This is a genomic window from Antrihabitans cavernicola (assembly GCF_008297975.1).
Classification (GTDB): Bacteria; Actinomycetota; Actinomycetes; order Mycobacteriales; family Mycobacteriaceae; genus Antrihabitans; species Antrihabitans cavernicola.
Window position 1 is genome coordinate 111854 of sequence record NZ_VLNY01000002.1, and the last position, 113331, is coordinate 225184.

The 113331-nt window shown below is 63.0% G+C and carries 114 protein-coding genes and 2 tRNA genes (2 of these 116 only partly in view); 64 read left to right on the plus strand and 52 right to left on the minus strand.

Annotated elements, in window-relative coordinates; all coding sequences use genetic code 11:
- Positions 1-636: the end of an ABC-F family ATP-binding cassette domain-containing protein gene (locus FOY51_RS04255; protein ID WP_149428979.1), read on the plus strand. 1146 nt of this gene lie to the left of the window's left edge; only the last 636 of its 1782 coding nucleotides appear in the window; its start codon lies beyond the left edge, outside the window; its stop codon occupies positions 634-636.
- Between the two features lie 3 nt (positions 637-639).
- Here the strand turns inward: FOY51_RS04255 and FOY51_RS04260 are convergent, their stop codons facing one another.
- Positions 640-1029 carry a hypothetical protein gene (locus FOY51_RS04260; protein WP_149428980.1) on the minus strand — a complete coding sequence of 130 codons (390 nt, stop codon included), beginning with the start codon at positions 1027-1029 and terminating at the stop codon, positions 640-642.
- A 281-nt stretch (positions 1030-1310) separates the two neighbouring features.
- Here FOY51_RS04260 and FOY51_RS04265 point away from each other — a divergent pair, with 281 nt between their 5' ends.
- Positions 1311-2882, plus strand: a complete 1572-nt coding sequence (locus tag FOY51_RS04265) for an FMN-binding glutamate synthase family protein (RefSeq protein ID WP_149429479.1) — start codon at positions 1311-1313, stop codon at positions 2880-2882.
- 83 nt (positions 2883-2965) lie between these two features.
- Here FOY51_RS04265 and FOY51_RS04270 read toward each other — a convergent pair whose 3' ends face one another.
- Both FOY51_RS04270 and FOY51_RS04275 read right to left on the minus strand, forming a co-directional pair.
- Entirely contained in the window at positions 2966-3838 is an 873-nt protein-coding gene (locus FOY51_RS04270; protein WP_235916108.1) for an Abi-alpha family protein, read from the minus strand.
- A gap of 1 nt (position 3839) precedes the next feature.
- Positions 3840-5141 (minus strand): DUF445 domain-containing protein, encoded by a 1302-nt coding sequence (locus FOY51_RS04275; protein WP_149428981.1) that lies wholly within the window; start codon positions 5139-5141, stop codon positions 3840-3842.
- A 371-nt stretch (positions 5142-5512) separates the two neighbouring features.
- Here FOY51_RS04275 and FOY51_RS04280 point away from each other — a divergent pair, with 371 nt between their 5' ends.
- Together FOY51_RS04280 and FOY51_RS27100 are read left to right on the plus strand one after the other, a co-directional pair.
- Positions 5513-6190 (plus strand): DUF6230 family protein, encoded by a 678-nt coding sequence (locus FOY51_RS04280; protein WP_149428982.1) that lies wholly within the window; start codon positions 5513-5515, stop codon positions 6188-6190.
- Complete coding sequence (locus FOY51_RS27100; protein ID WP_187776174.1) at positions 6174-6710, plus strand: DUF6114 domain-containing protein; 537 nt, start codon at positions 6174-6176, stop codon at positions 6708-6710. Before FOY51_RS04280 ends, FOY51_RS27100 begins: the two co-directional genes overlap by 17 nt.
- On the opposite strand, the gene lepB is transcribed toward FOY51_RS27100, so the two are convergent.
- A complete protein-coding gene (gene lepB / locus FOY51_RS04290) occupies positions 6694-7305 on the minus strand; it encodes a signal peptidase I (protein WP_187776175.1) in 612 nt (203 codons plus the stop codon). The two genes, FOY51_RS27100 and lepB, sit on opposite strands and share 17 nt — an antisense overlap.
- Before the next feature lie 125 nt (positions 7306-7430).
- On the opposite strand from lepB, the gene FOY51_RS04295 reads away from it, so the two are divergent.
- From FOY51_RS04295 to FOY51_RS04310, 4 genes are read left to right on the plus strand one after another with little or no spacing between them, the layout of a single operon-like run.
- The gene (locus tag FOY51_RS04295; protein WP_149428984.1) at positions 7431-8174 is read left to right on the plus strand and encodes a DUF6230 family protein; all 744 of its coding nucleotides are present in this window, start codon (positions 7431-7433) and stop codon (positions 8172-8174) included.
- Positions 8168-8839: a DUF6114 domain-containing protein gene (locus FOY51_RS27105; protein WP_187776176.1), complete on the plus strand. Its 672-nt coding sequence runs from the start codon at positions 8168-8170 to the stop codon at positions 8837-8839. Before FOY51_RS04295 ends, FOY51_RS27105 begins: the two co-directional genes overlap by 7 nt.
- Positions 8836-9621, plus strand: a complete 786-nt coding sequence (locus tag FOY51_RS04305) for a hypothetical protein (RefSeq protein ID WP_149428985.1) — start codon at positions 8836-8838, stop codon at positions 9619-9621. Before FOY51_RS27105 ends, FOY51_RS04305 begins: the two co-directional genes overlap by 4 nt.
- Positions 9618-10295 carry a DUF6230 family protein gene (locus tag FOY51_RS04310; RefSeq protein WP_149428986.1) on the plus strand — a complete coding sequence of 226 codons (678 nt, stop codon included), beginning with the start codon at positions 9618-9620 and terminating at the stop codon, positions 10293-10295. The genes FOY51_RS04305 and FOY51_RS04310 overlap by 4 nt, the downstream gene beginning before the upstream one ends.
- A gap of 25 nt (positions 10296-10320) precedes the next feature.
- Here FOY51_RS04310 and FOY51_RS04315 read toward each other — a convergent pair whose 3' ends face one another.
- Together FOY51_RS04315 and FOY51_RS04320 are read right to left on the minus strand one after the other, a co-directional pair.
- Positions 10321-10569 carry a hypothetical protein gene (locus FOY51_RS04315; protein WP_149428987.1) on the minus strand — a complete coding sequence of 83 codons (249 nt, stop codon included), beginning with the start codon at positions 10567-10569 and terminating at the stop codon, positions 10321-10323.
- 199 nt (positions 10570-10768) lie between these two features.
- Positions 10769-11566 (minus strand): universal stress protein, encoded by a 798-nt coding sequence (locus tag FOY51_RS04320; RefSeq protein ID WP_187776177.1) that lies wholly within the window; start codon positions 11564-11566, stop codon positions 10769-10771.
- A 283-nt stretch (positions 11567-11849) separates the two neighbouring features.
- On the opposite strand from FOY51_RS04320, the gene FOY51_RS04325 reads away from it, so the two are divergent.
- The 6 genes from FOY51_RS04325 to FOY51_RS04350 are packed head-to-tail and all read left to right on the plus strand — an operon-like array spanning position 11850 to position 16342.
- Positions 11850-13106, plus strand: coding sequence for a DUF445 domain-containing protein (locus FOY51_RS04325; RefSeq protein WP_149429481.1), 1257 nt, complete (start codon positions 11850-11852; stop codon positions 13104-13106).
- Between the two features lie 21 nt (positions 13107-13127).
- On the plus strand, positions 13128-14012 hold the full coding sequence (locus FOY51_RS04330) for a DUF4393 domain-containing protein (protein ID WP_149428989.1): 885 nt from the start codon (positions 13128-13130) through the stop codon (positions 14010-14012).
- 60 nt (positions 14013-14072) lie between these two features.
- The gene (locus tag FOY51_RS04335; RefSeq protein ID WP_149428990.1) at positions 14073-14555 is read left to right on the plus strand and encodes a nuclear transport factor 2 family protein; all 483 of its coding nucleotides are present in this window, start codon (positions 14073-14075) and stop codon (positions 14553-14555) included.
- The gene (locus FOY51_RS04340; RefSeq protein WP_235916109.1) at positions 14522-15226 is read left to right on the plus strand and encodes a DUF4166 domain-containing protein; all 705 of its coding nucleotides are present in this window, start codon (positions 14522-14524) and stop codon (positions 15224-15226) included. Before FOY51_RS04335 ends, FOY51_RS04340 begins: the two co-directional genes overlap by 34 nt.
- A gap of 13 nt (positions 15227-15239) precedes the next feature.
- Positions 15240-15659: a VOC family protein gene (locus tag FOY51_RS04345; protein ID WP_149428991.1), complete on the plus strand. Its 420-nt coding sequence runs from the start codon at positions 15240-15242 to the stop codon at positions 15657-15659.
- The gene (locus FOY51_RS04350; RefSeq protein WP_149428992.1) at positions 15656-16342 is read left to right on the plus strand and encodes a pyridoxine/pyridoxamine 5'-phosphate oxidase; all 687 of its coding nucleotides are present in this window, start codon (positions 15656-15658) and stop codon (positions 16340-16342) included. Before FOY51_RS04345 ends, FOY51_RS04350 begins: the two co-directional genes overlap by 4 nt.
- A 1-nt stretch (position 16343) precedes the next feature.
- Here the strand turns inward: FOY51_RS04350 and FOY51_RS04355 are convergent, their stop codons facing one another.
- From FOY51_RS04355 to FOY51_RS04365, 3 genes are all read right to left on the minus strand, one after another.
- Positions 16344-17021, minus strand: a complete 678-nt coding sequence (locus FOY51_RS04355) for a nicotinamide mononucleotide transporter family protein (RefSeq protein WP_149429483.1) — start codon at positions 17019-17021, stop codon at positions 16344-16346.
- Positions 17022-17099: 78 nt separating this feature from the next.
- Positions 17100-18761, minus strand: coding sequence for a peptide chain release factor 3 (locus FOY51_RS04360; RefSeq protein WP_149428993.1), 1662 nt, complete (start codon positions 18759-18761; stop codon positions 17100-17102).
- 72 nt (positions 18762-18833) lie between these two features.
- Positions 18834-19409 carry a TetR/AcrR family transcriptional regulator gene (locus FOY51_RS04365; RefSeq protein ID WP_235916110.1) on the minus strand — a complete coding sequence of 192 codons (576 nt, stop codon included), beginning with the start codon at positions 19407-19409 and terminating at the stop codon, positions 18834-18836.
- Positions 19410-19461: 52 nt separating this feature from the next.
- Between FOY51_RS04365 and FOY51_RS04370 the strand changes: the two genes are divergently transcribed.
- From FOY51_RS04370 to FOY51_RS04380, 3 genes are all read left to right on the plus strand, one after another.
- Positions 19462-20148 (plus strand): lysophospholipid acyltransferase family protein, encoded by a 687-nt coding sequence (locus FOY51_RS04370; RefSeq protein ID WP_149428995.1) that lies wholly within the window; start codon positions 19462-19464, stop codon positions 20146-20148.
- 78 nt (positions 20149-20226) lie between these two features.
- Positions 20227-21861, plus strand: coding sequence for a fatty acyl-AMP ligase (locus FOY51_RS04375; protein WP_149428996.1), 1635 nt, complete (start codon positions 20227-20229; stop codon positions 21859-21861).
- Positions 21862-22005: 144 nt separating this feature from the next.
- Positions 22006-22845, plus strand: coding sequence for a polysaccharide lyase family 20 protein (locus tag FOY51_RS04380; RefSeq protein ID WP_149428997.1), 840 nt, complete (start codon positions 22006-22008; stop codon positions 22843-22845).
- Positions 22846-22888: 43 nt separating this feature from the next.
- On the opposite strand, the gene FOY51_RS04385 is transcribed toward FOY51_RS04380, so the two are convergent.
- The 4 genes from FOY51_RS04385 to FOY51_RS04400 all read right to left on the minus strand — a co-directional run bounded on the left by FOY51_RS04385 (position 22889) and on the right by FOY51_RS04400 (position 26461).
- A complete protein-coding gene (locus tag FOY51_RS04385; RefSeq protein WP_149428998.1) occupies positions 22889-23590 on the minus strand; it encodes a class I SAM-dependent methyltransferase in 702 nt (233 codons plus the stop codon).
- Positions 23591-23785: 195 nt separating this feature from the next.
- On the minus strand, positions 23786-24367 hold the full coding sequence (pth, locus tag FOY51_RS04390) for an aminoacyl-tRNA hydrolase (protein WP_149428999.1): 582 nt from the start codon (positions 24365-24367) through the stop codon (positions 23786-23788).
- 36 nt (positions 24368-24403) lie between these two features.
- Positions 24404-25075 carry a 50S ribosomal protein L25/general stress protein Ctc gene (locus tag FOY51_RS04395; RefSeq protein WP_149429000.1) on the minus strand — a complete coding sequence of 224 codons (672 nt, stop codon included), beginning with the start codon at positions 25073-25075 and terminating at the stop codon, positions 24404-24406.
- Positions 25076-25291: 216 nt separating this feature from the next.
- Entirely contained in the window at positions 25292-26461 is a 1170-nt protein-coding gene (locus FOY51_RS04400) for an aminotransferase class V-fold PLP-dependent enzyme (protein WP_149429001.1), read from the minus strand.
- 29 nt (positions 26462-26490) lie between these two features.
- On the opposite strand from FOY51_RS04400, the gene FOY51_RS04405 reads away from it, so the two are divergent.
- The 5 genes from FOY51_RS04405 (at position 26491) to egtD (ending at position 31400) form a co-directional block, all read left to right on the plus strand.
- Entirely contained in the window at positions 26491-27060 is a 570-nt protein-coding gene (locus FOY51_RS04405) for a DinB family protein (protein WP_235916111.1), read from the plus strand.
- A gap of 95 nt (positions 27061-27155) precedes the next feature.
- On the plus strand, positions 27156-28388 hold the full coding sequence (gene egtA / locus FOY51_RS04410; RefSeq protein ID WP_149429002.1) for an ergothioneine biosynthesis glutamate--cysteine ligase EgtA: 1233 nt from the start codon (positions 27156-27158) through the stop codon (positions 28386-28388).
- Positions 28385-29707 (plus strand): ergothioneine biosynthesis protein EgtB, encoded by a 1323-nt coding sequence (egtB, locus tag FOY51_RS04415; RefSeq protein WP_149429003.1) that lies wholly within the window; start codon positions 28385-28387, stop codon positions 29705-29707. The genes egtA and egtB overlap by 4 nt, the downstream gene beginning before the upstream one ends.
- Positions 29707-30417 (plus strand): ergothioneine biosynthesis protein EgtC, encoded by a 711-nt coding sequence (egtC, locus tag FOY51_RS04420; protein WP_149429004.1) that lies wholly within the window; start codon positions 29707-29709, stop codon positions 30415-30417. The genes egtB and egtC overlap by 1 nt, the downstream gene beginning before the upstream one ends.
- 14 nt (positions 30418-30431) lie before the next feature.
- Positions 30432-31400: an L-histidine N(alpha)-methyltransferase gene (gene egtD / locus FOY51_RS04425; protein ID WP_149429005.1), complete on the plus strand. Its 969-nt coding sequence runs from the start codon at positions 30432-30434 to the stop codon at positions 31398-31400.
- Positions 31401-31416: 16 nt separating this feature from the next.
- Here egtD and FOY51_RS04430 read toward each other — a convergent pair whose 3' ends face one another.
- The 4 genes from FOY51_RS04430 to FOY51_RS04445 form a co-directional block, all read right to left on the minus strand.
- On the minus strand, positions 31417-32043 hold the full coding sequence (locus FOY51_RS04430; protein WP_149429006.1) for a DUF2461 domain-containing protein: 627 nt from the start codon (positions 32041-32043) through the stop codon (positions 31417-31419).
- An 18-nt stretch (positions 32044-32061) separates the two neighbouring features.
- Positions 32062-33045 carry a ribose-phosphate diphosphokinase gene (locus FOY51_RS04435; protein WP_149429007.1) on the minus strand — a complete coding sequence of 328 codons (984 nt, stop codon included), beginning with the start codon at positions 33043-33045 and terminating at the stop codon, positions 32062-32064.
- Positions 33042-34520 (minus strand): bifunctional UDP-N-acetylglucosamine diphosphorylase/glucosamine-1-phosphate N-acetyltransferase GlmU, encoded by a 1479-nt coding sequence (glmU, locus tag FOY51_RS04440; RefSeq protein ID WP_149429008.1) that lies wholly within the window; start codon positions 34518-34520, stop codon positions 33042-33044. The genes FOY51_RS04435 and glmU overlap by 4 nt, the downstream gene beginning before the upstream one ends.
- Positions 34521-34581: 61 nt before the next feature.
- A tRNA-Gln gene (locus FOY51_RS04445) sits at positions 34582-34652 on the minus strand.
- 270 nt (positions 34653-34922) lie between these two features.
- Between FOY51_RS04445 and FOY51_RS04450 the strand changes: the two genes are divergently transcribed.
- From FOY51_RS04450 to FOY51_RS04465, 4 genes are all read left to right on the plus strand, one after another.
- Positions 34923-35516: a TetR/AcrR family transcriptional regulator gene (locus FOY51_RS04450; protein ID WP_149429485.1), complete on the plus strand. Its 594-nt coding sequence runs from the start codon at positions 34923-34925 to the stop codon at positions 35514-35516.
- A 157-nt stretch (positions 35517-35673) separates the two neighbouring features.
- Positions 35674-36321 carry a TetR family transcriptional regulator gene (locus tag FOY51_RS04455; protein WP_149429009.1) on the plus strand — a complete coding sequence of 216 codons (648 nt, stop codon included), beginning with the start codon at positions 35674-35676 and terminating at the stop codon, positions 36319-36321.
- Positions 36322-36442: 121 nt separating this feature from the next.
- Positions 36443-40051, plus strand: a complete 3609-nt coding sequence (gene mfd / locus FOY51_RS04460; protein WP_149429486.1) for a transcription-repair coupling factor — start codon at positions 36443-36445, stop codon at positions 40049-40051.
- Positions 40048-40932: a nucleoside triphosphate pyrophosphohydrolase gene (locus tag FOY51_RS04465; RefSeq protein WP_149429010.1), complete on the plus strand. Its 885-nt coding sequence runs from the start codon at positions 40048-40050 to the stop codon at positions 40930-40932. The genes mfd and FOY51_RS04465 overlap by 4 nt, the downstream gene beginning before the upstream one ends.
- A 39-nt stretch (positions 40933-40971) precedes the next feature.
- Here the strand turns inward: FOY51_RS04465 and FOY51_RS04470 are convergent, their stop codons facing one another.
- Entirely contained in the window at positions 40972-41631 is a 660-nt protein-coding gene (locus FOY51_RS04470) for a methyltransferase domain-containing protein (protein ID WP_149429011.1), read from the minus strand.
- 479 nt (positions 41632-42110) lie between these two features.
- Here FOY51_RS04470 and FOY51_RS04480 point away from each other — a divergent pair, with 479 nt between their 5' ends.
- The 6 genes from FOY51_RS04480 to FOY51_RS04505 all read left to right on the plus strand — a co-directional run bounded on the left by FOY51_RS04480 (position 42111) and on the right by FOY51_RS04505 (position 49555).
- Positions 42111-42677 (plus strand): hypothetical protein, encoded by a 567-nt coding sequence (locus tag FOY51_RS04480; RefSeq protein ID WP_149429012.1) that lies wholly within the window; start codon positions 42111-42113, stop codon positions 42675-42677.
- Between the two features lie 44 nt (positions 42678-42721).
- A complete protein-coding gene (locus FOY51_RS04485) occupies positions 42722-43600 on the plus strand; it encodes a cellulase family glycosylhydrolase (RefSeq protein WP_149429013.1) in 879 nt (292 codons plus the stop codon).
- Between the two features lie 188 nt (positions 43601-43788).
- Positions 43789-44727, plus strand: coding sequence for a glycosyltransferase family 4 protein (locus FOY51_RS04490; RefSeq protein WP_235916112.1), 939 nt, complete (start codon positions 43789-43791; stop codon positions 44725-44727).
- Between the two features lie 67 nt (positions 44728-44794).
- A complete protein-coding gene (locus FOY51_RS04495) occupies positions 44795-45988 on the plus strand; it encodes a glycosyltransferase family 4 protein (RefSeq protein ID WP_149429014.1) in 1194 nt (397 codons plus the stop codon).
- 43 nt (positions 45989-46031) lie between these two features.
- The gene (locus tag FOY51_RS04500) at positions 46032-48197 is read left to right on the plus strand and encodes an alginate lyase family protein (RefSeq protein WP_149429015.1); all 2166 of its coding nucleotides are present in this window, start codon (positions 46032-46034) and stop codon (positions 48195-48197) included.
- 5 nt (positions 48198-48202) lie between these two features.
- Complete coding sequence (locus FOY51_RS04505; RefSeq protein WP_149429016.1) at positions 48203-49555, plus strand: nucleotide sugar dehydrogenase; 1353 nt, start codon at positions 48203-48205, stop codon at positions 49553-49555.
- Positions 49556-49611: 56 nt separating this feature from the next.
- On the opposite strand, the gene FOY51_RS04510 is transcribed toward FOY51_RS04505, so the two are convergent.
- From FOY51_RS04510 to FOY51_RS04525, 4 genes are all read right to left on the minus strand, one after another.
- Positions 49612-50799 (minus strand): O-antigen ligase family protein, encoded by a 1188-nt coding sequence (locus FOY51_RS04510; RefSeq protein WP_214633059.1) that lies wholly within the window; start codon positions 50797-50799, stop codon positions 49612-49614.
- Between the two features lie 199 nt (positions 50800-50998).
- Positions 50999-51859 carry a hypothetical protein gene (locus FOY51_RS04515; RefSeq protein ID WP_149429018.1) on the minus strand — a complete coding sequence of 287 codons (861 nt, stop codon included), beginning with the start codon at positions 51857-51859 and terminating at the stop codon, positions 50999-51001.
- A 220-nt stretch (positions 51860-52079) separates the two neighbouring features.
- On the minus strand, positions 52080-53087 hold the full coding sequence (locus FOY51_RS04520) for a glycosyltransferase family 4 protein (RefSeq protein WP_149429019.1): 1008 nt from the start codon (positions 53085-53087) through the stop codon (positions 52080-52082).
- The gene (locus tag FOY51_RS04525; protein WP_149429020.1) at positions 53084-53896 is read right to left on the minus strand and encodes a heparin lyase I family protein; all 813 of its coding nucleotides are present in this window, start codon (positions 53894-53896) and stop codon (positions 53084-53086) included. The genes FOY51_RS04520 and FOY51_RS04525 overlap by 4 nt, the downstream gene beginning before the upstream one ends.
- A 127-nt stretch (positions 53897-54023) precedes the next feature.
- Between FOY51_RS04525 and FOY51_RS04530 the strand changes: the two genes are divergently transcribed.
- Positions 54024-54809, plus strand: a complete 786-nt coding sequence (locus FOY51_RS04530; protein WP_149429021.1) for a GNAT family N-acetyltransferase — start codon at positions 54024-54026, stop codon at positions 54807-54809.
- On the opposite strand, the gene FOY51_RS27470 is transcribed toward FOY51_RS04530, so the two are convergent.
- Positions 54754-55440, minus strand: a complete 687-nt coding sequence (locus FOY51_RS27470; protein WP_235916114.1) for a glycosyltransferase family 4 protein — start codon at positions 55438-55440, stop codon at positions 54754-54756. The two genes, FOY51_RS04530 and FOY51_RS27470, sit on opposite strands and share 56 nt — an antisense overlap.
- 580 nt (positions 55441-56020) lie before the next feature.
- Here FOY51_RS27470 and FOY51_RS04540 point away from each other — a divergent pair.
- From FOY51_RS04540 to FOY51_RS04550, 3 genes are all read left to right on the plus strand, one after another.
- Positions 56021-57472 carry an oligosaccharide flippase family protein gene (locus tag FOY51_RS04540; RefSeq protein ID WP_149429023.1) on the plus strand — a complete coding sequence of 484 codons (1452 nt, stop codon included), beginning with the start codon at positions 56021-56023 and terminating at the stop codon, positions 57470-57472.
- Entirely contained in the window at positions 57469-59421 is a 1953-nt protein-coding gene (locus tag FOY51_RS04545; RefSeq protein WP_235916116.1) for a glycosyltransferase, read from the plus strand. Before FOY51_RS04540 ends, FOY51_RS04545 begins: the two co-directional genes overlap by 4 nt.
- A gap of 262 nt (positions 59422-59683) precedes the next feature.
- Positions 59684-60148 carry a hypothetical protein gene (locus FOY51_RS04550; protein ID WP_149429024.1) on the plus strand — a complete coding sequence of 155 codons (465 nt, stop codon included), beginning with the start codon at positions 59684-59686 and terminating at the stop codon, positions 60146-60148.
- A gap of 6 nt (positions 60149-60154) precedes the next feature.
- On the opposite strand, the gene asnB is transcribed toward FOY51_RS04550, so the two are convergent.
- The 3 genes from asnB to FOY51_RS04565 are packed head-to-tail and all read right to left on the minus strand — an operon-like array spanning position 60155 to position 64642.
- On the minus strand, positions 60155-62095 hold the full coding sequence (asnB, locus tag FOY51_RS04555) for an asparagine synthase (glutamine-hydrolyzing) (RefSeq protein WP_353961354.1): 1941 nt from the start codon (positions 62093-62095) through the stop codon (positions 60155-60157).
- 32 nt (positions 62096-62127) lie between these two features.
- On the minus strand, positions 62128-63516 hold the full coding sequence (locus FOY51_RS04560) for a glutamate-1-semialdehyde 2,1-aminomutase (RefSeq protein WP_149429489.1): 1389 nt from the start codon (positions 63514-63516) through the stop codon (positions 62128-62130).
- A 43-nt stretch (positions 63517-63559) separates the two neighbouring features.
- Positions 63560-64642 (minus strand): class I SAM-dependent methyltransferase, encoded by a 1083-nt coding sequence (locus tag FOY51_RS04565; protein ID WP_149429026.1) that lies wholly within the window; start codon positions 64640-64642, stop codon positions 63560-63562.
- 14 nt (positions 64643-64656) lie between these two features.
- On the opposite strand from FOY51_RS04565, the gene rfbC reads away from it, so the two are divergent.
- On the plus strand, positions 64657-65208 hold the full coding sequence (rfbC, locus tag FOY51_RS04570) for a dTDP-4-dehydrorhamnose 3,5-epimerase (RefSeq protein WP_149429027.1): 552 nt from the start codon (positions 64657-64659) through the stop codon (positions 65206-65208).
- A gap of 1 nt (position 65209) precedes the next feature.
- Here the strand turns inward: rfbC and FOY51_RS04575 are convergent, their stop codons facing one another.
- The 7 genes from FOY51_RS04575 to efeU form a co-directional block, all read right to left on the minus strand.
- Positions 65210-66241, minus strand: a complete 1032-nt coding sequence (locus FOY51_RS04575; RefSeq protein WP_149429028.1) for an NAD-dependent epimerase/dehydratase family protein — start codon at positions 66239-66241, stop codon at positions 65210-65212.
- 2 nt (positions 66242-66243) lie between these two features.
- The gene (locus FOY51_RS04580) at positions 66244-66915 is read right to left on the minus strand and encodes a PIG-L deacetylase family protein (protein WP_149429029.1); all 672 of its coding nucleotides are present in this window, start codon (positions 66913-66915) and stop codon (positions 66244-66246) included.
- The gene (locus FOY51_RS04585; protein ID WP_149429030.1) at positions 66912-67715 is read right to left on the minus strand and encodes a glycosyltransferase family protein; all 804 of its coding nucleotides are present in this window, start codon (positions 67713-67715) and stop codon (positions 66912-66914) included. Before FOY51_RS04585 ends, FOY51_RS04580 begins: the two co-directional genes overlap by 4 nt.
- The gene (locus tag FOY51_RS04590) at positions 67715-68962 is read right to left on the minus strand and encodes a class I SAM-dependent methyltransferase (protein WP_149429031.1); all 1248 of its coding nucleotides are present in this window, start codon (positions 68960-68962) and stop codon (positions 67715-67717) included. The genes FOY51_RS04585 and FOY51_RS04590 overlap by 1 nt, the downstream gene beginning before the upstream one ends.
- A 181-nt stretch (positions 68963-69143) precedes the next feature.
- A complete protein-coding gene (gene efeB, locus FOY51_RS04595; RefSeq protein WP_149429032.1) occupies positions 69144-70436 on the minus strand; it encodes an iron uptake transporter deferrochelatase/peroxidase subunit in 1293 nt (430 codons plus the stop codon).
- Positions 70417-71547, minus strand: coding sequence for an iron uptake system protein EfeO (efeO, locus tag FOY51_RS04600; protein WP_149429490.1), 1131 nt, complete (start codon positions 71545-71547; stop codon positions 70417-70419). The genes efeB and efeO overlap by 20 nt, the downstream gene beginning before the upstream one ends.
- 38 nt (positions 71548-71585) lie before the next feature.
- Positions 71586-72485: an iron uptake transporter permease EfeU gene (gene efeU, locus FOY51_RS04605; protein WP_149429033.1), complete on the minus strand. Its 900-nt coding sequence runs from the start codon at positions 72483-72485 to the stop codon at positions 71586-71588.
- Positions 72486-72626: 141 nt separating this feature from the next.
- On the opposite strand from efeU, the gene FOY51_RS04610 reads away from it, so the two are divergent.
- The 5 genes from FOY51_RS04610 to FOY51_RS04630 all read left to right on the plus strand — a co-directional run bounded on the left by FOY51_RS04610 (position 72627) and on the right by FOY51_RS04630 (position 76955).
- A complete protein-coding gene (locus FOY51_RS04610; RefSeq protein ID WP_371830403.1) occupies positions 72627-73349 on the plus strand; it encodes a lytic transglycosylase domain-containing protein in 723 nt (240 codons plus the stop codon).
- A gap of 121 nt (positions 73350-73470) precedes the next feature.
- Positions 73471-74766: a phosphopyruvate hydratase gene (gene eno, locus FOY51_RS04615; protein WP_149429035.1), complete on the plus strand. Its 1296-nt coding sequence runs from the start codon at positions 73471-73473 to the stop codon at positions 74764-74766.
- Positions 74767-74836: 70 nt separating this feature from the next.
- Complete coding sequence (locus tag FOY51_RS04620; protein WP_149429036.1) at positions 74837-75478, plus strand: FtsB family cell division protein; 642 nt, start codon at positions 74837-74839, stop codon at positions 75476-75478.
- A complete protein-coding gene (locus FOY51_RS04625; RefSeq protein ID WP_235916117.1) occupies positions 75475-76014 on the plus strand; it encodes a DUF501 domain-containing protein in 540 nt (179 codons plus the stop codon). Before FOY51_RS04620 ends, FOY51_RS04625 begins: the two co-directional genes overlap by 4 nt.
- Positions 76011-76955, plus strand: coding sequence for a Ppx/GppA phosphatase family protein (locus FOY51_RS04630; protein WP_149429037.1), 945 nt, complete (start codon positions 76011-76013; stop codon positions 76953-76955). Before FOY51_RS04625 ends, FOY51_RS04630 begins: the two co-directional genes overlap by 4 nt.
- Positions 76956-76963: 8 nt before the next feature.
- On the opposite strand, the gene FOY51_RS04635 is transcribed toward FOY51_RS04630, so the two are convergent.
- Complete coding sequence (locus tag FOY51_RS04635) at positions 76964-77257, minus strand: transcriptional regulator (protein WP_149429038.1); 294 nt, start codon at positions 77255-77257, stop codon at positions 76964-76966.
- Positions 77254-77694: a hypothetical protein gene (locus tag FOY51_RS04640; RefSeq protein WP_149429039.1), complete on the minus strand. Its 441-nt coding sequence runs from the start codon at positions 77692-77694 to the stop codon at positions 77254-77256. The genes FOY51_RS04635 and FOY51_RS04640 overlap by 4 nt, the downstream gene beginning before the upstream one ends.
- Positions 77695-77816: 122 nt before the next feature.
- Here FOY51_RS04640 and FOY51_RS04645 point away from each other — a divergent pair.
- Together FOY51_RS04645 and FOY51_RS04650 are read left to right on the plus strand one after the other, a co-directional pair.
- A tRNA-Leu gene (locus tag FOY51_RS04645) sits at positions 77817-77890 on the plus strand.
- Between the two features lie 111 nt (positions 77891-78001).
- Positions 78002-79069 (plus strand): DUF4062 domain-containing protein, encoded by a 1068-nt coding sequence (locus tag FOY51_RS04650; RefSeq protein ID WP_187776178.1) that lies wholly within the window; start codon positions 78002-78004, stop codon positions 79067-79069.
- Between the two features lie 494 nt (positions 79070-79563).
- On the opposite strand, the gene FOY51_RS27910 is transcribed toward FOY51_RS04650, so the two are convergent.
- The 3 genes from FOY51_RS27910 to FOY51_RS04660 all read right to left on the minus strand — a co-directional run bounded on the left by FOY51_RS27910 (position 79564) and on the right by FOY51_RS04660 (position 81465).
- Positions 79564-80055, minus strand: a complete 492-nt coding sequence (locus FOY51_RS27910) for a site-specific integrase (protein WP_353961355.1) — start codon at positions 80053-80055, stop codon at positions 79564-79566.
- 107 nt (positions 80056-80162) lie between these two features.
- On the minus strand, positions 80163-81017 hold the full coding sequence (locus FOY51_RS27915; protein WP_353961356.1) for a tyrosine-type recombinase/integrase: 855 nt from the start codon (positions 81015-81017) through the stop codon (positions 80163-80165).
- A gap of 64 nt (positions 81018-81081) precedes the next feature.
- Positions 81082-81465 carry a hypothetical protein gene (locus FOY51_RS04660; protein WP_149429041.1) on the minus strand — a complete coding sequence of 128 codons (384 nt, stop codon included), beginning with the start codon at positions 81463-81465 and terminating at the stop codon, positions 81082-81084.
- Positions 81466-81737: 272 nt separating this feature from the next.
- Here FOY51_RS04660 and FOY51_RS04665 point away from each other — a divergent pair, with 272 nt between their 5' ends.
- Positions 81738-82880: a hypothetical protein gene (locus FOY51_RS04665; protein WP_149429042.1), complete on the plus strand. Its 1143-nt coding sequence runs from the start codon at positions 81738-81740 to the stop codon at positions 82878-82880.
- 27 nt (positions 82881-82907) lie between these two features.
- On the plus strand, positions 82908-83207 hold the full coding sequence (locus FOY51_RS04670) for a hypothetical protein (protein ID WP_149429043.1): 300 nt from the start codon (positions 82908-82910) through the stop codon (positions 83205-83207).
- Between the two features lie 42 nt (positions 83208-83249).
- On the opposite strand, the gene FOY51_RS04675 is transcribed toward FOY51_RS04670, so the two are convergent.
- Positions 83250-84113: a DUF1707 SHOCT-like domain-containing protein gene (locus FOY51_RS04675; RefSeq protein WP_149429044.1), complete on the minus strand. Its 864-nt coding sequence runs from the start codon at positions 84111-84113 to the stop codon at positions 83250-83252.
- 59 nt (positions 84114-84172) lie between these two features.
- Complete coding sequence (locus tag FOY51_RS04680; RefSeq protein WP_149429492.1) at positions 84173-85063, minus strand: LysR family transcriptional regulator; 891 nt, start codon at positions 85061-85063, stop codon at positions 84173-84175.
- A gap of 83 nt (positions 85064-85146) precedes the next feature.
- Here FOY51_RS04680 and FOY51_RS04685 point away from each other — a divergent pair, with 83 nt between their 5' ends.
- Together FOY51_RS04685 and FOY51_RS04690 are read left to right on the plus strand one after the other, a co-directional pair.
- Entirely contained in the window at positions 85147-86079 is a 933-nt protein-coding gene (locus FOY51_RS04685) for an EamA family transporter (protein ID WP_214633061.1), read from the plus strand.
- The gene (locus tag FOY51_RS04690; protein WP_149429045.1) at positions 86015-86269 is read left to right on the plus strand and encodes a DUF3253 domain-containing protein; all 255 of its coding nucleotides are present in this window, start codon (positions 86015-86017) and stop codon (positions 86267-86269) included. Before FOY51_RS04685 ends, FOY51_RS04690 begins: the two co-directional genes overlap by 65 nt.
- Positions 86270-86323: 54 nt before the next feature.
- On the opposite strand, the gene FOY51_RS04695 is transcribed toward FOY51_RS04690, so the two are convergent.
- The 3 genes from FOY51_RS04695 to FOY51_RS04705 form a co-directional block, all read right to left on the minus strand.
- The gene (locus FOY51_RS04695) at positions 86324-87691 is read right to left on the minus strand and encodes a T6SS phospholipase effector Tle1-like catalytic domain-containing protein (RefSeq protein ID WP_149429046.1); all 1368 of its coding nucleotides are present in this window, start codon (positions 87689-87691) and stop codon (positions 86324-86326) included.
- 88 nt (positions 87692-87779) lie between these two features.
- Entirely contained in the window at positions 87780-88643 is an 864-nt protein-coding gene (locus FOY51_RS04700) for a histone H1 (protein ID WP_149429047.1), read from the minus strand.
- Between the two features lie 150 nt (positions 88644-88793).
- Positions 88794-90320 (minus strand): AMP-binding protein, encoded by a 1527-nt coding sequence (locus tag FOY51_RS04705; RefSeq protein WP_149429048.1) that lies wholly within the window; start codon positions 90318-90320, stop codon positions 88794-88796.
- Between the two features lie 109 nt (positions 90321-90429).
- Between FOY51_RS04705 and FOY51_RS04710 the strand changes: the two genes are divergently transcribed.
- The 6 genes from FOY51_RS04710 (at position 90430) to FOY51_RS04735 (ending at position 95282) form a co-directional block, all read left to right on the plus strand.
- A complete protein-coding gene (locus FOY51_RS04710; protein ID WP_149429049.1) occupies positions 90430-90999 on the plus strand; it encodes an NADPH-dependent FMN reductase in 570 nt (189 codons plus the stop codon).
- A 5-nt stretch (positions 91000-91004) separates the two neighbouring features.
- A complete protein-coding gene (locus FOY51_RS04715) occupies positions 91005-92132 on the plus strand; it encodes a class I SAM-dependent methyltransferase (RefSeq protein WP_149429050.1) in 1128 nt (375 codons plus the stop codon).
- Positions 92133-92273: 141 nt separating this feature from the next.
- Positions 92274-93116 carry a Bax inhibitor-1/YccA family protein gene (locus tag FOY51_RS04720; RefSeq protein WP_187776179.1) on the plus strand — a complete coding sequence of 281 codons (843 nt, stop codon included), beginning with the start codon at positions 92274-92276 and terminating at the stop codon, positions 93114-93116.
- Between the two features lie 66 nt (positions 93117-93182).
- The gene (locus FOY51_RS04725) at positions 93183-93878 is read left to right on the plus strand and encodes a VOC family protein (protein WP_149429052.1); all 696 of its coding nucleotides are present in this window, start codon (positions 93183-93185) and stop codon (positions 93876-93878) included.
- Between the two features lie 63 nt (positions 93879-93941).
- Positions 93942-94265, plus strand: coding sequence for a DUF1330 domain-containing protein (locus FOY51_RS04730; RefSeq protein ID WP_149429053.1), 324 nt, complete (start codon positions 93942-93944; stop codon positions 94263-94265).
- A gap of 303 nt (positions 94266-94568) precedes the next feature.
- On the plus strand, positions 94569-95282 hold the full coding sequence (locus FOY51_RS04735) for a type IV toxin-antitoxin system AbiEi family antitoxin (protein ID WP_503487657.1): 714 nt from the start codon (positions 94569-94571) through the stop codon (positions 95280-95282).
- 19 nt (positions 95283-95301) lie between these two features.
- Here FOY51_RS04735 and FOY51_RS04740 read toward each other — a convergent pair whose 3' ends face one another.
- On the minus strand, positions 95302-96522 hold the full coding sequence (locus FOY51_RS04740) for an acetyl-CoA C-acetyltransferase (protein WP_149429054.1): 1221 nt from the start codon (positions 96520-96522) through the stop codon (positions 95302-95304).
- A 61-nt stretch (positions 96523-96583) separates the two neighbouring features.
- Entirely contained in the window at positions 96584-97537 is a 954-nt protein-coding gene (locus FOY51_RS04745; protein WP_149429055.1) for an SGNH/GDSL hydrolase family protein, read from the minus strand.
- Positions 97538-97654: 117 nt separating this feature from the next.
- Between FOY51_RS04745 and FOY51_RS04750 the strand changes: the two genes are divergently transcribed.
- Both FOY51_RS04750 and FOY51_RS04755 read left to right on the plus strand, forming a co-directional pair.
- Positions 97655-99058, plus strand: coding sequence for a cystathionine beta-synthase (locus tag FOY51_RS04750; protein ID WP_149429056.1), 1404 nt, complete (start codon positions 97655-97657; stop codon positions 99056-99058).
- 14 nt (positions 99059-99072) lie between these two features.
- On the plus strand, positions 99073-99504 hold the full coding sequence (locus FOY51_RS04755) for a protein-tyrosine phosphatase family protein (RefSeq protein ID WP_149429057.1): 432 nt from the start codon (positions 99073-99075) through the stop codon (positions 99502-99504).
- Here FOY51_RS04755 and FOY51_RS04760 read toward each other — a convergent pair.
- A complete protein-coding gene (locus FOY51_RS04760; RefSeq protein WP_149429058.1) occupies positions 99501-100679 on the minus strand; it encodes an acyl-CoA dehydrogenase family protein in 1179 nt (392 codons plus the stop codon). The genes FOY51_RS04755 and FOY51_RS04760 overlap by 4 nt on opposite strands.
- Positions 100680-100725: 46 nt before the next feature.
- Between FOY51_RS04760 and FOY51_RS04765 the strand changes: the two genes are divergently transcribed.
- The gene (locus tag FOY51_RS04765; RefSeq protein WP_149429059.1) at positions 100726-101898 is read left to right on the plus strand and encodes a cystathionine gamma-synthase; all 1173 of its coding nucleotides are present in this window, start codon (positions 100726-100728) and stop codon (positions 101896-101898) included.
- Here the strand turns inward: FOY51_RS04765 and FOY51_RS04770 are convergent.
- Complete coding sequence (locus FOY51_RS04770) at positions 101891-102529, minus strand: TetR/AcrR family transcriptional regulator C-terminal domain-containing protein (protein WP_149429060.1); 639 nt, start codon at positions 102527-102529, stop codon at positions 101891-101893. The two genes, FOY51_RS04765 and FOY51_RS04770, sit on opposite strands and share 8 nt — an antisense overlap.
- An 88-nt stretch (positions 102530-102617) precedes the next feature.
- Here FOY51_RS04770 and FOY51_RS04775 point away from each other — a divergent pair, with 88 nt between their 5' ends.
- Both FOY51_RS04775 and ilvA read left to right on the plus strand, forming a co-directional pair.
- Entirely contained in the window at positions 102618-103565 is a 948-nt protein-coding gene (locus tag FOY51_RS04775) for a quinone oxidoreductase family protein (RefSeq protein WP_149429061.1), read from the plus strand.
- 85 nt (positions 103566-103650) lie between these two features.
- Complete coding sequence (gene ilvA / locus FOY51_RS04780; protein WP_235916169.1) at positions 103651-104814, plus strand: threonine ammonia-lyase; 1164 nt, start codon at positions 103651-103653, stop codon at positions 104812-104814.
- A gap of 54 nt (positions 104815-104868) precedes the next feature.
- On the opposite strand, the gene greA is transcribed toward ilvA, so the two are convergent.
- Together greA and FOY51_RS04790 are read right to left on the minus strand one after the other, a co-directional pair.
- Positions 104869-105366 carry a transcription elongation factor GreA gene (greA, locus tag FOY51_RS04785; RefSeq protein WP_149429063.1) on the minus strand — a complete coding sequence of 166 codons (498 nt, stop codon included), beginning with the start codon at positions 105364-105366 and terminating at the stop codon, positions 104869-104871.
- A gap of 222 nt (positions 105367-105588) precedes the next feature.
- Positions 105589-106008 carry a DUF4307 domain-containing protein gene (locus FOY51_RS04790; protein ID WP_149429495.1) on the minus strand — a complete coding sequence of 140 codons (420 nt, stop codon included), beginning with the start codon at positions 106006-106008 and terminating at the stop codon, positions 105589-105591.
- 168 nt (positions 106009-106176) lie between these two features.
- Here FOY51_RS04790 and mca point away from each other — a divergent pair, with 168 nt between their 5' ends.
- From mca to FOY51_RS04805, 3 genes are read left to right on the plus strand one after another with little or no spacing between them, the layout of a single operon-like run.
- A complete protein-coding gene (gene mca, locus FOY51_RS04795; RefSeq protein WP_149429064.1) occupies positions 106177-107058 on the plus strand; it encodes a mycothiol conjugate amidase Mca in 882 nt (293 codons plus the stop codon).
- On the plus strand, positions 107055-107330 hold the full coding sequence (locus FOY51_RS04800; protein ID WP_149429065.1) for a hypothetical protein: 276 nt from the start codon (positions 107055-107057) through the stop codon (positions 107328-107330). Before mca ends, FOY51_RS04800 begins: the two co-directional genes overlap by 4 nt.
- Entirely contained in the window at positions 107323-109332 is a 2010-nt protein-coding gene (locus tag FOY51_RS04805; protein WP_149429066.1) for a thioredoxin domain-containing protein, read from the plus strand. Before FOY51_RS04800 ends, FOY51_RS04805 begins: the two co-directional genes overlap by 8 nt.
- On the opposite strand, the gene FOY51_RS04810 is transcribed toward FOY51_RS04805, so the two are convergent.
- Complete coding sequence (locus FOY51_RS04810) at positions 109257-110819, minus strand: adenylate/guanylate cyclase domain-containing protein (RefSeq protein WP_149429067.1); 1563 nt, start codon at positions 110817-110819, stop codon at positions 109257-109259. The genes FOY51_RS04805 and FOY51_RS04810 overlap by 76 nt on opposite strands.
- Before the next feature lie 147 nt (positions 110820-110966).
- Here FOY51_RS04810 and FOY51_RS04815 point away from each other — a divergent pair, with 147 nt between their 5' ends.
- The gene (locus FOY51_RS04815; RefSeq protein ID WP_149429068.1) at positions 110967-111272 is read left to right on the plus strand and encodes an SDR family NAD(P)-dependent oxidoreductase; all 306 of its coding nucleotides are present in this window, start codon (positions 110967-110969) and stop codon (positions 111270-111272) included.
- Here FOY51_RS04815 and trhA read toward each other — a convergent pair.
- Positions 111269-111937: a PAQR family membrane homeostasis protein TrhA gene (gene trhA, locus FOY51_RS04820; protein ID WP_149429069.1), complete on the minus strand. Its 669-nt coding sequence runs from the start codon at positions 111935-111937 to the stop codon at positions 111269-111271. The two genes, FOY51_RS04815 and trhA, sit on opposite strands and share 4 nt — an antisense overlap.
- A gap of 136 nt (positions 111938-112073) precedes the next feature.
- Between trhA and FOY51_RS04825 the strand changes: the two genes are divergently transcribed.
- Positions 112074-112841 (plus strand): isoprenyl transferase, encoded by a 768-nt coding sequence (locus FOY51_RS04825; RefSeq protein ID WP_149429070.1) that lies wholly within the window; start codon positions 112074-112076, stop codon positions 112839-112841.
- A 5-nt stretch (positions 112842-112846) separates the two neighbouring features.
- Here FOY51_RS04825 and coaA read toward each other — a convergent pair whose 3' ends face one another.
- Positions 112847-113331, minus strand: partial view of a type I pantothenate kinase gene (gene coaA / locus FOY51_RS04830; protein ID WP_149429071.1) — the 3' portion only. 448 nt of this gene lie beyond the right edge of the window; only the last 485 of its 933 coding nucleotides appear in the window; its start codon lies beyond the right edge, outside the window — the gene reads right to left on this strand; its stop codon occupies positions 112847-112849.

Consider the following 113331-nt stretch of genomic DNA (forward strand, 5'->3'; position numbering starts at 1 on the left):
AAGGAGATTTCGGCCGGGCAACTTGCCGAACGGCTCGGCTTCACACCGGCGCGGCAGCGCACCCCGGTCCGCGATCTGTCCGGTGGCGAGCGTCGCAGGTTGCAGCTCACTCGCATCCTGATGGCGGAACCGAACGTCCTGCTGCTCGACGAGCCGACCAACGACCTCGACATCGATACCCTCCAGCAATTGGAAGATCTGCTCGACGGGTGGGCCGGCACGATGGTGGTGATCAGTCACGATCGCTATCTGATCGAGCGCGTGTGTGATTCGACGTGGGCGCTGTTCGGCGACGGCAAGCTGACCAACCTGCCCGGCGGGATCGAGGAGTATCTCCGCCGCAGGCACGCGTTGGCGAGCGCTGAGGCGACCTCGGGCGCAAAGAACAGCGCGACCGCAGCTACGCCGGTGCAGCGTGATGCCGCCGCGGACAGGGCAGCTCGCAAAGAGTTGCAGCGGGTAGAGCGCACGGTGGCCAAGCTCGACGACCGGGAGCGTGCGCTTCATGCTGCGCTGGCCGACGCGTCCACCGAGCCGGACAAGTTGATCGCGCTCGGATCGGAGCTGAAGCAGGTGCTTGCCGACAAGGAAACCGCGGAGGAGCGGTGGCTCGAACTGGCAGCCGATCAGGAGTAGCTCTCAGCTGATGAGGCGGATGGGTATCGACTCGTAGCGGGGCGTGTGAGGCGTAACGGCCTCCTGCGGTGCGGTCTCCGCCGCAGCGGCAGCCGTCGGCTCCGCAGCCGTTGCTTCGACGTCGTCCGGCTTCTTCGGGTCGTCCGGCTTCTTCGGGTCGATGATGTCCTGAAGCTGGAAGACCAGCGCGGAGAACTTGCTGGCCAGCTGCAACATCAGCTCAGGCTTCTCGCCGCGCACCATCGCGAGCAGCAGGCACAGCGGACATCTGTCGCAGCTCTCGGTGGACGACGAGTTCTCGGTCACCAGTCGCAGGATCGGTTCGAACTTCTCGGCCATGGCTTCACCCAGTTGCCGCAGTTCGTCGACGGCGTCGGCGTGATCGTCGCTCATCGTGGTACCTCATGCTTCGACACCGATGTCGATTTGTGCCCGGAATCGCGTAGTTCGGTGTTGCTCGCGACCCTCCTGGATGGCGTTGTCGTTCGAGCATAGGGACGGCGTCCCCACTCCGTAGCAATTCGCCGGTAACCCCGGAAAATAGTTGCCTGTCCAGCACGTTGTCTGTAACTCGGACCAGTTCATTCGTCGTTACTCGACAATTCACGGCGGCCCACCCGCGCGCTCATCCGATCGGCCCTTACCAGCGTCGAAGGTGGTGTTAAATGTGGCCGATGAAGTGGAAGTACGCCCTCCCCGCTGTCCCCGCTGCCGGCATCGCCGGCCTGGCTGCCTACGACCTGACGCAGAAGCATCATGCGTTGTTGCGCAACTTTCCGGTTCTCGGCCACATGCGCTACATCTTGGAGACCATCGGGCCCGAACTTCGCCAATACATCATCACCGGCAACGACGAGGAGCGTCCGTTCAGCCGCAACCAACGGCGGTGGATCTACGCGTCGTCGAAGCTGCAGAACAACTACTTCGGATTCGGCACCGACAACAACACCGAATACACCGACGGCTATCCGATCATCAAGCATCGGACGTTCTCGGATGTCGCACCGGCGACGGCATCGCACGCCGGTGAGGGTGCAGCGATTCCGTCCGCGAAGGTGATCGGCGAGCATCGCAAGCGCACCAAGGCATTCCGGCCCACCTCGGTTGTCAACATCTCCGCCATGAGCTACGGATCACTCTCCGGTGCGGCGATCGAAGCTCTCAATCGTGGTGCGGCAGAGGCGGGTTGCATGCACAACACGGGTGAGGGCGGTCTGTCGCCGCATCACCGCAAGGGTGCAGACCTGATCCTGCAGATCGGGACGTCGTACTTCGGTTGTCGTGACAAGGCGGGCCGCTTCGACCTCGAGAAGCTCAAGGACGTCGTCGCGTCTGCTCCTGTGAAGGCCCTCGAGATCAAGCTGAGTCAGGGTGCGAAGCCGGGACTCGGTGGACTGCTTCCCGCGGCGAAGGTCACGCCGGAGATCGCGGCGATCAGAGGAATCGAGCCGGGAGTCGACTGCGCAAGTCCGTCGCGACACGCAGAGTTCCACGGGGTCGACAGCATGCTGGACTGGGTGGAGTTGCTTGCCGCGGAAACTGGCGTCCCCGTCGGAATCAAATCCGCGGTCGGCAATCTCGATTTCTGGGAACAGCTTGTCGCACAGATGTCTACGACACAGCGCGGCGTCGACTTCATCACCGTCGACGGCGGCGAAGGCGGGACGGGTGCGGCGCCGCTGATTTTCAGTGAGTCGGTCTCGCTGCCCTTCCGTGTCGGTTTCACTCGGGCGTACTCGATCTTCGCCAGGGCAGGTATCGCCGAGCAGGTCACCTTCATCGGATCGGGCAAACTGGGCCTTCCCGCCAATGCGGTCGTTGCGTTCGCGCTCGGCTGCGACCTGGTAAATGTCGCCCGTGAAGCGATGATGTCGATCGGCTGCATCCAAGCGCAGAAGTGCCATACCGACAAATGCCCGACGGGTATCGCCACTCAGGACGAGTGGCTCGCCCACGGGCTGGATCCGTCGATCAAGTCGGAGCGCGCGGCCAACTACGTCAGGACGTTGCGCCGCGATCTACTGAAAGTGTCGGAGGCGTGCGGAGTTTCGCATCCAGGACTGATCACAGCAGATGACCTGGATCTGCTGAACGGGCAGGAGTCTGCAGCTCTACTGCGCGACGTGTACAAGTACGAGCCGGGTTGGGGGCAGCCGTCGGCGGCCGATCGCGAAGAGATCACCCGTCTGATGTGCGGGGCGCCGAAGGGCGGGTCGGTTGCACCGTCGGTGACGGCGACAGTCTAGGGATTCGTCGAAAGCGCACTTATCGTCGCGAACGTCGAGCGAGAACACGCGACGATAAGTGCGCACTCGCGGGCTCGGTTCGACTACCTGCCGCTGTACTTCTCGCCGACAGGAAGGCAGGCGGCGACGAAGTCTTCGCCGAACGTCGTCAACTGAATGCTGCGCTGAATGGCCTTGGCTGCGAAGCCGGCTCGCTTGGTTACCTCGGCCATCCGCGGCTGGGCCTCGACAAGCTGGTAGCGCGTCGGGTTGCTGACGGTCTCTTTCGAGAACTCGACCATCCCCAACCGATTGAGGTTGGTGAGGTAGGGGTGAATGCGATCCGGATAGGTGAGGCCGGCGTGCTCGCCGATCATGTTCAGGCCGCCCTCCACCAGTTCGGAACCGATTCCCAACGGGCGTCCGGTGCGAATGTCGATCGACGGCTGCGGGCCGTCCAGGTAGAGGAAGCGGAGAATTCGAGCTTCGTCGGGGGCGATCTCGGACAAGATTCGCGAGTAGGCGGGATGGCCGTCCTCGGATACGTTGACGTCCGCGGATCGGCGAAGCAGGGCTGCTCCGCGAGCTTTGAGATCGTGTTCCGGGGTGTCGCGCACCGAATACGACTGTGCGGACACGACATGCCCCGATCCGCTGCTGCCGCCGCCGCCGCCCAGACCCAGAATGCTCCGAATCTCGGCGAAGACATCCTGCGAGATGTCGGCGACGATTGCTTGCGGCGCATCGCCGTCGAGCGTGCGCCGAACGACCACCGAACTGGTCTCGGTCGTCTTCCTGAATCCCCAGGTCGCAATGTTCGTGAAGGACGTGATGGCCACCCGTGCCAACCCGGGAGTGGCACGGACAACGTCCATGCCGCTGTTCTTGATGCGGGCCTGCGCGTCGCCGAAGCTCACCGGCGAAGACGAACCCGGAATCACGATCTCCGTCGAGTGTTCCTTTGCGGAATCTGTCATGTCATACCCCAAAGATGAAGATGTGTAGGAACCCGGCGAACAATCCCAGCACACCACCGTGAACGAACAGCAACCACTCGTCCTGCTTGATCGCCGACCGCAGCATCTGGACGAAATCATCCGGTCCCATCGCCGCCATCTGCTTGGCGATGAACTTGTAGACCTTCTCGCTCTGCTGGACGTTGAATTCTTCGTCGGCGAAGGCTATCGGCGCGAACGCCGTGGCTTCGGTAGCGAGCGACGCCTTGATGTGGTCGTATTCGCGGGTGCCCATGGCAACTCTGACCATGGTCTTCGCGGGCCCCAGTGCCCTGTCCGTCGCGGGGCGAATGGTCTCCTCCAGCATTTGATGAGTGCGGTCCGACCGCGGACCCGTCATCAATTCCTCGCCGACGTTGCTGATCGTGACCACCTTGGACGCAACCATTTTCGCGTACAACTCGGTGATCTCGGGCTGCCGCTTCAGCAACAATCCCTGCCGCCAGGGGCAGTACCACTTGGGGAACACGGGCTCGAAGATGAGCGAGATGCCGATGTAGTTGACTACCCAGCCGATGATGATGCCGCCTATCGGCAGCACCAACCACGCCGTCCAATGGGTGAAATGCAGAACTGCCACCAGCAGAAATCCGCAGGGGAAGCCGAAGTAGAAGCCGAAGTTCTGCATGAAACGCAATTCCTTGCGACCCATGATGAGGAACAGCTCGTTGAGCAATTCCGGGTTGGCGGAGAAGTACTTGATCACCATCAGCTTGATGTCGAGCAATTGATCGATGTTCTCACCGATCTGGTCCGTGATATCGGCGACGATGGCGGGTAGCTGCTGCCGCACACGTGCGTGCACCGCCTCCTTCACCGGCCCCGGCAGGTTGTGCCAGAGCTGCGGATTCTCGCGCTCGATGATTTCCTCGACGATGCCGCGGATCTGGCCCTGAGCGACCTTGGTCAATTGCTCGGCGATCGCCTCCGGTTGCAACTCGCGATAGAAGTCCCGAACACTGCCGAGCTTCGCCAATCCCTTGTCGACGGCGATGCTGGCCATTTTGTCCGCGCGCGACGGCACGATGCCTTGCCAACCGAGTCGGCCGTCGTAGCGGATGAGCGGCAGGACCTGAACTTTCTTGGGCAGGAAGGGAAACAGCGTTTTCAACCCGAGCAACCTGAAGCCATGAAATTGCAAGGGCTTGAACAGCATCAAGATGCCGGTCCAATTCGTGATGTACCCGATGATTCCGGTGAACAACGGAACCGTGATCAGTTCCAGAAGGAGAGTGTTCTCGACCCCGAACAGAACCTGGAGCACGTTATTTCCCTTCGCCTTGCGCCGACCGGAAGCGTTCGGGTCGCCTCCGCCGTCGTCGAAATTCTGCAGATGGTGCTCTACGCATGATGCTGACCCGCTCGCTCTCCAACCGAGCCGCGGCGTCTTCTGCCCCGCGGCGTGCTCAAATTAGCATCGTGGCGTGGGCACCAGCCTGCTATCGCCCAAAGTCGGACATTGTCAACGAGTGTCGCAGGGCGAGGCGACCCGATCGGTGTTCGATACTTGGTATCGAGCGAATTTCATTTGAAATCCGGGTGTTTCGCATCCTCGATTTCTGGCGTTCGGCCTCTTGGGTAGCCTGCTGGCCGGTAGGTTGACCGCAGTCGAATCGAATGAGGATGGGTACAGTCATGGCCGTTGCAACCCGGGGCGGAACCCGATGGCGGCGGACTGGGATGTTGTTCTTGCCTGCGCTCCTCGTGGTCGGTTTGCTCGCCGTGGGATCGCTTTTCGGCGTCCTGCCGCTGCGGCTCTCCGTTGTCGGTCAAGACTTCAAAATTAGTTCGAATGGTTCTGCTATAAAAACCCCTGCCGGTTTGGCGTTCTACCCCTCGCAGATTTCGATGAAGGACGGTACGGACAAGGCGATCCTGCTGGCCGGTTTGCCCGAAGCGCAGTTGCCGAAAGGTATGTGCATTTCGCTTGTGTTGACTTTCCCCGTCGTCGGTTCGAACACCATTCGTCTGAAAACCACCGGTAACACGGTTGCCAAGGAGATGACGTTGTCAGCGACGGCTCTCGAGGCGAATGACGCAACGCTGATACCGTCCACGAAAGACGGAAAGCCGCTGGCACCCGACGGCAGCAATATCGCGTATCCAGTCTCCATCGGCAAGAACGCGGCGGACTTGAACGGCCTACCGAAGGGACCGGAAGGAACTTTCGGCGTCGACGCTCCAGGTTCGGGTCAGATGAGCAACCTGCAGGCTTCGGCTCAAGGCGCAGTCATCTCGGGTACCGCAGCGCTCAACGGTCTCGGAGTCAAACTTGGGCATGGTCGGGGGGTGGATCATGGGGAGTGCTTCTGACGGGGAGTCGACCAGCAGCGGTATCGGCCAATTCGCGCAAGGCAAAGGTCTGCGTGCAAGATTCAGACGATTTCGCTGGTCGCGCCCCTTTTGGGGCGGCCTTTTCGTCATATTCGGGGGACTGGTTATCGGCTGGCTGCCACTCGGTCCGATCACGACGATCATTCACACCGGGGTCGGCGGGTGGGCTGGATTCGCCTGTGCGGCCCTGCTGATAGCCATGGGATTGTTCATTCTGCTTGCTCCGTCACAACGAGTGCTCGCGTCGATAGTCGCCGTTGTCGTCGCGCTTGCTTCGTTTCCCTTGTCGAATCTGGGGGGCTTCGTCGTCGGCATGATGGCGGGAGTCATCGGCGGAAGTCTGGCGTTCGGATGGACGCCCGACAAACCGATGTCGGCACGAACCAAGCGACGTCTGACCAAGGGCACGCCGCCGCCCGTCCCACAACGCCCCGCCGAAGTGCCGGAAGTCGACGAGGATCCGAACTTGGATCGCGGTTCGTTCACGGAGCGGGTCTGAGCATGACAGGACCGTCGATCTTGCCGATCGCACCGAGCGGATACACCCGCCAGGTCACTCGTCCGCGCACCAGCGACACCGGCGTCCAGCCTTCGGCCCGTGAGTCCTCCGATTGGCCGAGGTGGTCACCGAGTAGAAACAGCATTCCGGGGGGAACGGTCTGCTCGGTGGCGGTACTCGATTTCTTACCCTCGGCGGTACAGCAATTCTCGCCGAACCTGGCCCACTGGCCGGCCCATGCGGGGTTGTCGACGACCTGCCACGGCCCGGTGCCGTTCGGCTGCACCCGAACCACTCCCGGTGCGGTACCGACTTTTCGTATCGACACGCGGTCGCCGGGCAAGCCGATCACACGTTTGATCACCTCGGGCCCACCGGCGTCGAATCGCGTCACGACCAACTCGAATCGGGTCGCCACGCTGCCGCTGAACGGATCGACGACAACCCGCTCGCTTGGCTGCAAGGTCGGCTGCATGCTGGTTCCGTGTACCGGTACCGACAACACGGCGATGGCGGCGCCTGCGATACAGACGAGCACCAGCACCGCCGCTGCAACGGTCAGTGCGGGGCGACGCCACGCTGTGAGCGCGTGCACTCGAACTCCATTCCCGCCGATCCGTGAACGTGCTCGGCTTGCGCAAGTCATACTCGCACCGCGCTCCGCAAACACATCGGGCGAGTTCACCGAAACCTTGTCGAACGCACGAAGGGTCTTTCCGCATGAATAATCCGATTCGGCGCAGCGCGAGCCGGCTGGCACGGACGGCTGTAAACCTAGCGCAACGCGGTCGCGAGCAGGGCACGCACGCCGCGCAAGCGTGGAACGCCCAGATGCTCGTATCTGCGGAGACCCGACACGGAACGCGATGGGGGCGAGGGGTTGCGATCCTGGTGCCCACGGTGATCGCCACTGGATTCGTCGCGGCCGGGATCGGGCAAGGCGTACTCGCTACCAGCTTCAACGTGTCCAACCAGCCGTTCGAGATCCACGCGACGGAGCTCACCGGTAACGGGCTCGGCGCGGTGATCGGAGCGAGCAACGTCAAGAACGACGACGGATCGGTGGCGCCGACGGCCGTGGTGCACGCCGGCCTGAACTCGGCAGACATTTCGGGGCTGTGCCTGATCGCAAAGCAGAACTTCATGGGCGCGGGCTACTCCATCCTGGTCTCGTCGGCAGGTGACCAGAAAGCGGGCGGCCAGAACGTCATGTTCGATGTCACCGATCTGGATGCCATGCCCGCATTGCTGTCCAAGGCAGTCCTCGGACGCTCGGCCGACGAGATCAACGCGGCTGGACAGAACCTCGGTGGACAGGCGGGTGGCTTCGGCCTGGACGTCACGGACGGGGTCGTGACACTCAACAACATCAACGCGACCGCATACAACGCCCAGGTGGTCGGTCAGTTGGCGATTCCGCATCTGAAGATCAGCCTCAAGCCCGGGACGGCGACAGGATGCTGAAATTCAAGGAGCGAACCGCCCCGGGTGATCACGACGAAGCACCTGCAGAATCGACAGGGCCCACCGCGCGAGCGTTCTCTACGGCACACGATGTCGTAGCAAGGTCGCGAAGCCTGCTGATCACCGGCTGGCACAAGAGCGCGGGGGCGAGGTCCTGGTTCGGTGCCTTCCGGCGCACCAGACCCTTCTGGGGTGGACTGTGGATGATCGTCGGTGGCTGGCTGATCGTGCGGCTGTCGATGGTTCCCCTCCAGGTGGTCGTCTCTGCCGGAATGGCAGGCTTCGGTGGCTGGTTGACCGGCGGCGGTTTGATCGTGTGCGGGCTCATTGCCTGGTCCGCGCCGAGTCAGCGATACGTGGCGGGCATCATCGCCGTGATGCTGGCGATCGCGTCGCTGGTGCTGTCCAATCTCGGGGGTATGTTCGTCGGAATGCTGTTCGGGGTCGTCGGTGCTGCGATGGTCCTAAGTTGGGGACCCAAGAAGCCGCGTAAGTCGGCTCGCGCCGACATCGACGTGCCGCCGGGCGATGCTGAGAAGACCGGCGACGTAACAGCTTCCGCAGAGGAGCCTCCTACGCCTGAACCCAGTGGACACGACGCCGCGCCGCCATCCGAAAAGGATTCGGTGACAACCGGTTCCGAAGCCGGCGAGACGGAGACGTGAGCCGACGGTTCTGGCCGGTTCGTGTGCGAGTCGGCCGTGCCACGGTCGTCGCATGCGCGGCCTTGCTCATCGTCGGGACGGCGTACGGTCCAGCGAAGGTCGCGTCCGCGCTCGGCCTGCACCAAGCTCCCGCGCCCGCCCCGGAGTCGGTCGGCTACCTGCCGCCGCCCTTTCCGGTGGTCGTGAAGTCGCCGACCGTCAGGTTGACCAACCTGCAGAAGGTCGTCGTCAACCATCCGATTCCGTTGACAAACGGAGCAGCGTCACCGCCTGACACGATCTATCTGCGCTTCAACGAGGTCGATCTCGACAACCTCACCATCACCGAATTACAGCCACGCGCACCGCAGGAACCTCTCTATTCCTTCGAGATCGCGAACCGAGGGAGCGGCGCCGAGACCGCGGCCATCGGCAACAAGACTGCGACAACGGAGCTGTGGGGGAAGGTCAACAGCCTCAAGATCTGCATCACAGCGCAGACGTTGGCGACGGTGGTGAACACGTATGCGGGGGTGCTCGGCGGTCGACTCGACTCGCTGCTGCAGCTCATCGGCAGCATCTTCGCGCCGTTTGCCAACAGCCCGCTCGGCCCGGTCGGGCCGTGTGTGCAACTCACCGCGCTGCTACCGGTTCTCGAGGTGCTCATCGACTACGGGGTGCCGCTGCCCAACGTGCTACCGGTGACGGACCTCGATGTCAACGTGTACGCGTTGAGTGTCGCGACATCGCCAGATTCGCCGTCGATCAAACTGCCGAAGGCGGAAGTGAGGGGCCTTCCATGACGGTGGAGTCAGAAGATCGAAACGGCACCCGGTGGCCCCGGGTATTCGCTGTGCTGCTGCCCGTTTTGCTGGTTGTGGGCGGTATCGGCCTCAGTATCGGCAAGGGTGTGCTTGCCGCGTCGGTGGTTGCCCAATCGACAGACGCGACCCTCGTCACCGCCGGACTTCGTGGTGACGGCGTCGGCTTGATCATCGCAGCCAACCCGACGAAAAATCCGGACGGAACAGTCGGCAGCACCTTCGTTCGACGGGTAGGCGTAGGTAAGGCAATAGCGAACGGTCTGTGCCTCGCACAGCCGGTGAAGGTCATGGGTATGACGTACACCGTCCTGATCACCGCCGGTGACAAAGACCCATCCACCTACGAAATTGCTCTCGACGGCGTGGTGCTGAACGCGACCTATGTGAAGGGATACGTCGGAACTACCGGAAATGCTCAGGTGAACAAGAATGCTGCCGATGTGCAGGTGGCAGGAAGTTCCATCTCGTTGGACGGCGCTTCCGACAGCTTCGGCCTGCAAGCCCAGAAGATCGATCTACGCGATATTTCGGCAAACGTGCAGAACATCGATGTTCCCAACACGCTCGCGGCACCGGGTTTCACTGTGAAGGTCGCGCGCGGAACGCAGCAATGCCCGTCACCGCCGACGGGCGCTCAGCCCGGCGGACGCTGACGGGATTCCGCGGGCGGTTTGCCGGTCAGCGGCTGTGTGCCAGCTCGCGGGCGCGGGAGGCCTGCGGTGTGGCGTTGCGAACCGGCGAGGCTTCGCGAGCTGTCAGGCGCCCGGTCGTGGCAGCGGTGCCACGCAGTTTGGCCCACGTCTTGTTCGGCACGAACAGCAGCAGCCATGCTGCGACGATGACAGGAACGACAATCCAGGCATGCGCGGCCAGGTAGGTCACCGCACCGAAGAAATAAGCAACGATGAGAATCGGTAGCTGCGCCATGATGTCTCCCAAAAGAGTTGAATTTCTATCAATTCGATATTTGGTTCAACATCAGCTTCGGCGCTGCTCATCCGATAAGAAAGCGAATGGGATGACGTTCACAAGCACCCCCCGTAATGTGACGGCGATCACGAAACGGCATGAAGAAGGCCGCATTACTCCTTTTGTTGCGAAGTAATGCGGCCGAATGTGGTGTGGGTTACTCGCTGGAAGTATTCACCAGAAGTAAGTTGCCTTCGACGCCGTGCGTCACTTTGTTGGCGATCGATCCGAGCAGGCGCGACGGACCGCTCATGCTGCGATTACCGATAACCATGATGTCGTAGTTCGAGGCCGCATCGATCAGCGCCTTCGCGGGGAGTACGCCGATCAGGATGTCGCGCTCCGGGGTCACGTCAGGGACGTCGATGCCCAGTTCGCCCAGGCTGGCGCCCATCAAACGCTCGCCCTCGCCCTGGTCCTTGGCAACCGTCACGACATGTGGGGTCGCGCCGAGTGCGAGCGCCAGTTCGAGCCCGCGCCGGACGGCGAGCCGGGAGGTGACCGAGCCGTCGGTGGTGAGACCTACCCTGGCACCCGATTCGCGTAGCGGTCCCTGCGCGAACAGGACGTCGGCAGGGCTGTGGTGCGACAACCGGTTGGACACGCTCCCCGAAACTCGACTGGATGCCTTCGTGAGCCCGCGGCCACCGACGACCAGCAGGGTCTCGGGCTGCTCGGTTGCCACTCGGAGCAGTTCCTCTTCCGGCTTTCCGCTCAATTGCTCGCCCGTCACATCGCTCACGCCGCGTCCTGTGACGAGTTCTTCTGCGTTGTCGGTCACACTTTTCGCCCACTCGTAGTCACGCGATCCGGGTACGTTATCGTCGCCCGTCCACACCGTGAGAATGCTGACCGGAACGCCCAGTCGGGCGGCGATTGTGGATCCGACATCGACTGCAATCGCCGAATCGACAGATCCGTCGGTTCCGATCAAAACCCGTGGGTAACTACCCATCAGCCAATCCTCCGCGCGTTCGAAATCGATGATCGAGGTCGTACCTCGCTCGATTCTTCCCCAGTCGCCGGTCATTCGGACGGAGTTCACTGTTTGCGGCGTCGGGGCGCGGAAATGGCCCCGAAATCAGCGCTGGAAAACCCCCGGCCAGGCGAGTTCGGAGGTGCCTGGGCGACTTGTCGTCAAGGTACTCTTCGTTGCGCCTGCACGGGATGGACTCGTGGGAGGCTCGCGACGCCAGCACTGGTCAGGAGGTGTCTTGCTCGTGGATCACAAGCTGCTCATGGAGCTGATTACGATCCCGCTGTTCACCGGCGTGATCGGCTACATAACGAACTGGACAGGCGTCCTGATGTTGTTCGCGCCGCTACGGTTCTACGGATTTCATCTACCGGGCCTCAAATTCGCGTATCCCTATCTACCGCGCCGGGTGCAGGTGCTGCCGGTATTTCATTCGGACGGCCGCATCGGCTGGCAAGGGATGGTTCCGTCGCGCGCCGAAAAGATGGCGAGCATTGCCGTCGACAAGAGCCTGTCGAAATTGGGCAGCGTTTCCGATTTCTATCGCGAGTTGGATCCGGACAGCATTGCCGAACAATTCGTGAAGATTGCGCAGCCCGAAATTCGCGAGCTGGTTCACAACCTGATGCGGCGCGAAAATCCGCGCCTGTGGTACAACCTGCCCGGCTTTGCCAAGGAAGCAATCTATCGGCGGGTCGAAAGCGAACTCCCCGAGAACGCCAGCCGAATCACGGCGACCCTCGGCGATCACATCGAAGAACTGCTCGATCCCAAGTGGATGGCGATCCGGCATCTGACCGAGCATCCGAAACTGCTCAACAGCATCTTCCGCGAGATGGGCGCCAAAGAGCTGAAGTTCATGGTCAACTTCGGCTTCTACTTCGGCTACCCGATGGGTTTCGTCCTGGTCGGCGTGCTGCACCTGCTGCCGTTCTGGTGGGTGCTACCGCTCGGCGGTGTCGTGATCGGCTACATCGTCAACTATCTGGGTATCACGCTGATCTACGAGCCGATCCAGCCCACCCGCTGGTTGCCGTGGCGCCAGGGGCTGATGCTCAAGCGAAGGCCAGAAGTGATCGGCGGTTTTGCGGACCTGATCGCCGACGACGTCATCACGACCGAGAACATCGCCAAGGAACTGATGTTCGGGCCCCGATCCGATCGCACCCGCCAGATGCTGGAGACAGTCATGGGCGGCGCGATCGATCACGCCGTCGGGCGTGCGCGGATTGCGGTCAAGATGTCGGTCGGTAGCGAGGAGTACGACCGACTTCAGGTCGCCATCGCCCCCGCGGCGATGAAGTTCGCCACCGACGCGATGAGTGACAGAGAGTTTTCCGCACAGCAGGCGGGTCGTATTCGATTGTTCGTCGCGACCCAGATGAGCAAGCTCAGCCTCGAGGATTTCGTCGATCTACTGCGGTCGGCGACCAAACAGGACGAGTGGCTGCTGTTCGTTCACGGTGCGGTATTAGGGTCACTTGGTGGCTTCCTGCACCTGGCGATTTTCGGGGTGTGACCGACGCGATGGGACATCGACATGGCTAGCGAAATTGCACGAAGCGGCAACAATGAGGTCACACGCACCGGTGCCAATCTGCCCGCGCAGATCAGCCCCGAGGCGCGCATTCTGCGGGGCGTCTTCCGGGTTGCGGGTCTCGCCGCGGGTACCGCCATACGCGGCGGAACCTGGGCGGCCGGAACCACCATCGACGCAGGCAGGCAGGTGGTCGCCGCGGCGATGGAGGGCGACTCACCCGAAGACGTAGCCGAGCGCGCGTCGGCCCGTTTGCGGTCGCTTGCCCGGACCACTCTCGGTGTCACCGAAGAGTCGGTGCGCGAGATCGTCAGCTACGTGCCGACCGGAAATCTGCAGTCCGGCAACGACGCAACGCCGACACTGACGTCGCGCGAAAGCTCGGCCGAGGAGTTGCGACGTCGTGGCGACGAACTGCTTGCGACCTCCGCCAACGTGTACAGCGAAGACGCGATGCATCCCGCGTACGGGCGAATCCTGGGCGAGTTGGCGCCGGACGAGGCGCGGATGCTCCGTTTCCTGGCACTCAACGGCAACCAGCCGATCGTCGACGTGCGTACCAACCGGCCGTTGGGCATCGGGTCCGAATTGATCGAATCGGACCTGTCGTCGGTGTCGGAACAGGCCGGGTGCAGGCATCCGGAGCGGTCGCGCTCGTATCTGATCAATCTGAAGCGCTTGGGGCTCTTGGCGATCGCCGACGAACCGGTGGAGCTGAGTCGGTACATGGTGCTCGAGGTGCAGCCGAAGGTCGATGCCGCGGTCAAACGTGCCGGGCGTGCGCCGAAGATCGTCCGCAAGCGCGTCGCCCTCACCGATTTCGGCGTCGACTTCTGCCGAACCTGCTTCACGCTCGAATCGTCGAACGCCACCGGAATCGGTATTTGACGCAGATTCGTCACGGCAATTCGCGCATCGAAGTGTCGGCGCAGGTGAGATGGTATCTACATGGACCACGACGCTGTCGCAGCCATCAGTCGTCTCAAGTACCGCTACCTGCGTTGCCTCGACACCAAGTCGTGGGACGATTTCGCCGACACGATGGTCGCGGAGGCAACGTCCACCTACGGTGAGGCGCTCCAGTTCGAGTCACGCGACGAGTTCGTCGCCTTCATGCGCAACACGCTCGGAACGCACGTCATCACCGAGCATCGGTGCGACCACCCGGAGATCGACATCGACCCTGGCGGCGAAACCGCTACCGGGACTTGGTACCTGGCCGATACGGTGATGATTCCCGAGCACAACATGGTGCTGCGTGGCGCGGCGTTCTACTCCGACAACTATCGGCTGTGCGACGACGGAAAATGGCGCATCGTGCACACCGGCTATGAGCGCACCTACGAGGGAGTCTTCTCGCTCACCGACATTCCCAGCTTCCGCTTGACCTCCAACCGATGGGCGCTCTCGGAATCGTCGTCGTGGTCATGACCTCGGTGGTGGCCGGCTCGTTGGGTTCGGATTTTTCGCTGTTGCATCCGAAAGTGGCTTGGCGCTTCGGCTTTTCGTCGGCCGACGACGTCTGTCAGATCGGCACGGGCGTGATGGAGGAGATCAGCGCCACTAGATTGCTGCCCGCTCCGGTGCTCCGGATCGGTGCGCGCCGGGGGCTGTTTCCGCCCGGTGTCGGCGCAAACGTTCCGTTCACGATTGCCAACTATGCCTATCGAGACACCCTCGGACGTGAGGTGCTGGCCTTCGGCCGTAGATTCGCGTTCCCCGGCCGCACCGGCATTCTCAACTCCCTGATGGTCACCGGTACCGACAGTGCGCTGGACTATCTGGGCAACAAGCCGGACATGGTGGTGCACACCTCGTGCTCCGTCGGCGAAGACGGAGCGTTGTTGCTGCACAGCGATCCGCCCCGAGTTCTGACGTGGCCGTTCACGATTCGCGCGCCCGCGGTCATGTCCGCGATCACCGAGGCACGCGAGGGGTGGGACGAGACGAATCAGCGTCACACCATCGAAGTGTCGGTGCGCAGCCCGGCGATGGGGGAGTTGCTGAGCTATCGGGGCTGGTTCACTGCTGTTGCGAAACCTTGTACACGAGAAGAGATTCCGGCCGAGTTGATCCCCGCCCACATCGAATCGCGGGAGTGAGGAGCGAAACCAGATGAACGACACGCCTTTTCCCCGTCCCGGTGCGCTTCCGTACCTCACGGTGCGCGGTGCCAGCGCAGCCATCGACTGGTATCGCAAGGCTTTCGATGCCGAGGTGATCGGCGAGCCGATCGTGATGGACGACGGGCGCATCGGGCACGCCGAGCTACGGCTACATACCGGGATGATCTACCTGGCTGAGGAATTCCCCGAAATCGGTTTGACAGCACCGGAATCCGGAGCCACCTCGGTGTCGATGATGTTGCCAGTCGCCGACACCGACGACGTTCTCGCACGTGCACACGATGCGGGCGGAACGGTGGAGCGGTGGATCTCCGAGAGTTACGGACACCGAAACGCCACGCTGATCGACCCCTTCGGTCATCGCTGGATGCTGAGCGGCCCGTTGAAGGATCCGACGGACGTCGGATGAGCGAGGTCGGTCCGCGAGACAGTCTGCCGGACATCAGATCGTGGCTACGCACGTTCCCGATGGCGGCGTTGGACAGGCCAGATTCGTCGCCGCCCGATCCTGCGGTCGAACCGTACGTCGTGTTTCTGGATTGGCTGGAACACGCTGCCGTTTCGGGGATCCCGGAGGCCAACGTCGGTGTGCTCGCGACGGCGGGAGTTGGCGGTGGAGCTGACGCCCGTGTGCTGGTGCTGCGCGATGTGACGCCGAACGGCTGGTGGTTCTCCGGCCCGGTCTTCTCGCCGAAAGGTCTTCAGCTAGAGGCCGATCCGTTTGCGGCGCTGACGTTCTACTGGCGTGAACACGGGCGGCAGGTGCGCATCGTCGGAGCTGCTCGATCGGGCGATGCCGCTACGACAGCCCGGGACTTCCGGGATCGTTCGCCCACGGCACGCGCAGTCGCGTCGGCCAGCGAACAGAGCGAGGTGCTCGCTGACGAGGTCGAGTATCGACGAGCGGTCGACAAGGCCGCCGCGGTGATCGAAGGCAACTCGTCGTTTGTTCCGGACCATTGGCGCGCATGGTGTTTGGTGGCCACCAGCGTCGAGTTCTGGCAAGCAGATCCGGGCCGGCGGCACCTACGCTGGCGCTACAGCCGGGCCGACGAGACGCGGAGCTGGTCACAGCAGACACTGTGGCCGTGAACTATCGCAGCGGTACCGACTGGCGTTGCAGCGGCGGTTCCGAGCCGGTCGCTTTGAGCCACACGACGAAGCCCCAGACGACGAATCCCGCATAGACCAGATAGAGCGTCGCCGACGGGTAGTAGCCCGCCTTCAGCAGTAGCGGGACGCCGACAGCGTCTACGCCGATCCAAATCAGCCAGAACTCCGTCCAGCCGCGCGCCATGCCGTAGGTCGCGAGCACGGAGCCGGTGAAGATCCAGGCCTCGGACCATTTGCCGTACGAGCCGATCATGCCGAAGATCTGCGCGAACACGACGGTCCCGACGAGCATGGCCCCGATCAGGAACCAGCGATCGCGAGCGCTCGCCCAGTGTGGCCGAACCGCGTTGGCGGACGGTGAGCCGTCGCGCGTTGCCCGCCACTGCCACCAGCCGTAGCCGCTGACCAGAATGAACAGAATTTGGCGTCCGGCTTGGCCCGCAAGGTCGAGCGCTTGCGGGGTGTGGAAGACACCGCCGAGAAACACGGTGAACAGCAAGACGTTGCCTGCAACACCGACCGGCCACGCCCACACGCGGCGGCGCATGCCGCCCACAGCCGATGCGAGGCCGAAGAGGTTGCCGATGATCTCGCGCCAGAGAATCTCCGACCCGGCGATCTGCAACTTTGCGTCGAGCAGTGCGACCAATGGATTCACCACCGGTGCAACTCCGTTGCCTGTGAGTGAAATTCCGTGCCAGGGCACCGAAATTCACGCACTGGCGCGCAGCGCCGCTCAGTCGGCGGCCGCAACCAGCGGCTCCAAGGTGAGCTCGGGCATTTCCTTCTGGATGTACTGCAGGCGCCATTTGTCGCTGACCAGGGCGAGGAGCACCCCGTCCGACCTGGTGAACACCTCGACGCCGCGTTGCCTGCCGAGTTCCACCGCCGACTCGGCATCGGTGCGCCGAGCCAACCCGTAACCGAGCGGTTCCATCCTGGCTTCGACATTGAACTCCGCCTTCATACGTGCTGCGACGACCTCGAACTGCATCGGACCGACGGCAGCGAGCACGGGGGAGGCGTCGCCGCGAATATCGTTGCGCAGCACCTGAACAACCCCTTCGGAGTCGAGCTGATCGACGGCCTTGCGGAACTGTTTGTACTTGCTTGCGCTCTCGGCACGCAGGATCGAGAAGAACTCGGGCGCGAACGACGGGATCGGCGGAAACTCGACCTTCTTGTCCGTGTAGAGCGTGTGGCCGGGTGCCAGCGCCGTCGCGTTGACAAGGCCGACCACATCGCCCGGGTATGCGCTGTCCACTGTCGAGCGCTCGCGGCCGAACACGGTCTGCGCGTACTTGGTGGTGAACGGCTTGCCGGTCTGCGCGTGGGTGACCACCATGCCCCGCTCGAAGACCCCGGACACGATCCGCATGAACGCGAGACGATCGCGGTGGGCGGTATCCATACCGGCCTGCACCTTGAACACGACCGCGCTGAACGGGTCGGTCACTTCGCGCTCGTGATCGTCGATGTCGGTGCGGCTGTGCGGTGGCGGAGCGAGCTCCACCAGCGTCTCGAGGATCTCCTTGACGCCGAAGTTCAACATGGCCGACGCGTAGATCACCGGTGACGTATGGCCCGCGAGGAACAGTTCCTGATCGTGATCCTGGCCGGTGGCCGAGAGCAGTTCGCTCTCTTCGGCTGCGGTGACCCACTCGTCGCCTTCGCGTGCCAGCGCGGCGTCGACGTCGAGGAGTTCCTCGGGTGCGATGGTCGCGCCGCCTGCGGTCCGCGTGAACCGGATGTATTCCTGTGCCCTGCCTTCTTCACCACGTCGTAGCAATCCGCGGAAATCGCCCGCGATGCCGACGGGGAGAAACAGTGGGGTCGGCGTGAGCCCGATCCGCTCCTGAATCTCGTCGAGCAGTTCCAGCGGCGCGCGGCCTGGCCGGTCCCACTTGTTGATGACGGTGATGACGGGGATTCCGCGGTGGCGACAGACCTGGAACAGCTTGAGCGTTTGTGGCTCCAAGCCTTTCGCGGCGTCGATCAGCATCACTGCGGCATCGACGGCTGTGAGAACGCGGTAGGTGTCTTCCGAGAAGTCGGAGTGCCCGGGGGTGTCGACGAGGTTGATGACGCTGTCTTCGTAGTTGAACTGCAGGGCTGTCGAGCTGACCGAGATGCCGCGCGCCTTCTCCATCTCCATCCAGTCGGACACGGTGGAGCGACGCCCCGCCTTGCCGTGGATGGCGCCTGCCTCGGAGATCATCCTGGCGTGCAGCGCGAGGGCTTCGGTGAGAGTCGACTTACCGGCGTCGGGGTGCGAGATCACCGCGAACGTTCGCCGACGGGCGACTTCGGCGTCGAGGCCCTTGCTTGTCGCACCGGTGCCGCTGGGAGACGTCGATTCGGCGGTAGTGGAGTCAGCCGATTCGGGCGGCGTAGTCAACGGTGGTCCTCTCTACAGATTTTGTCTGAGTTACGGTACTGGATTCGACGTCGCAACTCCGATCTGTGCAGGTCAAACCGCTAGGTGAGCGTGGACAGCCCGCGCGATCAAGTCGCGCAGATCGACTGGACCGGCAACAAGTTCCACGCTCCGGTTAGCGGCGAGCACCGCGATTCCGTGCACGTTGGTCCACAGCGCGAGGCTACGAACGGCCGCGTCGTCGCAGTCCGCCACAGCGGCGTCGACCAGTTCGACGATGGCTGCGAACAGCGGCAGCGTGACCTCGCGGAGCGGAGCGCCATCCACAAGTCCGCCGTCGATCGGGTCGTGGCGAAACATCAACTCGAACATCGCAGGCCTGTCCACGGCGAACTCGACGAACTCGATGCCGAGCGCTGTCAACTTGTCGGTCGGGTCTTCGCTACCCGCAACGATGGGCTGGAAGCGACTCAGCAGATCGTCGAATCCGGATCGAGCCACAGCGGCGAGCAGGTCGCGATGCGTCGGAAAGTATCTGCGCGGAGCCCCGTGCGAGACACCGGCTTCCCGCGTGATCGCACGCAGTCCGAGTCCGTCCAGCCCGTCGCGCCCGAGCAGATCGGTGCCTGCGCGAACCAGTCGTCCTCGTAGTCCGTCGTCTGCCGCCACGAAAGACATTGTCTACTATCGGTGCGTAGACAATGTCTACGAGAGGTTCGTCATGCTCTATCCATTGCTCAAATACGTTCTGATCGGGCCGGTGCTGTGGGTGCTCGGCCGCCCGACTGTCGAAGGGGCTCAGCATATTCCGTCATCGGGACCGGTGATTCTCGCCGGCAATCATCTGACGTTCGTCGATTCGCTGTACCTGCCGTTGGTGGTTCGTCGTCGCATCACGTTCGTCGCGAAGAGCGAGTACTTCACCGGCACCGGAATCAGGGGCGCGCTGAACCGCTGGTTCTACAAGGCCGTCGGGCAGGTGCCTATCGACCGCAGCGGCGGCGACGGCGCAACCGGCGCGCTCTCGGCGGCAACGCGCATTCTCGCTGCCGGCGGCATCTGGGGGATCTATCCGGAAGGCACCCGATCTCCGGACGGCCGGCTCTACAAGGGCAAGACGGGGGTGATGCGCGTGGCGCTGGCGACAGGCGCGCCGGTGATCCCCGTAGTGATATCGGGAACCGAATCGGTCAACCCGCGCGGTCGCCGAGGCTGGCGTCTCGGCCGGGTCCACATCGCCTTCTGCGAGCCCCTCGACCTCTCGCGCTACCGCGAACTCGCGATGCACCGTGCGGTCGTCAGATCGGCCACCGACCAATTGATGCGCGAGCTGCAGCGCAAGTCTGGGCAGGAGTACGTGGACAGCTACGCGAATAGGTATCGAACCGAATCGGCGTCGGATTCGTGAACTGCGATACGTGAGCGAAGTCATCCAGCCGGAACGTCGCCGCGAATAACTTTCTGTAGCGACACGACGGAGCCGACCATGAGCAAATTCACCGACGAGATGTACGCGACGGCGAGGACCTCGACGCGCGGATTGGTGACCGGTGAACCGGGCGAGCCGCTGCGCCAACAGTGGGGCGAGATTCACCAGACGGCGCGACGGATGGCGGGTGGGCTGCGGGGCGCGGGCATCGAGCATGGCGACGCGCTCGGCGTGCTCGCCGGGCAACCGGTCGATATTGCCCCGGCGTGCCAGGCGATCTGGATGCGTGGAGCGTCCGTGACGATGCTTCATCAGCCGACCCCACGGACCGATCTCGGCGTATGGGCGAAGGACACCGAGACCGTGCTCGGCATGATCGCGGCGAAGGCCGTCGTGCTCGGGTCACCGTTCGAGCCTGCAGCGCCGCTACTGGCCGAGCGCGGCATCACCGTCCTGACGATCGACGGCCTGCGCAACGGTCCCGCCATCGACCCCGTCGAGACCGCCGAAGACGATATTGCGTTGCAGCAGTTGACGTCCGGATCGACGGGTTCGCCGAAGGCCGTGCAGATCACGCACGAGAACTTCTACACCAATGCGTACGCGATGATCGACCGCATCAAGTTCCAGACCGAGCACGACGTGATGATCAGCTGGCTGCCGCTCTTTCACGACATGGGCATGATCGGATTCATGTCGGTGCCGATGCAGGTGGGTGCCGAGGTTGTGAGCATCACTCCGCTGGACTTTCTGCGGGCGCCGTTGCTGTGGGCGGTGCTGATCGGAAAGTACGGCGGGACAGTAACGGCCGCACCGAATTTCGCGTACTCGCTGCTGGCTCGTCGGCTCGACCAAGCCGCCGACGGTGCGATCGACCTGTCATCGATTCGGTATCTGTGGAACGGTGCGGAACCGGTCGATCCGACGACGATGGCGGCGTTGGCCGCGGCAGGTGAGCGGTTCGGTTTGAACGCGTCCGCGATCGCCCCCGGTTACGGCATGGCGGAAACGACGCTCGCCGTGTCCATTCAGGAGCCGGATCAGGGGCTGGTGGTCGATGTGGTCGACGCCGACCTCCTCGAAGCGATGCATCGCGCGGTCCCGGCGAAGAAAGGCAACGTGCGCACTCTCGCAACATTGGGAAAGATCGTGCCGGAGTTGGAAGGTCGAGTCGTCGACTCGGAGCGTCAGGTGCTTCCGCCGCGTGGCGTCGGCATCATCGAGGTTCGCGGTAGGGCGGTGACGCCCGGCTACATCACGCTCGACGGCCCCAAACCTGCACGCGCGGAGGACGGTTGGCTCGACACCGGCGACGTCGGCTACTTCACCGAAGAAGGCTTCGTTGTCGTGTGCGGGCGCGCCAAGGACGTCATCATCATGGGTGGTCGCAACATCTATCCGACGGACATCGAGCGTGCTGCCGCCACCGTGGCCGGGGTGCGGCCCGGCAACGCTGTCGCGGTACGACTCGATGCGGGCAAGCGCCGCGAAAGCTTCGCCGTCGCAGTCGAAACCAACGATTTCGAGGATCCAGAGCAGGTGAATCGCATCGAGCACGACGTGGTGCATGCGGTGTTCTCGGAGGTAGGCGTGCGGCCGCGGACGGTTGCGGTTCTCGGTCCGGGGAGCATCCCGAAGACCTCGTCCGGGAAGTTGCGGCGTTCGAACTCCGCCTCGCTGGTTGGGTCTTGATTGAGCCGAGATCCACGATCGAGGCGGTTGCCCGCAAGTTGCCCGCCCAGGTCGATCGGTCACGACCTGGTATTCTTGGCCACGCGCGGTCGTGACTCCACAGTGGATGTTGCCTGACTTCATCCGCGATGAAAGTGGTTGGCTATGAGACTCGGTTCCGTTTCCGCCGCGCTCCTTCTTCTTCTCGTGGCGGTCTGTTCGCAGGCCGGAGCGCCCCTGGCATCGGCAGGCAATGGGTTCATCGGCGACTTCGAGACCGGTAATCTCAACCAGTGGCAGAACTGCCAAGATGTGCAGGTTGTCAGTCTTCCGTGCAACCTTGTCGGTCCGAGCCAGAGCATCTCGGTGGAGAGCGATGTTGTCCGTCAGGGCAGATTTGCTGCCCGATTCCAGGTTCGAGGTGGCGATCAACCTGCCGGATTGTGCTGTGGCGACCGTGCCGAGGTGAGCGGTGAAGGCGCAACCGCCGCAAATGAGGGCGACGATCGCTGGTATCAGTGGAGTACCCGTTTCGACACCGGGTTTCCGGCCACACAGGGTTGGTCCGTAGTCTCGCAGTGGCACGCTATCCAGGACGGTTCACCTCCGGTTGCCATCGACTCCGGCCCGGTGAACATCAGCCCGAACCACTGGGGAATTACCGTCTCGACGTGGAACGCGCCCGGCATTGCCGGTCCCACATTCACGCCATGGAGTGCCCCGATCGACCGAGGTGCGTGGAACGACATAAAGATGCACATTCATTGGTCGGCGAACGACAGTTTCGGCTTCATCGAGTTCTGGCTCGACGGCGCTCGGCAAACTTTCACAGCTGCGCCGTGTGCGGGCCAAACGCGGTGCATGGTGCGAACCCTGATGCCTGGTGGTGGCGGTGTTTACTTCAAGCAGGGCTACTACCGCGACCCGGCGATAACGGCGCCGGGAGTGGTCTATCACGATGGCTTGTCGATAGCGGACACCGAAGCTGGCCTCGCGCCGCTGTGACTTCGCCGCCCGCGCGTCCTGGCTGGGGCGCGGACAAATCAGTTCACGACTTGCGCGCGATCGCGTAGACAGAGGGAGCCGCGAATCCTCTCAGCGCCCGCGATGTCACTGCGCGAAGTGCCCGATCAGGTAGCCGCGCTCCGTATTTGTAACGCAGATAGTCGCCCGTCAGGAACTCGATATCTGTGAACTGCTCGCGCATCAGTCCGGTCAGCTCGTGTTCGGTGAAGCCCGCGTGAGCGCCGAGTTCATTGTGGAATCGACCGGCGAGTCGCGCTTTGTAGTCGCTGAGGTTCCACATGAGCTTGTCCTTGGCGCTCGCGTCGAACGAGCCGAGGTATCCGACGGCGCGATGCCGATTCGGCGTGCCGAGGTAGATGAGCCCACCGGGGCGGAGAACGCGACCCAATTCCCGAAGGCAACCGACAGGATCCGTCACGTGTTCGATCACGTGGTGATAAAAGACGACATCGAAGCTGTTGTCCGGAAAGGGAACGTCCAGAACGCTGCCCGCGACGAGTCGAAAGTTCGGCACATCGGAACCGAGGGCTGGATCCCATTCCTCACCGATGTCCACTCCGGTGAGTGACCCGCCCAACTCTTTCCTGATGAACAACGCTTCGTGCCCCTTTCCGCACCCCGCCACGAAAACTCGAGGTTCGGGTCCAAGGCCGCGCGACGCTAGCGTTCGGCAGAAGTGTTGCGCCCCCGCGTGAGTGTCGTCGCTTTCAACGGTGTCTGTCATTGTCTTCGCTCCCCGTGCCGATTAGTGACGGCGGCAGAACGAAATTCACAGAGATGCATGCGAACCATCGAGAAAGCGTTCCCCCACCACTGAGGAAGTGTGCCATCCTCCAACAGCAGTGGGGCGTGAACGACGATTTACGAGAGATAGAGAAAATCTTGAACTCTGGCCACCGCAGTGCCCGGTCTGTTCCAACTAGTGCAGCCGATTCTGAGCGGCTTCGAGGCCGATCTGAAGCACCAGTTCCACGGCGTCGGCGGCCTCCTCGCACACCACACCGAGATCCTTGCGCTCGACGGTGGAGAAGGGCTTCAGCACGAACGATGCGGGATCCATGCGGCCGGGTGGTCGACCGACACCGACCCGGGTGCGTAGATAGTCCTTGGATCCGATCGCGGCCGAGATGGATCGCAATCCGTTGTGGCCGCCTTCGCCGCCACCGAGTTTGAGCCTCACGACGCCGAAATCGATGTCCAGCTCGTCATGAATCACCACGATGTTCGCGGGCTCGATGGAAAAGAAGCGGGCGAGCGCCGCGACGGGTCTGCCCGAGACGTTCATGAAAGAGCGCGGCTTGGCGATCACCACCTGGCGATCGCCGAGCCGCGCCGTCACAACGTCTGCGCCGGACTTCTTGTGCGCACCGAACTTGCCGCCGACTCGGTCGGCGAGCACATCGGCGACCATGAAGCCGACGTTGTGCCGCGTGCGTTCGTACTGTGCGCCCGGATTGCCCAGCCCGACAACGAGAGCTGGGTCGCGGGTTGTGTCCGACATGTGAAGTGCCGCCGATTGCTCGGCGTGCAGTTCCCGCTAGTTCTCGTCGCCCTCGGTGGACTCGCCTTCGGCGGCCTCACCTTCGGCCTCGTCGCCGTCGACAGCAGCCTCGTCGCCCTCGGCGGCTTCGCCTTCACCCTCGACTTCGAGCTCTTCCTCGGTCGGGGCAGGCACCACGTTGACGATCAGCGTCTCGGGATCGGCGTTGAGAGTGGAGCCTTCCGGCAGCTCGATCTGTCCGGCGAGAATCTGGGTGCCGATCTCGGCATCCTGCACGGAAACCTCGAGCTGCTGCGGGATCTTGGTGGCATCGGACTCGACCGAAATCACGTTGGCGTCCTGCGTGACCAGGGCGCCCGCGGCGGCTTCACCGGTGACAACGACCGGCACGTCGATGACGACCTTCTCGCCCTTCTTGATGACCAGGAGGTCGGCATGCTCGATGTAGCGGCGGATCGGGTGGACGACGACCGACTTGGTCAGCGCGACCTGCTCCTTGCCCGCGATGTCGAGGGTGAGCACGGCGTTGGTGCCGCTGTCACGCAGGACCTTGGCGAACGCGCGCGCGTCGAGGGCGAGGTGCTGCGGGTCCGAGGCGTGGCCGTAGAGAACGGCGGGGACCTGTCCGTCACGGCGAGTGCGGCGAGCCGCGCCCTTGCCGAATTCGGTGCGGACGATGGCTACCAGGCGATTCGGATCTGACGACATGTTCGATCGGCTCCTAGAACTTCGATTAACTTTCGGGCTGAGGTCAACTCGTCGCAGCAAGGGGACAGACGAGGACGGCCGGGAGCCGTCGCCGCGTCGATCACGGTGAGCGAAGCAGTGGAGAAACACTTCGCGTTCACCCTCGCCGAGACAACGGCGAACACATTACCGCATGGGTACGTTGACCTGCGAACCGGCTGCTCCAGGCATTGCGAACTACAGCGATTCGACCGCCGTCACTATGCGGTCGAGGTCCTCGTGCGAGGCGAAATAGTGCGGCGAGGCCCGCACGACGGCGTCGAGGCCGCGTCGGTCCATGTCCAGCACCGTCGAACCGCGACCACTGACGGTGACGATGATGTTCTTCGCCGCCAGCGCGACGCGGATGTCGTGCGGATCGTGGCCTTCAACGGTGAAGGTGACGATCCCGCCGCGAGTGCGGCCCTGGTCGCGCACAGTCACGCCGGCAACCGCGGACAACCGCTCGCGCAGCAACCGACCCCGCTCGGCGATCTCGGCGAACGCCTGGTCGGGACCCAGCTCGAGCAAGTAGTCGATGGCTGTGCCCAAACCGAGCCGTGCCGCGATCCCGGCTTCCCAGAATTCGAAGCGGCTGGCATCCGGGGCAAGGCTGTAGTCGGTCGGACCGGTCCATTCCCCGCTGTGCAGGTCCAGTCGGGCCGGCTCCATCGTCGTCGCGAGTTCCGGGCGGACATAGAGAAAGCCGGTGCCGCGTGGCCCGCGCAGCCATTTGCGGCCAGTCCCCGAAAGCGCGTCGACGCCTGTTTCGACGACGTCGACGACGACCTGCCCCACCGACTGGCAGGCATCGAGCAACACGAGGGCTCCGACCCGGTGGGCTGCGTCGACTACTTCGCGCACCGGATTGACCAAACCGCCGTTGGTCGGGATGTGGACCAGAGAGACCAGCCGAACCCGTTCGTCGAGCAGGCGGTCCAGCGCGTCGAGATCGATCTGCCCCGTCGAGTCGCTCGGCACGACATCGACGGTCGCACCGATGGCTCGCGAACGCTGTAGCGCTGCGATCGCATTGCTCGCGTATTCGACCTCCGAGATGAGGATGCGATCGCCTGCGGCCAGCGGCACCGAGTAGAAGAAATCCGTCCACGACCGGCTGGCGCTGTCACTCATCGCGATCGTGTGGGGCCCGGCCGCACCGATCAGCGTCGCCAACGATTGCTTCACGGCCAGCAGGTCGGCGCGTTCCGCTGCCGCCAGATAGCCGCCGATCTGGGCTTCACGTCGAAGGTGCGACGTCATGGTGTCGAGGACCTGCTCAGGCGGCAGCGACGAGCCGGCGCTGTCGAGGAAGGTCCGTTCCAGGCATCCCGGAGTGTCCTGCCGCACTCGCTCCACGTCGAACATGGCCTCGACACTAGCGTTAGCCTGGTTTGGTGGGCAGCGAGACGAGCTCGGAGGAGTTGCGGAAGTTGTTGCCGCCGTTGGCGGCCGAGGACCACTGGTGCGCCGAGTGCAACATCGATTACACGAAGATCGAGATCGACGATGCACTCACCATTATCAAGGCGGTTCCTGAGCTTGCACGGGCCAACGTCGAACTGGTTTCGGGGCGAATCCTGCAACTCCGACCAGACGATTCGTGGTCCATGTTGGAGTACCTCTGCCACATCCGCGATGTCTACGCCACGTTCACGATTCGTCTGTATCGCGCCCAACACGAAGATCGGCCCGCGGTGGAGCCGATGCTCAATGACCTGCGTGCGCATCGATTCGCTTACAACGACCTGGAAGCGAACTCGGTTCTCGAGGAGCTGGAACACAACGTCGACGGGTTTGCTTACCAGGTCGACCGGGTAAAGGACTGGAATCGCACCGTGAGCAGATTGCCGGAGGAGATCCGCACGTCCCGATGGCTCGTCCGGCAGGCAATGCACGAGGGAGTTCACCATCTTGCCGACATGACGTGGGTGCGCGAGCAAGTGGAAGTTGTGACGAAAGGGTGAACGTCTCCGCTGCCACTCGCGTGACGGAGGTTTGTGTCGGTGGCGGTGTCTACCATCGCTGACAGCACTTCTGGCACCGTCGATCGGAGGTCATCATGGCAATGGCATTGGACAGCGCGCTGCTCACGACGCGGGCTGCAGCAGAGGCGTTCGTCGGTGGTGTCTGCTTCAAGCTCGGCCCACCCACACTCATAGGTGCCGAACTCGAATGGCTCACCGCGAGGAGCGACGGTGACTGTACGAGGCCCGAGCTGAAGACGCTTGCGTCAGCGCTCGGCGATTACGCACCCACTTCCATCGCTCCGTCCTCGTCGGCGCGGCCGCTGCCACGAGGAAGCTACGTCACTGTCGAACCCGGCGGCCAGATAGAGATCTCCAGCGCTCCGAGTGATTCGGCGGAGCAGCTGTGTCGCTGGTTGAGCGACGATGCACGATTCTTACGCGACCTGTTGGCGTCGCAGTCCATTCATACGATCGCCGCTGCGGCGGATGCCGATCGGTCCCCGCAACGCCTGCTCACTTTGCCCCGCTACTGCGCGATGGCGGAACGGTTCGCGCACATCGGCCCGTACGGCGCACTGATGATGTGCAACACCACCGCCACCCAGGTGAGCGTCGACGCCGGCCGTGATGTTGCCGAAGTCGCAGCCCGGTGGACGGCCCTGGACGCGATCGGACCCGCCTTGATCGCGGCGTTCGCATGCTCACCGGACATGGCTGGAGCACCCGAGGGCACATGGGCTTCGCAACGAATGCGATCGTGGCTACACCTCGACAGGGCGCGTACGTCCGCGCCGCCGAGCGGCACGGCCGATCCCATCGCCGCATACGCACGGTGGGCACTCGATGTGCCGCTGATGTGCGTGGTTCGCGGACCGGAGGAAAACTGGGCGGCACCGCCGGACGCGACCTTCGCCGATTGGCTCGGTGGTGCGCTCGACGACGAGTTGGGCCGCAGGCCCGACCACCGCGATCTCGCGTATCACCTCACCACGCTGTTTCCGCCGGTTCGCGCGAACGGTCATCTCGAGGTCCGCTACATCGATGCGCAGCCCGGCAGATCGTGGTCGGTGCCGATCCTCGCGATCGATGCGTTGTTGTCTCGGCCCGATGTGATCGCGGAGGCGACTGCAGTTGCGGCGGGCACCGCGCAGCGCTGGTGGGAGGCTGCCGAACACGGTCTCGGCGATCCTGAATTACGAACGGCGGCAGAGGATCTGCTGCTGCTCGCTGCCGCAAGCTCGACATCGACGGGTGGCACCGAACAACTCGATGCGGCGGCCGATCGTTGCCGTCGTGGCCGAACGCCTGCGGAGGAGGACAGATGAACGACACCGAACTGCTGCGCAGCAAGTTGGAGCAGGTCCTGGTTCGCAGTCGAGCGCGGACGGACGCGTTGTCCGGCAGCGTCGACGACCAGGATTTGATTGCCCAGCATTCCCCGCTGATGAGCCCGCTGGTGTGGGACCTCGCACATATCGGGAATCAGGAAGAGCTGTGGCTGGTCCGCGATCTCGGCGGTCGCGAACCCGTGCGCGCCGATATCGATCAGCTCTACGACGCGTTCCAGCACGCACGCTCCGCGAGACCAGAACTGCCGCTGCTGAGTCCGCTCGAGGCACGGCGTTACGTGGGCACGGTCCGTGACAAGGTCTGGGACATTCTCGACAGCAGCCCCTTGCGCGGACGTCGCCTCGAGGAAGACGGATTCGCTTTTGCCATGATCGCGCAGCACGAGCAGCAGCACGACGAGACCATGCTGGCGACCCATCAATTGCGTACTGGTCCTGCGGTGCTCGACGCACCGGCTCCGCCGCGCAGTGCACGTGAGGTAGGAGGTGAGATCCTTTTCGCCGCAGCCGATTTCACGATGGGCACGTCGACGGATCCGTGGGCGCTCGACAACGAACGCCCTGCGCATCGGGTGCACGTGCAGGCATTCGCGCTCGACGCTGCACCGGTCACGAACGAACAGTATCTCGCGTTCATCTACGACGGCGGCTACTGCAGATCGGAGCTGTGGAGTGAACGCGGCTGGGCGCATCGGGTGGAAGCGGGTTTGGTTGCGCCGCAGTTCTGGGAACGCGATCACGATGGCTGGTCGCGGCGTCGATTCGGGGTGCGAGCGCCCCTGCGACCAGCACAGCCGGTGATGCATGTGTGCTACTTCGAGGCAGAGGCTTATGCACGATGGGCAGGCAAACGGCTGCCGACCGAAACCGAATGGGAATGTGCGGCTCGATACGACGCGACGAGCGACCGCTCGCGTCGTTTCCCCTGGGGCGACGACGATCCCGCCGACCACCTGGCGAATCTCGGTCAGCAATACCTGGAACCGGCCGACGTCGGCGCGTATCCGGACGGAGTGTCGCCCGCGGGCGTCCATCAGCTGATCGGCGATGTGTGGGAGTGGACGTCGTCGGATTTCACGCCCTACGCCGGATTCCAGGTGTTCCCGTACGCCGAGTACTCGCAGGTGTTCTTCGGCGGCGACTACAAGGTGTTGCGCGGCGGGTCGTTCGGCACCGACGCGGTCGCGTGTCGGGGCACCTTCCGCAACTGGGATCATCCGATACGTCGGCAGATCTTCTCCGGATTCCGTTGCGCGCGAGACGTTTCACCCGACGAGATCGGTGCCGGGAACTGATGTGTCGACACCTCGGCTACATCGGTCCCGCCGTGCCGGTGCGCGAACCGCTGACGCGCGGCGACCATTCGCTGCGCACGCAATCGTGGGCGCCCAACGAGATGCGCGGTGGCGGCACCATCAACGCGGACGGCTTCGGAGTTGCCTGGTGGCGCGACGGTGCGGCGTCGCGGTATCGCAATCCGATGCCCATCTGGTCGGACCCCGCTGTGGACGAGGTGTTGCCGCAGCTTCGATCGACGGCGGTGGTGGCCGCTGTGCGGTCCGCTACGGCGGGCATGCCGGTGTCGCGCGAGGCGTGCGCTCCCTTCGTCGACGGCGCGTGGGCGTTCAGCCACAACGGCGTCGTACAGAACTGGCGAACAACGCTGGCGGCGGCGCACTCGCTGGAGTTGGAGGCGCCGACCGACTCCGCGGCCTTGTGGCTCCTGCTGCGCGATTCGCTCGCCACGGCCGAACCCGCGGCCGCGATACGAGCAGTAGTGAACACGGTGCTGGCCGTCGCACCCGATGCTCGGTTGAATCTGCTGCTTTCCAACGGCGAGATGCTTTGGGCGACAACCTGTTACCACTCGTTGTCGGTTTTGGTCGACGACGCAAGCGTGACCGTCGCATCGGAACCGGTGGACGACAATTCTGATTGGCAAAGCATTCCCGATCGCAGTGTCGTGATCGCGGAACCCGGCAACCTGGCGATCGAATCTCTCTGACCTGGAGGACAGACATGACTGCCCCTACTCTCGAAGTTCACCTGTCCGATGCGCAGATGACCGAAGCGTTGCGTTGGGATGCGCGCGCCGGGTTGACAGCATCACCGAAGTGGCTGCCGCCCAAGTGGTTCTACGACGCTCGCGGCAGTGAGCTGTTCGAGCAGATCACCGAACTGCCGGAGTACTACCCGACGCGCACCGAGCGGGAACTGTTGCGGGCCAACGCCGCAGACATCGCGTCGTCGAGCGGTGCCGAGATTCTGGTCGAGCTCGGTTCGGGATCGTCGGAGAAGACGCGGCTGCTGCTGAATGCGCTCACCGAGCACGGGACGCTCGAACAGTATGTGCCGCAGGATGTATCGGCGACCGCACTGCAAGGCGCCGCCGATCAGATCAGCGCGGATTTCCCCTCGCTTCGCGTGCACGGCGTCGTCAGCGACTTCACCGACACATTGCACAATCTGCCGTCCGGTGGCCGACGGATGATCGCGTTCCTCGGTGGCACGCTCGGCAATCTGATCCCGGCAGAGCGTAAGGAGTTCCTCGACAGCGTGTATGCGGTGCTGGAGCCGGGCGAGCAGCTGCTGCTCGGTGTCGGGCTGGTGATCGAACCCGACGTGCTGGTTCCGGCGTACGACGACAAGCAAGGCGTCACAGCCGAATTCAACCGCAACGTCCTGTCCGTTCTCAACGATCGCTTGGACGCAGATTTCGTTCCAGAACGGTTTCGTCATGTCGCGCTGTGGGACTCGGACAACGAGTGGATCGAGATGCGCTTGGAGGCGGAATCCGACATGACAGTTCACATCCGCGATCTGGATCTGACCGTGGAGTTCGCGCGCCACGAGCAACTACGCACCGAGATTTCCGCCAAGTTCCGTATCGACGGAATCGAGCACGAGCTTGCGGCCAGTGGCTTCGGGACGCAGAAGATCTGGACCGACACCGACGACAGGTTCGCGTTGGTGCTCGCGCAGCGCTAGCTACTCGATGACCGCCCTACTTGATGACGGCGGAAACCCATTCGACCAAGGGGCGCATGGCTTCCCATGACTTACGAACTTCTTTGAGCGTGCGCGTCGAGTCCAGCCACTTCGGTGACGGGTAGGCCTTGCCCGCCGTCAACGACTTGTGGCGCAACAGATCGATCCGTGGATGGTCGGCATCGAATCCGCGGGGTTTGGTCTTGAGTTGCTCACCGCCGATGGTGTAGCCGGCGGCTTCCAGTTCGTCGATCAGCGCGATGAGTTCGGCACCGCGAACGTCGTGGTCCACCGCCGCTCGAAACCGCGCGACCTGTTCGGTCTCGGAGTGGTGGAAGCCACCCCCGACGTAGAGGCCCGCGGCATCGATCTGCAGGTAGTAGCCGAGACCGGGCGCGGTGCCGACGAACGCGCCCTGTGCGGTCTTGTACGGCGTCTTGTCCTTCGCGAACCGCACATCGCGGTACGGCCGAAAGATCTTCGCGGCACCGAAGTCCGGTTCGAGCGCTGCCATCAACGCCTCGATCGGCGCGCGAACGGACTCGTCGTAGACGTGCTTGTGCGCCGTCCAGAAGGCCTTGCTGTTGTCAGCAGCGAGGTCTTCGTAGAAGTCGAGTGCAGCGATCGGTATCCCGGTGAACACGACGGGCCGCCGAACGGCCTACGCGCTGCCGTTGAAGAGGCTGGTGACCGAGCCGTTCTCGAAGACCTCACGAATGGTGCGAGCCAGGAGCGGGGCGATCGACAGGACGGTCAGCTGGTCGAACTTCTTGTCTTCGCTGATCGGCAAGGTGTTGGTGACGATGACTTCCTTGGCGCCGCAGTTCGCGAGCCGCTCGGCCGCCGGATCGCTGAGCACACCGTGGGTCGCTGCGATGACGACGTCGCCCGCGCCTGCCTCCTTGAGCACCTTCACGGCGCCTGCGATGGTGCCGCCGGTGTCGATCATGTCGTCGATCAGGATGCAGGTACGGCCCTCGACCTCACCGACGACGCGGTTGGACTTGACCTGGTTGGGCACCAGCGGATCACGGGTCTTGTGAATGAACGCCAGCGGCGCACCACCGAGGGAGTCGGCCCACTTCTCCGCGACGCGCACACGGCCGGAGTCGGGGGAGACCACCGAGATGTGGTCGAGGTTGTAACCGGCGCGAATGTGCTCGGCCAGCTGGGTGTGCGCGTGCATATGATCGACCGGGCCGTCGAAGAAGCCCTGGATCTGGTCGGTGTGCAGGTCGACGGTGATGATGCGATCGGCACCCGCGGTCTTGAGCAGATCGGCGATCAAGCGGGCCGAGATGGGCTCGCGACCGCGATGCTTCTTGTCCTGGCGGGCGTACGGGTAGAAGGGCAGCACTGCGGTGATGCGCTTCGCCGATCCGCGCTTGAGCGCGTCGATCATGATCAGCTGTTCCATCACCCAGGTGTTCAGCGGTGCGGGGTGGCTCTGCAGAACGAAGGCGTCCGATCCGCGCACCGACTGCTCGAACCGGACGAAGATCTCGCCGTTGGCGAAGTCGCGTGCGGTCTGCGGCGTAACCGTGACGTCGAGCTCTTTGGCGACCTGTTCGGCGAGCTCAGGATGTGCGCGGCCCGAAAACAGCATCAGGCTCTTCTGGTTGTCGACCGAGAACGTCGAGGTCACTGGTTTTCGCCATCCTTATTCTGTGGGACTTGTTGTTCTTCCAGGGCTCGAGATGCTGCCCGAGCTTCCGGTGTTCCGGGCCGCTTCCGTGCAACCCAGCCTTCAATATTGCGCTGCGCCACCCCGTTGACCGCAAGTGCCCCCGGTGGAACGTTGCGGCGGATCACGGTGCCCGCTCCGCTGTACGCGCCGTCGCCTACCTGAACGGGAGCGACGAACATGTTGTCGCTTCCCGTCTTCACGTGCGAGCCGATCACCGTGCGGTTCTTGGAGACGCCGTCGTAGTTGACGAACACGCTCGACGCACCGATGTTGGTGTGCTCGCCGATGGTGGCGTCGCCCACGTACGTCAGGTGCGGAACCTTCGAGTAGGCGCCGATCTGCGCGTTCTTGGTCTCGACGAAGGCGCCGAGCTTGCCGGAGTTGCCGACCGAACTGCCCGGGCGTAGGTACGCGAACGGTCCGATGTTGGCCTTCGGTCCGATCGTCGACGCCTCGCCGTGCGTGCGAATCACCGACGCGCCGTCGCCGATCGTCATGTCGGTCAAGGTGCTGTCGGGGCCGACGTGTGCGTCCTCGCCGATCTCGGTGGCCCCGAGTAGCTGCACGCCAGGAAGCAGCGTCGTATCCCGGCCGATCTTCACGTTCACATCGATCCACGTCGTTGTCGGATCGATGATCGTCACACCCGCACGCATATGGCGTTCGACGATGTAGCCGTTGAGAGCGCGAGCGGCCTCGGCCAGCTGCACCCTGTCGTTGACGCCGGTCACCTTGGCCGGATCGGCGATCTGCGCGCCGTAGACGTGTTGACCCGACTCACGCGCCAGCTTCAGCACATCGGTCAAATACAGCTCGTGCTGTGCGTTCGCGGTGCTGAGCCGTCCGATCGCATCGCGCAGTGCCGCGGCGTCGAACACGTACACACCCGAGTTCACCTCGGTGACCGCGGCCTGCGCAGGCGTCGCGTCGGCGTGCTCGACGATCTCCGTCACCTCGCCCGCAGCATCGCGAATGATCCGCCCGTAGCCGTTCGGATCGTCGGGAACGAAAGTCAGGACGGTGACGGCAGCGCGCTCTGCGTAGCTGCGATGCTCGTCGAGCAGAGCGCCGAGGGTGTGGCTGTCGAGTAGTGGAACGTCGGCTGCGGTGACGACGACGTCGCCTTCGTAGTCGTTCGGGAGGACGGTGAGCGCGCACTGCACGGCATGGCCGGTGCCCAGCTGCTCTTCCTGAACAGCTGTCTTGATATCGCGTTGCAAATGCTCGCCCACCTCGGCGACCGCAGCTCCGACGCGCTCGCGGTCGTGTCCGATGACGGCGATCAGCTGGTTCGGGGCGATGTCGTGTGCGGCGTGCAGGGCGTGTTCGAGCATCGTGCGACCACCGAGAGAATGCAGCACCTTGGGTGTCTTCGATCGCATTCGAGTCCCGGCACCCGCAGCCAGTACTACGACGGCGGTCTGCTGTGGCATGAAGCTCCCTCGACTGGACGCTAGGACTGCTGTCGGCAACATGGTTGCCAGACAAGTCTCGCTCCGCCGCCAGGACTCGAACCTGAACTATCTGAACCAAAATCAGAGGTGCTGCCATTACACCACGGCGGATCGCAGACCGGCGGACCGCTCGACTGTAGTGCGCTGTGCAGCAAAGCGGCTAATCACCGGGCTATAGCGATGACGATCCTCGCACGCCGACGCTCCGTACGTCGAACCGATGCGGTAATTCCTACGTACCGGTAGCTAGGGTTGTCGACGGACACAATATCCTTGTGTCCCGCGAAGGGACGGTACCGATGATCGGGGCGAGCAGGGGAGTTGCCGGTGTCGCGACCCACTGATCCCGCTCGCCCGCCGGAACGGGCCCACCGCACCCGAATGACCGGCACCCAGCGCCGCAGCCAACTGATCGAGATCGCTCGATCGCTGTTCGCCGACCGTGGTTACGACGCAACGTCGGTCGAAGAGATCGCGCAACGCGCCCAAGTGTCCAAACCGGTTGTCTACGAACATTTCGGTGGCAAAGAAGGTTTGTATGCCGTCGTGGTCGATCGCGAAATGTCCACGCTGCTCGAGATGATCACGTCGTCGCTCACGCAGAACCGGTCCCGAGTACGGGTGGAACGGGTTGCCTTGGCGTTGCTGACCTATGTCGAGGATCGCACCGACGGCTTCAAAATCTTGGTTCGTGACCAACGGCTCGCAGCCGAGGACGGCACGTATTCGAGTCTGCTCAACGATGCAATTCGCCAGGTAGGGCATATTCTTGCCGGTGACTTCTCGCGTCGCGGACTCGATCCAGCGCTCGCACCGCTGTACGCTCAAGCGCTTGTCGGAATGGTGTCGACCACCGCGACATGGTGGTTGGACGAACGCACTTTGCCGAAAGAAGTTGTCGCCGCACACCTGGTCAATTTGTGTTGGAACGGGTTGACCAATTTGGAGTCCGAACCACGGCTCGGTTCCGAATGAAAATCTAGATGTATACAGTGCTAAACCTGTCGGTCCACGCAAACGGTAAAGGAGAGCTTCGAACTGATGCGAGAACGCACGGGCTCCATACATACCGGTGGTACGGTTCACCCAACCTTTGTGTGCACTTCGGTACCTGGACGGCGAGGCGGAGCTGATGGCTAGGCAAGCACGCGCGGAGATCACCCGCGACTCGGTGCTCGCCGGTGCCGCCGATGTGTTTCTACGGCTCGGTTACGCGAATGCAAGCCTGAGCGAGATCATCGCGCAATCCAATGTCACCAAGGGTGCGCTGTACTTCCATTTCGGATCGAAAGAAGAATTGGCGCGCGCCGTTGTCGATCAAGGCAACGAACGTCTGTCCGCGGCGTGCAAGGGATTCTTCGACAGCCGTGTTCCGGCACTCGAAGCGTGCATCGGCATTTCCTACGTTGTTGCCGACCTGACGGTCAACGATCCGATGGTGGGCGCAATGCTCAAGCTGAACCATCAGATCGGCGACTATCGCGGCACGCAAGGCGACAGCATCGCGAAGCTGTGGGGCGACACCCATCGCATTCTGGCGGAGCGGGCCATCGAGCAGGGCGACCTGTCACCGGATCTCGATCCCGATGTGGTCGGTCTCCTGTGGCAGGAGCTGACCGCAGGTGTGCACATCGTCGCGGTCGGTACCGACACCCTAGGACAGATGGCAAGCCGCATGGAGCGCCTCTGGTATTTCCTGCTGCCGTCGTTGGTGCCCGAGGGCAAGCTGTCCTACTTCCGTGAGTTCGCCGCTCGCAGACTGCAGCGCTACGAGCCCTGACAGGGGCGACGGGCACGGTCCGTGCGGTCACTCATAGAATTGTGGTGAGCCGTCCTTCTGCGGCGGAAAAGTGTCGTGCCCGGGGTTCAGGAGCCAGCTGTTGCCTTCCATTCGTCCGCCGATGGCGGGATTGGCCGCTGTTGCCTGCGCCGACGACTCACTCAGCGGCGTCACCGAGCTGATCGGTCGATCGGGCGTGACACTGGTGGGCCCCAACGCTGTCCGCCCGTTTCTCGCGTCGACGGTGGCCGCGAAAGCGCCGGTGCTGCTCGTCACGGCGACCGGTCGGGAAGCCGACGACCTCACGGTCGAGCTGAACGAGATCCTGGGCGCGGGGGTCGCGCAGTTCCCGTCGTGGGAAACGCTTCCGCATGAGCGACTCTCACCGGGTGCCGACACGGTCGGTCGGCGTCTCGAAGTGCTGCGCCGCTTGGCTCGTCCAGACGATGTGGACTACGGCGAACCGCTCCGGGTGATCGTCAGTACCGTGCGTTCGCTGATGCAGCCGATGGCACCGGGACTTGGCGACATCGAGCCGATCGCGTTGCGGGTCGGCACCGAACACGACTTCGACGGACTGATCGAGCAACTGGTCGAGTTCGCGTACACCCGCGTGGACATGGTGGGTAAGCGCGGTGAGTTCGCGGTTCGCGGCGGCATCCTCGACCTGTTCTCACCGACGGCGGATCATCCTGTGCGCGTGGAGTTCTGGGGCGACGAGGTCACCGAACTTCGTGCCTTCTCCGTCGCCGACCAGCGGTCGTTGGCTGAGCTCGACATCGACACCGTCATCGCACCACCGTGTCGTGAACTGCTGTTGACCGACGAGGTCAAGGATCGTGCAGGCCAACTCGCGCAAGCGAATCAAGCCGATGCCGCGCTCGTCGAGATGCTCGACAAGTTGTCGTCCGGCATTCCTGTCGAGGGCATGGAGGCGCTGCTTCCCGTCCTGACACCGGTCAAGTTGCAACTACTCACCGAGGTGTTGCCCGCGGGTTCGCATGTGTTGCTCTGTGATCCGGAGAAGATCCGAACTCGCGCAGCCGACTTGGTGCGAACCGGCCAAGAATTTCTCGAAGCGTCCTGGACGGCGGCGTCGATCGGCGGGGCAGCCCCGATCGATACCTCCACCATTGCGGGCGCCGATCTCGATCTCGGCGCATCGGCGTACCGGTCGCTGCAGACGGTCCGTGACAGCGCCGAAGCGAACGATCATCCGTGGTGGACGATCAGTCCTCTTGCCTCCGGCAGCGACGACGAGGTCGAGTTGGCGGTGCAGCATTCGCCCACCGCGCGTGGCGCCGATGAGGACGTCGCGACGATCTTCGCGATGTTGCGTGCACACGTGACGACCGGCGGTCGGGCGGCGATCGTCGTTGCGGGTCATGGCACTGCCGAACGCTTTCTCGAACGTCTCCGCGACGCGGAAGTTCCAGCAGCACAGCTGGATTCAGGTGCCGAGCCGGAGCAAGGCGCGGTCGGTGTGCTGTGCGCGTCGTTGCACGACGGGCTGATTCTGCCCGGTGCACGACTGGTGATCATCGCCGAAGCCGATCTCACCGGTAATCGCGCGGCGGCCGCAGGCGATGGCAAACGCTTGCCTGCCAAGCGTCGCAATCAAGTCGACCCGCTCGCGTTGACGTCGGGTGACATGGTGGTACACGACCAGCACGGCATCGGCAGGTTCGTCGAGATGGTCGAACGCACGATCGGCGGCGCGCGTCGCGAATATCTGGTGGTGGAATACGCGGCGAGCAAGCGTGGACATCCGGGCGATCGGCTGTTCGTGCCGATGGATTCTCTGGATCAGTTGTCGCGCTACGTCGGTGGCGAGATGCCGAGCCTGTCCAAGCTCGGGGGATCCGACTGGGCGAACACGAAACGCAAGGCGCGCAAGGCGGTTCGCGAGATCGCAGGCGAGCTGGTGCAGCTGTATGCGGCACGCCAAGCTGCTCCCGGTCACGCGTTCGCTCCGGACACTCCGTGGCAGAAGGAGATGGAGGACGCGTTCCCGTTCACCGAAACGATCGATCAGATGACGGCCATCACCGAAGTGAAGGCGGACATGGAGAAGGCGGTCCCGATGGACCGCGTCATCTGTGGCGACGTCGGCTACGGCAAGACCGAGATCGCGGTGCGCGCGGCCTTCAAAGCGGTCCAGGACGGCAAGCAGGTAGCCGTGCTGGTGCCGACAACGCTTCTGGCGCAACAGCATCTGCAGACGTTCACCGAACGGATGGCGGCTTTTCCGATCACGGTTCGCGGATTGTCGCGTTTCACCCACGGCCCGGAATCGAAGGAGACTCTCGACGGACTGGCCGACGGCACCGTCGATGTGGTGATCGGCACCCACCGACTGTTGCAGACCGGTGTGCGGTGGAAAGACCTCGGATTGGTAATCGTCGACGAGGAGCAGCGCTTCGGCGTCGAGCACAAGGAACACATCAAGGCGCTCCGTACCCACGTGGATGTGTTGACGATGTCGGCGACGCCGATTCCGAGAACGCTCGAGATGAGCCTCGCAGGTATTCGCGAGATGTCGACCATCCTGACGCCGCCGGAGGAGCGCCACCCTGTCCTGACGTATGTGGGCGGATACAACGACAAGCAGGTTGCCGCAGCGATTCGCCGTGAGCTGCTTCGCGACGGCCAGGTGTTCTACGTACACAACCGCGTCAGCTCGATCGACAAGGCGGCCAAGCGGATTCGCGATCAGGTGCCGGAGGCGCGGGTCGTCGTCGCACACGGGCAGATGAACGAGGACACGCTGGAAAGCACCGTCGCGGGTTTCTGGGCGCGCGAGTTCGATGTGTTGGTGTGCACCACCATCATCGAGACCGGACTCGACATCTCCAACGCCAACACGCTGTTGGTGGAACGTGCCGACACGCTCGGCCTTTCGCAGCTACATCAGCTGCGCGGCCGCGTCGGGCGAAGCCGTGATCGCGGCTACGCCTACTTCCTCTACCCGCCGGAGAAGCCGCTCACCGAGACCGCCTACGACAGGCTCGCCACCATCTCGCAGAACTCGGACCTCGGTGCTGGTATGGCAGTGGCGATGAAGGACCTCGAAATCCGTGGCGCCGGAAACGTTCTCGGTGCGGAGCAGTCCGGACACGTCGCGGGCGTCGGGTTCGATCTGTACGTGCGACTGGTCGGTGAGGCGGTCGAGGCGTATCGCGCTGCCGCAGACGGCAAGCCGATCACCACCGACGAAGCTCCTAAGGAGGTGCGCATCGATCTTCCCGTCGATGCGCACATTCCGCCGGACTACGTGACGAGCGATCGCTTGCGGCTCGAGGCGTATCGAAAGTTGGCATCGGTCACCGACGACGACACCATTGCAGCCGTGGTCGACGAGTTGGTCGACCGATACGGTCCGTTGCCCGTGGAGGTCGGCCGACTGGTGTCGGTTGCCAAACTGCGGCTGCTGTGCCGGGAGTACGGGATCGTCGACGTCGGTGTCGCGGGAACCCAGCTGAAGATCTCGCCGATGGAGCTGCCGGACTCGAAACAGTTGCGGCTCAAGCGTCTTTACCCGAGTGCGGCCTATCGGGCTACCACGGGCGTCGTGCAGTTGCCGCTGCCGAGGGTCGCGAACGGTGGCATCGGGGCAGACCGGGTACGCGATATCGAGTTGCTGCAGTTCGTCGCGGACGTGCTGCTGACCCTCGACGGAAAGGCACCGGGAACGGTCGATGTGAAAGCCGGCGGGGGAGAGCAACGATGACAGTGATCCTGCTGGATCCGCTGCACCCCACCATGGTTCCGCTCGATGCCATCGAATTCTTGCGTGACCCGGTCGAATTCACCGAAGAGGTGCCGGTATCGGTGCGATGGCGGCTCACGAGAGCCCGCGACACCGATTCGGCCGGCGTCTTGGTCAGTACCGACCCGAAGAACGAAACGGTGGTCGCGCGGATCGCCGCAGGGGAGACGGTGATCTCTGCGCAGGCGTCGGCCGCGGGCAGCAAGCTGGTGGAAGCTGTGCAGGTCATGGACCGCCTGTGGGGATACGGCGGCTGGGAAGTCAATCAGACGCACGACTCGCTGCGGCCGTACCTGCTGGAGGAAACCTACGAACTGCTCGACGCGATCGGCGCCGAGGAACCGGTGACCATCAAGGAGGAGTTGGGCGACTTGCTGCTGCAGGTGCTGTTCCACTCGCGGATCGCGCAGGCGTCGGACAAGCCGTTCACGGTCGACGACGTCGCGGCAACACTCGTCGCGAAGCTTGCCCACCGCAGCCCACATTTGGGTGACGTCCAGGTTGCGCCGATCGATGTGCGCGCCCAGGAACGGGCGTGGGAAGAGCGCAAGACGGCCGAGAAAGCCCGCCGATCCTGCATGGACGGCATCGCATTGGCCCAGCCTGCCCTTGCCCTGGCCGAGAAGATTCTCGATCGCAGCGCGAAGGCGGGGTTCCCGAAGGAACTGGTGCCGAGCGCACTGAGATCCGTGACCCTCGGCGGTGCGGGTAGCGCGGAAGAAGAACTGCGCAAGTCAGCGCTCGCGTTCGCGAGGCGTATCAGAGCCGCCGAAGATGCAGCGGAGAAGGATCGGGGGCGGCGCAAGCCGTTGCTGATCGGTGACTGGAAGAAGTACTGGTAGCGCCCGATTCGACTTGCCCGGCTGATCGGAAAGCCCGACTCACGAACCGAACTGTGGAAGATCCGCAAGGCGCCAGAGCGCCAGTTGGCTTGGATCGACCTGCCCGCCGTCAGCGATCGTTTCCACTGGTTCAGGAAAGTTGAACGGGGGAAGGTGAAAATTGAGTCGACGCCACTCCGGGCCCGTGAGCTGGTTGTGGTTACTCGTAACTTCCGGATATGTATTGATGAGTACCCACGTTGCCCCGGAGCGACGGAAGTTGTCCAAGATCGCGCGCGCGTCTTGAAAAGAAACGTGGACAAGGCAATCTCGGCAGAGGACGACGTCCGCGCGTGGAAGTGAGTCTTCGACGAGATCTCCCACAGTAAACGTTCGCGCGGCACTTGCGTATTTTGCGTTGTTCGCCGCGATTACCTGAGGGACGATGTCGATTCCGAAATAGTGTGAAACGGGCAATTCGATCTGGCTCAGCCAGTTCCAGTCTCCACACGGCGCGTCGAGCAAGGTTTCAGCGCCGAGCTTGGTCAGCAAACGGGGCAGTTCTTCTCTGATGTTCGCGGTTGCGCGAAGTTCGGAGCCCGTGCCGGAACCGGATTCGTCGCTTCCCCACGCCGTCGACTCGTAGACCCCCGAGAAGATGTCCTGGCGCGACTTGAATCGCAGGCGGGCTCGGTGGAATGGCGTAGCGCGGGTCGCCAACCGACGGGCTCGCGCTGACATTCGCTGAAGTACGGGATTGGAAGGGCGCATCGCAGTCCTAACGCTGGCTATTGATGCGCGTAATGTACCCCCAACCCGCCAACCCCATCGAGCGATCCGTGAGCTGCGGTGGGCTCACTCGATCTCGATCCGAGATTCTCAGAGTCTGCTGCTATCGTCTCGATCTATCGAGATGTTCCCGCCAAGTAGGCGTGATGAATCGTGGGAGCAAAGTGAACGACAGTAACCCCGTGACCCCCAGTGATCCGGTGGCCCCCAGTGATCCGGTGGCCCCCAGTGATCCGGTGGCCCCCAGTGATCCGGTGGCCCCCAGTGATCCGGTTGCTCCCCGTGATCCGGTCACTCGCAGCGGCCCGGTGGCCCCCCGTCGCCCTGTGACCCCCGGCAGTCACGGACACCATGCGCAGCATGCGCAGCGTGCTGCATCTCGGTCGAAGCCATCCCTAGGGCGTCGTGAGATGATCTTCGGTGCTTTGGGGCTTGGAATCGGTTCCAGTGCAGTTACCGCCTTGGCGTTGCCGAGTGCGTCCGCCGTTGTTTCGGGACCTTCCGGCAAACCGGACAGCCAATTCGTGTCGGCTGCGTCGTTCATGATCGGCGGACAGGCTCCCGAGATCCGCGCTAATTGGCCGGCAGTTCCGTTCCCGAAGTCGGGAGCGACGGCGACCACGACGTTCGCGGCGGATTCAGGTGCCTCTGCGATCTCGATCGAGTTGATCTGGACCACTGAGGGACCCGGCGAGGGCAATGTTCGGTGGGTCGGTGGAGTGTCGTGGTTCGAGGACGCTCTGGCCATCGACGACGATTCGAGCGGCGCGCCGTGGCGGCCGGCAATTGTTCCGGTTCCGGGGAGGCCCAAGTCGCCTGTGCGGACACGATTGGGCGAATTCATGGTCAATCACACATCGCCCTGTCTGCAACTGAAACTTACTCGGGAAGGCGATTCTCCGGATGACACCTTCAAAGGAGACGTGGTTCTTCTCGGAATCGTGGTCAACACGACGGTATCCGTCCCTTTAGCGTAACCCCCGCTGCCACGTTGGTTCGAAATACGGATCGGCTGCGGGGGGTGAATATCAATCCAGGAAAGCAACATTTCTATACGCCGAGCGTATGGGCGGGGCTCTGGCAGACCTGGGATTGGTCGACGTGGATAAAGCCGATGGTCGATGATTCGAAGTCGGCAGGCGCTAATGCGATCCGCTTGATCGGAAATACCCACGTTGTCACTTCGGGAATGATCACTCAGCAACAATACATGGACAGATGGAAACAACTGCTCGACTATGCAACCGAACAGGACTTGTATGTCTTTCCCTGTGGTGGTGACCTCGGCCATTGGGGAAGTGCAACTACGTGGGCCAAGGCGGAGGCGCTGTATTCATCGTGGGCAAAATTGTTGTCCTCGTATGCGCCGGTGATCGGTGTCGACATCACCAACGAAGCGAGCGCGCAATATTCGTCTGCCTATGTCACGACATACAACCAACCGGAGAAGTGGCAAGATACGATAAAGCATCTTGGTGAGGTAGTCAGAAGTATTTCCGGTAAGCCGATCACTCACTCGCGAAGCATCGACAAAGTCGGCGTATGGTGCAACGGTTCTATTTACACCGATCTGCTGAGCGATTTCATCAGTATCCATTGTTATTACACCCCTGATCCATCGGATGCTCAGCGACTGTCGAGTACTGATTGGGGTCGCAACAAAGAGTTGTTGATCGGAGAGTTCGGTATCGCCATGAATTCCGCGCCTGCCGACCGAATTGCACGATACGACGGAGTCAAACGGCTGGTGAAGGGAGCTGACGGCTGTGTCGGTGCGCTGGCCTGGTCGGGATACGATCTCGATGATCACCCCGAAAACCAGTTCGGTCTCTTCGATGCCGATCGCCGCGGGCGCGAAGACATACTTTCGCAATATCGAACCTTCCCCGTGCTGCGCTAGAGATCGGCGTCACGCGTCGGCGAGTTATCGGCTATTATTGCGGCGTGCCGCAGAGAAGAGCCGTGTGGGTTTCCACCGATATGACGACCCGTGGTGGTATTGCGACTTTTGTTAGGACCATGAGGGAAACCGCTCTGTGGGCGGACTGGAATGTCGAACACATAAGTACCCATCGCGATGGCTCGGCGATGAAACGCATCACAACCTATCTGGTCGGCTTGGCAAGATTCTTGACTGCGATTGTTCTCCGCCGTCCGGACGTAGTGCATATACATGTCTCGGTACGCGGAAGCTTCTTCCGCAAATGCGTCGTGACGTGGTTGTCGATTCTGTTCCGCATTCCAGTCGTCCTACACGTTCACGGTTCCGATTTTCATGATTTCTATGATCGATCGGCAACTCCCATACAATCGATCATTCGGCAGACATTGACAAAATCGGACATGGTCATCGCGTTGGGAGCGGTCTGGGCCGCGCGCTTGTCGGAAATTGCGCCGAAAGCAGACATCATCTCGGTAGCCAATGCGGTGCGTCCGAAGACCGCCATTCGGCAACCCGCTCTCGGTGAACCGGTCAATGTTCTATTTCTTGGAATTGTGGGGGACCGGAAAGGTACTTTCACACTTCTCCGAGCGTGGGCGGCCCGGCCGCAGACCGACGATGTCGCCGATATTCGGTCGGCATTGACAGTTGCCGGTGACGGAGAGATCGATCGAGCCAAAGAATTGGTGCGGGATCTTGGCATCGGTGACACCGTAACGGTGCACGGCTGGGTGTCGCCCACGGAAGTGCCCGCCCTGATCGAAGGTGCGCAGATTCTGGTCCTGCCGTCTCAGAACGAAGGGCAACCGATGGCGGTGCTGGAGGCGATGGCAAATGGATTGTGCGTGATCACGACCCCCGTCGGTGGAATCCCGGACCTCGTTGACACCGAGTGCGGCGTTCTCGTTCCCGTCGACGACGTCGACGCACTCAGCAAAGCACTGGACGAGGTCGTCCGCGACGAAGCGCTACGTGTTCGCTTGGGGAACAGTGCGCTCGACCGCGTACGTAACGATTTCGACGCCGACGTCGCTGCCCGAACGTTCGATCGGCTTTATCGCGAACTCGCAGGAATCACTGTCTAGCTCGGTATCGTCAACCACGCAATAGCCGTGCGGCCGCACGGTTTACGGACCAATCGAAGGAAGAACATTGGCTCGGCACATCCTCATTCTCGTCGAGAACCTCTCGGTGCCGTTCGACCGTCGAGTTTGGCAGGAGAGCCGTGCGCTTGTTGGCGCGGGTCACAACGTCACGGTGATATGTCCGATGGGCGGCAAACAAGACCAAGAGCGCGAAGTCGAAATAGATGGCGTGCGGATTCTTCGGTATCCACTCCGGGCCGCCACCGGTGGGCCGCTCGGCTACCTTCGCGAATATTCGATTGCCCTCTGGCATACGTTGCGCCTTGCGATTTCCGTTCGTGCGCGCGGCAGGGTCGACGTTGTTCAGGCCTGCAACCCACCCGATCTACTCTTCGTCGTCGCGCTGGTACTGCGACTTGCGGGGGCTCGCTTCGTTTTCGACCACCACGATCTGGTGCCGGAGTTGTTCGAATCGCGATTCAATCGGGGCGGACGCGTTCTCCACATGGTTACGCGTCTTCTCGAGCGGATGACATTCGCGGCTGCTTCCGGAGTAATTTCCACGAACGAAAGTTACCGACGGGTGGCAATCGAGCGCGGGAAAGTCGATCCCGATCACGTGACCGTGGTGCGAAGCGCACCGGACCTGAGTCGGTTCGTGCAGCGCGATCCAGATCCGGATCTGCGAAAAGGCAAGCGCTACTTGGCCGCCTACATCGGAGTCATGGGCCCCCAGGACGGCGTGGACTATGCGCTGAGGGCGCTGGCGCATCTCCGGTTCGAGCTGGGGCGCGACGACCTGCATTGCATTTTCATGGGCAGCGGCGACGCTTTCGATGAAATGGTCAGTCTCACCGAGCAACTCGGCCTCTCCGATTCCGTCGAATTCACGGGGCGGGTTTCGGACGAATTCCTGCAGACCTGTCTGTCGAGTGCTGACGTGTGTTTGTCTCCAGATCCTCGCAATCCGTTGAACGACGTATCGACGATGAACAAGGTTGTCGAGTACATGGCGATGGGGCGACCGGTCGTCTCGTTCGACCTGATCGAGGCACGTGTGTCCGCGGGCGATGCTGCGGTGTACGCGCCGTCGAACGACGAAGCCGCTTTCGCGCGAGAAATCGATTGTCTACTGCGTGATCCGGACCGACGGGCCGCGATGGGGGAGTTCGGCCGCGCCCGCGTGCAGGAGAAGCTGTCCTGGGACGTTTCGCGCCAAAACCTCCTCGGATTCTACGATCGCTTGTTCGCGCGGATATGACACCGAGATTCGGTGACCACCGACCCGATGCGGGGATGGTCTGATGGGAAGGATCGACTGGTATCTCGGTCGGCTCAGAACGATGTCGCCGCAAGAGGTGGTCTGGCGCGTTGGATCCGTTTCCCGAGGCGTTCTATCGGAGTCGCGGCGTCCGATTTCGGACACCGATCTCGTACCCAACGGGGATTGGGACGCGGCGCTGGCTCGATTGCGCTCGTCGACGGATCGTCCGGTGCTGCTGGACGGCGCACGCGCCGAATCGATCGAGCGACAGTTTCCAGCCCAGGTTGCCGAAATCGTGAAAGCCGCCGAGAACGCGGTCGAGTTCAGGTTTTCGTTCTTCGGGCACGGAGAAGTGCAACTCGAAACACCTATCGATTGGCACCGCGACCCGGTCGCCGGAATTCGTTGGCCCACTTCGCCGTCGAGGCGAATCAATCATCGTGCAGGCGGCCGAGATCCAAAATGGATTTGGGAGCTCAATCGGCTGCAGCATCTGGTGTGGCTTGCAGAAGCCTGGTTGTTCACCGGAAACGAGAAGTTCAGCGACGCAGCATTCGAGCAATTGGATACGTGGATCGATCAGAATCCGCCGGGAATTGGAATCGCGTGGCGAGGCGCGTTCGAAGCGGGTATCCGGTCCATTTCGGTTTCCATTGCGCTGCAGGGTCTTCGCGATGCTCCGGGCTTGACCGCCGATCGATACCGTCGGATCGCACGCATGCTCGCTTACAGTGCGGAGTATTGCTGGCGCGAGCGATCGCGATTCAGCTCTGCCAATAATCATCTCCTCGGCGAGATGGTCGGGCTCGCAACGACTGCGATCTTGCTTCCAGATCTTTGTCCGGCGGCAAAATTGGAGAAGCGGGCTCTGGATGTACTCACCCGCGAAGCGGACAAGCAGATACTCCCGGACGGCGCCGGTGCCGAGCAGGCATTCGGGTACCAGGTTTCGACTGGGGAACTCTTCTCGATCGTCGCGACGTTGCTTGCGCGGCGCGATGACCGACCCCCGCAGATCCTGTTGAACGCCATCGACCGAAGTGCGCGCTTCCTCGGGACGGTGATGGGCGACGACGATCCAGCACCCCGATACGGTGACGCGGACGAGGGGTTCGGCGTTCGGCTGGGCGTTGCGAAGTTGCCGTCGGTTCGGGAGCACCTCGGCGTGCTGGCTGCGATTACCGGCAACGAAATTGCACGCCGTGCAGGCGTCGACAGCATAAGTGCACGTTGGTTCGCCCCGGACGGTGCTTTGCCCGAAATTAGCGACGGTGGCGCCGCAATCCCCGATATGTACGCGTCGGACGGCGGGGTGGTGGTGCTGAGGTCGGACCGCCGGCGAATCATGATGGACGTCGGCCCATTGGGCTACTTGTCCATCGCGGCCCACGGCCATGCGGACGCCCTGGCGATGACACTGAGCCTTCAAGGGCAGACCGTGATAGGCGATCCCGGCACAGGGAGCTACTACGTGCATCCCGACTGGAGGAGCGCTCACCGAAGTACTCGCGCGCACGCGACCCTGTCGGTCGACGGTCTCGATCAATCGGTGATGGCGGGTCCGTTCATGTGGTCGCGCCATGCGCGAGTCCGAACGCGGTCGGTAGACCTCACCCGCGGTGTCATCGATGCCGAGCACGATGGGTATATCAGGCTGGATGAACCAGTTACTCATCGGCGATGGACGATCGCACCACCTTTCGGCATGTCGCTGGTGGTTGTCGACATGATTTCCGGTGTCGGGCGGCACGAGGTTCGGACCGCATGGCCCCTCCACCCGTCGCTGGACGTCCGTGCGGACGGGCTCACTCACCGGGTGAGCCGGAATGGGCAGTCTGTTGTTCGGATCGACCATGCGGCGAACATCGAGGCCGTCCCCTACGAAATTCGAGGCGATCAGAAGTCGAACCTCGGCTGGTGGTCCGATCGTCTGGAGTCGCGCGAAGAGTCGTGGTTGGTCGGGGTCGGCTGTGTCGGCCACATGCCGGTGGTCCTCGCAACGATCATCGTGACGGAACCGGACGAGCAACCGCCGATCCGTGCGTTCGAGGTTGCGATTCGTGGCGGTCTGGTCGACGTGAAATGGGCGGCCGGCGACGCCGAGATGAGTGTTCGGATCGATCCTGCGCGGTCCGGAGCAGTTGATTGCCGTGGATTCGCAGAACCTGTAACGAAACGCCCGCCCATTACGACGTCGGATTGGTGACGAACGTGCGAACTGCTGAAACAACTGACAAGCGCGACCTCGTGTTGAGCATCTTCGGGCTAGGCTACGTGGGCTGCGTTTCAGCTGCCTGCTTTGCCTCCCGCGGATTTTCGGTCATCGGCGTCGATGTCAATCCGGAAAAGACGGACTTTCTGCGACGGGGTCTCGCCCCGGTCGTCGAAGAGCGCATCGGTGAATTGACTGCCGAGGTCGTGAACTCCGGGCAACTGACGGTGAGCGACGATCCAGTCGATGCGGTCAAGCGGTCCGACATGACGATCGTCTGTGTCGGTACGCCGTCCGGCGCGGGTGGCGGACTGTCCACGGATTACTTGGAGCGAGCGACCGAGCAGATCGGTGCTGCGCTCGCCGTAGAAAATCGCTGGCACACCGTTGTCTATCGCAGCACTATGGTGCCTGGAACCTGCGAGACCATCTTGATACCGCTGCTCGAACAGACATCGGGTAAGAAGGCCGGCGTCGACTTCGGTGTGTGTGTCAATCCTGAATTCCTACGCGAGGGCACCAGCGTTCGAGACTTTCTCGACCCGCCGAAGACCGTTGTGGGCGAGACGGATTCGCGCAGCGGCGACCTCGTGATGAGTCTCTACGAGGGCCTTCCCGGTCCGAGGTTTCAAGTCCCGGTGGGCGTAGCCGAAATGACGAAGTACGTCGACAACAGCTTCCACGCACTCAAGGTGGGGTTCGGCAACGAGATCGGCGCGATCTGCGCAGCGGTCGGTCTCGACTCGCACGCTGTCATGGACATCTTCCTCGCTGACACGAAGCTGAACATCAGCCCGGCGTACCTGCGACCAGGGTTCGCTTTCGGCGGCTCGTGCCTGCCCAAAGACGTACGCGCGCTGACACATACGGCTCGACGCCACGATGTCGAGGTTCCGGTACTCGCGAATCTGCTGTCATCGAACGAAACCCACCTTCGTCGCGCAGTCGATTTGGTGGTCGCATCCGGTCGTCGGAAGGTGGGCATCTTCGGGCTGTCCTTCAAACCCGGAACCGACGATCTGCGCGAGAGTCCACTGGTCGAACTCGCGGAGCGCCTGATCGGCAAGGGCTTCGACTTGCAGATCTTCGATTCGCATGTCGCGTTGTCGCGACTGATGGGTGCGAACCGCGCGTTCATCGACGAACGTCTCCCGCATATCGGTGAGTTGTTGACCGACGACGTTGCGGCGGTCGCTGCTCACTCCGAGGTTCTGGTCATCGGCTCGAAGGATCAGGCGGTCTTGGATGTGATCGAAAAGCGAAGCGAGGGAAAGCTTGTGATCGACCTCGTCCGCGTCCCCGACGCCGAAACCCTCCGCGATCGTGACGACTACACAGGCATCGGTTGGTAGTTCGCCCGCCGCTTCACGAAGGGCCGAGTCACAGCTCGCTCAGTGTCACGACGAGCTCAGTGACTCGGCGCTTCGGTTCCTTTGTCGCGGGCGCTCCGCAAGGACTGCTTCGACACGCTCCAACTGGCTGCCGACAGGCCGATCAGGATCCAGATGATCCCTGTGATCTGCGCAAATCCGGATGTATCGAGAATCGTGTTAATAATAATGATCGCGGTCAGCGAAGCGGCAATGGCGCGTGCGATTTCACCGCCGCCCCGAGCGACCGACGTCGATTCCATTTCGGCGATGTCATGGTTTCGCGCCGCGACAAGGGCGTATCCGAGGGCTGTGACCAGCAACAGGATCAGAGTAGCGACCCCGAAGATTCCCGTTTCCATCAATCGACCGAGGTACTCGTTATCGAGATAAGGCTGGTTCAGGATCGGATAGGTACCGATCCCCTGGCCGAACCAGGGATGATTTCCGTAGTGCTCGGCGACATACTGTTGACCTCTCGCGCGCGATGCGATCGACGGATCGTTCGCGCTCGATCCGAAGATACCCGCGAAGGCGTTCAACAACTTCGCGTTGGATATGAAAGCGATGGCGGTCAACGCTACGGCCGTGCCTGTTGCGATCAAAACTCGTTTGACGGGCCAGCGCCACGCCATGATCAAAAGTGCGACACCGAGTGCGATGATCGACGATCGTGACACGCTGACAATTGCGCCGGCACTCAGCAGGGCGACAGTGCACGCCCATAGTCGCCATTTACGTCCGGATTCGAACGCCACAAACGTGATACCGATTGCGAGCGGTATCAGGGTTGTCATTACGGCCCCGAGTTCCAGCGGGTGGCCGGCGCTGCCCTGTGCGCGACGTACACCTTCGCGTACGAGATCGTCCACAAGGTCCGGGCTTGCGGCTTTGAGGCCAGGGAGCGTGAGTTTCTCCGCAAAATCCACTCCGGTGGCAAATTCGAGGACCGCGAAAAACGCGCTGATACTTCCGCCGATAACCAGGCCCTTGACTGCCCACTCGATCGACTTCTGCGTTCTGATCACGGCTCCGATGAAGAAGAAGATCAGTAGAGCAAGCATTTGTGCAAGCAAATACTCGTCGCTCGCGATTCTCGCAATCGGGATCAGTCCACCCCACATCGATGTGGCGTACGACATTACCGATCCCAACGCGAAGAGTGCGAGGACGATGGAGAAGAATTTTGTGCTGGCACCCGATCGCTGGCCAACGATGCGCGTCATGACCCATAGCACGACACAGGTGGAAACAAGCAGCCTCGCCGGGCTCATGCCGTGCGAAAAGGGCACGGTGAACTTCTGTTGGAAGCCCAACAGCAGGACTTCGTACGCGATGAGCGTTAGTGTGCCGACACCAATGGCCGCGATCCACCCCTTGCGATCGCCGCGTTTGTCTGTTTCGCTGTCGAGTTGGTTTGCCACACTATGTTTCCCGGTCGCTCAACTGGCGGGCTCCGTTGTGCCCGTTCACTTCTCGACTGCTCTTGTCCGCAGTGTCGTAGTTCCAGCCATAGTCCGATCGGCCGACCGTCAATTCGGACGGGTAGTCGGCGTCAGAAATGTCATCGTCGCCATCGAGGTCCGAGTCCCATTGCTCATCGGCAGAACCAGCGCGATGTGATCCGTCTGTCCGTCGGCGTCGGCCCGGCTTCGCGCGTCTGCGATCTCGCTGATCGAGCACGGCGTCTGCCGCGGCAATCAAGATGAAGCCGAGTATCACGACGGCCAATGCGTACGAGCCTGCTGCGCGAGTGGCGTTGTTCGACACTGCCGTCCCTAATTGCGGAGCGACGGCGACCGCCAACCGCGCTCGGGTCGGCGGCGAAACATTGGCATCGTCTTGCAATTGAGTGAGGTTCTTGGTCGCGAAGTCGATGAGGGCCGCGCTTGCGCGTTGGGTTGCCTCGGGATCGTTTCCAACCGCCTTGATGGCGAGTTGAGGGGAGATCTGCGTGGTTGCCGCCACGTCGCCGACAGTGTTCGAGATCGTGACGGTCACCCCTCCGCCGAGATCGTCGAGCAGACGCTTGGCCGGCGTCGACTGCATGATCGTGGACAGAACCGAGGCAAGTTGAGCCGTGTTGTTGCTGAGGCTCAGCAGTGGGTTGTCCGCTGGGTTGATCGTCTCGATGTTCGGTGTCAGGACGACAACAGAGGCGTCGGTCGAGTACGTCGTCTCCGCGGTCTTCCATCCGAAAGCGGCGGCAACGACCGCTGCGATCAGAACGCACGCGACCAGAATCCGGCGGCCCAGAATTTTACGGAACAACTCAGCGACGTTCAACTGACGGTCTCTCTCGCTCGATTGGGGCGCCGATAGTTCTGGTCGTAACACATGGATCCGAGTCTATTCCGTCCGAGCGGGCATTCGGCCCGTGTGGCCGCTGCAGTCCAAGTTGGTGAAAAGTCGTTCTGACGTAAGCATCGTTGCGTCCGGCCAACTCGTTTCATCGCTCGCTCTCCTAGGCGGGATCGATCGGAGTCCTTCGGCAATTCCGGGAAGATCACAAGGACCGGACCAGGTCGTCGAGTTGTTCGCCGAGGTGGTCGACACCGTGATTCTCGTCATACTGTTTACGGCAAATATGGCGAAGCTGTTCCTGATCGTTGCCGGCCAACTCGATGATGGCACGGGCAAGTGCGTCTGTGTCGCCGAATTCGACGACAGGGCACCCCGGTGGTTGAAATTCGGGAAGTGCGCCGACGTTCGTGACAATCGTTGGCGTCGAGTGTTGCATCGCGGCTACCTGAACGCCGCTCTGTGAGGCCTCGCGATAAGGAAGTGCGAGTGCCTTGGATTTGCAGAGTAGTCCCGTGGCGTCGGCGTCGGAATACCAGCCGTTGATGATTTGGACACCGCCCGGCACGGAATGTGTCAGCTCGCCCGACCCCATGATTGTGAGTACATCCGATTGCGGTATGTGCGACCGTGCTGATTCCCAGGCTTCGAGAAGGAAGTCGATTCCTTTGTACTCTGATATTCGGCCAAGGAAAGCGAATCCCTGCCGAGGCGTATTCGGAATTTCGGGGTGCGTTGCGAGTTCGGAGGCAAGGGAGATCGTACGAAATACGTCGGACGCGCCGATCCGGTCCGCCGTGTACTTGCTGAAGGCGACTTTACCGTCGGATCGATCTATCGATCTACGCTCCCAATCCTTCTTCCAGCCCAGTTGCTCGTGCGAAGCATCGTGCGGCGTCGCGTCATGAATGAGCACGGCGCGCTTGCGCGCGAGGTCGGCGAGAGCGTGAAACCTGAAGTCGTGCGTCATGTCCAGCAAGGCAACGTCTGGACGCCAGTGTCGCAACGCCGCCGCGGAGCGCACGAAACCTGGAACGAAGCGTGGGTGGCGGAATCGAGCCTCGATGTCGAGTTCAGGCACGACGGCGTCGATGCTGCGAACACCCTGGGCATCGGTCGTTGCCACGCGCACGTCGTGGCCACGACTGGCAAGGGCTGCGCCGTGCACACGCGCCAACGTACGAAACCATGGTGCACAGATCAGTACTTTCATTGCGCACCTTGCTTCAGTGGCGGCAATTCGGCGCCCGCGCGTGAAGTGGCCGCGCGAAGCGAATCGAAATAGACGGTATTGTCCGTCAAGATCGACGGATCGCGCGAATACCCCTGCTTCCAGGAAACATAGACTCCGTCCGCATTGTTCGGGTTAGAGCCGTCGGCCGCAAATTGCGGATAAAGGGTTCCACCTGTGGGATGCCAATCGTTGATCAATTGATCACCGTCACGCCAGATTGTCACGGTTCCGATATCGGGATTCGTCGAAAACTTGATATGCCAGAGCCATGTAATCCACCGATCGAAAGCTACCGGTCCAAGGTCGACACTCGAATGGCGATTGCCGTTCGGGTTGTCGAAACCACCTTCGGCGCGAAATACATCGGCGCTTTGACCGACTGTGAGGGAAAGTGGCGGATCGCCGAACGAGGGATTCTGCCATTCCACCAACTTTTGATACTGGGGTATTCTTGTCGGCAGGCCGGCGGGTATTCGTATCCGCCAGCCGAACCAGAGATCGTCCCCCTCGGAGATCTTTCTGAGTCGTACATCGCCGGCAATTGTTTCAGATCGCGTCCCGCGTGGGGGTATCCGATATGCACCTGCAAACTGGCCGTCGGCAACGATGGAACTTTCGACTTCCGGGCGTATCGGGCCGGCGTCGTTTTGACCGATCTGTGCGAAATCGGACAAGTATCCGGAATCGTATGTACCGGTCCACAACACGTCGGATTGGTCCGGGTCGGTGCTGGAACATCCAGTCAGCAGCAGTGCAACTAAGACTGCGATACCTACACGCTTAGTCATTGGTCCTCATGGTCCGGCCATCGGGTTGCTGCAGCGCAACATCATCGCTACTGCTATTCGATTCGTTTGCGTCGCCGCGCGCGTTGCTGCCGAGTAGCATCGGCTCGTGCCAATTCTCCGATCACCCATGTCGGAGTCTTCACTGCGTTTGCGCGCGCGGACGATTGCTCTGGGTTCGTCGGCAAACATAGCACTCAGGGCGTCGTTGCTGGTGAACGCCGTTGCCCGTCCCGTGAGGCATCACGAGCCGATCGGACCTGTTCAGTTCGGTGAATCGAAAGTGCTCATCCGGACACCCGAGCCTCGCGATGCCAGTTCGTGGCGCGCCACTCGGCTTGCGAATTCCAAGGCGTTACGCGCGGTTTTCGATGATGGTGATCGGCAGTGGGAGGCCATTCACACGAATCTGGACTGGTTGGAACGGTGTACCCGACTGCGTCGAGAAGCGAGACGCGGTCACGCCGTCCCGTTCGTTCTGGTTCGGTTGAACGACGCGGGAGATGAGCAGATCGTCGGTGAGGTCGGCGTCGACGGTTACGACTCGGCGTCCGGTACGGGTGAGTTGTCGATCTGGATCGTTCCTATTCCGCGGCGAGGGGACATCGGCCTGTGGGCGTTGTTGTCGGTCATATTGTGCGCTTTCGAGATGGAGCGCCCGATGGCCAGACTGGTGGCGCCCGCCGCGGTCACGAACAGCCATCCGCGCGCACTCATCGAGGCGCTAGAGCTCGAGTATCGAGCTCACCTCAGGGGGCTGCGCTATTACGACGGACAGGTCGTGGACCACGATTTGTGGAGTCTGGACAATAACCCCGAGACGGTGGCCAGGCTTCGAGCGAAACTCGGCGAACTCGAAGCTAACCAACGGAGTGCAGGATCTGGGCAAGTCGCTCAGACATCTTCTTCGACGTGAATCGTTCGCGGACTCGTTGTGCGGCGGCGCGCCCCATCTCGGCGGCTCGCTGAGGATCCGACAGCAAGTCGGTGACGGCGCGTTCGAAAGCCGGCTCGTCGTTCGACGGCACCAGGATGCCTGTGACGCCGTGTTCGACGTACTCGCTGATTCCGGGATTGTCCGTGACGACGACGGGTCTACCACTCGACATGGCTTCAAGCACGACGGTGAGTCCGGACCCGGTGATCGTCGGATGTAATGCGAGAGCCACGAGGGTCGAGCGCCGGTAGAGATCACGCGCGCGCCCGTACAGTCGTTCCCGGATGACTGTGCCGTACTCGGCAGGTAGGTCCACCGGAAGGAGTGTCGCCAATTCCAGGCGGGTATCGGGTAGCGCTCTCTTGACATGTCGAATGGCCGAAATCAGTAATTGGTGATTCCTGAACCGGTCTTCGCCGATGCTCGCGACCACGTTGCCCGTCTCGGGTGGTGGCTGGACTGCGTAGAAGTCGGTGTCGATTCCGAGTGGGACGTAGTGAAGCCGATTTCGCGGGACTTTCCATTCGCGCTCGAGCGTGGACAGCATCGGCTTGCTCTGCGACCATGTCGCTGCCGCACGTGGTAGCGCATGCGCAGCAACCGCAGCCATGGCGGGAGGCGTCGACTGACGCGTGGTCAGCCAACCGACACCGGTGACGGTCGGTGCTCGGTGTCGGCCACAACTTGCCAAAGCGGACGGGAATCCGGTGCGTTCGTCGTAACAGAGCACTGTGTCTGTATTCTTTGTCGAGATGGAGCGCAGGTCGTGAAGAGTCTCTAGAAATTCCATCCCCGAGAGACGGCTTCGCATTTGGGCGGCGATGAAGTTGCGAAGGGGCCCCAACGATCTATCGCTGAATCGCACGTCTATTCCATAGCCGCTCAACTGATGGAGCCCATATGGCGAGAGATCGGGCACCTCGTTGCGGACGTGTCGCGCTCCCCACTCCTGGGCCGAAAGACCGAACGGTAAAGCAACATATGAACGCAACGCCACTCCCTCCCACTGGCTGCGGCACAGCACAGCAGTCTGCGTCCGACGCCTGCATGTTAGTGGCTACCGACAACACGAAATGTATGTGGGTCCTGAAGGCGGCGGCGTGACGAAGGCAGCCGACGGAGTGGGCGTCCCCGACTCGAGTGACTCGTCGAGCGGAATCCAAGTCGGCGTGGTTTCGCAATCTCACATCATGCGTGCGTTCAGCATTCAGTTGGTTTTTCGTGTTCTCGGGATGGCGGCATCCTTCTTCACGGTTGCCTTGACCACCAAGACGCTCGGCCGGGAAGCTTACGGCGACCTGACTACGGCCGTCGTATTCATCGGCATGTGGATGAGTCTCACCGAACTGGGTGTCGGCGCGACGATCGTGCGACGTGCCGCTTCCGGAACCGGTGATCTTGCGCGCCTCATTCGTATCAACTGCGGGCTGTCGATCGTCTACGCCGTTCCGCTGTTCGTGCTTGCTGCCGTTTCGGGTCTACTTGTCTATCGCGACAGTTCCGAGCTTCGTGCGATGCTTCTCATCGTCTCGGGCAGTCTGTTGCTGACGTCGTTGTCGACGTGTTTCGAGCCTGTATTTCTGGCGACCGTGCGCTTCAAGGCCGTTGCAATCTCGGACTTCGCGAGTCGTCTCGGGTCACTCGCTGCGACTGCTGTCCTAGTCGCCGTGCACGGCGAACTCGTCTGGTTTGCCGCTGTGCAACTCGTGCCGCCGGCAGTTCAGCTCGTCATCCAAGGTGTCGCCGCTTCGCGGATTCTCTCGGTACGCCCGGTTTTTGCGATGCGAGAAGCTTGGGATCTTTTGCGTGAAAGCTTGCCGCAGACCGGTGTATTGATCGTTGCCGTGTTGTATTGGCGGGTCGACGGAGTAGTTCTCAGTTTGCGAAGCACAACCGACCAGGTAGGTGTATACGGTCTGGCCGTAAGCCTTGCGTTCACGACTTCCGTTGTCGCGTCGTTCTTTTTGTCTTCGACACTGTCGAGCATGACCGATCTCTACGCGCGCGACTCGGTTGCATTCGGGCGCTTCATCAAAGGCAGCATAGAGACGATGCTGTTCGTGGGTGCCCCGATAGCCGTGGTGGGCGCGGCGCTCGCGCATCCGATGATTTCTCTCGTCGGATCAGCTGAATTTGCTCACGACGGTGGGCGGGTTTTGGCCTTCCTCTTTGTGGCAGTTGCGATCACGTTCTTGAACGGGGCACTCAGTCAAGCGCTGTTCGCCGCCCACGAGCAGGTTTTTCTGCTCAGGTTGAACATCGTCAATCTGGTTGCCAATATTGTTCTGAATATTTTCTTGACCTCCGCACTCGGGGCCCTTGGGGCTGCGCTGGCGCTGTTCGTGAGCGAGTTGTCTGGCCTCGTTTTGGTCAGCATCCGGCTTGCTCGCCGCAGTTCCTACAGGACGCCGTGGATGTTTGCCGCACGACTGGCTGTTCCTGTGGCCGCAAGCCTAGGAGTGGTCATCGCGTTGTCTCACCTCAGCGTCGTCATCCTCGGTCCGATCGCGGCAGTTGTCTACCTCGCGGTCAACGCACTCATCGGACCGATAACGTGGTCGCGGATCCGAGCGATGCGAGCCCAGGAAGAGATCGAAAGTGCTATCAACGATGAATCCAATCCCGGAAGGATCCATTCGTGACGGATCGCGAATTGGCCGTACTGATTGTGGCCTACAAGTCGCCCGAATTACTGAAAAGTTGTCTGACTTCTGTTGCTGCACATCTCCCAGAGTTGAAAGTCCATGTCTGGGATAATTCGGGCCCGGACTATGTTGGTATGGAGGGTGTTCGCGTCGAGTTTCCGACAGTCGAATGGCACGGCGGGAACGTCAATGTGGGGTTTGCTGCCGGCGTGAATGCGTTGGCTGAACTGGTCCCCGAATGTGACCTGCTCTTGCTGAACCCGGATGCCGAACTCCTTGGACCGCTGGACGGGACCAGGAGGGCAATCCGTCGGCACGACGTGGCGGCTGCGGCGCCGACGGTTGTCGATTCGGCGAACCCCGAATCCGAATCGAATGCTCGACCTTGGGACGTGGCCCATCGACCGCTCACGTTGACCAGAGCATTGGTCGCGCGTGTGGGATATGCGGAGCGACTGAGGAATACGCCGTTCTCCGATATGTACCGATCCAAGCCCATCGACGTAGCGGGCTATTTGACCGGTGCATGTCTCGGTATCAGTCGTGATGCGTGGGAAGCGGTTGGTCCGTTCGACGAAGAGTTCTTCCTCTATGGTGAGGAACTGCACTGGCAGCGTCGCGCGGTGGAGGCAGGTTTCCGGTTGGAACTCGTCGATGAGCCAGGAATCGAGCACGGGGGCCATGGCACCGTTGCCAACGACACCGTTGCGAGCCTCCGATCGCGTGATCACCTTCGAGCGAACATCGCACTGAATCTCGATCTTGCCTTCGGCGGGAAACGAGGCGATATCTATCTCGCAAGCACATCGATTCTCGATCGAATTCAACGCTCTGCCAAGGCATCCCGCAAGGCGCGTAGGCAACCACCAGGTGCACGACCGTCCGTTGTCATCACGACCAATCGGCTGGTCTACGGTGGCGCAGAGCGGCAGACCGTATTGCTAGCCACGGAGCTCGATCGGCGAGGATATGCAGTTACGGTCTGCTGCGTACAGCGATTTGGGCCACTCGTTCGAGAGATGCCTATGTCGGTACGGCTTGTACGCCAGCCGTGGTGGTTCCCGGCCCTCGATCTCGACGAAGGGCCACAGGTGGTGATCACGGATGCCACCAACACCGAAGCGGGTTTCGGTACTCTCTGGAAACGGCGCCGTGCCGACCGCAAGTGGATAGTCGCCGGTCACACGCCTCCGAATATCGATGCCCCTACCTACTCGGCACCACTTGCCGCGGCCTTCCGTCGTGCCGACGGATTCATCGCTCTTTCCGAACGGCACTGGGAGGAATTGACCGAGCACCAGGAACTCAATCGAGTGCACTTCACTGCTCCGAACGGTGTGATGTCGGCGGAAAGCCTTTCCAGTAGTGAGTCGATGGGCCCGAATCCCTCTCCCGCTCAACGGGGTCGCGTGCCACAACTCGTGATGCTGTCCCGGATCGTCGAGCACAAGAATCCACATCTCCTCGTGGAGGCCTTGGAAGGGTTGGATCATCTGCCTTGGGAGCTTTCGATCTACGGCGATGGTCCTGATCGTGAGCGTCTTCAGGCTCTGACGCCGAAGTCGTTGGACGGCCGGGTGCACTGGCGAGGCTGGTCACCCGGACCAGAGCACGCGTTCGCCGAATGCGATCTCGTATGTGTTCCCAGCGGTGCAGAAGCTTTTCCGCTTGTGATCCTGGAGGCGATGGCACGCCGGATCCCCGTTGTGGCATCAGCCGTGTGCGCCGTTCCGGAGATGCTCGACGCCGGCGCCGCCGGTGTTCTCGTCGATCCGATCACCGTCGATGCGTGGCGATCCACCCTCTCTCAATTGTTGGAAAATCCAGACGAATTGCCCGAGCTCGGTATGCGCGGCTACCTACGTACGAAGTCCCACTACACCATCGAGACGATGGCAGATGCATACGAGGCGGCGATCGATGCAGTCTTCAGCCCGCAGCGTTAGACCTGTCGGAGCGTTGCGGCGGTTCTTCGCGAACTCCGCGGTGGTAATCCGCAGCCGCCCCCGTTTGGAGATTCGGAACGCGCGTCGATTCGCCCGTGAGATGAAAAATTCACTGACGCAACCGGATCGGACGCCGACTCCGGTCGAGTTCTCGGGCGGATCGCTCTATATGGAACCGCACAGTTTCAGAAATTTGGCGGAGCGACAAGCCGGTCGGTCGGAACCCTCGGCTGCAGTTGCCGACTTGCCGTACGCCGTCGCAATGTCTGCTGGAACGTCCGATGGGACCCTCGCCGTCGCGCGGAGAATCGCATTCCTGAAGATGTTGCGGCACCAAGGCCGGGTGCTGTCTTTCCTGTACATCCTCGACGCGCGACTGGTCGGCGACGTAGTCGCGGTTGCCGATCACGGCACCGGCACAGCGGATTTGATGATCTGGATCCTCACGTCCGCTCGAGGTGCGGAACTTCTGCGGGCCGTGGTCAAGTCGATGATTGTTGCACTGGTCGCGGAGTTCTCGTGGGTGCGCCGAATTTCCGTTTCTGTGAATTCCGGTGACGACGTATTGCGAGATGTGTTGGTCTCCCTCGGTTTTGCCCACGAAGGCTGGGCGCCGCCGAGGCGTGACGAGTTCACTCGGGTCAATTCGGGTATCGCGGCAGAACCACGTGAAATGTGGACCTTGTTGGATTTCGAGCGCACACGCCCGGATCGAAACCCGTCGTAAGCTACATCATCGTGCGTGATCGACGCGCTGTCTCTCGAACTCCCGGTGCCACACTTCGAGGGAGAGGAGCGTCCAGATCCTGGGCTGCTCGTTGCGGGCACCCGACGAATGATCACTCAGCAGTTGCTGCACCGCGCGAGAATCGAAGCGTGAACCGACGAACGACGACGGACCCGTGAGTAGGTCGAACGCCATGTCGCGGAGACCGCCTCTGAACCATTCGTCGAGCGGCACCTTGAACCCGACCTTCGGTCGATCGACGATTTCTGCGGGCAGGTGTTGGCGCGCAACCTCTTTCACTACCCACTTGGTTGTTCCGCGGCGAACCTTCACGCTGCTGGGAAGCCGGAACGCAAGCTCGACCAATCGATGGTCGAGAAACGGTGGGCGCAACTCCAACGACGCGGCCATCGACATGCGATCACCTCGTTCAAGCAAGTTGTCTGCCAGCCAGGTGTGCGTGTCGGCGTACAACATTCGACGAAGTGCGTCCCCGCCGCCGTTCACGTAGGGCGCGATGACCTTCCTTGTCGCGCGTGTGCCGAGTAGATCGTCGCGCTCCGCGGAGGTGAACGGTGCGAACCATCCACGCATCCGCTCGGCGTAGTCAGGTTCGGAGATGGCGCGCAGTGCGACGCCCAAGCGGGCTTTGTCGGCAGGCAGGGCTCCTTCGAGACGGGCGAGAGCCTTGTTCGGAACGACGCCACCCCAGCGAGTCGCCCGTGCGTATCGGTACTTCGGATAGCCGCCGAAAAGCTCGTCGCTTCCCTCGCCTGACAGGACGACTTTGACTTCTTGGCGAGCGAGTTCCGCCAGTCGAAACACCGCCACATCCGCGGGTTCCGACAGTGGCGCATCGCGATGCCAACTCAGCTTGCTCCAGTTCGACTCGAAATCGTCGGCGGTCACTACAACCTCGTGATGCTCACTGCCGACGATCTTCGAAACCTTACGAGCCCAAACTGTTTCGTCCATCCGTTCGTCGCCGAAGCCGGCGGAAAAGGTGTGGAGCTTGCCGCCGTGGCGCTCATTTGCTGCGAGCGATGTGATCAGGCTGCTGTCCAAACCGCCCGAAAGGTAGGTTCCCACGGGAACATCGGCGACAAGTGCATCACGAACCGACGTCGTCAAAGCCTCGTCAACCAGGCGCACGGCCTCAGCTGGTGCCACCCGCTCGGGGCGGGACGTTTTCGGCAATTCCCAGTAAGGGCTGGACTCGAAGGTTCCGTCCGGTCGGATGGTGAGGTGATGGCCTTGCGGTAACTTCCGAACGCCCTGAACGAATGTGTAGGGTGCCGGTACAGAGCGGTGTGCCAAATAGTCGTGCAGGCTTTCGGAGTCGACCGCCACCGACCGTAGCGCGGGAAGCAATCCCTTTATTTCCGAGGCGAATGCAAACATGGTGGAGTCCGCATAGTAGAACAGCGGCAGAATTCCCAGACGATCACGAAAGAGATGCGTTTCTTCGGTTTCGGAGTCGTGAATGGCGTACGCAAATTGCCCGCGAAGATTCGCCACCCCGGCGGGACCATGTTTTTCGTACGTCGCGAGAAGAACCTCGGTGTCGCCGTTGGTTCGAAACGGGTAGGATAGGCTCTTTCTCAATTCGCGGTAATTGAGTACCTCGCCATTGAAGGTTATCTGGGTGTTACCACTCGCACCGGCCATCGGCTGTGGCGATCCGGCGAGATCGATAATGGACAACCTCGTGTGCGCGAATCCGACTGAGTTTGCAGACCAAATTGCACTGTCGTCAGGACCGCGATGGTGGAGGCGTCGCGCCATTTCCGTCAGCAATTCGCGGCTGACCGGTTTGCCGTCGAACCTGCGCACACCCGCAATGCCGCACATATTACTCCGCATCTTCAGACGTGTTTGTCGCCAGTCTTGCAGTCGAAATTTAAGATCTATTGTGAACGAAAGATTCTCGGACAGCCGGAACAGCATACCTTGGTCTGAGAACGATCGCCCAGATCGGATCAGGGACTATTGCGCGCCTTGTCTGTGCGCGCCTTGTCTGTGGCAGCCAACCGTCTGGGATGTGCGGTTCGACGAATCGCGGGTGCAACAGGTCGGCCCTCGAGAAAACCGTCGGTGGTGCCCGCTGCGATTGCTTCGGAATAGATCTCCAAGGCTTCGCGCGTTGCGTCGATGGTATGTCCGATTTCTGAATCACTGTGTGCTGCCGAGACTACGAACGACTGGCCGAGGACGCCGCGTTGGAGAAGCTCCTGCAGGAACAGGGTGCGATATGCCTGTGACGGGTTTCGATTCGAATCGCGGGTGACGAACACGGCACAAGACGGACGTCCGATCACTTCGAAGAAATCCGTCAACTCGAGTTCTGACGAGATTGCGTTGACGCCCTCCGCCAATCGGGTACCCGCCGATTCCATGCGCGCAACCGGATTCTGCGTCGCGTACGTTTCGACTACAGCGCGAAATGCCGCGAGGCCTGTCGTCTCTGGGCCGTGCGTTGTCGAGAGAAGGAATACCCGATCGCTGTCCGTGTTCAGGCCGCCCAGCTCCATGAATTCTCGCTTGCCCGCAAGGGCTGAAATGGGAAAACCGTTTCCCATTGCCTTGCCCCAGCACGACAGGTCGGGTCGAATTCCGTACACACCTTGTGCGCCGTGTGCGGACCAACGGAATCCTGTAATCATCTCGTCGAACACGAGGAGAGCGCCGTGCTTGTCGCAAAGCTCCCGAACTCCTTCGAGGAATCCGGGAGTCGGCTCAGCGGTGGCGGTCGCGGCCTCCATGATGACGCAGGCAATCTGGTCACGATTTGCGTCGAAGAGTCGCTGGAGCGAGTCGAGGTCGTTGAACTCGAAACGTAGATTTTTCGCTGTGACATCGCCCGGAATTCCGGCGTTCATCTCCGTAGCTCCGATGAACCAATCGTCTACGGAGAAGAAGGGGTGGTTGCACAGCGCGACCTTGTCTCTACGGGTTACCGCGCGGGCCAACTTGATGGCTGCAGTGGTGACGTCCGAACCATTCTTGGCGAACTTGACCATATCTGCTCCGGGCACCAGCGAGAGAAAGTCTTCTGCCGCCAGGACTTCGAGCTCGGTCGGACGGCTGAAGTTGGTTCCGTTCGCTGCAGCAGCAGTCACAGCATCGACGACAGGTTCGTAGCCGTGTCCGAGAGTTACTGCGCGAAGGCCCATTCCGTATTCGACGTACTCGTTCCCGTCGGCATCCCAGACTCGTGCTCCGCAGCCGCGCACGAGGACGGGTGCCATGTCCTCCGGGTACTGGTCCGAGCCTCGTGCATATGTGTGTGCTCCGCCCGGTACCAGGTCGTGTAGACGACTTTGCAACGCAATGGACCTCGCGAAGGAGCGCGCTGTGCCTTCGACCATTGTCACTTCCGATCCCAGGTTATGTACACAGAATAGTTCGTGATCACGACGCGTGTGGATCGACAATCCAGCGTCCGACCAGTTCTGGATAGCTTTGTCCGACTTCGGATAGCAGATCCGGCAACGTCAACAACACTCGATCCGGCTCGGCGGCGACCAATTCCTCGGGGGAGATGATCGGTATGTCTGTGCCCGGCATTCGCCTGCCCTGTTTCGAGGGCGACGCATCGGCGACGGCGGCAAGGAGGTTCCGGTTGAGACCCGCCATGGCGAACAGTGCCACAGCGCGCGACGCCGCGCCGTAGGCGTAGACCCTGGTTCCCTGTGCGGCTTCGGTTTCCAGCCAGGTTCGGAGCGATTCGTTCTGTTGCGACGCCGCGCGCGCAAGACCGCGGACGACGGCAGGATCGACGATGCCGCCCTCCCGCTCCGTAGCAAGGATTCGGGTGACTCGCTCGTCCGGCTCGGTCGGTTGTTTCCGGGCGGCGATCAACACGGTTCCGCCGTAGAGGTCGAACTCCCACGCCGTGACGATGCTCATACCCGCGTCGGCGACAAGACGTGTCAGCGCAGTCATCGAGTAGTAGGCAAAATGCCCGTGCCGCAATGCGTTCCACTGTCCTTGGGCGACGATCGATCCCAGCGAGTGATACTGCAGCAGTAATGCCCCGTCGGAAGTCAGTGCGGCAGCGCGCTTTCGGAAGGCTGCCTGCTGGTCGGGCTCGTGCATGATGCCGAAGCAGTCGAGAACGACGTCCGCCGCCGAGTCGACTTCGGTGAATCCGCGATCCGCCAGCAACGGCAACCATGTTCCGCCGTGCGGACTGCCGAACTCTGTCACCGACGTTCCCTGCAGCCAACCTGATTCGGCGACCTGCCGAACCGCGTCGGCGGCCTGATCTTTCAGCGCCTGCGGCTCCACGCCGCGCGGTTCGTCGGTGACGGTGTCATCGTCCGCCAGCTGCGCCAACCCGCATTCCGCGCACAGGTCCATCGCAAGCGGATGGGCAATCTCGGCCGGGCGGATCGGCTCGTCCGCCAACGGGAAATGGTCTGCCGCCGGGACTGTGCCGAGGTCGAGCACGCGATCGAGTCGCGTACTCCCACATCCTCTGCAGGCACTCATGGCAGTATCGATTCGTGCGCGTCGAATCCACTGACCTTACCGATGTTCTGGTGCTGGTACCCGAACCGTTCCGCGACGAGCGTGGGCTGTTCACCCGCACCTTCGACACGGAGATCTTCGACAACGCGGTGCGACGACCTGGTGCGGGTGCATCGTTTCTGCAGGACTCGCAATCCCGATCCGGCGCAGGCGTGATCAGAGGGTTGCACGGCCGTTCGGGGCGTGGCGAAGCCAAGTTGGTGCGGTGCGCCAACGGTGCGGTGCACGATGTGCTGGTCGACATCAGGCGAGACTCGCCCACCTTCGGCCGACAGCAGGCATTTCTGCTGGACGACTCCGAGTTTCGCCACCTCTACGTCCCGCCCGGCTTTCTCCATGGGTTTCAGGCACTCACCGACACTGCCGACGTCTGCTACCGCATCGACCGGCCACACGACCCGACCGAAGATCTCGGCGTCGCCTACGACGATCCCGGTCTCGCGATCGACTGGCCCCTTCCGGTCACCGTTGTCTCGCCGCGTGACGCCAAGGCCGGCAGTTGGACTCAGCTGATCCAGCAACTGTGAATCACGCGGGTGCATCGGCACGGCGCCGCATCGACTCGTCGAGAATCCCTGCCTTCTGGAGCTTTTCGAGGTGCGGCAGCCGGGTGAACTTCTTGAAGAAGTCGTCGCTGGTGAGTCCGGCTGCGGTGTACTCCTTGTAGAGTTCGACCGCGCCGTCGGGGATGCTCCATTGTGCCTGGTAGCCAAGGGCTTTGCGGATCGCCGAGAAGTCGACGCGGTAGGAGCGAGGGTCAGGTCCACTCTCGCCGGTGATCAGCAACTTCGAACCAGGAACCGCGTCCACCACCGATTCGGCGATCTGCGCGACGGTGAAGTTGTTCTCCTCCGAGCCCACGTTGTACGCCTCGCAGCTCACCGCATCCATCGGTGCCGCCATCGCCGCGATGAATGCCGATGCGATGTCCCGACCGTGGACGAGCGGCCGCCAGGGTGTCCCGTCCGACATGACGCGGACGTCGCCGGTGAGCACCGCGTGCCCGACCAAGTTGTTCAGCACGATGTCGGCGCGCAGGCGTGGCGAGAACCCGAATGCCGTTGCGTTGCGAAGGAAGACGGGGGAGAAGTCGGAATCCGCCATCGCCGCTACATCGTCCTCCACACGAACCTTGCTCTCCGCGTACGGTGTGAGGGGCCGCAGCGGCGCATCTTCGGTGACCAGCTCTTCGCCGGCCGATCCGTAGACCGAACAGGTCGACGCGTACAGGAAGCGCGAAACACCCGCGGCCTTTGCCAACCGGGCGAGCCGGACCGAGGCGTGATGGTTGATGTCGTAGGTGATCTCGGGTGCGAGGGCTCCCAGCGGGTCGTTGGACAGCGCGGCGAGGTGAATGACCGCCTCGAACCCGGTCAGCTGCTCTTCGGTGACGTCACGGAGGTCGACTGCCAGTCCGGGCGGATCCGTCGGGGCGGGACCGAGAATGCAGTCCGCGAACAGACCGGAATCGAGGCCGACCACGTCGTGCCCTTCAGCCTGCAGCATGGGCACCATCACGGTGCCGAGGTAGCCCTGATGTCCGGTGACGAGTACCCGCATCGCTAACGCCCTTCGACTGTGTTTGCCGGACTGCCGAACGTGACGACAGCCTTTTCGATGACGAAGGCCTCGGCGTGAGGACTCCGACTCTGCACTCCGCGCAACCGAGACAGGCCGAGGAACGACTCTGCGTCGAACCAATCGTGACCGACCTGCGACGGATAGTGCTGGTGAAGCAGTTGTACCTTCCGATCGGCCACTGCGGTGGCCAACGGATGAAACATGGTGGGGCGCGGCGTATCCGTTTCCCACTTCAGAATTTCGTAGCCGAGAATCAGGTGACTCCTGAACTCGGTCGGCGTCACCTCGGCAAGCAGTCGGTGGTCCTGGTGCGCATCGTTACGTTGGGTCGTGAACACCAGCCGGGTATCGCACCTGTCACGAAAAGCTTTGAGCTCGTCCTTGATTCGATCCCAATGGGCAGGCGCTCGGCCGTCCGGGATGTCGAGAACGGTCACGTCCAGATCGGCGCCGGGGCAAAACGCAGCCAACGCCGAGCGCTCCTCGACCTCGCGATCGGTGCCTGCGCCGGACAAGACCAACGCTCGGACCTTCAGGCCGACAACGGATTCGGCCAGAGTGAGGAGTGTTCCGCCCATGCCGATCGCGATGTCGTCGCAATGTGCGCCGAGTACCGCGATCTCGGTGGGCGTCTCGGTGAACAAGTCGGTCATGGCAGCTCGGTGGCCGTGTCCTTGTCAGCGTCTTCCCACACCATCCATGGTCGAACGCCCTTGTGGTAGCCGGCATCCAGTTCGGCGCGTTCCTTGAAGGTGTCGGCGGGCTTCCAGAAGCCCATGTGCTTGTAGCCGAACAGGCGACCTTGGGCAGCCAAGGCCCCGCACGCGTCTTCGACCAGATCGCCGCCGGGTGGCAGCAGGTCGAAGATCTCCTGGCTCAGCACGAAGAAGCCGCCGTTCTCCCAGATCGGGAGCTTCGACACCGGCGTGATCTCTTTGACCTCACCGGAATCCGTCACGTCGACGCAATGGAACGACGACTGTGGCGGGACGATCAGCATCGACGCGGCCGCACCCGAGGCGTGGAACTTGGTGACGATCTCGTCCATCGGCGCATCGCTGAGAACGTCGGCGTAGTTCGCGAGGAAGTAGTCGTCATCATCGAGGTGCGGACGCACCCGGCGGAGCCGCTCACCGATTGCCGATTCCAGTCCCGTATCGACGAACGTGATCTTCCAATCGTTGATGTCGGAATGCAGCAGGTCGACCCGACCGTTGTGCATGACGAAATCGTTCGATGCGGCTTCCTGGTACGAGAGGAAGAAGTTCTTGATGTGCTCGGCACCGTAGCCGAGGCAGAGCACGAATTCCTTGTGGCCGAAGTGCGCGTAGTACCGCATCACGTGCCACAGCAGCGGCCGCGGTCCAACCATCTGCAGCGGTTTGGGAATCGCGTCTGCGGAATCGTTGCGCATGCGCATTCCGTATCCGCCGCAAAACAGGACGACCTTCATCAGGCTTGCCTCCCAACATTGTTCAGCTCAGCGGTGTGCAGCGTCGGCAAAGGGTAGACGAGTTGTCCCGACCAGTCCGCGATATGTCGAAGCTGCTTGTTCAGTTCTGTTTCCAAGTTCCACGGCAGTACGACGACGACGTCCGGACGGTCTTCGTCGATACGGGCTGGATCGAGAATCGGAATCCGCGTTCCCGGTGTGAATCGTCCGTGCTTGTAGGGGTTGCGGTCCACCGTGTACTCGAGCAGGTCGGTGCGAATGCCGCAGTAGTTCAGCAGCGTATTGCCCTTGCCGGGTGCGCCGTACCCGACCACGCGCTTGCCCTCGGCCTTGCAGTCGAGCAGGAACCGCAGCAGATCGTGGCGCACCTTCTGTGTGCGCGGCTCGAGCTCGCGATAGCCGTCGACGTTGTGCAGCCCGGCTTCTTCTTCGGTGCGCAACGCATCGCGAACGCGATCGGTCGGAGTGGCGTCGGTTTCTTCGGGCCGCGCCCAGAGCCGGATCGAACCACCGTGTGTGGGAACCAGTTCCACGTCCACCAGGCGCAGGCCTGCTGTCGCAAGGGCCCGACTCGCCGACAGCACGGTGTAGTACTGGAAATGCTCGTGATAGATCGTGTCGAACTGGCCGAGCTCTACCAGGTTGAGCGCGTGGTGAACTTCGATGCTCAGCCAACCGTCGTCCGCCAGCAATCCGCGCAGCGAGCGCGTGAAGCCCAGTAGATCCGGTATGTGGGCGTAGACGTTGTTGGCAACCACCAGGTCGGCGGGACCGTGCTCGGCACGCACCTTGGCCGCGAGATCTTCGTCGAGGAAGGCGGTTTCGGTCGGGACGCCGCGTTCGCGGGCCGCCGCGCCGACATTGATCGACGGCTCGATTCCGAGGCACGGGATTCCGGCGGCCACTGCGTGCTGGAGGAGGTATCCGTCGTTGCTGGCGACCTCGACGACGAACGAGTCGGCGCCCAAATTCAGCCGATCGATCGCACTGTCGACGAACGACTTCGCGTGCTCTACCCAGCTGTCCGAGAACGACGAGAAGTAGGCGTACTCGGTGAAGGTTTCTTCGGGAGTGATCAACGCAGGAATCTGCAGCAGCAGACACTCTTCACACAACCGAAGATGCAGTGGGTAGGTGGGTTCCGGCAGATCCAACTCGTCGGCCGCGAGGAATTTCTCGCACGGCGGAGTCGCACCCAGGTCCAGAACGCTCAGCAATCGGTCCGAATTACACAATCGACAATGCACGCAAGTCCCTTGATCACCCCGACCGCAAGACGGCAGAAAAATTGGGTAGGCATCCTGCGGCGTACCCCCGGTCAATTATGCACACTGAACTGGGCAAAACAACTTCCGCCCTACCTTCGTAATGGCCTATTTGCGAGGTTGTGCGGCAACGATGGTCGGCGAGGTGGGTTTTTGGCCGTAACTAACGGTTCGACGGACCCGGTGACCCTTCTGCTCCACCGAACAACGTCGATCCCCAGTACTCACCCTGACCCACTCCGGGCGGCACAGCGAACACAGCGGATGCCATGTGCTGGATGTATTCGTTCAGCAGATCCTTGCGCGAAAGCTGCAGCTGCATCGGAACGAATTGCTCGATCGGATTGCGGCAGAAGGCGATGAAGAAGAGTCCTGCGTCCAGGTGCCCGAAGCCGTCGGAGCCGTCGGTGAAGTTGTAGCCGCGCCGCATCAGCTTGATGCCGTTGAGCGATTCGTGCGACGCCAGCCGGATGTGGGCCGCCTTGTCGATGAGCAGTCCCTCGGGGCCCTTCGACTGCAGATCCACCGCATCGAATTCGGCACCGCTGCCCTTCGGTGCACCACTGCCCTTGGCACGCCCGAACACGCGCTCCTGTTCGTTGAGTGTGGTGCGATCCCAGGCCTCGATCAGCATGCGAATACGACGAGCGACGAGGTAGGTGCCGCCGGCCATCCAGTCCTGATCGTCTTTGGGATCCACCCAGACGAACTGCGAAACCTCTGATGTGTCTTCGGATTTGAGGTTGTTGGTGCCGTCCTTGAAGCCCATCAGGTTGCGCGCAGTGACCTGCGACGCAGATGTGGACGATGTGCGCCCAAACCCCAACTGCGACCATTTCACTGCGACCGTGCCGGTGCCGAGCCGCGCGAGATTGCGGATCGCGTGGACAGCGACCTGCGGATCGTTGGCGCATGCCTGGATCGCGATATCGCCACCGCTGCGGGCCGGGTCGAGGATGTCACCCGGGAAATGTTGTAGATCGGCAAGCGCTGCAGGCTTCTTCGAGAAGATCCCGAATCGGTCCTTCTCAGCGGTGCCGAACAGCGAGGGGCCGAAGCCGATGGTGAGCGTGAGCTGGCTCGGGGCCAGATCCAGGGCCTCGCCGGTGTCGGACGGCGGTGAGTATTCCTCGCCACCGGTCGCGCCGTTGTCGTAGGTCTGTTCGCCCTTGGTCATGCGTTCGGCGACTTCGGTCCACGTACGCAACAAGGCGATCAGGTCGTCCCGGGAGTCCGAGATCACGTCGAACGCGACGAAGTGCATCCGATCCTGTGCGGGCGTGGCGATTCCGGCTTGATGTTCACCGCGGAACTCGACGACGTCGGCCATCGTCGAGGAGTCGCCCGGCGCTGTCTCCCGGCCGACAACAGCGCCGGCGCCGACCAGTGCGGCACCCGCACCGAGAGCGCCGAACAGCCCGCGGCGGCTGATGCCCCTATTTTCCTGCAACGACACGCTGTACCTTGCTTACCTCTGCCAGCAATGCATCGATCTTCTGCGACAGCTCTTGACGCTGAGGCTCGGTAACCGTGTCATAGCTGACGAATCCGTCGCCGGCGCGGTGGGTTTCGAGGTCCGCTTCCAGATCGGCGAAGCGCTGATCGATCTGCTTACCGAGGGCAGCATCTCGCTCGTCGAGAATCGGCCGAATCGACGCGATTGCGGCCTGCGAGCCTTCGACGTTCGCCTTGAAGTCGTAGAGGTCGGTGTGCGAGAAGAAGTCCTCTTCGCCGGTGATCTTGGTGCGCGCTACCTCTTCGAGCAATCCCGCTGCGCCACCGGCTGTTTGGATCGGATCGATCACGAAATCGTTGGCATTGACCCGGTCGGACAGCTCTTGCACGTCCTTGTTCAACTGGTCGGCAATCGCGTTGGTGTCCGGCTGCAGACCCTGCGTCCACAGGTCCTTCTCCAGGCGGTGGAAGCCGGTCCATTTGGCACCCGGCTCCACGTCGGGTTCGCGGAGGTCGATGCGGGGATCGAGATCGTCCGGGAAGCTTTCGGCGACCGGCTCGATGCGCTCGTAATACGTACGCGCCAGCGGGAACTGGGCTTTCGCACCGGCGATGTCCCCGGACTTCACGGAGTCGACAAACTTCTTCGTGGTGTCCTGCAAGGCGCTGATCTGACTGACGACGTAGCGCTTGTAGCCAGCCGCGGCATCGGCGAGTTGGCCACTCTCTTCTTGCTTGACGGCGTCGCCCGTCACGGTGAAGTCGGCACGGATGCCGTCGCCGACCATGCCCGGCTTGCACGCGGTCTGGTACGTGCCGGGCTCCGTCAACGCAACGATCAGCTGGCGCGTCAGGCCGGGACCGATGTTCTCGACCTCGCCCATCACCCGGTCGCCCTTGCCGTACACGTAGAACTCGGTGACCTTGGAACCGTTGTTGGTCACCTGGAAGGTCGAGTTGCCGGTGCCCGCCGTGTTTTTCGCAATGTCGCACGTCGAATCGTTGGCGGTCACGGCAATATCGCCGGCCTCGGACTTCGACTTCTCGGTGCACCCTGCAACGGCCAGCGGCAGCGCCGCGACGAGTGCCAGGACACAGGTGGTTCTAGTGATGTTCGACAATTTCGGTGGTGCCTTTCAGGCGCAGAGCATCAGGGGGTGGATTCGAGTGCGGGTTGTTCGGCAACGGGTTTCGCTGCGGCGGGTGCGCCGGTAGGGCGCAGGAAGAGCGCGAGTACGACGACGACGTAGACGACCCACGCGACAACCTGGGCCAGGGTCGGGTCGGGTCGGAAGTTGAAGATGCCTGCGAGGACGGTGCCGTACCAGCTCGAAGAATCGAACCAACCGGTGATGTCGAAGGCCTGCGTTGCGCCACCGGGCAACCAGCCGCCAGTCTGCAGAGCGCGGATGCCGTAGGCGAGGATTCCCGCCGCGACGACGATCAGGAAGACGCCGGTGTACTTGAAGAACTTGGCGAAATTGATGCGGATGGTGCCGAAGTAGAGGAGGACCGTCAGCAGCGCGGCAACGACGACCCCGAGCAGCAAGCCCAGCAGCGGCCAGCTGCTGCCCTCGGTGTTCTCGGCGTAGCCGACCATGAGCAACGCCGTCTCGACACCTTCACGACTGACGGCGAAGAACGCGAGTAGCAGCACGGCCAGCGGGCCTACGTCGAGCGCCCGCTCCATGCCTGCGCGGAGCTCGCCCGAGATCGACTTGGCCGCGGAGCGCATCCACAGCACCATCGCGCTGACGATCACCACGGCGACCAACGATGCGACGCCCGCGATGATTTCGGCGGTCAGTCCGGTCACCGTCGACGTTCCGAAGTGAATGGCGAAGAATATTGCGGCGACCATGGCGATCGCGATTCCGACGCCCAGCCACACCCACTTCAGGGCGTCGCGGCGGTCGGATTTCACCAGGAACGCGACAAGGATCATCACGACGATTCCGGTCTCGAGTCCTTCGCGGACCCCGATCAGTCCACTCCCGAACAGTTGAGTGGCGATCGACGGTGCGCCTGCACCGGCGGCGAGGACGGACACGGCTCGTTACTCCCTTGCTGAGGTACGCCTGCCCATACGAAGGCAAGGCGATCCTTGGTTGATTGGTGAAACATACACCCCTGCCCGCGGGACGGATATATTCATTACCCACGCTTTACTTTCGATGTGGATCATTGTGGCGTGAAGTTCATCGGGTGCGCGGCTGTGGTCGCATTGGCGGCGACACTTGTCGTCGGATGTGGGCGCGGCGCGAAGGTTGCGATACCCGACGGCATTCCGCCCGGCGCGGGAACGCCGCTGCCCGTCATCGATGTCGACGCCCCGGGCCGAACTGCGAACTTGCTCCACGACTGGGCAGCGGGTCAGTCGGACGCGCTGCATATTTCGGTGACGGCCCTGGAGGCGTACGGCTACGCGGCTGCTGTGATGGCGAAATCGCAGCCCGACTGCGGGATCAGGTGGACGACGATCGCCGGTATCGCCAGCGTCGAAAGCAAGCACGGCACCTTCAGGGGATCGTCGGTGCAGGCCGACGGCTCGGTGGTGCCGCCGATTCGAGGCGTTCCGCTCGACGGTGGTCCCGGAGTTGCGGAGATTCCGGATACCGATGGCGGTGCACTCGACGGCGATCCCGTCCACGATCGAGCGATGGGGCCGCTGCAGTTCATTCCCGAGACCTGGAAGCGCTACGGCGTCGACGCGAACGGTGACGGTGTCGTCTCGGCCGACAACATCGACGACGCGTCGTTGACCGCCGCTCGATATCTGTGTGCCAGTGGCGGGGATCTCACGACGCCGGAGGGGTGGCAGAAGGCGTTGATGACCTACAACCTGTCCGGGTCCTACCTGCGTGAGGTGCGTGATCGTGCCGCGGCATACAGCGTTGGCACTAGTGCCAGGTGAGCGTTTAGTTGGTGTGGACCCCTACTAAGCGCTCACCTGCGCGGAGCGCCTCCACCCACTCGGACTGCGGGACGCTACGCTCGATGCGCGCACCTGCCAGCTTTCGAAGGAGAACCAATCCGTGGCCATCATTGATCAGGTCGGAGCCCGCGAGATCCTCGATTCGCGTGGCAACCCCACCATCGAGGTCGAGGTCGCACTGGACGACGGAACCCTCACCCGCGCGGCAGTTCCTTCCGGCGCATCGACCGGCGAGCACGAGGCCGTCGAGCTGCGTGACGGCGGCAAGCGCTACGGCGGCAAGGGTGTCCAGAAGGCCGTCGAAGGCGTGCTGGACGAGATCGGCCCCGCGCTGATCGGGTTGGACGCCATCGAGCAGCGCACCGTCGATCAGACCCTGCTGGATCTCGACGGCACCCCCGACAAGTCGCGCCTTGGAGCCAACGCCCTGCTGGGTGCGTCGCTGGCCGTCGCGCGCGCCGCCGCCGAATCGTCGGGCCTCGAATTATTCCGCTACCTCGGCGGACCCAACGCGCACATCCTGCCGGTGCCGATGATGAACATCGTCAACGGTGGCGCCCACGCCGATTCCGGTGTCGACGTTCAGGAATTCATGGTCGCCCCGATCGGCGCCCCCACGTTCAAGGAGTCGCTGCGCTGGGGTGCCGAGGTGTACCACTCGCTGAAGTCGGTGCTGAAGGAAAAGGGCCTCTCGACCGGCCTCGGCGACGAAGGCGGCTTCGCGCCGAGCATCGCAGGCACCAAGGAAGCGCTCGACCTGATCAGTACGGCGATCGAGAAGACGGGCCTCAAGCTTGGCGCCGATGTTGCGCTGGCACTCGATGTCGCGGCAACCGAGTTCTACACCGACGGCACCGGATACAAGTTCGAGGGTTCGGTACGAACCGCCGCCGAGCTCACCGACTTCTACGCGGAGCTGCTCGACGCCTACCCGCTGGTCTCGATCGAAGATCCGCTCAGTGAAGACGACTGGGACGGTTGGGTCGCGCTCACCGATCAGATCGGTGACCGCGTGCAGATCGTCGGTGACGATCTCTTCGTCACCAACCCGGAGCGGCTCGAGGACGGCATCGTCAAGGGTGCCGCAAACGCGTTGCTGGTCAAGGTAAATCAGATCGGCACGTTGACCGAGACCCTCGACGCTGTCGAACTCGCGCATCGCAGCGGCTACAAGACGATGATGAGCCACCGCAGCGGCGAGACCGAAGACACCACCATCGCCGACCTGGCTGTTGCTGTCGGCAGCGGCCAGATCAAGACCGGCGCCCCCGCTCGCAGCGAGCGCGTCGCCAAGTACAACCAGCTGCTGCGCATCGAAGACGCCCTCGGCGACGCGGCTCGCTATGCGGGCGATGTTGCGTTCCCGCGGTTCAACTTCGAGGGCTCCGACAACTGAGTGACGGAGGATCTGTGACGACCGGGGCGAGCGCAGCGACGGGGAACTTGTCTCCGCCGAGTGAGCGATGATGGCCGAGAAGCGGCGTGGCCGCGGCTCGGGCAGCAGTCCCGGCGGTCGCAGCTCCAGCAGATCGACACGCGCGGAACGGGATCGGCGGGCGCCGGCATCGAAGGCGGTGCCGGAAGTCGCAGAGCGCGAAGTGCCGATCCGAGCGTCTGTGCGGAAGTCGTCGCGGTCGTCGGCACCCAAGCCCGAGCGAACGATTCTGGGCCTGTCGACAGGTCGTGCCGTGATCTTGGCGGTAGTGGTGTGCGCGCTTGCGTTGACTCTCGCGGTGCCGCTGCGCACGTACTTCACGCAGCGAGGCGACGCCGCGCAAGTGGAGGCCCAGCGCGTGGACCTGGAAGCCGATCTGCAGAAGTTGCGCGAAAAAAAGCTGCAACAAGCGGATCCGGCGTACATCACGGCCGAGGCTCGTGATCGCCTGCGGCTCGTGATGCCGGGTGAGACACCCTTCCAGGTGCAGCTCCCCGGTGCGTACGAGGCAGAGCAGGCCCGGATGGCGAAGCCGGAACCCAAGGGCGGCCCGTGGTACAGCGACCTCTGGAAGCAGGTGAGTGTTCCTGCTCCCGCTCCGGTCCCGCCGCCCGCGATGCCGCTGGCGCCGTTGCCGCCTCCGCCGCCCTCGGCCGGAGGGGCGCAGGGGTGACCGAACGCATCGACCGCCCGAGCCAGAGCGATCTCGATGCCGTTGCCGCACAACTGGGTCGAGAGCCCCGCGGTGTGTTGGCGATCGCTTATCGTGCTCCCGATGGAACTCCCGGCGTCGTGAAGACCGCACCGCGTCTGCCGGATGGCACGCCGTTTCCCACGCTCTATTACCTGACAGATCCGCGGCTCACCGCGGAGGCGAGCAGGCAGGAATCGGCGGGCGTGATGCGCGAGATGACCGAGCGTCTCGCCGCAGATGTAGACCTGGCGGCGGCGTATCGCGTTGCGCACGAAAGTTATTTGGCCGAACGCAACGAAATCGACTCGCTGGGAACCGACTTCACCGGCGGTGGGATGCCCGAGCGAGTGAAGTGCCTGCACGTGCTGATGGCGCATGCGTTGGCCAAAGGTCCTGGTCTGAATCCGCTGGGCGACGAGTCGGTTGCGCTTGCGGCGCAAGGGAAGCTGCGCGGAACGGCGCTACCCGCCGACTGGCCCACCTACGAGCAACTGCACGGAGAGGACGCGACATGACCCGCGTTGCTGCGGTCGATTGCGGCACCAATTCGATCCGCCTGCTGATCGCAGACATCGATGGTTCGGGTGCGCTCACCGACGTTCGTCGCGAGATGCGGATCGTGCGCCTCGGTCAAGGAGTCGACGCCACAGGCGCTTTCGTGCCCGAGGCGATCGAGCGCACACGCGTCGCACTGCACGAGTACGTGGGCATGATGCAAGAGGCACACATCGATGCGGTGCGGATGGTCGCAACGTCGGCGACTCGTGACGCGTCGAATCGCGAGGACTTCTTCTCGATGACCCGCGCCGAGTTGGGTGCCGTGATCGCGGGTGCGGAGGCCGAAGTGATCACCGGCGACGAGGAAGCGCGGCTGTCGTTCGCGGGCGCCGTCGGTGAATTGGATTCGGCGGCAGGACCGTTCGTGGTCGTCGATCTGGGTGGCGGCTCGACTGAGCTGGTTCTGGGCGACACGACTGGAGTGCAAGCGGCCTTCTCCGCCGATGTCGGCTGTGTGCGCACGACGGAGCGGTGCTTGCACGACGACCCGCCGACGGCCGAGCAAGTCGCTGCCGCAAAGGCCTTCGCGTCCGAGCGGTTGGCGCCGGCGTTCGCGCAGGTCCCCGTCGAACAGGCACGCACCTGGGTCGGGGTGGCAGGAACGATGACCACCATCGCCGCGATCGCGAACGACCTGCCCACCTACGATCCGGCGCGGGTGCACCTGTCGCGGCTCTCGCTAGACGCCGTCTACGACGTGTGCAATCGTTTGGTTGCCATGACCCGTGACGAGCGCGCGGCATTGGGCCCGATGCATCCGGGACGTGTCGATGTGATCGGCGGGGGAGCGATCATAACGTCGGTGCTGGCCGAGGAATTCTCGCGGCGTGCGGGGATCGGCGAGCTGATCGTCAGCGAGCACGACATTCTCGACGGTATTGCGATGTCGTTGCGCTGACTCTGCGACTAGCCCTCGCCGACAATTCGGCGAAGCTCGGCGACGTGCGCGGCATATGCCTTCCGCCCGGCGGATGTCAGCGATGCCCAGGTGCGTAGCCGAGATGCCCTGGTGGCCTTGGTGATCGTGACCAACCCGGCTTCCTCGAGTGTGCGCAGTTGCTTGCTGAGCACCGACTCGCTGACGTCGACGCTTTCGCGGATGACCGAGAACTCGGCCTGATTCACTTCGGCCAGCAACGCGCAGATCTGTAAGCGGTGCGGGGCATGAATGGTGGTGTTGAAAGTGGGAACCACGGTCATTGTCGGCTCCGAAGCTCCTTGGCGTACACCGCATCCCATCGATAGCCGGTGACGGTCATCTCGATCGCCGCGATCACGCCGCAGATCAGTGGCACCACAGGCCACCAGTGTCCCGCCGTGTAGCCGATCACGTACAGCGCGGCCGCGGCCAACGCTCCCACGGTCGCGATCCGACCGGCAGGTCCGGGGCGATTTCCGTTTATCCAGATGCCCTTTGTGCGCCGGTAGTAGAGGACCAAGCCGCCGCAACCGAGGAGGAACAGCGCGATCACCGTCATGCGTGGGAGCAGCTCTTGGAAATACGAACTCGCGACGAACAATCCGACCATGATGCCGAGCATCACGTGATAGCCGGGCGGGCTGGCTGAACGATCGGCGATCAGGTCACGTTGGTGTTGGGCGCTGCGCAACTGCGCCGCTGCGGTTTCCGGGTCCATCGGGTCCCTCACTTTCCGTTATGGAAAGCGTAGCGACTGACTTTCCAGTTTGGCAAGTGGGTGGGTGTTCGCGCCTAGGGCGGTGCTGGTTAGAGTTCTCGGAGGCGGGCGCGAGCCGGTCGGCCCCTATAGCCCAATTGGCAGAGGCAGCGGACTTAAAATCCGCACAGTGTCGGTTCGAGTCCGACTGGGGGCACAGGTAGAGGCATTATTGCTGCTGTCGAGCGCCCGCCACCCCGGTATTACCCCGGCGCATGGCGGCGCGGCGGTGTCCGGATTGTCAGACCGCGCTGGCAAGATCGGTGCTGTGGACGACAAGCGATATCAGGTCTTCGTGAGTTCGACGTACACGGACCTCACGGACGAGCGAGCGGCCGTGATACAGGCAATCCTGCGAATGGACCATCTGCCCGCTGGAATGGAGATGTTTCCGTCGGCTGACGAAGGTCAATGGGCTCTGATAGAGCAGGTTATCGACCAAAGCGACTATTACATTGTCGTTGTGGCTGGCAGATACGGCAGCGTAATTGACGCCGAGGGAATTAGCTTTACAGAGAAAGAGTACGACTACGCAGTCAAATCTAAGATTCCAGTTCTCGGATTTGTCCATAAGGACCCCGGCAGCATTCCAGCGAATAAGACGGACATGGACCCCGCAGTGCAGGAGCTACTTCAGAAGTTTCGCGAAAAGGTACAGTCAAAGCCAGTTACCTTCTTCGAATCCCCGGCGGAGCTTGGCGGACTTGTGGTCACTAGCTTATTGCAGGCGATCAAAAAGAAGCCGGGAATGGGCTGGATTCGTGGCGATCAAGCCATGACTGTCGAACAGCAGCGCGAAATATTGGCGCTACGTGAGCAGGTTGCAGCCTTGAGGGAAGAAAAAGTAGCTGCCGAAAGCGCTTTAGTGGAAGATGTATCGAAACTCGCGCAGGGTGACGAAACGGTCACTCTATGGGTCGAGGTTGAGAGCCCATCATATAACCAGCCGAGCGTAATCGAGTTCGTGGAGACTACATGGGATGGGGTCTTTCGAGACGTAGCCCCAGAATTGGTCGACGAAGGTGCAGAAGTCGATGCACGACAACGGCTTGCAAGTCATCTTGTGATTAATGCCCGAGATGAGGCAATGGAAAGGATGAAACGCGTTCCACGTGGTCAGGCTAAAGTCCACGATGACGACTGGGACCTGGTTAAGACTCAGTTTCGCGCACTGGGCTTGATCGACAATGGCCTAAAAAAGAGGCCGGTTAACGACTCCAACAAGTACGTCCGCCTTACAGAGAAGGGTGACAGGCACCTCACTGCTCTGATCGCGGTTCCGCGAGGCATCGATCCAAACTCGATCGTGGTCCCCTCGGTTCTAGCTGACAACTGAAGCAAACTTTCGCCCGAGCCTCTGCGCGCTCGACGGAGGCCGGAATCGCCGCAACCGGAACTGCACTAGTCGGGGCAGCAGATTGGTCGCGCTCCAGTCCGCAAGTTGTAACGGAACACGCGCAACCTCCGATCTGAGCAAATGGCGACGCATGCCGAAACAGACAAATAGGGGGAACCGTGAGCGACTCGGCCAGTGGAATGTTCGTTTTGTTGCTAGTTGTTTTCTTCGTATGTGGACTCGCCGCCGCGCATGTTGCGGGCCAAAAGAACCTAAGCAGCGGAGGATACTTTCTATTTGCGTTCTTCTTCGGGCCGTTCGGGCTGGCGACTGCATTGCTAGCTGCACCGGCCAAGGCACCGGTTGCAATCCCCGACGGTATGCGGGCTGTTGTATGCACGCGCTGCAATGCGGATCAAAATATCGGCATCAATGCTCCGAGGTATAGCTGCTGGCGGTGCAAAGAGTCGGTAGCTGTGGCCCGCACCGCTTCGTCAACCTGACCGACGTCCGAACATCTGCACCACGTTCGACGGAACCGATTCAGCGGGAACGAGATTGGCCGGGGCGGGAGGTTCGGGCAGTACGTTGGCCGCGCCTCCGTCCTCTTCGGGAATCCAATCGCCGTAGGTGTTCAGGGTGAGGGTGAACGTGCTGTGGCCCAACCATTTCGACACCTGCATGAAGTGGGTGCCCGCCGTTAGTTGCATGACCGCCATCGAGCGGCGTAGATCGTGCAGTCGTACGCCGCGTGTGGCCGGTTGACCGTCGTGCGCGGGAGCGCTGACCGGCAGGCCCATCGCCGCCAGGGCGGGCTTAAAGATCGTCTCGTAGAAGGTGCCCATCGCTACCGGCTGCGACCAGTCGTGCGGCACCGCGTACCGCTCACCCGCTGTCCGGTATCCGCCGCCGTTCTTGCGCGACCGCCATAGTGGCGCTGTTGGCTCGCCGGGTCGTGGGTGCTCGTTCTCTATGTACGAGTGCATCCGCGCGGCAATCCATGGCGGTAGCGGCACCGAGCGACGGGAGCGCTTGGACTTGGGAGTGCTGGCAACCCACTGTCCCCCCTTGCGGTCCTTGGTCCGACGGACGTTCACCGCGCATCGAATCGTGGGCTGCCGTTCGCGAGTGCTGGGGGCGTCGTGAACACCAAGTCTTCAATCTGCAAGCCCGCGTTCTCAGATGCACGCAGACCGCTGTACGCCAAGAAGTCCACCATCAGTCCGTAGACCGGGTACGCCGGTAGCTCCTGGCCGTTGGTCGGCTGCCCTGCGATAGCCGCGCTCAGCTCGGCCAATTGCGTTGCGGTGAGCGGCGTGTGCTCGAATGCGTCGTGGTCGCCGGTAGCGCGGTTGGTGGCAAAGTCCACTCGGTCGGTTGGGCTGGACGGAATCGCGCCGTGCCGCACCGAGTACTTGAGCACCCGGCCAAAGGTGCCCCACGCGTGCTTGATCGTCGCGGGGGAGAGGGTGGGCTCCAGCCGCCCGTCTGCACCCTGCCGCGACTGCTGCCGCACCAACGCGGACAAGAACTCTTCGCATTGCCGGGGCGTGATGCTGGCGACGGCCAGACCGGCGAAGTGCCGCAGCGCATAGCGGCGTAGCACTCGTTCATAGTCGTCCAGGGTGCGTCGCTTCAATCGGCCCTGAGCCACCTTCACCTCCATGCTGTCGAGCCAGGCTTGCGCGTAGTAGCCGTACGGCAGGTCGCCCGCCTTGCGCTGATCGGCGAGTGTCGCGGTGCCGGTGGTGTGCCGTGCGGCGTTCAGTTCGTCGCGTCGAGCTTCCGCGTCTTCGCGGGTGCCGAACGATTCCTGCCGCGCTCGGGTGCGCTTGCGCCCGTCGGGCTTGGCGGGATTGACCGGGATGGGTAGCCCCATCGCATCGCGCACGGGTTCGGTCCAGCAGTCCCCGATGACGTGTCTTCGATGGGTGTGCGATATCGCCATGTAGGACACTAGCGCCGAAGGCGTTGCTACCAAACGTGTTCCGTACGCCAAGAAATACCTCGGCTTACGGTTGCAAAACCACGGCGGGTGTCAGGGTGCACGTACCCGTGGACGAGGTATAGGAGCCGTAGACGATCCCCACCCCGGGGGCATTCGGCGCCGACCCCACAACCGTGGATCCCGACGGGGCCAGTGGCGTGACTCCGACGAAGTTGGGGTCCAACGCGATCCACGCATAGGAGACGTTGCTGCTCGTGACCGGGTTGGGTGCGCTGATCGCACCGACCGCGACACTGCCGCCGGAGGCTACAGCGGATGCACCTGGACACAGGACGGTCGGCGTGGGGATCACCGATCCTGCGGAAGCGATCGCCGGCACCGCAAGACCTGCCGCTGCCGTGAGCGCCACAACGGCGGCGGCCCGGCGTGTTGTTCTCATGTTCGACATGACTTGCTCCCTTTCTCGATGTGGTGTTGTGCCAACAGGCGCATCTCACAGCGTGGACGGAGCGACGGAGAATCGCATGGGTAATGGGCTACTCAATCCGTCGAGATCGCCTTACGGCCGGTTTCAATTCCCTTGTCCCAGTTGATAATCACCAACATTTCCCATACGTCGAGAAATGCAATCGCAAAATCCGCACACGTTGTCGGTTCGAGTCCGCCTGAAGGAAGCATTCATATGGTTCGGCGCTTGCCCGCGTGGCAATCTTGTCGATCATGAACGGTAGATGGCTGAGCAGGTTGCGGTGGCGTTCGCGCGCCGGGCATTTGGTGACCTGGATGGCAGTGAGCTTCGGAATGACCGTCGTCATCACCAGGCTCTTCCTGATGTCGTCGGGGTATCCGAAAATCGGGGGTGCCACGTACCACATTGCGCATGCCTTGTTCGGCGGCTTGCTACTGGTCATCGCGATGCTGGTGACGCTCCTCTACGCGAGTGGCACATCGATGATCGCGGCAGCGATTCTCTCCGGAGTGGGTCTGGGGTTGTTCATCGACGAAGTCGGCAAATTCATCACCTCGGACAACAACTACTTCTTCCCCCTCGCAGCGCCGATCATCTACCTGGCGTTCCTGTTGATCGTCGCCTTGGCGCGCTATGCCGCTCGCGCACACCGGATTTCGCCTGTCGTGCACCTGAGCCAGGTGATGGAGGAAACCGCGCAGATGGTCGGCACCCGCCCGGGCACAGACCGACGTGCCGCCCTGGCCGCCGAGTTGGACGGCATACATCGCGGCGACCTTCCGCCCGAGCACGTCGACGTGCTCGACGCGCTGTCGCGTTACCTCCATGCGGCGCCCGATCGCGGTCACGCGTCGGTGTCGGGTCGAGTGATCCCGGTGATCGAACGAGTCGAGGAGGTGCTCGCGCCGCAGCGACTGTTGGCTCCGGTGTTGATCGCGGTCATGTTCGCGCACGCCGTGTGGTCGCTGGTTCGGCTGGTGGCGAGTGCCGAGGTGATCACGGGCTGGCACCCGGCGTGGCATCCGCTCGGAAGACTGTTGGACTCAGGCGAGTTGAACCACCACGGGTGGAAAGCGCAGTTGGCGTTGGCGCTCGCTGCGATAGGCGAGGTTCTGGTAGGCGCGGGTTACCTCGCCGCCGCGGTGCAATGGTTGCGCGGTCATGTTGCCGCAAGCGTCCGTCTCGGAATCTGGGCCAGCGTGCTGTCGCTCACCGTCGTCAACGTGATGGCAACCTATTTCGATCAGTTCCTCACGGTGTTCACAGCGATCGGTGAGGCCGTGATCTTGGGCGCCCTCGTTCGTTACCGCACCCGCTTCATCCCCCGTGAGCAATGGCACTGGCATCACCGAGGGCTGGCGTCGCAATCCGTTCCGGAGCCCGCGGGTCGATAGTTCACCGAGTGGCATATCCACGGAGACATGCGCTTCGGAGAGGCGCTCGGCCTGGTCGCCGCCATGATCCACGGTGGCGCGGAGCTGGTCACCGCAAGTCGGTGGACGTTGCCGACGGATGCTGCCTACGCCGCCGTCGGTAGCAGCGGTCGGCCGCTGCAGGACGCGGTAAGTGCCATCGACGACGCCCACGAATCGGCCGATCCGGTGGCAACGATCAACGCCTGGCAGCGTCGTCGTTTGGACGCCTGGCGGGCGAGTGGAGCGATCGAGCACTCACCGGTGCTGTGGTCGTCGTTTGCGACGGTGGATACGGCGTCGCAGTAGCCGACTACTCGGTGCTTCGACGACATCCACCGACTCGACTGCTCAGTTGAATCGTCCGTGACTTCGCCACCAGTCGAGCAGCGATTGGTTTCCGTCGGCGTCGGAGGCGAAACTGACGCCGAGGGTATGTCGTTGTGCGGAAGTCCATTCGAGACTCGGAACAATCTGCTTGCCGGTGGACTGAAAGCATTCGTATCGCCCGGCGGGCTGCGCCGATTCGGGCATGGGGTAGCTGTTGTCGGACGCACCGTCCGCGCATGCGACATGATCGAGATTGTTGCGGTCGTCGTCGTAACTCTGCTGAGCGGTCTGCGCATCGGCGTAGAGATAGAAATGCGACTCCGAGATGTCCGCTCCGGGGTACGCGCCGCAGATCAAGGCCGCGAGTTCGCCATTGTTCGGTTCTTGATGGGAACAATTGTTCTGGCTGTACCCGGTCGGCAACACCGCGACCAGTTGACGGTCGGCAACGGTGTAGTCGGGCCGTTCGACCACCGACGTCGCCACGATCGGGGTAGTCGGCGACGGTGTTGTCGACCGACTCGACACCGTCGGCGTAGCCGAATGATGGCTGGTAAGCGCCACGACTGCGGCCGCGACGGCGAGAAAGGACGCTGCGACGGCGGCCCAAACGCCTCTCCTGACGCGCGTTTTCGACCCGGCCGGTGCGCTCGGTGGCTGGAGTTGCGGAAGCGCGGGCAGTTCGTGCGGGACCTGTAGATCGCCGACGAGCCGGATCAGCTCGCCACGGGTCGCCGCGTTCTTCGCAGCGGTGAGGCGTTGCTGGTACTCGTCGTAGGCGAGCTCACCGTCTGCGTAGGCACTGTCGAGCGCGGTGGCAGCCATCGAGCGGTCGAGATCATTGGCGCGCACGGACGCTCGGTCCGAGGCATCCGGCCCAGTCATCCGCACATGATTGCATGTGCGGCACCCACCCGCGACCCATCGCGCTCAGGTCCGAGCGGTCAGAGCACATCCTGTGTTGCAACAGCTCGCAACGCTCCCACCATCGCTTTCAGCGGCGGCCAATTCGAGCGACCCTTGCGCGTGAGCGCGTACACCGTCATCAGCACATCGTGCGAACTCGCGAACTCGGAGATCCGTATGGCATCTGACGTGGATCGGTGCAACGGCAGCAGCCCAACTCCGTAGCCCTTACCGATCATGTGCTCGACGAGATCGAGGCTGTCGATTCGATGAACCACGTTGGGGGAGAAGCCTTCCAGGGCGCAGAGTCCGCGGATCACCTCTTCGTCAGCCGTATTTCGCGAGTTGACGATCCACCGATGCTCGGCGTAATCGAGCAGTCGTACAGGTCCGGTCGGATCGGAACTCGGCACGCCGAGGCCCCACGGAATGGTCCACAGCCGCATCGATTCGAGAAGTGCGCTCGGGGGGAGTGGTGCGGTGTTGTAGTCGTAGGTGAGTGCCAGATCCAGGTCGTCGCTTTCGAGCAATTCGAACGCCTCGAGCGGCTCGTATTCGCTCAACTCCACTCGGATCAATTCGTGGGTGGTCGACAATCGCTCGACAGCGGGCAGCAGCGACGCCCTGATCGCGGTTTCGAACCCGCCCACGCGCAAGGTTCCCGAGGGCACGGAGTCGGGATCGAGGTCGCGTCGTGCCGCGTCGACGGCGGCAAGAATCGTGACAGCATGGTCGGCGAGACGCAGGCCCGCGGGTGTGAGGCGGACTCTGCGTCCATCCGGTTCGATCAACCGAGCGCCGACTTCCTCGGCCAGGCTCGCCAACTGCTGCGACACCCCTGACGTCGTTGTTCCGTGCACATCCGCTACCGCCCGCATGGTGCCGAGACGGGACAGCTCCAGCAGGAGATGCAGTCGTCGCAGGTCCAACGAACTATCGTTCAGCATTGTTAAACAATACATTCATATATATCGCGTGGACATGAACGGTGCCGTCCGGATTGAATTGGCCCATGACCACCGTTCGAACTCGCGAGGGCGTTGCGGCGGCAGTAGTGGCGATGCTGTGCGTCCAGATCGGCCTTGCGGTCTCGGTCGGCCTGATCGACCGCATCGGTGCGGACGGCGCCGCGTGGCTTCGGCTCAGTTGGGCAGGCGTGCTGATGTTGGTGATCGTCAGGCCGCGACCGTCTGAATTCAGTCGTCGGGCATTGCTCGACGCCTCGCTGCTGGGACTGGTCACTGCCGGCGTCACCGTCTTGTTCATGTACGCCGTTGCGCGAATTCCATTGGGCACGGCAAGCGCACTCGAGTTCCTCGGCCCGCTCAGCGTTGCCGCGCTGCATGGCCGTGGTCGCGGCCGAGTCCTCTGGCCGTTGTGTGCGGCGGTCGGCGTCGTGTGGTTGACCCGGCCGTGGGAGGGCTCGGTGGATGCGGTCGGCATTGCGTTCGCACTCGGTGCTGCGTGCTGTTGGGCCCTCTACATCGTCTTGACCCAGCGAGTGGGCGATGCCGTGACGGGATTGAACGGTCTCGCCGTCTCCCTTCCGGTCGCGGCGATCGCCACCACCGTGTTCGTCGGTCCGTCCGTCATTCCCGAGATGACGCCGGGACTGCTGATCGCTGGGATCGGCCTTGCGTTGTTGCTTCCTGTCGTACCGTTCGCGTTGGAAATGCAAGCACTACGCAGACTCGACGCTGCCGCGTTCGGAACACTCATGAGTCTGGAGCCCGCCTTCGCATCGATCATCGGGCTGGTGATGCTCGGTCAACGTCCGCACTGGCTGTCGGTGCTCGGCATTGCCTGCGTCATCGCAGCGGGAGTCGGTGCTACTCGATCGAGTGGCAGTGGCAGCGTAAGTTCGGATGTGGAGGTGCACAATGAGTTCGAGCGACCGGGAACTCGAATCTGCGATCCGCAACCTACTCGCGAGCCGTGCAGCTGATTCGTCGATCTGCCCGTCCGATGTCGCGCGTGCCATTGCGCCGAAAGACTGGCGACCCCTGATGGAGCCGGTGCGCGCCGCCGCCAGACGCCTGATGTCAGCAGGCGAAGTACGCATCACCCAAGGCGGAAAGACGGTTGGCGATCCGTCGACGGTGAAAGGGCCGATTCGAATCGTCCGTAGCGACTGAGTTCCGCACTCCTACCGGAGTCGCCTCATCAACTCTGCCGACGCGTCGAATGCGTCATCCAACAACTCGTCGCGCCGCCGGTGATCGTTGTCGCCGGAACGGAACTCGTCTGCGCTGCGCTCCTTGTCGTGGTCGCTCTTCTCTTCGCTCATGGTCATGAGTGTGCTCATGCGACACCGGCTTTGGCGAATGATTTTCTTCGGTCGGCGTTACCAGATGCAGCTTTTTGCCGCCGTGCTGCGACGCCGATACCACCGGCCAGGCCGGCACATCCTCGATCGGAACGTCGCCATCGTCGGTCTCCGACACCCATTCGATCCAGCGAGAGGCGTTGGGTGCGGTACCCAAGCCGTTGTCCAGTTCGACGTTGCCGGATCGTTCGAAGGCGCTGCGTGCGATCCGAACGTTCCAGTCCGCCCTGCTCGTTTCCGATCCGACCACCTGCAGTACGCGATGACCGCGATGGAAACGCGTGTCCTTGCGCGCGAACATCGCCGCGAACCACGCGACCATCGCGCCGAGAGCATTCGCGATGCGGTAGCCGAATGTCATCGAATTGTGCAGTGTCGGAAGGTTGGACGGCTGCAGGTTGCTGTGGAACAAATCGTCTCGGACCACCAGACCTCGCTTGGTGGCCTCGCCGATCATCCAGAGCAGGCTCAGATCGCCGAGAGTCGATTCGCGGTATCCGCCGCCGACGTCACTGTGGACTCCGTCGAACCACACTTGCTTGACGTTGGTCTTCTTGTTGTCCTCGGGCTCTTTCCACACGCATGGTGCGAATGCACGGCGCCGCTCGTCGATCGCCAACGCCTGCCGTGCGTACTTGACCTGGTTTGGCAGCTCCACGTCATGGAACTTGTACTTGCGCAACGACAGACCTGGAACACCAAGTGCACCAACGGTATCGAATACTCCGAGGAACTTGATCTTGACTTGACTGTCGCGGTAGCAGGATCTGCGAAACTTCGCGACGTTGTCCTTCGCCGCTTGAAATTGTGTGGGGCTTTGATCGAGACGCGGACGATTCCGGTAGACCTTGATCGCCTCGCACAGATCGTTGCGTACGACGCCGTCGGGTGTGAGCAGACCGATCGTCGAGATCATTCCGATCAGACTGCGCGCCGTGTATGCGCCGCGGCTGAAGCCGAAAACGTAGACGTCGTCGCCCTCTTCGTAGTTGAGCGCGAGAAAGCGGTAGGCACCCAGGATTGCCGCATCCAGTCCCAGCCCGAATGCGCCGCCGAAAAGCCGCTCGACGCTGGTCGCACCGGTGCCGACTCCGCTGGTGTAGTACACGACTTGCTGCGAGCCGTCGGGCGGCGACGTGTGAATCGCGCGTGCAATCTTCTCGATGTTCGAGACGTTCTTGTCGTCGGACGTTTTCCACGTTCCGTCGCAGCAGATAACCAAGCGCTTCATGTGAGGGCCTCCCCGTAGCTCACCGGTCAGACGTCAAGCCTGATCCGGTGGGCCCGGGACCACATGAGTAGTGGACTACCCTAATTGCTCACTTTTTGTGCTTCTTGTGCTTCTTCTTGTGTTCGGCCTTTGCGGCGGCGGCAGCTGCCTTCTTCTTGTCGGCTTGCTTCTTCTTGGCTGCCTTGCGATCTGCGATCTTCTGCTTGGCTGCTGCCTTGCGTTCGTCGGATCGCTTCTTCAGCTTGGCCTTGCGCTCGTCGGACTTCTTCTTCAGTGCTGCGCGGCGCTCTTCGCGTTCCCTGTCCTTGGCGGCTTTGCGTTCGGCCTTTTCCAACGACGTGAGATCGGCCTTGGGCGGCTTCGTCGCGACAGGCGCTGCTGCGATCGGCTTGGCGACCTCGGGTGTGGTCGTCGGCGCCTTCTTGGCTACGCGAGAACGAGTCGTGGTCGCGCGCTTGGTAGCCGGAGCCTTGGTCGTCGCTGCCTTGACCGCCGGGGTGCGCTTTGTCGGAGTTGCCGTGGCTGTCGCAGTCTTTGCGGGAGCGCGCTTGGCCGGCGCCTTCTTCGCGGCAGTCGTCTTTGCCGCCGCCGTCTTGACCGCAGTTGCCTTGACCGCCGTCGTCTTCGCCGCCGTCGTGCGCTTCGCTGGAGCCTTCGCCGGCGCGGTCTTGACCGCCGCAGTCTTTGCCGGGGCCGCCCTCTTGGCAGGGGCCTTCGTTGCTGCGGTCTTTCTGGGTGCCGGTGCGCTCTTCGCGGGTGCCTTGGTGGCGGCGGTTGCACGAGTTGTCTTGGCGGGGGCCGCTTTTCCTGCGGTCGTCGTCGTAGCCTTCGCAGCGGTCCGCGCCCGCGTCGTGCGTGCCGGTGCGGAACCTGTCGCCTTGGTTGCGGTGGTGCGCGCCGACGTCGGCGCAGCCTTGCGCGGCGTCGAGCGGGGAGAAGCGGGTGTGGTCACGGTCAGTCCTCCAGAGCGGCGTTGCGCGTGGTTAGGGGTTCGTGTTCAGTGTCGGTCATACCGCACGCCGTGCACTGCACGCACCCTTTCTCACGAAATAGTTATCTCACAGCAACGCCGCGCGTATCCGTCGACCATCCGACGGAAGCGTCAATTGACCTGACGCTCCTGGTCTTTCCAGAACGGCGCGCGCAGTTTGAACTTCTGCACTTTGCCCGTCGCGGTACGCGGAAGCTCGTCGAGAAAGTCGATTCGCTTGGGGCATTTGTAGCCCGCGATGTGTTCGCGGCTGTGCGCGATCAGCTCCTCGGCAGTCAGAGTGTCCTTGCGGCTGACCACGATTGCCGTCACCAGCTCGCCCCACTTCGTATCGGGAATGCCGATGACAGCAACCTCCGCGACGTCCGGGTGCAAGCTGAGAGCATCCTCGACTTCGATCGACGACACGTTCTCACCGCCGGTGATGATGACGTCCTTCTTACGGTCCGCGATGGTGAGGTAGCCGTCCTCGATCACGCCGCCGTCGCCGGTGTGAAACCAGTTTCCGGCTGTAACCCGTTCCGTCTCTTCGGGGTTGCGCCAGTACGCCTCCAGCGCGTGATTTGTCTGCGTGAGGATTTCGCCGTCGACGTCGGTGGTGACGCGCACTCCGAGCGCGGGGGTGCCCGCGCGCACCAGGTTTCGCGCACGCGTTCTGGTGTCGAGGTCGTCCCATTCGGCGCGCATCCGGTTGACGGTGATCAACGGCGACGTCTCGGTGAGGCCGTAGATCTGAATGAACTCCCACCCGAGCTCGTCCCAGATCCGCTCGATGGTTCGAGTGGGTGGCGGAGCGCCCGCAACGATGATTCGCACCCGATCACGTCCGGGTATCTCGCCCTCCCAGTTCGGCGCCGCATCGAGAACCGCCGCGACCACTGCGGGCGCGGCGCACATGACTGTCACGCCGTACTTTTCGATGCGCCGCAGGATTTCGGTGCCGTCGACCTTGCGCAGCACGATGTGTTCGGCGCCGACGCCGGTGACCGCGAATGGCATGCCCCAACCGTTCGCGTGGAACATCGGCAGCGTGTGCAGGTAGACATCGCGGTCGGTGAGGGCGGCGTGCAGTCCGAAGACGGTGGCGTTGAGCCACGTTGCCCTGTGCGTCTGCTGCACACCCTTCGGGCGGGCAGTGGTGCCGGAGGTGTAGTTCAGTGTCGCCGTGGCGTTTTCGTCACCCTCCCACGGTGCTGCGGTGACGCCGTGGGCATAGATCTTGTCGTCGTCCTCACCGAACACGTACTTGTGCGTGACATCGATGGTGTCGAGCAATTCGCGTCGTTCGGGATCGACGAGGAGAACGTCCGCTCCGGAATGTTCGACGATGTAGCGGATCTCGGCCTCGGCGAGGCGAAAGTTGATGGGCAGGAACACCCGGCCCCACGCCGAAACGCCGTAGAAAGACATGAGCAGTCGGGCGGAATTGTGCGAGACGACCGCGATGCGAGCGCCGACGGGTACGTCCCACTCGTCGAGTCGGGCGGCTTGCGCTTCGGCGTAGGCCGACATCTCGCGGTAGGTCAGCGAACCGAGTGACGGTGCAGGTTGGTCCGGCTCGTCCACGACTCCCGTACGGTCCGGATACACCGTCGCCGCCCGGTAGAGGAAATCGCCGACTGTCAATGGAAACTGCATTGCGCTCACTCCCTGGTTCGCCTGCGTACTGTCTTACGCCACCGGAGTCCAACTCAACCAGTATTCGTGTCCGCACGGAACTGCCGAACTGGACGGTTACGGTTGGGGCATGCCCACACTGACCATCGTCATCGCATCCACTCGCCCGGGCCGAGCAGGTCTGCCCATTGCCACGTGGTTCGAGAAGCATGCACACGCTTTCGACGGATTCGACGTGGTCGTTGCCGATTTGGCGGAAGTGAACCTGCCGATGATGGACGAGCCGAACCATCCACGGCTGCGCCAATACACCAAGCAGCACACCAAGGATTGGAGCGCGGTGATCGACGCGTCGGATGCGTTCGTCTTCGTGACTCCCGAATACAACTACGGCTACCCGGCGCCGCTGAAGAATGCGATCGACTACCTCCATCAGGAATGGCTGCACAAGCCCGTGGGCTTCGTCTCCTACGGCGGCGTCGCCGCGGGTACCCGTTCGGTGCAGCAGCTCAAGCAGGTGGTGACCACGTTGAAGATGGTGCCGCTGTTCGACGCGGTCAGCATTCCGTTCCACACCCAATTCATCGAAGACGGCGTGGTCGTGCCGAACGAGATCATGGAGACGTCCGCCGACGCCATGTTGGCCGAACTTGCGCGGGTTGAAGCAGCGTTGCGCCCGCTGCGTGCGGAGTCCGAGTAAGCGCCGTGCTCACGATCGACGAGCTGTTCGCCGGGCTGCGGCGCAGCCCCGATGTGGAGGCGCCCAACCTCTTTGCTGTCGACGCTGCGGACCGGCTGATTCTCGATCTCGCTGCCGAGTCGCTAGCAGCGGTAGCAGGCTCGCAGATCGTCGTGATCGGTGATCACTACGGCGCGCTGACCCTCGGAACGGCGGCCAGCTACGGCCTCGACGGTATTCGTGTCCATCAGGACGAGCTGACCGGCGAGCGCGCGTTGGCTCGAAACGCCGATGCCGCTGGGCTTTCCGCGCGCTATCGCCAGTGCGACGTCGACGCGGACTTGCTCGACGGTGCCCGTGTGATTCTGGTGCAGCTGCCGCGCTCACTCGGAGCGCTGGCCGAAATTGCCGATGCCATAGCGAGTTTCGCCGATCCGGAGGTCCGTGTGTACGCGGGCGGGCGCGACAAGCACATCTCGGTCGCGATGAACGATGTGTTGGCACAGCGTTTCGAGCGGGTCCAGGCAAGTCGGGGGCGACAGAAATCTCGGGTACTGACGGTCTCGGGTCCGACGCCGAGGGCAGTTCCCGAATATCCGGTGACGTCGAGGGTGCCCGATCTGGATCTGACGGTAGTGGCACACGGCGCGGCGTTCGCGGGCGCCAAACTCGACATCGGCACCCGATACCTCCTCGACTTCCTGCCACGAGCGACGGCAGGCAGCACGGCCGTCGACCTCGGGTGTGGAACCGGGATTCTGGCCGTGGCGTTGAAACGGCTGCGGCCCGACGTCACAGTGATCGCGACCGATCAATCGGCAGCTGCTGTCGCATCGGCCCGAGCGACAGCCGCAGCGAACGGCGTCGACGTAGACGTGCTCCGCGACGATGCGATGGCGTCGTTGCCGGACGCCGGCACCGACCTGATCGTCTGCAACCCGCCCTTCCACGTCGGTGCGGCTGTCCACACCGGTGCGGCGACCAAGATGTTTCGGGCTGCGGGACGAGTACTGCGCCCGGGTGGTGAGATGTGGACGGTCTACAACACCCACCTGAACTATCGCGCTGCGCTGGCCCGATCGGTCGGAACCACCGAGGTGATGGGCCGCAACGCGAAGTTCACGGTGGTCCGCTCGACACGAGATCTGCCATAGCCCGCAAATAACCGGTAGAGTCCGTTTTGTCCGATGTTTGGTTACAGTCCGGTCGTGGGGCCTGGGAACTGGACATGCACTTCGGACGTTCTACGTACAGTAACGCCGCAAAGAAAGCCCCAACGAGAAGGGATGTGCCCGGTGCGCACCACCAGCAACCCGGTATTCCGGAATCTGCCCAAAGAGGGCGGTGGATATGCCACGTTCGGCTCTGCGGCGGCAGGTGCCGGACAACTAACGCAGCAGTTCGGTCAGCAGACCGCGCCGCAGCAGTACCAGACGGGTCCCGATTCCCGTGCCATGACGATCGACGACGTGGTGACCAAGACGGGCATCACGCTCGGTGTGCTCACGGTCGCCGCGATCGTCTCCTACGTGCTCGTGCACGGCAACACGGCGTTGGCGACCCCGTTCGTCATCGGCGGTGGCTTGATCGGCCTCGTGCTCGTGCTGATCGCCACGTTCGGCCGGAAGATGGACAACCCGGCGGTCGTGCTCAGCTACGCCGCCGCGGAGGGCGTGTTCCTCGGTGCGCTGTCGTTCATGTTCACCGACGTCACGTTCGGTGGATCGGGCGGTAGTTCGCTGATCGTGCAGGCGGTCCTCGGCACGTTCGGCGTATTCGCGGGCATGCTGGTCGTCTACAAGACCGGTGCCATTCGGGTGACTCCGCGATTCACCAGGATGATCATCGCGGGCATGATCGGCGTCGTCGTTCTTGCCCTCGGCAACATCGTCGCAGGTTTCTTCACCTCCGGTGGCCTCGGCCTGCGTGACGGTGGCCCCATCGCCATCATCTTCAGCCTCGTCTGCATCGCGCTCGCAGCGTTCAGCTTCCTGCTGGACTTCGACGCAGCCGACAAACTGATTCGCGCACAGGCTCCCGAAAAGGCTGCCTGGGGTGTGGCATTCGGTCTCACGGTCACGTTGGTGTGGCTCTACGTCGAGATCCTTCGACTGCTCAGCTACTTCAACAGCGACTAGCAGCAACCACGGAACGGCCCCCGAGGAATCCCTCGGGGGCCGTTTCGTTTGTCTAGGCTGAAAAACATGTCGACGATGACGTTCAAAGACCTGTGTATCGACGCGGTCGATGCCGAGCGGCTCGGCAACTTCTGGGCTGGTGCGCTGGGACTCGAAGCACGTTCCGCCGGTGACGATTCCAACGGCGATGTCCAGTTGGTCGGCCCGACCGATCGGCACACGATCTGGGTGAACAGGGTTCCCGAACCGCAGACCGTCAAGCACCGAATCCATCTCGACGTAAACGTCGCGTCGATCGACGAGCTGACGCAGCTCGGAGCCACCGTCGTCGACCCGGAAACCTTTCCATGGACACTGATGGCAGATGCGGAAGGCGGCGAGTTCTGCGCGTTCGTTCGCAAGGGCGAGATCACGCACCGGCTCTACGAGATCGGCGTCGATTGCGGCAACTCGGCCGATGAGTGCCACGGGCTCGCGGCGTGGTGGGCCGAAGCATTCGGGGCGAGTCTGAACGACGACGACAGCGGCTATTCCTACATCGAAGGCATCCCTGGTGCGCCGTTCGATTCGATCGACTTCGTGCCCGTTCCCGAACCGAAGGTCGGCAAGAATCGCATTCACCTGGACGTCTTCGGTGACGTCGACGACCTCGTCGCAGCTGGTGCCACCGTGCTTCGGGCGCAGGACGACGAGATCGCGTGGACGGTGCTGGCGGATCCGGCGGGCAACGAATTCTGCGTATTTCCATTACCTGCGACGTAATCGACGGCGTGCGCCCCGGGCGGAAGTATCGGTCTCATCAACCGATCGATCGAGGAGAACGCCATGACCGCCTACGCAGTTGCCAGCCTGACGAATGTCGATATCGGAGCAGGCGTCGTCGAATACCTGGAACGCATCGATGCGACGCTCGCACCGTTCGGCGGTAAGTTCATCGTCCACGGCAGCGAGCAGACCATGCTCGAAGGTGAGTGGCCGGGCAGCCTGATCGTGATCGAGTTCCCGGATCGCGCTGCCGTCGGCGGCTGGTACCGATCCGAGAAGTACCAGCAGATCCTGCGCCTACGAACCGACAACGCCGCCGGAATCGCCATGATCGTCGACGGCGTCGATGCGGACCACAAAGCGACTGATGTCTTGGCGCACTGAAATGCCCAACGGGTGGTTGCCGGAACAAACGCCGAGAGGCGGGACCGATATCCTCCCGTTCGGCCTGTGGACAGCGAGAAAGTTATCCACAGATCGGCTGGGGCGGCCTTCAAGGCCATTCTGTGGGCTTGGCTTGGCGTGGAGGAACCATTTCTGGGATCGCGTGCATCACAGCTAACCGAGCATCAGCTTCGCCACGACTGCCTGCGCATCTATCGCGATGTTTACGTCCGTCGAACAACGACCGTCACTGCGGCCGTCCGCGCGAAAGCGGCTTGGCTGTATGCGGGCGAAGACTCTGTCTTGACTGGCTTCTCAGCCGCGGCGCTGTACGGCACAAAATGGATCGATCCCGACGAGCGGCCGGAAATAGTTCGGCCAGGTCACTTTCGCCCTGCTCCGGGGATGGTCGTTCGCGACTACAGGTTGTTGCCTGACGAGATTGCAATGGTCGACGGCATTCGTGTCACCACGCCGGAGCGTGCTGCATTCGATCTCGGCCGCCGACTCTCACCACGAAGAGGTGTCGCCGTGCTCGACGCACTGTGCAACGCGACGGATGTGAAGCCGATCGACGTTCTGAGGCTTGCGGAACATCACCGCGGAGCTCGTGGCATCGTGCGGCTCCGATCCGTGCTCGACGACGTCGACGGCGGCGCTGAGTCGCCGCCGGAGAGTCACACCAGAATGGTGCTGGTCGAAGCTGGGCTACCGCGGCCCGAGACGCAAATCAACATCATCGACGGGTCTGGGCGCGTTGTCGCGCGCGCCGATATGGGCTGGCGTCGATGGCGAGTGCTGGTCGAGTACGACGGGGAGCACCACTGGACGGATCGAGGACAACGGGCGTGGGACATCGATCGCACGGCGATATTGGAATCGCTCGGTTGGGCGGTGATCCGTGTCGGTGCTCAGCTGCTCTATGACCGGCCGCACGAGTTGATTCGACGAGTCCGAGCGAAACTGACCGACGACCGGGTGGTTACCGGAACAAACGCCGAGAGGCGAGGTCGATAACCACCCGTTCGAGGAGAGATCAGGAAAGGCGCTCCAGCACCATCGCCATACCCTGGCCACCACCGACGCACATGGTCTCCAGACCGAACTGCTTGTCGTGGGTCTGCAGGTTGTTCAGCAGGGTCGCGGTGATGCGGGCACCGGTCATGCCGAACGGGTGACCGAGCGCGATCGCTCCGCCGGAGACGTTGAGCTTGTCCTCGTCGATCTTCAGCTCACGCGCCGAGCCGAGCACCTGGACGGCGAAGGCCTCGTTGATCTCGACGAGGTCGATGTCGTCGATGGTCTTGCCTGCGATCTTCAGCGCCCGGCGGACCGCCTCGATCGGACCGAGGCCCATGATCTCGGGGGAAAGGCCGGAGACGCCGGTCGACACGATGCGGGCGAGCGGCGTCAGGCCCAGCTCCTTGGCCTTGGTGTCGCTCATGATGACGACTGCAGCGGCACCGTCGTTGAGCGGGCACGCGTTGCCTGCGGTGATGGTGCCGTCGGGGCGGAAGACGGGCTTCAGCTGGCTGATCTTCTCGTATGTCGTGCCTGCGCGCGGGCCGTCGTCGGTGGAGACGACGGTGCCGTCGGGCAGCGTCACCGGCGTGATCTCGCGCTCGAAGAAGCCGGCCTTGATGGCTTCCTCTGCGCGGTTCTGTGAGCGAACACCCCAGTGGTCCTGGTCTTCTCGGGAGATGCCCGTGAACTGCGCGACGTTCTCGGCGGTCTGGCCCATCGCGATGTAAACGTCCGGCAGATCGCCCGACTCACGTGGGTCGGTCCACTTGTCGGCGCCACCCTCGGCGCGCTTCACCGTGCGGGCTTCGGCATCGGCGAACTTCTCGTTGTGGGTGTCGGGCCAGCCGTCCGAGGTGCCCTTCGGGAAGCGGGAGACGGTCTCGACGCCGGCCGAGATGAACACGTCGCCCTCGCCGGCCTTGATGGCGTGCAACGCCATGCGGGTGGTCTGCAACGACGACGAACAGTAGCGATTGAGGGTGACGCCGGGCAGGAAGTCGTAGCCGAGCTGCACTGCGACCACCTTGGCCAGGTTGAAACCAGCTTCGCCTGCGGGCTGACCGCAGCCGAGCATCAGATCGTTGATGTCGGTGGGGTCGAGGGCAGGCACCTTGTCCAATGCGGCGCGGACCATCTGCGTCGTGAGTTCGTCGGGGCGGATGCTTACCAGCGAGCCCTTGCCTGCGCGACCGATCGGCGACCGGGCGACGGAAACGATTACTGCCTCGGGCATGAAGAACTCCTTTGTCCTGGAGAGGGCCGCGACCACGGCGAGTGGTCGCTCGACATCGAACTTACGTTGCGCTGAGTTGACGATTTTCGCGACGCCACAAGAATCGGTTTGCGGCGTCGGCGGCACGGACGGCGAGGCGTCGGCCTTCCGCTACTTCGGAGTATTCGGGAAGGGTGGGAAGCGGTCCACCGTGCCAGACGCCCAGTTCGGCTGCCAGCACCGGAATGATCTGTGCCGCAGCAAGTTCGTAGCCTGCCGCGGACGGATGGAAGCCGTCGGCGGAGAACATCCGGTCGGGTGCGGCCAAGAACTCGGGGGAGAGTAGGTCCGCGAGCGCAACTGGTCGTCCGCCTGCGGCCTTGACCGCTGCCGTCTGGGCGGAGCGCAGCCGCATGCCCCACTCGCGCACCACGGTTCGCAACGGTTGCGGAATTGCCGTCACGATCCCCAGATCGGGGCAGGTCCCGACCACCACCACGCTGCCACTCGCACGCAGGCGTTCGACGGCGTCGCCGAGTCGGGCAGCTGATTTGTGGATCGAATGCTTCTTGGTGACGTCGTTGGCACCGACCATGATCACGGCCGCGTCCGGCGGTTTTCCGGCGATGAACATCGCATCGACCTGACCCTCCAGCCCCTTCGATGTCGCACCGGAGATCGCCTTGGTGCTCAGTCGAATTCGCTTGCCCGTCTCCTCTGCCAGCCCACGGGCCACCAGTACGCCGGGAACCTCGTCGGCAACTGTGCAGCCGAGCCCGGCCGCCGTCGAGTCGCCGAAGATCATGAGGTGCAGGTCGGCATGCGCGCCGGATTGCCACCGCTCGGGAGCACCGCCGCCCGCCGCGTAGACGCCGTCGGCCTCCGGAGGCTTGGCCGTGGTGCGCCCGATGGCGCCGCGGGCCGCACTGGCCTGCGACATCAGGTGCTTGTACGCAGCCCACGACGCGGTCCCGGCGCTCGAGCCTGCAACAACGGTCGCCGCACCGGTTACCGCCGCCGTTCGCCACCCGCGCATCCGAGTTCCTTTCGTATCGACAGGCACTTACAAATCTAACCGGATTTCCGACCGTGCGCCGGAACCTGACCGTGAGCCGGTCTGCGTCACCGTTGGATGTTCTGGGAGCATGGAGACATGCGCATCGCAGATCATGTGGTCGACCTCATCGGCAACACACCCCTGGTCAAGCTGAATTCGGTGGTCGGAGCCGATGCGGGGGTGGTTGCGGCCAAGGTGGAATACCTCAATCCGGGTGGTAGCGCCAAGGACCGCATCGCCGTCAAGATGATCGACGCGGCCGAGAAGTCCGGCGCGTTGAAGCCTGGCGGCACCATCGTCGAACCCACGTCCGGCAACACCGGCGTCGGCCTCGCGCTGGTGGCACAGCAGCGCGGCTACAAGTGCGTGTTCGTGTGCCCCGACAAGGTCAGCGAGGACAAGCGCAACGTGTTGCGCGCCTACGGCGCCGAAGTGGTCGTATGCCCGACAGCGGTCGCGCCGGAGCACCCGGACAGCTACTACAACGTCTCCGATCGTCTCGTCGGCGAGATCGACGGCGCCTGGAAGCCCGACCAGTACTCCAATCCCGGTGGACCCGAAAGTCACTACGAGACAACCGGTCCCGAGATCTGGAACGACACCGACGGCAAGGTCACGCACTTCGTCGCCGGCGTGGGCACCGGCGGCACCATCACCGGCGTCGGCAAGTACCTCAAGGAGGTCTCCGGTGGCAAGGTCAAGGTGATCGGCGCCGATCCCGAGGGTTCGGTCTACTCCGGCGGCACCGGTCGTCCGTACCTGGTGGAAGGCGTCGGCGAGGATTTCTGGCCCAGCGCCTACGACCCCGACATTCCCGACGAGATCATCGCCGTCTCCGACGCCGATTCGTTCGACATGACCCGCCGCCTCGCTCGCGAAGAAGGCCTGCTGGTCGGTGGGTCGTGCGGCATGGCAGCGGTCGCCGCAATCCAGGTCGCCGAGCGTGAAGGTCCGGATGCGTTGGTGGTCGTCCTGCTGCCGGACGGTGGCCGCGGTTACCTGTCGAAGATCTTCAACGACGACTGGATGTCGTCCTACGGCTTCCTGCGTTCGCGTCTGGACGGCAAGACGGACGAGCCGACGGTCGGGCACGTGCTGCGCGGGAAGTCGGGTGCGCTGCCCGACCTCGTGCACACCCACCCGTCCGAGACGTTGCGCGATGCCATCGAGATCCTGCGAGAGTACGGCGTCTCGCAGATGCCGGTGGTCGGCGCCGAGCCGCCCGTGATGGCCGGCGAGGTGCAGGGCAGCGTCACCGAGCGCGACCTGCTGAGCGCCGTCTTCGAAGGCCGTGCGCACCTTGCGGATTCGGTCGAGAAGCACATGAGCGAACCGTTCCCGCTGATCGGATCCGGCGAACCGGTGTCCGCGGCGACGAAGGCGCTCGGCGATACCGATGCGTTGATGGTGGTGGACGACGGCAAGCCGGTCGGCGTGATCACCCGCCACGATCTGCTGGGCTTCCTCAGCAGTGGCGCGCTCGGGCATCCGCCGGCCTGATCGCTGCGGTCCCGATGGGGCAGTGGGGGTCCGGGCCGGGCGTCGTCGAATTTCCCGACGGCCGGCGGATCCGCGGGTTCGGGCTGCGCCATGCTCGCCCCGACATCGCCGTACCCGAGTTTGCTGTCTATCTGCTCGGTCGGGATCCCGGTCCGCAACCGTGGGAGTATCGCTGGGTGCGGTGGCGCGACTTTCGACGTCCGTCCTCGACCGCGGAAGCCGTTGCGGCACTGCGTGAGGCCCGTGAACGAGCCGCGGATCAACGGGTCGAGATCGCGTGCAAGGGTGGCGTCGGGCGGACGGGCACGGCTGTTGCGCTACTCGCGGTGCTGGCCGGAGTGCCCGCACCGGACGCGGTGGCATGGACCCGCGCGAACTACCACCGTCGCGCAGTCGAAACTCGCGGCCAGCGCCGCTGGATCAGCGACGCCGCCGCGATGCTCTAACGGAATGCATTCGATCCGGTCAGCGCCTGACCGATCACCAGCTGATGCACCTCGGCCGTGCCTTCGTAGGTGAGCACCGACTCCAGGTTGTTCGCGTGCCGCAGCACCGGGTACTCCAGCGTGATTCCGTTGGCGCCCAGGATGGTTCGGCATTCGCGTGCGATCTTGATCGCCTCCCGCGTGTTGTTGAGTTTGCCGACGCTGACCAGTTCGGGAGGCAACGTGCCCGCATCCTTCAACCGTCCTAGGTGCAGTGCAAGCAACTGGCCTTTGCCGACTTCGACTGCCATGTCGGCGATCTTGGCCTGCGTCAGCTGGTAGCCGGCGAGCGGCTTGTCGAACACCTCACGCGTCTGCGAGTACTCGATGGCGGCCTCCAGGCAATCGCGGGCCGCGCCGATCGCGCCGAAGATGATGCCGAACCGGGCTTCGGTTAGGCACCCGAGCGGTCCGCTGAGTCCGCGTGCCTCGGGCAGCATCGCGTCTTCGGGTAGGCGGATGTCGTCGAAGCTCAACTCTGCCGTCACCGACGCGCGCAACGACAGCTTCTTGTGCATCTCGCGTGACGTGAATCCCGGCGTATCGGTGGGCACGATGAAGCCCCGAACCTTGTCGTCCGTCTGCGCCCACACGATCGCGACGTCCGCGACCGAGCCGTTGGTGATCCACATCTTGGATCCGTTGAGAATCCAGTCGGAGCCGTCTCGCTTGGCGCGGGTGAGCATGCCGCCGGGGTTGGAGCCGTAATCGGGTTCGGTGAGTCCGAAACAGCCGATCGTCGTGCCCGCCGCCATTCCGGGCAGCCACTGCTGCTTCTGCTCTTCGGAGCCGTACTTGTAGATCGCCGTCATGGCGAGCGAACCTTGGACGGAGATCATGCTGCGGACACCGGAGTCGACGGCTTCCATCTCCATGCAGGCCAAGCCGTATGCAGTGGCAGACGTGCCTGCGCAGCCGTAACCGTGCAGGTGCATGCCGAGGAGCCCGAGCGAGCCGAGTTCCGGTGCCATCTCGCGGGCGGGGAAGGTGCCCGCTTCGAACCAGTCGGCCACGTGCGGTCGTAGGCGTTCGGCAGCGAACTTGCGGACGGTCTGTTGGATCTCTCGTTCTTCGGCATCCAGCAGCCCGTCGATTGCGAACAGTTGGTCCACCGTGATCGTCTTCGCATCAGCCATACCGCCAACGTACTACCGCCCAACGGTCGCCCACTACGCTGAAGTCATGAGTGAGCAGCGCAGCAAGGCAGACAGCACCTCATGGCAGGGATTCTCGACCCGGGCGGTGCACGCCGGGTACGAGCCGGATCCGCAAACGGGCGCGGTCAACGTGCCGATCTATGCCAGTTCCACGTTCGCTCAGGACGGTGTGGGCGGGCTGCGCGGTGGTTTCGAGTACGCGCGCACCGGTAATCCCACGCGCGCAGCGCTCGAAGCGAATCTCGCTGCCATCGAGAAGGGCACGTACGGTCGGGCCTTCGGCTCCGGTATGGCCGCGACCGACTGCCTGCTCCGCACCGCGCTACGACCGGGCGATCACCTCGTCATCCCGAACGACGCATACGGCGGTACTTTCCGGCTGATCGACAAGGTGTTTTCCCAGTGGGGCATCGAGTACTCGGTCGCTCCGGTGTCTGACGTGGATGCCGTGCGCGCAGCGGTCCGCCCCAACACCAAGCTCGTCTGGATCGAGACACCCACCAACCCGCTGCTGAATGTCGGCGACATCGAAGCGCTTGCCGGGGTTGCGCACGAGGCCAACGCAAAGCTCGTGGTGGACAACACTTTTGCCTCGCCGTACCTGCAGCAGCCGCTACCGCTGGGTGCGGACGTCGTTCTGCACTCGACCACGAAATACATCGGTGGTCACTCCGACGTGGTCGGCGGCGCACTGATCACCGATGACGAAGAACTCGATACCGCCTTCGCATTCCTGCAGAACGGTGCGGGCGCGGTTCCCGGTGCGTTCGATGCGTTCCTCACGCTGCGCGGCATCAAGACCCTCGCGCTGCGCATGGAGCGCCACAGCGACAACGCCGAGGCATTGGTGGAGCTGTTGACGTCGCATCCCAAGATCGACCAGGTCATCTACCCTGGCCTCGCCGACCACCCGGGTCACGACGCGGCCGCCAAGCAGATGCTGCGATTCGGCGGCATGATCTCCGTGCGGGTCAACGGCGGCAAGCAGGCTGCGCAGGAATTCTGCTCGCGGACAGAGATTTTCACGCTGGCCGAGTCGCTCGGCGGCGTCGAATCGCTGATCGAGCATCCGGGTGCGATGACCCACGCATCCACCGAGGGGTCGGAGCTCGAGGTTCCGGACGACCTGGTGCGGCTGTCTGTCGGCATCGAGGACGCCGCGGATCTGGTCGGCGACGTGGAGCAGGCCCTCAGCTAGGCAGCATCGTTGCCAATCCGGCGAGGATCACGTTCAGCCCTCGCCGGAACTGGTGGTCCTCGGCAGGTGGATGCTGTTGTGCCGCAAGCTCGGCCACGATCGGCGTGAGTTCGCGATCGATGCGATCGCGTCGTCGCGCGGGGTCGTACCTGTCGTCGCGTTCACCGGGGCGTGGATACACCGCCTGCTCTTCGATCGCGAAACCCACTGTGTAGGAATAGATCGTGCTCAGCGCCAGCGATGCGTCGTCGGCGCCGAAACCCGCGTCGAGCAGAACCTGAAGCGACGCCTCCATCGATCGATACATCGCATCGTCGGTCAGGTAGGTGCCGGGCACCATCTTGGCGCCGTCGCGGTAGCGCAGCAGCGCAGCCCGTAGCCCGACGCCGTACGTCGTGGCGAACTCGCGCCAGTCCATACCCTCCCACTCGAGCGGGTTCTCCGCCGAGTCCGCGAGGACCGTGGTGGCCATGGCGTCGAGCAGTTCTTTCTTGTTCTTGAAATGCCAGTACAAGGCGGGCGCTTGTACGTCGAGTTCGGTGGCGATGCGACGCAGCGTAAGGCGTTCGAGTCCCACCTCGTTCAGCAGCTGCAAGGCAGTGCGCACAACGCGCTCGCGGTCGATCGCCATTGCCGATTTCCTTTCGTCTGTTGACACCTTAACGCCGTTAAGGCATTCTCGATCGCGGATACCGACTTAACAACGTTAAGGAGACGTCATGGACGCAGCAATCGTGCACACACTGGGGCAACCGCCGAGGTTCGGCACCTTCGAAGACCCGATACCGGGCGACGGCGAGGCGCTGGTCGACGTGCGCGCCGCAGCGATCACCAACATCGCGAAGATGCGGGCAGCCGGAACGCACTACAGCGCGCACACCGAACTACCGGCGATTCCCGGCATCGACGGCGTCGGTCGTCTCGACGACGGCCGCCGCGTGTTCGTCGGAGGAGCGCGAGCGCCGTACGGGTCGATGGCCCAGCGTGCGGTCGTCGACACGCGGCGTCTCATCGAGGTCCCGGACGGAATGGACGATGTCACCGCGGCAGCGTTGCTGAATCCCGGCGTCTCGGCCTGGACATCGTTGGCCTGGAGCGCCGACCTGCAGCCGGGGCAACGCGTGCTGATCCTGGGGGCGACAGGTGTCACCGGCAAGCTGGCGATCCAGGCCGCCAAGCTGCTCGGTGCGGGCGAGGTGGTTGCAGCAGGTCGCAACCCCGAGGGGCTGGCCCGGGCAACCGAGTTGGGTGCCGACTCGGTCATCCGGCTCGATGCCCCCGACCTGCCGGGCGCGTTCGGGGACGCCGCGGGGGAGAACGGGTTCGACGTCGTCATCGACTATCTCTGGGGCGTGCCGACCGAGGCGCTGCTGACCGCACTGACACGCAGCGATCTGTCTCCTGCGGGCGGCAAGACGCGCCTGGTTCAGGTCGGTGAGATGGCGGGCGCCACCATCGCGCTGCCGGGTGCGGTGCTGCGGTCGACGAAGTTGGAGATCGTCGGACACGGCACCGGTACCGTTCGCGGCCCGCAGGAGATGGCGGATGCGTTCGCGCGCGTGCTCGGCGGCGGGTTCGAAATCGACACCGAAACCGTGCCGCTCAGCGATGTGGAATCCGCGTGGTCGAGGAACGCGAACGGTGTCCGATTGGTACTTGTTCCCTGAGCGTGAGCGGCGTGGCACAGTGGCGTCTGTGGACCTGCTGACAATCGATCAGATCAACGCCGCTTCGGAGCTGTTGGCACCGGTTATGCGGCGAACCCCGTCGGTGGCGTCGCGTGTCTTGTCCGAGCGAACGGACCACCAGGTGTGGTTGAAATGCGAAAACCTCCAGCGCACAGGCTCGTTCAAGCCGCGGGGAGCCTACAACCGGATCGCCAATCTGTCGGCGGAGGAACGGTGCAACGGCGTGGTCGCGGCCAGCGCAGGCAATCATGCGCAGGGTGTCGCCTGGGCCGCAACACAATTGGGGATTCCGTCGACGGTGTTCATGCCGGCCAACGCCGCCTTGCCCAAAGTGGTTGCCACCAAGGCCTACGGCGCGACGGTGCATCTGGGCGGCGAGACCATCGAGGATGCGCTGGACAAGGCGCGTGAGTTCGCCGAGCAAGTCGGGGCCACGCTGGTGCACCCGTTCGATCACATCGACGTGGTCTCCGGACAGGCCACCGTTGCCCTGGAGATCCTCGAACAGATACCCGACGTGGAGACGATCGTCGTTCCCACCGGCGGTGGTGGGTTGATCGCGGGAGTCGCTGCTGCCGTCCATGTGCTGGCACCGCACGTTCGCGTGATCGGCGTGCAGGCTGCGGATGCAGCGGCGTGGCCGGGTTCGCTCGCTGCAGGCAAACCGGTTCGGGCCCAAGCGATGTCGACCATGGCCGACGGTATCGCGGTGGGCTTGCCGGGTGTGGTGACGTTCGCCCACGTCCAGTCGTATGTGGATACGATCGTGACGGTCAGTGAGGATGCGCTGTCGCAGGCGTTGCTGCTGTGCATGGAGCGCGCCAAGCTGATCGTCGAACCTGCCGGTGCCGCGGCCGTCGCCGCGCTGATGACCTGCGCTGCCGAGGAACTGAATTTGCGTGGGCCGGTATGCGCGATCCTGTCCGGCGGCAACATCGATCCGTTGTTGCTGACCCATGTCATCCACCACGGTTTACGGGCGTCGGATCGCTATCTTGCTGTGCGCGTGACCATTCCGGACCGGCCGGGCGGGCTCAGTCGGCTGCTCGGCGTCGTCAGCCAGAGCGGTGCGAGCGTGGTCGATGTGGTGCATCAGCGGACGGCGGGCACGCTCGCGCTCGACGAGGTCGAGGTGTTGCTGACGATGGAGACTCGGGGGACCGAGCATCGCAACGCAGCCTTGGCCGCACTCGCCGATGCCGGTTTCGCTGTGACAGTGCAGGACTAGTCTTTGAAACGACGAAAGGCCGCCGGCAATCTGCTGGCGGCCTTCGCGCAACGATTACGTGTGGTACGGCTCCGCGCTGACCAGCGTGACCTTCATGGTCTTGCCGTTCGGCAGCGAGTATTCACGGGTGTCGCCGACCTTCGCGTCCAGGAGCGCACCACCCAGCGGTGAGTTGGGGGAGTAGACCTCGAGCTTGGCGTCGCCGGTGCCTTCTTCGCGGGTGGCGATGAGGAAGGTCTCGGTGTCCGACTCGTCGCCGTCGTAGTAGACCTTGACGACGGAGCCGGGCAGCGCGACGCCGGACTGAGTGGGAGCCTCGCCGACCTTCGCGTTGTTCAGCAGTTCCTGCAGCTGGCGAATACGGGCTTCCTGCTGACCCTGCTCTTCGCGCGCGGCGTGGTAGCCGCCGTTCTCTTTGAGGTCGCCTTCTTCGCGGCGTTCGTTGATTTCGGCGGCGATGATCGGGCGATTCGCGATGAGCTGGTCGAGCTCGTGCTTGAGCCTGTCGTGTGACTCCTGGGTAAGCCAGGTCACCTGCGTCTCGGTCGTCATCTCGATCACTCCCTCGTAGTGGCCCCCGCTGCGGGAACCCGGTCAAAGCAGGCGCCCCAAGCGAGGCTGAAGGTGTTCGAACCCCCAGCAGCCCCCGTTCTGGAGCCGACCCGCCGTGCCGCCAATGCAACAAACACGGCTCCGATCGATCGGAACCGTGTACGCACCGATTTTAGCACGATCGGGATGTGGCCGAACCGACGCCTACCGGACTACTGCTGTTCAGCCCGTTTTCAGATACTTCGGGACGTCGAAGCTGCAGCCGTACACATCGCCGATCGCGGGCGGGGCCGACGTGCGGATCGTGGTGGTCACTTCCACCGTTCCGCTGGGTGAGGGTTCGACGTAGACCTCGCGACGGCCGACCTCGTTGCCGCCTTTGGCGCGGGCTCGAACGATGCAATCGACCGGGCGGCTCGGGTCTTTGCGGGTAACGGTGAAGCGGAGGCTCACCGTGGTGTCGTCGACGATGGTGTACGTGACTGGAGTGCCCTCGAGTTCCTTGGGGCCGAACTCCTTGTAGCCGACGTACGCGATGCCGACACCTGCGATGACCACGACAATGCCGAGTGCGATGGCAATCCATCGCGGCGGTATCCGGCCGCGACCGGGATAGCGCCCTACCGGGCCCGGTTGCGTCATACCGCTGTTCTCGGCTGTGTCATCGGTCCGTTCCATGTGGCTGTTCGGGGCGCTCGGGCAGGGGTACAACCCGAGTCGGAAGCATCGGGTGGAACTATAGGGGAAGCGAGATGACGCGCCGCGGGTGCGGACGTTGCAGGCTGAAGCGAAACCGAGGTGAACGAATACGTGAGCGGACTTCGGCTCATGGCGGTGCATGCGCACCCGGACGACGAATCGAGCAAGGGCGCGGGCACCATGTCGCGCTACGCCGCGGAGGGCAACGACGTGCTGGTCGTCACCCTGACCGGTGGCGAGCGCGGTGACATTCTGAATCCGGCGATGGACACCCCCGGCATCAAGGACCGGATCAACGAAGTCCGACGCGAGGAGATGGCCGAAGCCGCACGCATCCTGGGTGTCGAGCAGACCTGGCTCGGCTTCGTCGACTCCGGGCTGCCGGAGGGCGATCCGCTGCCACCCTTGCCTGAGGGCTGCTTTGCGCTCGTCCCGCTAGAGGAATCCACCGAGGCGCTGGTCAAGGTGATTCGGGAGTTCCGCCCGCACGTCATGCTCACCTACGACGAGAACGGCGGCTACCCGCACCCCGATCACATCAGGTGCCATCAGGTTTCGATGGCCGCGTTCGAGGCAGCAGGCGATTCGGCCAAGTTTCCCGACGCCGGACCGGCCTGGGCGCCCTCGAAGATCTACTACATTCACGGGTTCATTCGTCGCAGGCTCGAATTGTTCAAGGAAGAGTACGACCGCCGCGGCGAGCCGTTCCCGATGCAGGAGTGGCTGGACAGGTGGCGTCGCCCCGAACAGGGAGACATCATGGCGAGGGTGACGACGCAAATCCGATGCGGTGACTACTTTCCGCAACGCGACGACGCCTTGCGCGCGCATGCGACGCAGATCGATCCGAACGGAACCTTCTTCGTCGTTCCGATGGACCTACAGCAGAAGATCTGGCCCACCGAAGAATTCGAGCTCGCGAAGACGCGTGTTCGCACCGCCATTCCGGAGACCGACCTGTTCGCCGGAATCACCACGGATGGCACGCAATGACCGCTTCGCACGCACTGACCCTCTTTCTGGCGCAAACTCCCACCAGCCCGACCGGACCGGAATTCGGTAAGGCATCGCCCATCGGTCTGGTGATCATTCTCGCGTTGCTGGTCGGCACCGTGCTGCTGATCCGCAACATGAACAAGAAGATCAAGCGGCTTCCCGAGTCGTTCGAACCCGAGCATCCCGAACCCGATCAGGACGCCGACGAGGGCACCGATCGCGGAGCTGCTCACCCCGACGACAAGCGCTCGGGGAGCGAATCTGCGTAATCGCAACGCGCTTCGTGAGGCCACCAGCCCGTATCTGCGCCAGCATGCCGACAATCCGGTGCATTGGCAGCAGTGGAGTCCGGATGCGTTGGCGTGGGCGCGCGAACGCGATGTGCCCATCCTGTTGTCCGTCGGCTACGCGGCGTGCCACTGGTGTCATGTCATGGCGCACGAGTCCTTCGAGGACGACGCCACCGCCGCGTTGATGAACGAGAACTACGTGTGCATCAAGGTCGACCGCGAGGAGCGGCCGGACATCGACGCCGTGTACATGAACGCCACCGTCGCGATGACCGGCCAGGGCGGTTGGCCGATGACGTGCTTTCTCACTCCCGACGCCGAACCGTTCTACTGCGGAACGTATTACCCGAAGACTCCGCGCGGCGGCATGCCGTCGTTCACCCAACTGCTCGATGCGATTGCCGAAACGTGGCGAAACCGACGCGACGAGGTTGCGACTGCCTCGGCTGCCATAGTTGCCGAATTGCGTAGTGGTGCAACGCTGCCCGACGTTGATGTCGAGATCGGTGCACCGCTGCTCGATGATGCGGTGGCCGCCGTCCTGCGCGACGAAGATGTCGCGCGCGGTGGATTCGGCTCCGCGCCGAAGTTTCCGCCGTCGGCGCTGCTGGAAGGACTGCTGCGCAGCTACGAACGCACCGGCGACACCGCGACGATCGCCGCGGTGGAACGAGCCGCGTCGGCGATGGCACGCGGCGGCATCTACGACCAACTGCGCGGCGGGTTCGCTCGCTACAGCGTCGACGCAAGCTGGGTGGTTCCGCATTTCGAGAAGATGCTCTACGACAACGCATTGCTGTTGCGCAGCTATGCACATCTCGCTCGTCGCACCGGCTCGGTATCGGCGACTCGAATCGCCACCGAGACAGCGCAATTCCTGTTGACAGATCTGATCACGGAGCAGTTCGGCTTCGCATCGGCGTTGGACGCCGACACCGACGGAGTCGAGGGCCTCACCTACGCGTGGACGCCCACCGAGTTGATCGCCGCGCTCGGCCCGGACGACGGCGCCTGGGCGGCAGAGCTTTTCGCGGTAACGACAGCTGGAACCTTCGAGCACGGCACCTCGGTTCTGCAGCTGCCGGTCGATCCCGACGACGACGCACGATTTCGACGTGTGCGGTCCGTGCTCCGCGAGGAACGCGCTCGGCGTCCACAGCCCGCGCGCGACGACAAGGTCGTGACCGCGTGGAACGGGATGGCGATCACCGCGCTCGCCGAAGCCGGCGCCGGACTCGATGTGCCGGAATGGATTTCCGCGGCCGAGTCGACCGCACGCTTTCTGCTCGACGAGCATCTGGTCGACGGCAGGCTTCGGCGGGCGTCGCTCGGCGGAGTCGTCGGCGAGGCGGCAGGTGTGTTGGAGGACTACGCGTGGTTGGCAACAGGGTTGCTCACGCTGCACCAGGCCACCGGGGCCGTCGAGTGGCTCGACGCAGCACAATCGATACTCGACACTGCGACCGAGCATTTCGCAGATCCGGACAGTCGCGGAAGCTGGTTCGACGCCGCCGACGACGCGGAAGCCTTGGTGGCGCGGCCCCGCGATCCGATCGACGGCGCTACGCCGGCAGGCGCGTCGGCGCTGGCCGAAGCATTGTCGATGGCAGCAGGATTGGGCGATCCCGACCGGTCTGCGCGCTACAGCGATCTGGCGGCGGCGACGCTGGCGCGAGCGGGCGTGATTCTCGCGAGGGCAGCGAGATCTGCAGGCCACTGGTTGGCAGTTGCCGAGGCCTGGCAGCGTGGGCCGATGCAGATTGCCGTCGCGACCGAATCCGCAGACGATCCGTTGGTTCGCGCAGTTCGCGAGTTGGCGCCGGGCGGTGCCGTCGTGGTCGTCGGTGTGCCCGATTCGACGCCGCTGCTTGCCGATCGACCGCTGGTCGGCGGCGCCGCCGCTGCCTACGTCTGTCGCGGATTCGTCTGCGACAGGCCGGTTTCCACAGTCGACGAACTCCGCTCGCTCTTGGCTCCGTAACCCGAACTGCTGCCCCGATTGTCGGTCCAGCTCTTCGTGTCGTGCTCCCGGCCGCGCAGGCGCAGCACGCCGTGCGGAGTCCACAGGTCACGCTCGTCTGCGTCGGCGGCGTCGATCACTTTCTGGCTCACCAAGATTCGCTGCCGAACGGTCTTCGCGGCGTCGGTCAGCCGGGCGGCCTCGTTGACCGGATCGCCGATCACCGTGTATTCCAGTCGGGTGTCGGAGCCGATGTCGCCGGCGAACACCGTGCCGCGGGCAACGCCGACGCCGATATCGAGTTCACCGAGTGCCAGCACCGAGTCGCGGATCCTCCGGGCGGCGCGCAGTGCCGAGCCTGCGTCGTCGTCGAGTTCGATCGGTGCACCGAAAATGCACAGTGCCGCATCGCCTTCGAACTTGTTGACCAGTCCGCCGTTGGCTTCCGTGGCGTCGACGACGATGGTCAGCAGACGATTGAGCTTGTCGACGAACTCGCGCGGTGCGAGTCGGTGGGCCAGCTCGGTCGAACCGACGACATCGACGAACAACGCCGTCGCTTCGCGAAGGTCGCCGGTCAGATCGGCGCCTGCGTTGAGTGCACGATCGGCAACGCCCGCGCCGACGTGACGTCCGAACAGGTCGCGGAGTCGCTCGCGTTCGCGGAGTCGCTCGGTCATGTCGTTCACCGACGTCTCCAGCAACCCGATTTCGCTGGTGCTGTCCACCGGCACGACGACGTCGAGATCGCCTGCCGTGATGCGACGCACTGCCCTGCGCAGTACGCGCAACGGTGACGCCACGGAGCGTGACAGCGCGACCGTCGCGAACGCGCCGGTGAACAAGCTGGCGATGGCGATGTAGATGGCCGCGCGTATGCGCTCGTTCGGAATCGAGGATGCGTCGGAGAGCACCAGAATCATGCTGCCGAGTGGCAATCCGCTGGCGAGCAGCCAGGTGACCGTCACCCGAACCAATACCGTCGACGTCGGGTGGGCTGCCGAGCGAACGACGTCGGCGATCATCGGAATCGTCGGGCGCAGTAGACGATCGATGACCAGATAGGTGAACCCGGTGGACGCCAGCGCGCCGAGGGTCACGAGCGCCACCCCGGCGATCATGTCGCGGCCCGGCGCAAGGGTGGCGAGCAGCACCGCTTCCAAGACGATCCCGGGAATCCAGATGGCGCCGCTGAGCGCCGCCATCACCCAGGGGAGCCGCAGGATCCGCTGCCCGTCAGCAGCCGTCGGCAGCTCGGTGCGCGTCAGCCAGCCGAGGTTGCGTCGTTGCACCCACATGGTGACCGCCGTACCCGCGACCGTCGCGATCACCAGGTAGCACAAGGTGATCGACACGATCTGTGCTGTGGCGTCGCCCAGGCGCGACAGCACGCCGGTCAGCCAGAGTTGGGTCAGCACAACGGAGAATCCGCCGAGACCGCAGGCTGTCGTGAGTGCCGAGAAGCCGACGGGGGAGGCGGCCGCCCACAGCCGCAGTCGCGAGAGCATGCGCTATCCCCGCCTGACCTCTGTCGTCGCACCGAACATGAGAGTTCAGCCTAGAACGATCGACAGCAAGCTCACAGCCCATTCGCATCGGTGACTTATCTCCGGGGACTTCGATGGAGTCGTAACCGATCGAGGGAGGCTGCACCGATGTACAACGTCGTCGATAGTTCCAGAAGCCGCGTACTGCTCGTCACGAATGCGGGAAGTGATGCGGGCCAACGTATTGCGCAGGAATTGCTCGCCGCGGGCAACTGTGTTGCCGTGACTGGGCGCCATGCAACGGAACTCGTGGGAACGCTGCACGGTCACTCGGCCGAGCGTGTCATGGCCGTCGCCGCCGACCTCGACGATCCGGCTCAAGCGCTGCGGGTGCGCGAACGCGTGATCGAGCACTTCGGCAGACTGGACGTGATCGTCGACGGGTTCGGCGTGCGATCGTCGAGCGCCGCCTAACGCAACAGCACCAACCACACGGCGATGTAATGACAAAGCGCCGCAATCACGGTCGCGGCGTGAAAGAACTCGTGATGGCCGAACGTCCGCGGCCAGGGATTCGGCCATTTGCTGGCATAGAGGATCGCACCGACGCTGTAGAAGATCCCGCCGATCAGCAGCAACAGCATCGGCGCGATGCCGAGTTCGTGGGTCAGTCGGCCCGCGACCGGGACGATCGCCCAGCCGAGCAACAGATACAGCGGAACGCCGACCCAACGCGGCGCCGTCGGCCACAGCATCTTCAGAGCAACACCCGCGACAGCCCCGATCCACACCACGATCAGCAGCGTTCGACCGGTCGAATCCGGTAGGCCCAGAACAGCGAACGGGGTGTAGCTGCCCGCGATGAACACGAAGATCATCGAGTGATCCGCGCGCTTCATCCAGGTGCGGCTTCGGACGGTGTGCCAGTGCACGCGGTGGTACGTGGCGCTTATCCCGAATACGCCGCACACGGTGATGCTGTAGATCGCCGTCGCGATTCCCGCGGCGAGAGATACCCGCGTCAGGGCCGTGATCACCAGGATCGTTCCCGAAAACAGCGAGACTGCGAAGGCCCACAGGTGAATCCAGCCACGCATGCGCGGCTTGACCGCCAGTTCGTCGAGCCCGAATGCTGTCATTCACCCTCCGTACCAGCGATGCACTTATTAGATCTTGACACGTGGCCAGTGCGAATCGAATGCTTCGGTCGGCGAGCGTAACCTGTTTACCCGTGCGCACCCCTCGTCCCTCCACTTGCTTTTCGGTGACTGCTCGGTGAAGCCGCGGGGGTTGCTCTACCGCATCTACGAAGATCGGCTGCTCGGGCAGCTGGTCGGCAAACAGCATCCGCGTCACGTTGCGGTGATGTGCGACGGCAATCGCAGGTGGGCACGAGAGAACGGCTTCAACGATGTCAGCCACGGCCATCGAATGGGTGCGCTGAAGATCGCGGAGATGCTGGGCTGGTGCGATGCCGCCGACATCGAGATGGCAACGATCTATCTGCTGTCCACCGAGAACCTGAGCCGCGATCCGGACGAGCTCGAGTCGTTACTCGAAATCATCACCGATGTGGTGGAGGAGATCTCGGGGCCGGAGAAGAACTGGCAGATCCGCGTGGTCGGCTCGCTGGACCTGCTGCCCGAGGTGTCCGCGCGGCGCCTGCGAGAGGCCGCCGAGCGGACGGCCGGTCGTACCGGTGTGCACGTCAACGTTGCGATCGGCTACGGCGGCCGGCAAGAGATCGCGGACGCAGTGCAGGCTCTGGTGCGGCAGAAGCAGAGCGAGGGTGTGGCGAACGGCGAGCTGGCGGAATCGATCACCGTCGAGGGGATCGGCGAACATCTCTACACGTCTGGTCAGCCGGATCCCGATCTGGTGATCAGGACCTCGGGAGAGCAGCGACTGTCCGGATTTCTGTTGTGGCAGAGCGCGTATTCGGAGATCTGGTTCACCGAGGCATATTGGCCGGAATTTCGTCGCGTCGACTTCCTCCGAGCGCTACGCGACTATGCCGCGCGCCACAGGCGCTTCGGGAAGTAGCGGAGCTAGAGCTTGCGTAGGCGCAATCTGTTGATTGCGTGATCGGCATCTTTGCGAAGCACCAGCGTTGCTCGCGGGCGGGTCGGGAGGATGTTCTCGACCAGATTCGGTCTGTTGATCGAATGCCAGATGTCCTCGGCGCCTTCGGAGGCCTGCTTGTCGTTGAGCAGTGAAAAGTGGTGGAAATGCGAGTGCGGATCCGCAAACGACGTCGACCGCAGCGCCAGGAAGCGTTTGACGTACCACTTCTCGATGTCTTCGATCCTGGCGTCGACGTAGATGGAGAAGTCGAACAGATCCGACACCATCAGCCGCGGACCGGTCTGCAACACGTTGAGTCCCTCGATGATGAGGATGTCCGGCTGATGCACCAGGTGGTACTGCCCGGGAACGATGTCGTACGAGCGGTGTGAGTACACCGGCGCTGCCACTTCCTCCTGACCCGACTTGACCTCGGTGACGAAGCGCAGCAGCTTGCGGCGGTTGTAGC

Bases quoted from the DNA above. Each gene is read 5' to 3' on its own strand.
- FOY51_RS04260 (WP_149428980.1), bottom strand. From the start codon at position 1,029: ATGAGCGACGATCACGCCGACGCCGTCGACGAACTGCGGCAACTGGGT.
- FOY51_RS04265 (WP_149429479.1), top strand. From the start codon at position 1,311: ATGAAGTGGAAGTACGCCCTCCCCGCTGTCCCCGCTGCCGGCATCGCC.
- FOY51_RS04270 (WP_235916108.1), bottom strand. From the start codon at position 3,838: ATGACAGATTCCGCAAAGGAACACTCGACGGAGATCGTGATTCCGGGT.
- FOY51_RS04280 (WP_149428982.1), top strand. From the start codon at position 5,513: ATGGCCGTTGCAACCCGGGGCGGAACCCGATGGCGGCGGACTGGGATG.
- FOY51_RS27100 (WP_187776174.1), top strand. From the start codon at position 6,174: ATGGGGAGTGCTTCTGACGGGGAGTCGACCAGCAGCGGTATCGGCCAA.
- FOY51_RS04295 (WP_149428984.1), top strand. From the start codon at position 7,431: ATGAATAATCCGATTCGGCGCAGCGCGAGCCGGCTGGCACGGACGGCT.
- FOY51_RS27105 (WP_187776176.1), top strand. From the start codon at position 8,168: ATGCTGAAATTCAAGGAGCGAACCGCCCCGGGTGATCACGACGAAGCA.
- FOY51_RS04310 (WP_149428986.1), top strand. From the start codon at position 9,618: ATGACGGTGGAGTCAGAAGATCGAAACGGCACCCGGTGGCCCCGGGTA.
- FOY51_RS04315 (WP_149428987.1), bottom strand. From the start codon at position 10,569: ATGGCGCAGCTACCGATTCTCATCGTTGCTTATTTCTTCGGTGCGGTG.
- FOY51_RS04320 (WP_187776177.1), bottom strand. From the start codon at position 11,566: ATGGGTAGTTACCCACGGGTTTTGATCGGAACCGACGGATCTGTCGAT.
- FOY51_RS04325 (WP_149429481.1), top strand. From the start codon at position 11,850: ATGGAGCTGATTACGATCCCGCTGTTCACCGGCGTGATCGGCTACATA.
- FOY51_RS04330 (WP_149428989.1), top strand. From the start codon at position 13,128: ATGGCTAGCGAAATTGCACGAAGCGGCAACAATGAGGTCACACGCACC.
- FOY51_RS04335 (WP_149428990.1), top strand. From the start codon at position 14,073: ATGGACCACGACGCTGTCGCAGCCATCAGTCGTCTCAAGTACCGCTAC.
- FOY51_RS04340 (WP_235916109.1), top strand. From the start codon at position 14,522: ATGGGCGCTCTCGGAATCGTCGTCGTGGTCATGACCTCGGTGGTGGCC.
- FOY51_RS04345 (WP_149428991.1), top strand. From the start codon at position 15,240: ATGAACGACACGCCTTTTCCCCGTCCCGGTGCGCTTCCGTACCTCACG.
- FOY51_RS04350 (WP_149428992.1), top strand. From the start codon at position 15,656: ATGAGCGAGGTCGGTCCGCGAGACAGTCTGCCGGACATCAGATCGTGG.
- FOY51_RS04370 (WP_149428995.1), top strand. From the start codon at position 19,462: ATGCTCTATCCATTGCTCAAATACGTTCTGATCGGGCCGGTGCTGTGG.
- FOY51_RS04375 (WP_149428996.1), top strand. From the start codon at position 20,227: ATGAGCAAATTCACCGACGAGATGTACGCGACGGCGAGGACCTCGACG.
- FOY51_RS04380 (WP_149428997.1), top strand. From the start codon at position 22,006: ATGAGACTCGGTTCCGTTTCCGCCGCGCTCCTTCTTCTTCTCGTGGCG.
- FOY51_RS04385 (WP_149428998.1), bottom strand. From the start codon at position 23,590: ATGACAGACACCGTTGAAAGCGACGACACTCACGCGGGGGCGCAACAC.
- pth (WP_149428999.1), bottom strand. From the start codon at position 24,367: ATGTCGGACACAACCCGCGACCCAGCTCTCGTTGTCGGGCTGGGCAAT.
- FOY51_RS04395 (WP_149429000.1), bottom strand. From the start codon at position 25,075: ATGTCGTCAGATCCGAATCGCCTGGTAGCCATCGTCCGCACCGAATTC.
- FOY51_RS04400 (WP_149429001.1), bottom strand. From the start codon at position 26,461: ATGTTCGACGTGGAGCGAGTGCGGCAGGACACTCCGGGATGCCTGGAA.
- egtA (WP_149429002.1), top strand. From the start codon at position 27,156: ATGGCAATGGCATTGGACAGCGCGCTGCTCACGACGCGGGCTGCAGCA.
- egtB (WP_149429003.1), top strand. From the start codon at position 28,385: ATGAACGACACCGAACTGCTGCGCAGCAAGTTGGAGCAGGTCCTGGTT.
- egtC (WP_149429004.1), top strand. From the start codon at position 29,707: ATGTGTCGACACCTCGGCTACATCGGTCCCGCCGTGCCGGTGCGCGAA.
- egtD (WP_149429005.1), top strand. From the start codon at position 30,432: ATGACTGCCCCTACTCTCGAAGTTCACCTGTCCGATGCGCAGATGACC.
- glmU (WP_149429008.1), bottom strand. From the start codon at position 34,520: ATGCCACAGCAGACCGCCGTCGTAGTACTGGCTGCGGGTGCCGGGACT.
- FOY51_RS04450 (WP_149429485.1), top strand. From the start codon at position 34,923: ATGACCGGCACCCAGCGCCGCAGCCAACTGATCGAGATCGCTCGATCG.
- FOY51_RS04455 (WP_149429009.1), top strand. From the start codon at position 35,674: ATGGCTAGGCAAGCACGCGCGGAGATCACCCGCGACTCGGTGCTCGCC.
- mfd (WP_149429486.1), top strand. From the start codon at position 36,443: ATGGCGGGATTGGCCGCTGTTGCCTGCGCCGACGACTCACTCAGCGGC.
- FOY51_RS04465 (WP_149429010.1), top strand. From the start codon at position 40,048: ATGACAGTGATCCTGCTGGATCCGCTGCACCCCACCATGGTTCCGCTC.
- FOY51_RS04480 (WP_149429012.1), top strand. From the start codon at position 42,111: ATGATCTTCGGTGCTTTGGGGCTTGGAATCGGTTCCAGTGCAGTTACC.
- FOY51_RS04490 (WP_235916112.1), top strand. From the start codon at position 43,789: ATGAAACGCATCACAACCTATCTGGTCGGCTTGGCAAGATTCTTGACT.
- FOY51_RS04500 (WP_149429015.1), top strand. From the start codon at position 46,032: ATGGGAAGGATCGACTGGTATCTCGGTCGGCTCAGAACGATGTCGCCG.
- FOY51_RS04510 (WP_214633059.1), bottom strand. From the start codon at position 50,799: ATGACGCGCATCGTTGGCCAGCGATCGGGTGCCAGCACAAAATTCTTC.
- FOY51_RS04520 (WP_149429019.1), bottom strand. From the start codon at position 53,087: ATGAAAGTACTGATCTGTGCACCATGGTTTCGTACGTTGGCGCGTGTG.
- FOY51_RS04525 (WP_149429020.1), bottom strand. From the start codon at position 53,896: ATGACTAAGCGTGTAGGTATCGCAGTCTTAGTTGCACTGCTGCTGACT.
- FOY51_RS04530 (WP_149429021.1), top strand. From the start codon at position 54,024: ATGTCGGAGTCTTCACTGCGTTTGCGCGCGCGGACGATTGCTCTGGGT.
- FOY51_RS27470 (WP_235916114.1), bottom strand. From the start codon at position 55,440: ATGGCTGCGGTTGCTGCGCATGCGCTACCACGTGCGGCAGCGACATGG.
- FOY51_RS04540 (WP_149429023.1), top strand. From the start codon at position 56,021: ATGCGTGCGTTCAGCATTCAGTTGGTTTTTCGTGTTCTCGGGATGGCG.
- FOY51_RS04550 (WP_149429024.1), top strand. From the start codon at position 59,684: ATGTCTGCTGGAACGTCCGATGGGACCCTCGCCGTCGCGCGGAGAATC.
- asnB (WP_353961354.1), bottom strand. From the start codon at position 62,095: ATGCTGTTCCGGCTGTCCGAGAATCTTTCGTTCACAATAGATCTTAAA.
- FOY51_RS04560 (WP_149429489.1), bottom strand. From the start codon at position 63,516: ATGGTCGAAGGCACAGCGCGCTCCTTCGCGAGGTCCATTGCGTTGCAA.
- FOY51_RS04565 (WP_149429026.1), bottom strand. From the start codon at position 64,642: ATGAGTGCCTGCAGAGGATGTGGGAGTACGCGACTCGATCGCGTGCTC.
- FOY51_RS04575 (WP_149429028.1), bottom strand. From the start codon at position 66,241: ATGCGGGTACTCGTCACCGGACATCAGGGCTACCTCGGCACCGTGATG.
- FOY51_RS04580 (WP_149429029.1), bottom strand. From the start codon at position 66,915: ATGACCGACTTGTTCACCGAGACGCCCACCGAGATCGCGGTACTCGGC.
- FOY51_RS04585 (WP_149429030.1), bottom strand. From the start codon at position 67,715: ATGAAGGTCGTCCTGTTTTGCGGCGGATACGGAATGCGCATGCGCAAC.
- FOY51_RS04620 (WP_149429036.1), top strand. From the start codon at position 74,837: ATGGCCGAGAAGCGGCGTGGCCGCGGCTCGGGCAGCAGTCCCGGCGGT.
- FOY51_RS04630 (WP_149429037.1), top strand. From the start codon at position 76,011: ATGACCCGCGTTGCTGCGGTCGATTGCGGCACCAATTCGATCCGCCTG.
- FOY51_RS04635 (WP_149429038.1), bottom strand. From the start codon at position 77,257: ATGACCGTGGTTCCCACTTTCAACACCACCATTCATGCCCCGCACCGC.
- FOY51_RS04640 (WP_149429039.1), bottom strand. From the start codon at position 77,694: ATGGACCCGGAAACCGCAGCGGCGCAGTTGCGCAGCGCCCAACACCAA.
- FOY51_RS27910 (WP_353961355.1), bottom strand. From the start codon at position 80,055: ATGCACTCGTACATAGAGAACGAGCACCCACGACCCGGCGAGCCAACA.
- FOY51_RS27915 (WP_353961356.1), bottom strand. From the start codon at position 81,017: ATGGCGATATCGCACACCCATCGAAGACACGTCATCGGGGACTGCTGG.
- FOY51_RS04660 (WP_149429041.1), bottom strand. From the start codon at position 81,465: ATGTCGAACATGAGAACAACACGCCGGGCCGCCGCCGTTGTGGCGCTC.
- FOY51_RS04665 (WP_149429042.1), top strand. From the start codon at position 81,738: ATGAACGGTAGATGGCTGAGCAGGTTGCGGTGGCGTTCGCGCGCCGGG.
- FOY51_RS04670 (WP_149429043.1), top strand. From the start codon at position 82,908: ATGCGCTTCGGAGAGGCGCTCGGCCTGGTCGCCGCCATGATCCACGGT.
- FOY51_RS04675 (WP_149429044.1), bottom strand. From the start codon at position 84,113: ATGACTGGGCCGGATGCCTCGGACCGAGCGTCCGTGCGCGCCAATGAT.
- FOY51_RS04685 (WP_214633061.1), top strand. From the start codon at position 85,147: ATGACCACCGTTCGAACTCGCGAGGGCGTTGCGGCGGCAGTAGTGGCG.
- FOY51_RS04690 (WP_149429045.1), top strand. From the start codon at position 86,015: ATGAGTTCGAGCGACCGGGAACTCGAATCTGCGATCCGCAACCTACTC.
- FOY51_RS04695 (WP_149429046.1), bottom strand. From the start codon at position 87,691: ATGAAGCGCTTGGTTATCTGCTGCGACGGAACGTGGAAAACGTCCGAC.
- FOY51_RS04705 (WP_149429048.1), bottom strand. From the start codon at position 90,320: ATGCAGTTTCCATTGACAGTCGGCGATTTCCTCTACCGGGCGGCGACG.
- FOY51_RS04710 (WP_149429049.1), top strand. From the start codon at position 90,430: ATGCCCACACTGACCATCGTCATCGCATCCACTCGCCCGGGCCGAGCA.
- FOY51_RS04725 (WP_149429052.1), top strand. From the start codon at position 93,183: ATGTCGACGATGACGTTCAAAGACCTGTGTATCGACGCGGTCGATGCC.
- FOY51_RS04730 (WP_149429053.1), top strand. From the start codon at position 93,942: ATGACCGCCTACGCAGTTGCCAGCCTGACGAATGTCGATATCGGAGCA.
- FOY51_RS04740 (WP_149429054.1), bottom strand. From the start codon at position 96,522: ATGCCCGAGGCAGTAATCGTTTCCGTCGCCCGGTCGCCGATCGGTCGC.
- FOY51_RS04745 (WP_149429055.1), bottom strand. From the start codon at position 97,537: ATGCGCGGGTGGCGAACGGCGGCGGTAACCGGTGCGGCGACCGTTGTT.
- FOY51_RS04750 (WP_149429056.1), top strand. From the start codon at position 97,655: ATGCGCATCGCAGATCATGTGGTCGACCTCATCGGCAACACACCCCTG.
- FOY51_RS04755 (WP_149429057.1), top strand. From the start codon at position 99,073: ATGGGGCAGTGGGGGTCCGGGCCGGGCGTCGTCGAATTTCCCGACGGC.
- FOY51_RS04760 (WP_149429058.1), bottom strand. From the start codon at position 100,679: ATGGCTGATGCGAAGACGATCACGGTGGACCAACTGTTCGCAATCGAC.
- FOY51_RS04765 (WP_149429059.1), top strand. From the start codon at position 100,726: ATGAGTGAGCAGCGCAGCAAGGCAGACAGCACCTCATGGCAGGGATTC.
- FOY51_RS04770 (WP_149429060.1), bottom strand. From the start codon at position 102,529: ATGGCGATCGACCGCGAGCGCGTTGTGCGCACTGCCTTGCAGCTGCTG.
- FOY51_RS04775 (WP_149429061.1), top strand. From the start codon at position 102,618: ATGGACGCAGCAATCGTGCACACACTGGGGCAACCGCCGAGGTTCGGC.
- ilvA (WP_235916169.1), top strand. From the start codon at position 103,651: ATGCGGCGAACCCCGTCGGTGGCGTCGCGTGTCTTGTCCGAGCGAACG.
- greA (WP_149429063.1), bottom strand. From the start codon at position 105,366: ATGACGACCGAGACGCAGGTGACCTGGCTTACCCAGGAGTCACACGAC.
- FOY51_RS04790 (WP_149429495.1), bottom strand. From the start codon at position 106,008: ATGACGCAACCGGGCCCGGTAGGGCGCTATCCCGGTCGCGGCCGGATA.
- FOY51_RS04800 (WP_149429065.1), top strand. From the start codon at position 107,055: ATGACCGCTTCGCACGCACTGACCCTCTTTCTGGCGCAAACTCCCACC.
- FOY51_RS04810 (WP_149429067.1), bottom strand. From the start codon at position 110,819: ATGCTCTCGCGACTGCGGCTGTGGGCGGCCGCCTCCCCCGTCGGCTTC.
- FOY51_RS04815 (WP_149429068.1), top strand. From the start codon at position 110,967: ATGTACAACGTCGTCGATAGTTCCAGAAGCCGCGTACTGCTCGTCACG.
- trhA (WP_149429069.1), bottom strand. From the start codon at position 111,937: ATGACAGCATTCGGGCTCGACGAACTGGCGGTCAAGCCGCGCATGCGT.